We start from the raw sequence: 113,081 nt of genomic DNA on the forward strand, positions 1-113,081 counted from the left end.
CCGCTGGGGACCGTGTGTTTCGGCGAGGGCAAGCGGTTCTACGCGGAGGCCACCGCGAAGGAGGCGGGGGTGCCGCTGTCCGCGTGCGCCTTCTACACGGACTCGTACTCGGACCTGCCGGTGCTGGAGGTGGTGGGGCGCCCGGTGGTGGTGAACCCGGACCACCGGCTGCGCCGTGAGGCGCGGAGGCGGGGCTGGCCGGTGGTGGACTGGGGCGTGCCTTCTGGAGGCGCCACCCCGTCCGTCCCTCCGTCGCCGCCGCTCGTTCCCTCCACCGGCCCTTGAAGGACGCGGTGGAGGCGCGTTGCTTCTTTCAGCGGCGCGGGGACACGAGCCGCATGGTGAACGTGTAGTCCACGTTCGCCGGGCGGCCCTGGTACTGGATGGGCTTGTAGACGCGCGACTGGAGCGAGTCGAGCACCGCCTTGTCCATGTGCTGCACCATCTTCAGGATGCGGCAGTTCTCCACGCGCCCCTTGTTGGTGATGGTGCAGCGCACCGCCACGAGCCCCTCCGCCTTGATGGCGAGCGCCTCGCGCGTGTAGGCGATGTCCCGGCCCTCCTCCAGGAGCGTCGGCCGCTCCATGGCGTCGTTGAAGGGGATGACGGCGTTCGGGTTGACGGGCGCGAGCGCGCCAGTCGTGAGCGACGGCACCGCGAGGCTGCCCGCCGCGCTGACCGGTGCCGCGGCGGACACGCCCACCGCGCCCGGCGCCTTGTCCGTCGTCGTGGCGGGGACGGCCGCGGGGGTGGCCGGGTTCGCCGTCATCATCACCGGCGCCGCGAGTCCACCCGGCGTCGCCGGGGCCACGTTCTCGAAGTCCTCGGGGGTGGAGGCGGTGGCCAGGTCCACGCGGCTCGGGCGCTCACCGCCGCCCCGGCGCTTGGTCAGCTTCTGGGACAGCACCACCTCACCGGAGCCGCCGGTGATGATGGTCTCCGTCTGGTAGCCCTCCAGCGCGAAGGTCAGCTCCGCGGTGATGCTGCCCTCGCTGCCCAGCGGCAGCTCCAGCATGAAGGGCGTCACGCCCTTTTCCTTGCCCTTGTAATAGACGCGCGCGCCGGACGGCTGGCTCATCAGCCGGAAGCGCACCTTGCCCGGCGCGGGCGCCGCCGTGGGGGCTTCCGCCGCCGGGGCCGGTGTGGCGGGGGCCGTGGCCTGGGTCACCGGCTGCGCGGGCTTCTCATCCGGGCTGCCGCCGCGCAGGAAGAACAGCGTGATGCCCACCAGGCCCGCGACCATCACGCCACCCAGCGCGCCCATCATGAGCGTGCGCTGGCGGGCGCGCTGCACATCCGCCGGCACCTCCACGCTGATGTCCACAGCGAGCCCACCGTCCGCGGGCTCCGCGTTGCCCACGTTGGCGAACAGCGGGGACGCGTAGGGGCCCGTCGTCGGCGGCGAGGGGTAGGGGCCCGTCGTCGAGGCGCCGCCCAGCCGGCGGAACACGCCGCTGTTGCCGCCCGCGGCCATGTGCGCCTCGCGCAGGCCCTCCAGCACTTCGTCCATCGTCTGGAAGCGCCGCGCCGGATCCTTCTCCATGCAGCGGCGCACCACCATCTCGATCTCCGGCGGCACCGCGAGATCCGGGCGCACGGCCTGGAAGGTGGGGGGCGGTTCCTTGTAGTGGGCGAAGATGAGCTCGATGTGGTCGCGCGCGATGAAGGGCGGCCGGCCCATCAGCATCTGGAACAGCATGATGCCCAGCGAGTACACGTCGCTGCGCGCGTCCGCCACGTTGCGCGCCTGCTCCGGCGCCATGTACTGCGGCGAGCCCAGGAACGTACCGTTCTGGGTGATTTCGGGGCTGACCGGCCCCTCCTGCGGCCCCACGGACTTCACGAGGCCGAAGTCCAGGACCTTCACCAGGTCCTGATCCGCCTCATTAAGGATCATGATGTTCGCGGGCTTGAGGTCGCGGTGGATGATGCCCAGGGCGTGCGCCTCGCGCAGCGAGCGGCACACCTGCTGCGCCACCGATACCGCGCGCGCCCAGGGCAGGGGACCGGCTTGACCCAGCACCTGCTGGAGCGTGCGGCCCTCCAGGTACTCCATCGCGATGTAGTAGATGCCGTCGTCCGTCTGCCCGTAGTCGATGACGGTGACGGTGTTCGGGTGCCGCAGCTTCGACGTCAGCGACGCCTCGCGCAGGAAGCGCTTCTGGAAGCCGGGGTCGCGGCTACTAGGGAAGGTGGGGTTGAGCACCTTGAGCGCGACCACGCGCTCCAAGGGGGCCTGGAGGGCGCGGTATACCTTGCCCATTCCACCGACGCCCAGGGGCTCCAGAATGCTGAAACGGCCGTTCAACGTCCGGCCGATGAGCGGATCCGTTCCCGGGGCCTCAGGGCTCGGGGAATCGCTCTTGATCATTCGTGTCCCCTAGAAGCTGCGTGCAACATGGTTTCTCCGGCAAAAGCAGCAGCTCCGTATCCAAGCACAACTCGCCGGTGCGGCGCACGCCAAGGGGGTCCGGAATCCACCACGTCGGGGCAAGCGCGACCCCGGTCGTAGGGGGGGATGTGAGTCGCGACCTTCGGGTAAGCCCGCATTGCTTTGGGTGGGGCTCCCGGATTACGGTTTTTCTTCCTGCCTGCCATCCGGCGGGCCGAGTTCTTCGATGGCCGAAACCCCCAGAGTCCCCGTCCCTCCACAGGCGCGCCGGCTCTCCGTGCAACAGCGCCTGAGCGCGCTGGAGGCGGAGCAGAACCAGCTGCGTCAGGAGCTCGTCACCTTGCAGGGCGAGGTCCGCCTGCCAGGCCTCTACCTGACCGTGGAGGCAGGCAACACGACCGCGCTCGTGCCCGCCAGGCAGGTGCAGGAGGTGGTGCGGCTGGTGGCGCTGGATCCGCTGCCCGGCGCGCCGGTGCACGTGTCCGGTTCATTCGTCTACCGCGGCAGCCCGGCGGTGGTGGTGGACGTGGCGCGCCTGATGGGCGTCAAGCGCACGCCGGATCTGGACTCGCTGCTGGTGGTGGTGGACGCGGGCCGCATGGTGGCGCTGCTGGTGGACCGGGTGAAGGACCTGGTGGAGACGCCGGTGCTGGTGGACGGCTCGCAGAGCGGCGAGGAGAAGCTGCCGTGGGACGGCACCGGGCTGATGGCGGGCTTGTGCCGCACGCCGGAGGGCCTGCGCCCGCTCCTGCGCACGAGCGCGCTGCTGAACGGGACGGAGGGCCTGTGAGCGACGGGCTTCTCGACGACGCCACGCTCGCGAAGGTCGAGGAGGTGCTCCAGGGCGCCTGCGGCCTGACGCTCGCGAGCAGCCTGCGTCGCTCGTTGGAGCCCGCGCTGTCCCGCGCGGCGCTGTCGCGCAACCTGTCCGAGACGGCCTTCCTGCGCCAGTTGCTCATTCGCGAGCCGACGGCGGTGGAGGCGTTCATCGAGCACGCCGTCATCGGCGAGACCTACTTCTTCCGCCACCCGGAGCACCTGCGCGCGCTGGCGTCCCGGGCGCGCCTGCACCAGGGCGGCCCGTTCAACGTCTGGAGCGCTGGCTGCGCGAGCGGCGAGGAGCCCTACAGCATCGCCATGGCGCTGATGGACGCGGGGCTGGGCAACGGCGGGCGCTTCCGCGTGCTGGCGACGGACGTGTCCGGCCGGGCCCTGCAGCGCGCGAAGGCCGGCGTGTACAGCCCGTGGTCGCTGCGGCGCATCGAGCCGGACCTGGAGAAGCGCTTCCTCGTTCCGCACCCGGGCTCGTCGGGAAATGACACGCAGCACTCCGTCACTCCGGAGGTCGTGCGCACGGTGGACTTCCGCCGCCACAACCTGGCCACGGACGCGGTGCCGTCCCTGGGCTTCCACGCCATCTTCTGCCGCAACGTCCTCATCTACTTCACGCCGGAGCTGGTGCGCGCGGTGCTGAGCCGGCTGGTGAGCGCGCTCGCGCCGGGCGGGCTGCTCTTCGTGTCGCCCGCGGAGGTGCCGCTCACCAACGGGATGGGGCTGGAGACGCTGGACGTGGACGGCACCCCCGTCCTGCGCATGCCCTTGGAGCAGCTGTGGACCGCGGGCGAGTCCGCCACCGTGTCCCCTCCGCGTCGCGACGCGGCCTCGGCCTTCACCGCCGCCTCGCTCCGCCGGGAGACGCCGGTGCCGGGCAGCTTGCGGATTTCGTCCCGCCGCCCCACGCCGTCCGCTCCCATGGCGGTCTACTCGGCGCGGCCGTCCAGCCCGGCTCCGGTGGCGGACGCCCCGCGTGCCCAGGCGTCCACGCCGGCGGCTCGCGCGGCCCAGGACGCGGGACTGCTGACGCGGGCGCTGGAGGCGGCGCACGCGGGCCACTTCGAGGAGGCGGAGGCGCTGGCGCGCGAGGCGGCGCGGGCGCTGTCTCCGGAGGCGTACCTGCTCCTGGCGATGGTGGCCGAATCGCGCAACGATCTGGACGCGGCGGTGGAAGCGGTGCGCAAGGCGCTGTATCTGGAGCCGCAGCTGGCGCTGGGACATGCGACGCTGGTGGCGCTCTACAGCCGCCTGGATCGGCGCGAGGACGCGGAGCGCGCGAGGCAGAACGCGCTGCGCGCGCTGGATGGATTGGATGACGAGCACCCGCTGCGAGGCGTGGAGACGACGATGACGGCGGGGGGCTTGCGGCAGGCGCTGGCTCCCCGGCCTTCGCAGATGGGCTGGCAGGGCGCGCGCTGAAGTCGTGGGGCGCGCCGGTACACGTGAGGTGGGGACAACGTGGAAGCGAAAGGTTTGAAGATGGCGTCGCCTCAAGGGGCGGATTCGACCAGGCTCAGCCTGCGGACGAAGATCCTCGGGGGCACGGGCATCTTCGGCGTCGTGCTGGTCGGCATCCTGACCTTCGCGTTCTGGATGCAGATGAGCGATGGCCTGCTGGATGAGCTGACCAAGCGCTCGCGCGCGGTGGGCATCGGCATGGCGTTCGCCGTGGGTGCGTCCGCCGCGGCGAACGACGCGATGATGCTCCAACTGGGCACCGACGCGGCTCTCAAGAGCGTGCCGGACATCGCGTACATCGTCATCCGCGACGCGAGCGGCAAGGTGCTGGCGCGCTCCGCGGACGAGCACTTCGCGACCGCCGCCGCCGTGGAGCCCGCGGACGGCGACGCGGTGGTGGACCGCCTGCTGACGGCGGGCACGCTGCCCGTGGTGGAGACGACGGCGCCCATCCTCTTCGGCCCGCCGGGCGGCGCGCTCAAGCGCGTGGGCACCGTGCAGCTGGCGCTGGACCGCGAGGCGCTGGCGGACTCGCTGTCCTCCAGCACCTGGCGCACCGCGGGCCTGGGCCTGCTGGTGCTGGTGCTGGGCCTGCTGGCGGCGGCCGGCATGGCCAGCCTGTTCATCCAGCCGCTGGAGCGGCTGGCCCGCGCGGCGGTGGGCATCGCGGCGGGGGACCTGCGCCAGCAGATCGACACGACCGGCACGGACGAGATTGGCGAACTGGCGGGCAGCTTCGCCACCATGGCGGACGCGCTGGTGCACCTGCTGCACGACCTGCGCGGCGCGGCCACGGACCTGGAGCACGAGGCCGCGGGCGTGCTGGCCACCTCCACGCAGCAGTCCGCGATGGCGCACCAGCAGGCGTCCGCCATCAACGAGACGAGCACCACGGTGGCGGAGATCGCCCAGACCTCCAAGCAGGCCACGTCCTACGCGGACGCGGTCATCGCCCAGACGCAGAAGTCGGAGTCGCTCAGCGCTCAGGGACAGAAGGTCGTCACGGAGAGCGTGGAGGGCATGGAGAAGCTGGGCGAACAGGTGAAGGCCATTGCCCTGGCCATCACCGACCTGAACGAGCGCACGCTGCAGATCAGCGACATCATCGGACAGGTGAAGGACGTGGCGGAGCAGTCCAACCTTCTGGCCCTCAACGCCTCCATCGAGGCGGCGAAGGCGGGCGAGCACGGACGCGGCTTCGCGGTGGTGGCCACGGAGATGCGCACGCTGGCGGAGCAGTCCCGCATGGCGGCCGAGCAGGTGCGCGTGCTCCTGGGTGAAGTGCAGAAAGGCACCCGTCTGGCGGTGACCACGACGGACGAGGGCAGCCGGCGCGCCCAGGCGGCGATGGAGCTTGCGCGCGGCGCGGGCTCCACCATCCTGGGCCTGTCGGAGGTCATCCGCGAGTCGTCCGGGGCGGCGCGGCAGATCGCGGGCAACACGCGGCAGCAGACCATTGGTGTGGAGCAGATCGCCACGGCGATGGGCGAGCTGACGTCCGCCATGAGTGATTCGGTGGAGGGCACCCGGCGCATCGAGCAGGTGGCCGGCAATCTCTCCATCTTGTCGAAGCGCTTCTCTGAACTTGTAGGCAGGTACCAGCTATGAACAGCAACGTGACGGGTGGGGCACGCAAGGCAGCGAAGGTGCTGATCGTGGAGGACACGAAGACCATCACCAACCTCCTGCAGGTCTACCTGATGGGGTGGGGGCTGGACTTCGTGGACGCGCCCAATGGCGCGGTGGGACTGAAGCGGGCGCGCGAGCAGAAGCCGGACCTCATCATCTCCGACGTGCAGATGCCGGAGATGGACGGCTTCGCGCTGTGCGCGGCCATCCGGGGCGACCCGAAGCTGCACGACACGCCCTTCATGCTGCTCACGTCGCTGAAGGACGACGCGAGCCGCCAGAAGGGGAAGCTCGTCGGCGCGAGCGCGTTCCTCAACAAGCCGGTGTCCGTGGACGACCTGCGCTCCAAGGTGCGGGACATCCTCAAGCTGCCGGCCACGAAGTACTGACCGCCCGCCCATGTCTACTGACGACCGCAAGCTGCTGCCCATCGACTTCGACGAGCTGAAGGCCTCGCTCGACGCGGCCCAGATGCTGCTGGAAGGCGCCACCGTCGTGAGCGCCCACAGGCGGCGCGAGGTGCTGCACCAGCGCGCGGTGGCGCTGGCGAACTCGCGCCACGAGACGCGCCAGGAGGTCGTCACGGTGCTCGCCTTCCAGGTGGGCGGCGAGCGCTACGCGGTGAAGATCGACTACGTGGACCACGTGCTGGAGTCGCGCGGGATGTGCTCGCTTCCCGGGGCGCCGCGCCACGTGCTGGGGGCGCTCCTGTCGCGCTCGCGCATCGTGCCGGTGCTGGACCTGCGGCAGTTGCTGGGGCTGGAGGGCGGGGGCATGTCCGACCTGAGCAAGGTCGTGGTGGTGGAAGTGGACGACGAGGCGTTCGGGCTGGCGACGGAGGTCGTGGACGGACGGCTGGAGTTGCCGCGCGCGGAGCTGTCCCAGCCGCCGCCGGGGCCGTTCCTGTTCCTGACGCCGGACCGGCTCACGGTGCTGGACCTCACACAGCTGGGCAACCCGGCGGCCGCAAGGCGCGGCTAGAGGGGACTGGGGTTTCATGGATCCGCAGTTGCTGCGCAGCATCTGGCCGGTGTTCGCCGCGGAGACGCGCGAACAGATTCAGGCCATCGGGTCGAAGGTGCTGGGGCTGGAGCAGCCGGCCAGCGCCCGCGACGCGGACCTGATGCCGTCGCTGAAGCGCGTGGTGCACAGCCTCAAGGGCTCCGCGGCGAGCCTGGGGCTGGACGACATCGAACGCATCGTTCACGCCATCGAGGACGGGCTGTCCCACGTCGACGTGGATCAGCCCATCTCCCGGGGCGCCGTGGAGGCGATGCTCCGGGGCCTCTCCGCCATCGAGAACGCCCTCAACCGGGGCGACGCGGGTGAACAGCCCGTGGTGGACGGCGTGGGCTCGCTGCTCAAGGCCCTGGGCCACGAGGAGCCGGCCCCCCCCGGGTCCGACGACGCCGCCATCAACGGCCCGTTGGGCGAGGACGGGCTGAAGGCGCTGGTGGCGCTGGAGACGGCGCTGAGCACGCTGGTGTCCCCCAAGGTGGAGGACCGGGCGGGCGCGGTGCGTTCAGCGGTGGACCAGGCGCACGCCCTGCGTCAGATCGCGGAGGCCGTCCAGGCGGATGCGGTGGCCACGCTGGCGGAGGCCGCGGCGCTGGGCTTCACGCGCATGGAGGAGGGCGGGGACGCGGCGGGACAGGCGGCGGCGGAAGTGGCGGGTGCGCTGGTGGACCTGCGCATGGCGCTGAGCGTGGCGGAGGAGGCTGTCGCGGTCCTCAAGCCCGAGCCTGTGAATCTGACTCCGGCCCCTGCGGCGAAGCCCGCGGCGCGTGCGAGCACTCCGGCTCCTGAAGGCCGCGCCGGGACGGTGGACCGCGCGGTGCGCGTGTCCGTGAAGACGCTGGACTCGCTGGCGCTCCAGGTGGAGCACCTGGTGTCCGGGCGGTCGCAGCAGGGCCGGCGCACGGAGGGCTTCCGGTCGCTGACGGATCAAGCGCACGAGGTGCTGCTGCACCTGGAGCGCGCCGCGTCGCAGCTGGCCATGTCCGGAGGCGGATCCGCGCTGGAGCCGCTGCGCACGGGCGTGGGCCTGATGCGCACGATGCAGAAGCGCCTGCTGGAGCATGCGAAGGAGGCGCACCGCGACGGTGAGCAGCAGTCGCTCATCGGTCAGGTCATCCGCGACGACCTGCGCGACCTGCGCATGGTGCCGGCCTCGCAGGTGCTGGAGCCCCTGCGGCGCACGGTGCGCGAGACGGCTGCGCGGCTGGGCAAGGAGGTGGCGCTGGAGCTGGGCGGCACCGACGTGCGGCTCGACCGGCGCATCGTGGACGCGCTGAAGGATCCGCTGGTGCACCTGGTGCGCAACGCCATCGACCACGGGCTGGAGATGCCCGCGGAGCGCAAGGCGGCGGGCAAGCAGGAGACGGGCCGGTTGGTGGTGCGGGTGGAGGCGCGGGGCACGCGCATTGGCGTCATCGTGGAGGATGACGGCGCGGGCCTGGACCCGGTGCGCGTGCGCGCGACGGCGGTGCGCCGGGGCCTGATGAACCAGGAGGCGGCGGACAAGCTGTCGGACGCGCAGGCCGCGCGGCTCATCTTCCAGCCGGGCTTCTCCACGCGCGACGAGGTGACCTCCACGTCGGGTCGTGGGGTGGGCCTGGACGTGGTGCTGGCCACCGCGCAGCGGCTGCAGGGCAGCGCGGACGTGGAGTACACGCCCGGCAAGGGCACGCGCTTCATCGTGGACCTGCCGTTGACGCTGGCGGCGGCGCTGGGCCTGCTGGTGCGCACCGGCACCACCATCACCGCGATTCCCTCCGACACCGTGAAGCGCGTGCTGCGGCTGGACGCGGACGACGTGGGCACGGTGGCCGGACGCGTGGTGGCGCGGCTGGATGGCGAGCAGCTCACGTTCCTGTCGCTCTCGGAGGCCATCGGCCTGCCGCGCATGCCGCTCGCGCTGGAGTCGGGCCGGCGGCAGACTGCGGTGCTGCTGTCGCTCGGTGAAGAGCGCGTGCTGTACGCCATCGACGAGGTGGTGGGGCAGCAGGAGCTGGTGGTCCGCGCGCTGGGCAAACACCTGCGGGACGTCACGCACCTGGCGGGCGCGGCGGTGCTGGACGACGGCCGCGTGGTGCCGGTGCTCAACGCGCCGGAGCTGCTGCGCGCGGCCAAGCCGGACACGCGCACCTCCGGTGGTGAATCCAAGCTGCCGCGCATCCTGGTGTGCGACGACTCGCTCACCACGCGCTTCGCGATGAAGTCGCTGCTGGAGATCGCCGGCTACCCGGTGGTGACGGCGTCGGACGGCGAGGAGGCGTGGCAGGTGCTGGAGCGCGTTCACTGCCACCTGGTGGTCAGCGACTGGCAGATGCCCCGGCTGGACGGCGTGGGACTGGCCCGTCGCATCAAGGGCCACCCCATGTTCCGGCGCACGCCCATCATCCTGGTCACGTCGCTGGACAGCAACGAGGACCGCGCGGCCGGTCTGGAGGCGGGCGCGGACGGCTACCTCGTCAAACGCGAGGTGGAGCGCGGCAAGCTCCTGGAGCTCGTGCGCCAGCTGCTGCCGGGCTGAAGCAGGGCAGGGCAGCCTGGAAACGACGACGCCCCGTCCTTCGCCTGGAGCGAGGGACAGGGCGTCTGTTCTTTTCAGCCGCGAGCCGCTTCTTCAGCGCGGGCGGACCCACGCCTTGGGCCAGTCGTCGAACTCGGTGACCTCCTGGTCGTCGACGAGCAGCGTGTACATGGACTCCTCGGGGAAGTCGCCGATGCGCAGGCGCAGTTCCTTGCCCTCCGCCTTGGTGCGCAGCGGGTGGAGCGGGTCCGACGTCTTCACCCACTCCAGCTTCTGCTTCATCAGTTGATCAGCGTTCATAGCTTTGCCTGTGGCTTGGCGTAGATGTTGTCCACGGCCTGGTTGGTACGCTGCGAGCTGTTGATGATCTTGTCGTACGCCTGCGCCTCGCTCAAGCCACTCTTCTTGGCCTCACCGACGAGCTGGTCGAAAGAGGGGCCGTCCAGACGGCCGTACTTGAAGAAGTCGCGCGCCTTGAGCATCGCGGATTCAAACGTGCCCATGAACTCACGCGCGCCCACGCGGGCCTCGTGGCGGATGGCGTGCGCGGCCTTCGCGCGGTCCGCCAGCGACGCACCCTGCGCCTGGAGCTTCGCGTCGTTCGCGGGGATGCCGGCGATCTGCTGCTTGTACCAGGCGCGGATCTCGGTGTTCGTCGTGGGCTTCTTGGCGCCGCTCGCCTGCGCGTTGTTCACGCTCGCCGCCCCTTCGGGGTTGCGCGGGCGGGTGCGCGACGGGCTGCCGGTGGACACGTCACTCGGCGGCCGGTTGGCCGTCGGGGGCGCCGAGTTCGACCGGGCGGGCTTCGTCGGCGTTGAGGACGGCGACGTCGTCGTGGTGGGCTTCGCATCCACGGAGTTGCTGCGACGCGGCTGCGGCGTCGACAGCGCCGAGTCGGACTTCGTGGAGAGCACGCTCGAGCTTCGGTTGAGCTTCATGGGGGAGGCCTTCGGGGTCAGGAAGGAAAACCGCTTTCCCTTTTATCGCAGTTGCGAGTAGGCGAGTTGCGACCTCCGCCTACCTTTCGCGCACTGGCCTGACGTCTCCCGCCTTCTCATATCCTCAGCAGTAGGCAGGTACTGGGAAGGCGTCATCCCCCGGCAGCACCAGGGTGATTTCCAGCCTGGGCTCCACGGCCACGGCCATCGTGCCTCCCAGCCGCTCCGTGAGCTGCTGGAGCATGGCCTGCGTCCGCGCCGTCAGGGCCGCGCCAGGGCAGGCCTGGACGCGCAGCAGCCACTGGGAGGCCTCCTGGGCCGGGCCCAGGTGGACGTCCACCGCTACGGCGCCAACGGTGCCCCTGGCGAGGGTGCGGGCGAGCAGCTCCCAGTCCGCCCGGGCGCCTTTCACCGGCACGGTCCGTTCCGCGGGCAGCGTCAGCGTGGCGGCGGCGCGGCCTCGCGTGGGCGCGAAGGCGCGCGTCAGCACGGGGCGCAGGTCATCCAGGCCCGGCACGGGTGGTGCCAGGCGCCGGTCGATGAGCTCCTTCTGATCCGCGGCGACCTTGGCGATGCGCTCCAGGTAGCGCTGCGCCTGCGGGCCCAGCGGTCCGCCGGTGCCCTTGAGCATCATGTCCACGTAGCCCTTGATGACCATGAGCGGTGTACGCAGGTCATGCGCCGCGCGCGAGCGCCGCTTGTCCTGCACCGCCACGGTGCGCTCCAGGCGCCGCTTCGCTTCCAGCAGCCGGGCCTGTCGTGCGCCCTGGGCCGCCTCGCGCGAATGCGCCGCGAGCAGCGCCGGGGCGAACGTGCTGAAGCGCGCCACCACGCTCCGCTGCGACGTCGTCAGTGGCGCGGGCCATATCTCCATGACAGAGGACCGTTTCGATGCATCCGCGCGACGGGCGGGGACGTTCCCCACCTTCATCACGCAAACGCGTCCTTCATAGAGGGCCGCGCCGGTCGCACCGGTCAGCCGCAAGGACGCCTTGAGGAGAGCCTCCAGGCCCGCGCGCGTTCCTTTGCGCAGCGCCTGCTCGGCCACCGCCGTCAGCGTCGTTTCCATCCTGGCATCGAGGTCGTCCTCGATGCGCCGCCCCATCCAAGCCCCAGCCCGCACGCGCCAAGGAATGGTCATGCCCGTCAAGAGGCGCAATGGCTCCACCGGGGAGCACTTCCGTTCCGCACCAGGCAGCAATCCTTTACCCACGCTGATCACGCCGGGCGGACATTTTTACCGCCGTTCGGGCAGCCCCCTCGCGCCAAACCCTTGCTCTTGCTGGGAAAAGGTTTTGGCCAGCCGCTTGCTATCACCAGCCCACGTCAGGCTGGGCGGGAAGGGGCGGATGGGTACTCTCGATTACTACGCGACGATGGCTCGGATGGCGCCTGGGGCGCTCGCGAAGAGCGCGGTCCGCCGGGTCCAGAAGGTCGCACGGCAGGCGCTGTACCGCCGCCGGGAGCAGGTGGACGAGGCGCAGCTGCTGGAGTCCTTCGGCGCCACCCGCGCCGAGGACCTGGTGACGCTCGCGCTGGATCACCGCACGTCGCGCGCATGGTGCGAACTGTCGCAGCGCGAGTCCGCTCGCGCCGCCATCCAGAAGCTTCCGGGCGCGAAGGTGCGCACGCTCGAGCGCGCCGAACAGGCGCTCCGTCAGGAGTGGGACGTCTTCGGCATGAAGGTGGCCTTCGGCGAAGGCAAGCCGGTGGACTGGTCCCTGGAGCCGGTGAGCGGCCGGCAGTATCCGGTGGATCCCGTGGAGCGCATGCCGCTGCACGTGACGGGCATGGATCCGAAGTACCCGTGGGTGATGGCCCGGCTGGACAGCGCGCTGGCCCTGGCCCAGGGCGCGTGGGTTGCTGACACCGAAGCGGAGCGCTCGCGCTTCGCCACGGCCTTCGTCGCGCAGACGCTGGACTTCCTGCAGGCGAACCCCGTGGGCATGGGCGTCCATTGGACGTGCCCCATGGAGATTGCCCTGCGCGCGGCCAACATCGCGCAGGCGTTGGTGATGTTCGCGGACGCGCCGGAAGTGCGCCGTCCGGAGTTCCTGGTGCCCGTGCTGGGCGCGCTCGCGGAGCACTGCGCTTGGGTGGAAGCCCATCTGGAGGACACCAGCGCGGTGCCCAACAACCACCTCGTCTCCAACTACGTGGGGTTGGCGGTGGTGGGGCTGCTCTTCCCGGAGCTGCCCGGCGCGCCCCGTCAGGTGGCGCTCGCGGCGAACGGCCTGCGCACCCAGATGGAGGCTCAGGTCCACCCCGAAGGCACGTCCTTCGAGGGCTCCATTCCCTACCACCGCCTGTCGGTGGAGCTGTTCACGCTGGCCTTCCTCGTCGCTCGCGGCGCGGGCGTGTCGATGGGCCCCGCGTACGAAGCGCGTCTGCGCCTGATGTTCGTCGCGGCCCGCGCCTGGTCGTCGGAAGCCGGCCTGGCTCCACAGATTGGCGACAACGACAGCGGCCGCGTGTTCCCGTTCCAGGAGCGCGAGGACGGGGATCACAGCTACCTCGCGGGGCTGGGCGCGGCGCTCTTCAACGACGCGGGGCTGGGCGGCGGCGTGTTCCCGGACGAGGCGGCGTGGCTCCTGGGCGACGCGGGCCTGGTGCGTTTCAACGCGCTGCCCGTGGCTCCGGCGCCCGCGTCGGTAAGCTTTTCGGAAGGTGGCTTCCACATCTTGCGCGGCGAAGGGGTCGTGCTCACCGTCTCGGCCGGAAAGCAGGGGCAGCGGGGCGTCGGAGGACACAGCCACAACGACAAGCTTTCCTTCGAGCTTCACCTCGCCGGCCGCCCCGTCATCGTCGATTCAGGCACGGGTTCGTATACGCGGGATCCGGCCCTGCGCAACGCGATGCGGAGCACCGCGGCGCACAACACGCTTCAGGTGGATGGGGCGGAGCAGGCCCCGTTGGATCCGGCGCGGCTGTTCGCGCTGCCGGAGGATGCCCGGGCTCGCGTCGTGGCCTTCCAGCCCGGCGCGAAGCATGACCGGTTGGTGGTGCGCCATGACGGCTACCGCCACCTGCCGGCCCCGGTAGGGATTGAGAGGACTTTCTTCCTCGACCGGCACGTGCGCGCGCTGGCCGTGGGGGACCGGCTCGTCGGAACGGGCCGTCATGAGGTGGTCGGACGTTTGCACCTGCCAGATGCGCAGGCGCGGTGGTGCCAGCCCGCAGCGGAAGTGGTGGCGCGGGCAGGGCGCGTGCAGGAGGGCCCGGAGGCCTTCGATGCACGGGCCCTTGAGATTGGACCGGCGGATGCACCCGCGGGTTGGGTGCTCTTCGGGCGGGGGTTGGAGACCCTGCTCGTGCCGTCTCGCTACTCGCCCGCGTATGGGCGCGTGGTGCCGGCGGTGTCGGTGGAGTTCCGGAGGCAGCTGACGCCTCCGGCATGGTTGGGGTGGGTGTTCGTCTTCAGGTGATTGGTGTGGGTCGGGACGTGTGAGCCGGCGAGGCCGCACGTCAACTGCTGGGAGTAACGACAATGCGCGTGATGGTTGGCAACCCGTTGCTGGGTCGGATTCAGAATCGGGAAGCGAAGGTGGGCGTGGTGGGTCTCGGGTACGTCGGTCTTCCGCTGGGCATGGCCTTCGCGGAAGCAGGCTTCCCGGTCACGGGGCTGGACGTCGACCAGCGCAAGATCGACAAGATCGCCAAGGGTGAGAGCTACATCAAGCACATCCCCAGCGCGCCGCTGGCGGAGCTCACCACCGCTGGCAAGCTCAAGGCGACCAACGACTTCGCGAAGTCCCGCGAGCTCGACTGCGTCATCATCTGCGTGCCCACGCCGCTGACCGCGTCGCGTGAGCCGGACATGACCTTCATCATCCAGACGGGCGAGGCCCTGGCGCCGTACGTGCGCCCCGGCCAGCTCTTCATCCTGGAGTCCACCACCTACCCGGGCACCACCGAGGAGATCCTCAAGCCCCTGCTGGAGAAGAACGGCCTCAAGGCGGGCGTGGACTTCTTCCTGGCCTTCAGCCCCGAGCGCGAGGACCCGGGCAACAAGGGCTTCAACACCAAGACGATTCCGAAGGTCGTGGGCGGCTACTCGCCCGCGTGCCTGGAGGTGGCGGTCGCCCTCTACGGCAGCGCCCTGAAGGAAGTGGTGCCGGTGACCTCCACGCGCGTCGCGGAGCTCTCCAAGCTGCTGGAGAACATCTACCGCTGCGTGAACATCGCCATGGTCAACGAGATGAAGATGCTCTGCGACCGCATGAACGTGGACGTGTGGGAGGTCATCCAGGCCGCCAGCACCAAGCCCTTCGGCTTCCAGCCGTTCTACCCGGGCCCCGGCCTGGGCGGGCACTGCATCCCCATCGACCCGTTCTACCTGACGTGGAAGGCGCGCGAGTTCGAGTTCCACACCAAGTTCATCGAGCTGGCCGGTGAGGTGAACTGGCAGATGCCCTACTACGTGGTGCAGCGCACGATGGAGGCGCTCAACCAGAACAAGAAGGTCCTCAACGGCGCGAAGGTCCTCTGCATCGGCGCGGCGTACAAGAAGGACATCGACGACCACCGCGAGTCCCCGTCGCTGCGCGTGATGACGCTCCTCAAGGAGAAGGGCGCGGACATCGCCTACCACGACCCGTTCGTGAAGGAGCTGCACAAGGGCCACGGCTTCAACATGGAGATGAAGTCCGTCCCGCTCGACCCGGAGACGCTCAGCCAGTACGACGCGGTGATGATCCTCACCGACCACTCGCACATCGACTACAACGAGCTGGTCCAGCGCTCGAACATCGTCGTCGACACGCGCAACGCGACCAAGGCCGTCACCCAGGGCCGCGAGAAGATCGTCAAGGCGTAGGCCTGTAACGAACAGGGCATGCGGGCAGGAGGGTCCTCGCTTCACGCCAGGGTGCGTGAGGGGAGGGCCCTCGCCGCGTTTCTGGCTACAGTGCGTGGCCGTGCCCGGCTCCTCCCGTCCCCTGTTCCCGATGCTCATGGCCGCGTCGCTGCTGATGGGCGCGGCGCCCGCTCCCGACCCTCGCGCTCCGTTGCTGGACGCGATGAGCGCGGAGCTTCAGCGCAACCAGCAGCAGCTCAAGGTGAACGGCCATGAAGCGCCGTACTTCCTGAGCTACGGCGTGAAGGACTACGAGTCGCGGTTGATCATCGCGCGCTACGGAGCGCTGTTCCAGGACGATGACTACCGCGAGCGCAAGCTGGGCGTGGACGTGCGCGTGGGCAGCTACGACTACGACAGCTCCGTGGCGGACTCGCTCGACTTCGGCTTCAGCACCAGCAAGGGCTCCAGCTTCACCGCGCGCAAGGACGGGCCGCAGGACGACTCGCCGCTCGCGCTGCGCACGGCGCTGTGGCTCGTCACGGACGAGAAGTACAAGGCCGCCCTCTTCCAGTACCTGAAGAAGAAGGGCGAGGACGTCTACTCGGTGGAGGACCCCAAGCGCCCCGCGTCCTTCTCCAAGGAGACGCCGGCCACCTACGTGCAGCCGCCGGTGGCGTTCCCTTTTGATCGCCCGAAGTGGCGCAAGCTGGCGCGCGAAGTGTCCGCGCGCTTCAACGCGCACCCGGAGCTGTTCGATTCAGAAGTGCGCATCACCGCGGACAAGGTCACGCGGTTGTTTACGTCGTCCGAAGGCACGCGCCTCATCACGGAGGAGACGCTGTACGCGTTCCACGTCTCCGCGGTGACGCGCGCGCCGGACGGGCAGCTGCTCGACAACTCGCGCAGCTTCTACCTGCCCACGGAAGCGGGGATGCCCGACGAGGCGCGCGTGCACGCGGCGGCGCAGAAGGTCATCGACGAGCTGCTCGCGCTGCGGCAGGCACCGGCCATCACCCCGTACGCGGGCCCGGCCATCCTGGCGCCGGAGGCCGCGGGCGTGCTCTTCCACGAGACGCTCGGCCACCGGCTGGAAGCGGACCGGCAGGACGGCGACACCGACGGCAAGACGTTCAAGGGACAGGAGGGGAAGCAGATCCTCCCGGCCTTCCTGTCGCTGCGGGATGATCCGTCCCGGCGCGAGGTGAACGGCGAGCCGCTCAACGGCTACTACCTCTACGACGAAGAGGGCGTGAAGGGTCAGCCGGTGAGCCTGGTGGAGAAGGGCGTGCTCAAGGGCTACCTGATGAGCCGTCACCCAGTGGAGGGCTTCCCCAAGTCCAACGGCCACGGACGCGGCCAGGGCACGCTCCAGCCGGTGGCGCGCATGGCGAACCTGCTGGTGGACAGCACGAAACAGGTGAGCGACGCGGAGCTGAAGAAGCTGCTCGTCGCGGAGGCGAAGCGGCAGGGCAAGCCGTTCGGGCTCATCATCCGCGACATCACGGGCGGCAACACCAACACGTCCAGCTACGGCTACCAGGCCTTCAAGGGCGTGCCGCGCATGGTGTACCGCGTGGACGTGAAGACCGGCGAGGAGACGCTGGTGCGCGGGGTCGAAATCGTGGGCACGCCGCTGTCGTCCGTGAACCGCATCCTCGCTACGGGCCAGAAGCTGGGCGTGTTCAACGGCTTCTGCGGCGCGGAGAGCGGCAACGTGCCCGTGTCCACCGTGGCGCCCGCGGTGCTGCTCCAGGAGTTGGAGCTGCAGCGCACCATGGAGGGCAAGGACCGGCCGCCGCTGTTGCCCAGCCCGGCCGCCCCTCAGAAGGGGACGGCCGGACCGGAGGCGAAGAAGGACTAACCGACCTTCTTCAGCACCACGTAGCCGGCGGCGGGGATGTTCACCGGGGTGTTCCCGCCGTTCAGCGTGGCGCCGTAGTTGCCGAAGTTGCCGCCGCCGTACACGGAGGCGTCGCTGTTCAGCACTTCCTTCCACTGGCCCGGGGGCAAGGGCAGCGAGTAGCCCTCCAGGTTCTTCTGGTTGAGGCTGCCCACCACGAGGAACTCCTCGTTGCCCGACTTGCGCGTGAAGGCCATCACGCTGTCGTCGTTGTGGGTGTAGACGCGCTTCACCTCCGCCGCCGCGCTGAAGGCGTCGCTGCTGTTCCGCAGGCCGATGGAGTCCTTGTAGAAGCTGAAGGACTGCCGGCGGGTGACGTCCAGCATCGCGTCCTTGCGCTCGGAGGCGGGCAGGGCGGCCACTTCCGAGAACAGCTTCTTGTCGTCCGCGGAGAAGGCCTTGTACGCGCTGTCCTTCGCGCGCGCGTCCGGGGACAGCTCGAAGAGGCGCTCGTAGGTGGCCTTGGTGGTGTCGTTGAACGTCACCTTGCCGAAATCCACGCCCTGGCCCACGTCCTGCCAGCTCCAGTCGCTGTCCCAGGTGGACGGGTTGCCCCACTTGAAGTCGTTCTGGGCGCCGAACTCGTCACCCTGGAAGAACATGGGGATGCCCGGGCCGGCCATGCCGATGCCGGCGGCGAAGCGGGCGGCGCCGCGCGACCAGTTGTCCGGGAAGTCGGTGGCCTCCGCGCCCTCCGCGGTGTTCATGGTGCGCTCCGCGTTCCCCACCTCGTCGTGGTTGCTGATGATGGACAGCGCGTGCTTCCAGCCGTCCAGGCCGCGCGGGTTCGTCATCAGGTTCACGAACGCGTCCACGTCCGTCTTCATCCCGCGCGAGGCGGCCTGGATCAGGCCCGGCTTGCTGTTGTCGCGCACCAGCCGGTGCTGGAACTCCGTGTACCACTGGGCGTCGAAGCCGCCGCCCGTGCCGTCCGACTTCGCCGGACGCGAGATGTCCGGCTCGTAGTCGAACTGCTCCGCCACGGTCCACGCGTCCGGGTTGATGAAGTGCACCTGGCGGTTGATCTCCCGGAGCATCTCCCAGCCGTCCTTGCCGCCCGTGCCCTTGATGGGCTCCGTGAAGTCGAAGCGCAGGCCGTCGAACTTCAGCTCGGCGATCTGCTGCACGGCGTGGTCCACGAACAGCTGCTTCACCTGCGGCGTGTTGTACGCGGGCACGGCGCCCCACGGGGTGTCGCGCTGCTCGAACTGGCCGGGCTCCTTGGACCAGTTGAAGTAGGGGTTGCTGGGGCCGCCCACGTTCCACAGGCCGTTGTGGTCGCCGAAGACGTGGTTGTAGACGACGTCCGACACCACGTTCAGGCCCTTGCCATGGGCCGCGTCGATGAAGCGCTTGAGGGCCTCATCGCCCTCCACCCACTGGCCCGTCTCGTCCTCGAAGCCGAAGGAGCTCTCCGTGGCCAGGCTGTTCACGCCCAGGTAGCCCCAGTTGCGCGCGCCTTCCACTTCGTTGGTGGGCAGCAGCTCCAGCGTGGTGACGCCCAGCTCCTTGAAGTAATCCAGCTTCTTGATCAGGTCCTCCATGGTGGAGCGGTTGGCGTTGCCCGCCTCGCCCAGGAAGCTGCCCGGGTGGAGCTGGTACACCACCCACTTCGACGGATCCTTCTCACGCGGGACGTCGTCGTTCTTGAACTGGAACGTCGTGGGGTCGGTGAGGATGGAGCCGCGGAAGGACACGCCGCTGCCCGTGGTGATGAGGTCGCTCCACGGGTCGTTCTCCGCTGACGCCAGTCGCTCCGTGTCGGAGAGCTTGCCGTCGTTGTTCACGTCGTCGCGCAGGTGGAGCTTGCCCTGCGCGTCCTTGTCGAACACCTGGAACTCGTAGCGCAGGCCGGCCAGCTTCTCCGGGTCATTGACGAGCGCCGTCCACGCGCCTGCCTGGTTGGTCATCTTGATGCGGCCGTCGTCGGTGACGTTGCGCGACCAGAAGTCGTTGAGCTTCCCGCCGTGCAGCTTGTCGATGAGCGTGTCGTCGAACTTGCCCAGGCGCTCCTGGAGCTGCTGCTTGTTGAGCGGGTTGCCGTCGCCGTCCTTGAGGATCAGGAACGCGCTGTCCGCGTCCTCCGCGCTGTCGATGTCGAAGCGCATCAGGCCGGTGGCGCCGGTGAAGTAGCGGTCCACCTCCTTGCCGCGCGTGGGGTCCAGGTAGAGCCGGTCCAGGCCGCGCTGCTCGCCCATCATCCGGCGCGCGTAGGGGTCCGGCCGGTCGCTGACAGCGCCCGTGGAGTCCACCACTTCGTAGACGTAGGCCTTGCCCTCCATCTGGGCCCACGCGCCCTTGGCCTGCGTGGTCCAGTTGCCGCCCTCGTCGCGCGTCATGGGGATGCGCTGCTCGCGGCCCTGCTTGTCCGTCACCTTCACCTGCACGGCCCGCGCGTCCGGCGCCCAGAACTTGAAGTTCACGTCCTGGCCGGACTTCTGCGCGCCCATCGTGTGGTACGTCGTGGGCGAGTACGACGCGGTGGACTTGGACAGGTCCAACTTGAGATTGCCCTCGCCCATCACCGCCCACTGGTCCTTGCCGGACGGGCCGTCCACGCTGACGCCCCACTCCCAGTTGCGAGCCAGGCCGTCGTCCGCCACCTTCACCGTGGCCTCGTACTTGCCGTTGCCCAGCGGCTTCATGGGGATGCCGCCAGAGGACCACTGCGCGTTGTAGCGGCCGTCCGTGTCCCAGCTGCCCTTGAGCTTCGGGTTGGTGAGCTCCGCGTGAGGGCCCGCGTCGTACGTGAACGTGATGGTGCGCGTGGTGGGGTTCGCCACCGTCGCGCCGTTCTTCACCGCGGACGTGGGCGCGGCGCCCAACAGCGCGCTCGCGTTGGCGGAGCGGGCCAGGTTGCCGGTGCCGGCCACCGGAGCGCGAGCGCCCGTCGCGGGAGCGGACTCGAATCCGGACTGGTTGCGCTTCGCGGCGGCGGCCTTCGCGGCGGCGGCCCTCTGCCGCTCGGCCAGCGTGGCGGCATCCGTGGTGGTGTTACCCGTGGTGGGGGACGAGGTGGGTTTCGGGCGGTTGATTTTCGAATCGGTCACGGGGGAGACCTCCGGCGGCCCACGCATAGCGGGCTTGCTCAACTTGTCGGGCTTGGGGCCACCGGAGTTGTGTCCGGGGGCGTGGAAGTGGGCGAATGTGGGGTAGACGGCGCTGGGAGCTTGGGATTCCCAGGAATTCCGCGCCCTTCCGGGCGTGGAAGGACCAGGGGTGGGGTCAGCCGGCCCCCCTTGAAGCCCCGCAGGTACACGTAGCGGCGGAAGTCGCGGAGGAAGGCATCCACGGGCAGCCCGATGGCCTCCAGGAAGCCTCCGGTGAAGTCCTGGCCCCGGCGCATGGAGGCGAGGACGCCCCGGACGCGCGCCTCTCCGTAGCGCTCCATGAGGAAGGTGAAGGCGTGGTGGGCGGCGCCGTAGACGGTGGCGTTCTCGGTCTCGTAGAGCGACTCGGCGCGGGCGAGCGGATCCGCCTGGGGGTACTGGTGGAGGAAGCGGGACAGGTCCTCCAGGCTGGGGACGCGGTAGCCCTGGCCGGCGGTGTACGAGGCCATGCCCTCGCTGAACCAGATGGGGATGCCCTTCTTCGTCCAGTCCGACACGGAGGCGGACGCCTGCCACATGAGGCTGTGGGTGAGCTCGTGCAGGAGCAGCTCGTCCACCTGCTTCTGGGTGGCGCCGGCGCGCGTCCAGGTGCGGGGGCTCTGGACCTCCACCTGCTCGTAGCGGGCCCAGGCTCGCAGGAAGTCGTAGCCGGAGCGGCGTGCGGCGCGCTCCAGGGCGGCGTGGTTCGGGTGGATGACCAGGGTGACGGGCTCCTGGAAGATGCCCCAGCGGGCCAGGCTCGGCGCGGCGTTCTCCACGGCGCGGCGGACCATGTCCGCGGCCTGGGTGTCCTTCGCGGAGTGCTCGAAGAGGAACTCACCGCCGGGCAGCGCCAGCGTGGCGGTGGGGCTGTCGGCCTTCTTCGGCGCGGCAGCGCACGCGGAAAGGAGGACCGTTACCGCGAGCAGGGCGGGCAACAGGCTCCATCGTCCGGTACCGCCCACCCGCATCCTGCGTCCCTCTAGTTGGCCCCGAGCCAGCGGATCACCGAGCGGCCCACGTCCGCGACGGTGGAGAACGACGCTACCTCCGGGGCGGAGGGGCCGAAGTAGAGCATGGGCACGGCGTGCACGGTGTGTCCTCGAACCGACAGGTCCTCCACGTTGCCGTGGTCACTGCACACCAACACGCGCGCGTCGTGCGGGCGGGTGGCCGCCACGGCGCGCAGGAAGGCGTCGAAGGTGTCGAGTGCCAGGCGGGCGGCCGTGAAGTCCTGGGCGTGGCCGGCCTCGTCGGCGAGGTAGTGCTCGAAGAAGGTGAAGTCCGCCTGTCCGGCGATGCGCCAGAAGAGGGCCGCGGCTTCTCCGGGCGTGCGGTGGGGCACGTCCAATCCGTATGCGCGCGCGGCGACGCCAGTGATGTCGTGGGTGAGGCCGTCGCCGGCCCGCGCGTCGTCCAGCGTGCGCAGCGGTTCGTCTCCCGCGGCGAAGGCGAGCTTGGCGGCGGAGGGGCGCACCTTGCGCGCGGCACGCTCCGACAGGGTGAACTCCGGCGGGGACGTGGACGGGCGCCGGGGAAGGCCGAGCGCGTCCAGGTACGGCGCGGGGTACGCGTTGGCGAAGGTGGCGGTGCGGCCCGCGGCCTTGAGGCGCCGCACGATGGAGCGCTCCGCGAGCAAATCCCGCAGGGCGGTGTTGGGGTAGCCCAGCACGTGGCCGCCCACGAGGACGGGGGCGGGGTCTCCGGTGAGGATGGCCGTCTGGTTGGAGGCGGACTGGGGCCGGCCGGGCACGCCGAAGGTGGGGTCCACCGGAAGGCCCACGCCCCCATGGGGCAGGAGGGGGGCGGGGGCGTCCTGGAACCAGGCCAGGAGGTGGTCGCGGTCCGCGAGCGGGTTCACGGCCGGGTCTTTCCGTCCGATGCCCACCCCGTCGATGAACAGGACCGCGACGCGCACGGCCTGGGACTGTATCCTCGAATCCGACACGCATGGCCATCCACGGCGACCTCTTCAGCTACCCGCTCCCCGAGTTCCTTCAATGGCTGGACAGCTCCCGCAAGACGGGGACGCTCCAGCTGTCGTGGGAGGCAGGCGAGCGCAAGTTGTTCCTCTTGTCCGGCCAGGTGGGCGCCACCGCGAGCGAAGGCCTGCGCGGCCGGGTGGCCCGCCTGCTGTCGCTGCCGAAGCTGGCGGCGGGCACGCGCGTGCTGGCGGCGTTCGACGAACTGGCGCGCACGCCGGACGTGGACGCGGCCTTCGACGCGCACGGTGTGCAGGCGCGGTGGGTGCGCGACCTGGGCCGCGAGGAGCTGTTCGCGGCGATGACGGACCTGACCATCGCGGGGCAGGGCACGTTCCACTGGACGGAGGACGCGGACCGCACCGGTGAGGACTGGGTGCCGTCCGACATGAGCATCCGCGAGCTGCTCTTCGAGTCCCTGCGCTGGGTGGACGAGCAGGGGGACGTGGACAAGGCGCTGCCCATCGACGCGCTGAGCGTGAAGGCGCTGTCTCCGCCCAGCCCCAGCCAGCCGCTGATGCACCGGATCATCCTGGCGCTGACGACGACGCCGCAGAACCTGGGGCGGCTGCGGCTGTCCATGGGCGTGTCGCGCTCGTCGGTGACGCGCCGGGTGCACGAGCTGCTGCGCGCGAAGCTGGTGGAGGTGGATGGCGCGCCACAGGTGGAAGCGGATCCGGTGGCGGAGATGCTGGAGAAGGGTGCGGTGCTGATGCGCGAGGGCCAGTACGACGCGGCCGGCATCGTGTGCGCGTCCCTGCTGGCCAGCGACCCCGCGGACCGGCGCGTGCGCGAGTTCGCGCGCCTGGTGCAGCGCGAGCACGTGGCCGCGCTCTACGCGGACCTGCCGCCGCTGGTGGTGCCGCAGCTCATCCAGGCCCCCCATGCGATGGTGATGCTCAAGCCGGAGGAGCGGCAGATCGCCGGGCTCGTCAGCGGGACGTGGGACGTGTCCACGCTGGTGCTGGCCAGCCCCGCGCGAGAGCTGGAGACGCTCAAGACGCTGGCGAAGCTGCACCGCATGGGGCTGTTGCAGCTCACGCTCCCGCGCTGAGCCTTTGGGGCACGGCCCGGGAGCCGTGCCCCATGCGAATCACCCGGCGGTCGGAAGCCCCACGGCGTTGAGTCGCACGAAGACCTGCATGAGGACGTAGAGCGCGAACGCCGCGTCATCCACGCGCAGCTGCGGCAGCGTTGACAGCCCCTGCAGGCGCAGCAGGTCCGAACCATCCACGTGCAGCAGGAAGGCCTGCTGGGCCAGGGAGCCTTCACCGGCGAACGCCATGGCGCGGCGGACGGCGTCGGTGCAGGCGGTGACGCAGGTAGTGTAGTCCCCGGCGGTGAAGGCCGCCTCCGCGGCCCGGGCGTGGTCGAAGAGGTCCCCCGGCGCCAGCGCGCTCGTGGGCCCCAGGAGCTTGCTGCCCGTGTTCGGCGCCACGGCCACGGCGGGCATGGCGGCGGGCTCCACGCGAGGCGGAGCGGGCGTCATCAGCGTGCGGGGCACGGGCGTGGCGGGGATGGTGGCGGCGGTGGGGCTGGCAGGGGCGGGCGGCGTCCCGGTCGGAGGCTGGCGGTTGTGCAGGTGCTGCGAGAGCTGCGCCTCCAGGCCCGCGGGGGGCGTGCCGGGCTGGGCGGGACGGGGCGGCGGGACGATGCGCTTGGCGCGCAGGTCCTTGATGACCAGCCGGGTGATGGTCTTGAGCGCGTCCATCACGCCGCGGCCGTTGGCGGCGGCCGTCTCGAAGTCGGGGACGCCGCGGGGGTTGAGCTCCCGGCGCAGGTCCTCCACGGAGAGGATGTTGTCCAGGTCCCGCTTGTTCCACTGCATCACCAGTGGGAAGCGGTCCAGGCGGATGCCGTTCTCCAGGAGGTTCTCCTCCAGGTTCGCCAGGGACTCGCGGTTGGCGTCCATCGCCTCCGCCTGCGAGTCCGCCACGAACACGACGCCGTCCGCGCCCTGGAGCACCAGCTTGCGGGTGGCGTTGTAGAAGACCTGTCCGGGCACGGTGTAGAGGGCCAGGCGCACGGAGCAGTCGCCCACGCGCTCCACCTTCACCGGTAGGAAGTCGAAGAACAGCGTCCGGTCGCCTTCGGTGGCGATGGACATCATCTCTCCGCGGTGGGCCGGGCGAACGGTCTCGTAGACCTTTCGCAGGGTCGTCGTCTTCCCCGACAGGCCGGGGCCGTAGAAGACGATCTTCGCGGCCACTTCGCGGGCCATCAGGTTCACGCTGCTCACGGTGTCAGCTTACCTAGAACGACTCGGCGCCCGGCGCCAGTTGCCGGGCGAACATTCGCGGGCGTCCCGGCCCGGTGCTCGGCCGCGAGCAGGGCGAAGAGGGCCGCTTCCTTCGCCTCTTCGGGGAAGCCCAGCACGTCCAGCCGCTCCAGCGGCACCGGGGCCAGCCGCGCCCGAAGATCCGCCATGAGCACAGGATTCCGCGTCCCGCCGCCGGAGACATACACGGCCTCCAGCCGGGGAAAGCGGGGCCGCACCCAGGTGTCGAAGGCGCGCGCGGTGGCCTCCACGGTGAAGGCCCGCGCGGTGGCCATCAAGTCGTGGGGCCGCTCCGGGGCCGCCGCCCAGAGCCGATCCACCAGCGGTTCGCCGAAGCCCTCGCGGCCCGCGCTGCGCGGAGGGGGCCGCGCGAGGAACGGATGCGCGAGCAGCTCTTCCAGGAGCGCGGGGATCACCTGTCCCTGGGAGGACAGGCTCCCGTCCCGGTCGCACGCGAGCCGTCCCTTCGTCACCCGGCGCGCCAGACCGTCCAGCACCATGTTCGCGGGCCCGGTGTCGAACGCGAGCGTGTCGTCCACGTGCTCGCCAACGACGCTGATGTTGGCGATGCCGCCCAGGTTGAGGAACGCGCGCGTGACCTCCGGCCGTTCGCGGTTCCGGAAGACGGCCCAGTCCAGGTAGGGCACGAGCGGAGCGCCCTGGCCGCCCACCGCCATGTCGCGGGTGCGGAAGTCGCTGACGACGGGCAGGCCGGTGCGCTCGGCGATGACGGCCGCTTCGCCAATCTGGAGCGTGGAGGCGATGGCGGACAGGTCCGAAGGAAGGTGGGCCATCGTCTGGCCGTGCGAGCCGACGACGTGGACGTCCTCGCGCTTCACGCCCGCGCGCGCGATGACGGCCAGCACGGCCTCGGCGAAGCGCTCCCCCAGTTCGAAGTTGAGGGAGCAGAGGCTCCGGGCGTCTTGAGGGCCCAGCACTCGCGCGACCAGGTCGGGCGTGAAGGGATGGGAGACATGCGCGAGCAGTTGGAGCTTCACGTCCGCGCCGGTGCCGTCCACCCTGCACAGCGCCGCGTCCGCCGCGTCCACGCTGGTGCCGGACAGCACGCCCACGCACAGCCGGGGTGGCAGGGAGGGGGAGGGTGGCGTGGCGGGGTGCATGCCCCAAGTCTAAAGGCCAGCTCCCACGGCCGCCGGACCCCGGCCCGCAGGGCACCTCGTGTGTCTGGGAATGACGCCCACCCTGTCGGATTCTGGAGGGACCGCGGGCCCTCGCCGCCTCAGCGCGTGGGGCGTCGCCGTGGCGCTCGTGCCGCCGCCGGGCGTTCGAGCCCTCGCAGGCCCGCGTCCTTCAAGCGGCGCCGGGCCTGGGCCGCCGGAAGCCCCGTGAAGTGCATGGCCAGCGCCAGCTTCACGTGGTCGCCCGCGGCCTGGAGCAACGCCTCCGCCCGCGCGGGGGGCAGGTCCGTCAGCTCCGCGACCATCCGCACCGCGCGGGCCCGCAGCTTCGTGTTCGTGGGGCGCACGTCCACCATGCGCCCCCGGTACACGTGGCCCAGCGACACGAAGGCCGCGGTGGTGATGGCATTGAGCACGAGCTTCGTCGCCGTGCCCGCCTTCAGCCGCGTGGAGCCCGCCACCACCTCCGGCCCCGTGCGCGCCAGCACCACCGTGTCCGCACGCATGGCCGGCCCCGGCGGGTTGCAGCACACCAGCACCGTGCGCGCCCCTCCCTCGCGGGCCTCGTCCAGCGCACCCCGGACATAGGGCGTGGAGGCCGACGCGGAGATGCCGCACACCACGTCCCGCGCCGTCGCCCGGAACGTCCGCACCGCCCGGGCCCCGGCGGCGACGTCATCCTCGGCGCCCTCCACGGCGCGCGTCAGGGCCCGCCGGCCGCCCGCGATGGCCGCCTGGACCCGCGTCGCCGGGACACCGAAGGTGGGGGGACATTCGCTCGCGTCGAGCACGCCGAGCCGGCCGCTGGTTCCCGCGCCCACGTAGAGCAGCCGGCCGCCAGCGTGTAACGCTTCCGCCACGGCCCGGGCCGCCGCCGCGATGGACGGCAATGCCTCACGGACCGCGTGGAGCGCGATCAGGTCTTCTTGATGCAACCGTCGGACGACCGCCTCGACAGGGAGGAGGTCCAGGTCATCCGTACGGGGATGGAGCCGTTCGGTGGGCGGAAGCGCGGACTTTCGAGCGCGCGTCATGCCCACCGGAAGGCTCCCGGACTTCAGGCGGCCTTGGTCACCTTGCCCGCCTTGATGCAGCGGGTGCAGGCCAGGACGCGCTCAATGGAGCCGCTCACGTTCGCCCGCACCTTCTGCAGGTTCGGCAGGGTCCGCTTCTTGGTCTTGTTGTTCGCGTGGCTGACGTTGTTACCCACCAGCGGACGCTTCCCACAGAGGTCGCACTTCCACGCCATGACTGCTAACTCCTTGAAAACTGGGGCGTTCGACAGCAGCCCATAAAAGAGCGGCGGACCCTACCAGAAACAGGCCGGAAATCCAGCCGGATCCGACCCGGGACCTATCCCTTGAGCGGATCCTTCTTCTTCAACATGTCCTGCACCAGCTTCGCGGCGCGGATGCCCGCGAGCAACTCGCCCTCCAGGCCCAGGCCGGGCAGCACCTCGCGGCCGGCCAGGATCACGTTCTTCGCGGGCGTGCGCTGCTTCAACCCCGTGACGCCCAGGAAGGCTTCCGTTTCGAAGCTGTAGAGCGGGTGGGGCATGAGCCGGCTGCCGCGCACTCCGCCGGCGTCCAGGTAGGGGACCGAGCGCAGCGCGCGGTGCTGCTTCGTGAACGGCATCAGCCGGTCCAGGTGCTCGTCGATGCGCTTCGCCAGCGCCTGGAGGTGCTCCTCTCCCTCTTCGCGCGCGGAGGCCGGGACGAAGGCGCCCGCGCACACCACGCGCACGCCCTCCACGTCCTTGTGCCCGGAGGCCGCGGCCATGCGCGCCGGGTGCTGCTGCACGAGCAGCGGGCCCAGCTCCGGGTCCTGCGTGTCCACGAGCACCAGCTCGCCCATGCCGCGCGGGAGCGCCGCCTCCGGCACCACCCAGTTCACGCTGAAGAGCAGCGACTTGATGTTGGACTGATCCAGATGCTCCAGCAGGCCGCGGTTATGCTTCTTGTCCGTCACCAGCCGGCGCAGCGCCCCGGAGTCCGTGGCCGTCACCAGGCACGACGCGCGGTAGAGCGTGTCCGAGCGCACCAGCTTCACGCCAGAGAACTTGCTGCCGTCGAACGCGAGCTCCTCGACGATGAAGCCCGCCGGGTTGTCGCGGCCCAGCACGTCGCCGCCCAGCTCCGTCAGCCGCCGGGTGAGCACGTCGCGCAGGGCGTCCATGCCGCCCGGGTACGTGGACGGCGCGGTGAGCACCTGGGACAGGGCCCGCGTCTGCGCCAGGGGCGCGCCGGGCTTCTCCAGGTGGACGAGGAAGGGCAGCAGGCCGCGCACCAGCGACAGCGCCGGATCCTCGCCCGCGAGCCGGGGCGTGGCGTCCAGGGCCGGGTGATCCTTGATCTGCCCCTTGAGCTTCCAGCCCTCGAAGAAGCCGTCGGGCGGCAGCTGGGGCCCGGCCTTGAAGAAGGCGTCGGTGGATTCGTGCTGCGCGGCGCTGCCCGCGAGCGCGCCCTGGATGCCCTCGCCGGCCTCGCCGAACTCGCGCGTCAGCTCCGTGCGGCGGCGGGCGGCGTCCCCGACCAGGTCCACCCGGTTCCGGGGCAGCACCAGCTGGAGCTCCGGCGCGTGGGGGCGCAGCGCGCGGCCGATGGCGGTGGAGAGGCCCAGCTCGTTGAGGGCCTCGTCCACGGCGGGCATGGCCTTGAGGGGCGGCGCGACGAAGGGGGCGTAGGGCAGCACGAAGCCGTCGTGCTCGTAGCCGGGCCCCATGCCGTCGTGCTCCACCAGCAACACGCGGTGGTTGCGCTTCGCCAGGAGCGCGGCGGCGAGCGCGCCTCCGACCTGGCTGCCCAGCACGATGACGTCGTACACGTGCCGGGACGGGCCCGAGGGGAGCTTGAGTTTGGCGGAGGACGTCGACATGGCCGCCGAACACTACACAACGTCACCGCGTCTGGCGCCCTTTTGGCGCCTTCCTGACACGTCCGGGGTGGGGCGTATGTGCCCCCTCAGGCCCTGGACCTGAAGAGGCGCGCGAGCAGCTCCGGGGGCAGCGTGTCGAAGTCCGGGGCGGTGTAGTGGGCCCCCGCGTTCTTCAGCGCCGCTGCGGTCGTGGTGGTGGTGATGCCCACGGTGACCATGCCGGCGGCGCGCGCGGACAGCACGCCGTTGATGGCGTCCTCGAAGGCGAGGCACGACTCGGGGGGCACCTGGAGGGCCTTCGCCGCCGCGAGGAAGATGTCCGGCGCGGGCTTGCCGCGCGTCACCTGTTCGGCGCCGACGACACAGGCGAAGAGCGGGCGCACGGAGAGCCCGTCCAGCACCAGCTCGCGGTTGCCGTGCGGCGCGGCGGTGGCCACGGCCAGGAGCAGGTTCGCGTCGCGCAGGCGGTGCAGGAAGCCTTCCGCGCCCCGGTGCAGCGCGAGGTAGGGCCGGTAGATGGCGCGGTAGTGGGACTCCTTCTCTTCCGCGAGCGCGTCCAGCTCCGCGACGGAGAGGGTGCGGCCCAACAGCTGCGGGAGGATCTCCTCGTTCTTCTTTCCCGCGAACTCGTTCTGGAAGCGTTCCGCGGTCAGGCCATCCAGACCGAGTTTCCGGGCGAGCGTCAGCCAGGCGCGGTTGTGGAAGTCCATGTTGTCGACGAGCGTGCCATCCATGTCGAAGACGGCGGCGAGCAGGGGGGCGGCTGCGGGAGTCATGTTCTCCCCAATACCGATTTCCTCCGCCATGTCACCCCTGAATCTCCCATGCGAGCCCCTTCCGGGCTGATATCCCCCACGCCATGAGCGAGGACGTGCTGCTGGAGACTCGGGGGGCCGTGGGTCTGGTCACCCTCAACCGACCGAAGGCGCTCAACGCGCTCTCCTTGGAGATGTGCCGCGCGCTGCATCCCCAACTGGACGCCTGGGCGGCGGATCCGTCCGTGAAGGCGGTGGTGATCAGCGGAGCAGGGGGCCGGGCCTTCTGTGCGGGAGGGGACGTGCGCGCGGTGGCCAGTTCGGTCGCACGGTCGGACATGTCGCTGTCGCGCGAGTTCTTCCGTGCGGAGTACGCGCTCAACCATCGGATCCACCACTTCCCGAAGCCGTTCATCGCGTGGGTGGACGGCATCTGCATGGGCGGTGGGTTGGGGCTGTCCGCGCACGGGGCCTTCCGCGTGGTGACGGAGAAGCTGGTGCTCGCGATGCCGGAGACGGCCATCGGCATCTTCCCGGACGTGGGCGGTGGCTGGTTCCTCCCGCGCTTCCCGGGCGAGGCGGGGACGTACCTGGGGCTCACCGGCGCGCGGTGTGACGCGGCGGATGCGCTGTGGCTGGGGTACGCGACGCATCAGGTGGAGTCCTCGCGGCTGGAGGACGTGGTGGGCGCGCTGGCGGCCGCGGACTGGAGCGGACCGGGGCGCGAGGTGGCGGCGCGAGTGCTGAAGGGCTTCCATCAGGACGCCGGTGTTGCGGGGCTCGCGTCGCGGGCAGAGGTCATCGACCGGTGCTTCCAGGGGAGCCGCGTGGAGGACATCCTCGCGGCGCTGGAGCGCGAGGGGACGGCGTGGGCGGAGGAGACGCGTGCGACGCTGCTGCGCATGTCGCCCACGAGCCTGCGGGTGACGCTGCGGCAGCTGCGCATCGGGCGTGGCCAGGACTACGACGCGACGGCGCGCATGGAGTACCGGTTGAGCCAGGCGCTGACGCAGCGGCCGGACTTCCAGGAGGGGATCCGCGCGGTGCTGGTGGACAAGGACCAGAAGCCGCGCTGGAGCCCGGCCACGCTCGCGGAGGTGACGGACTCAGAGGTGGAGGCGTGCTTCGCGCCTCGGCCGGGTGACGAGCTGGAGTTGCCCGCGCTGGGCTGAGGTTACAGGTCCTCGTCGCTTACGACGGTGCGCCCATCCGCGCGAAGCAGCGCGGTGGTGATGCCTTCACCCGGGCGCAGCACGCCTGTCTCGTAGACGCGCTGGCTGCCGCACGAGGGGCTCTTCTCCTTCAGGAGCGCCACCGTGACGTCGAACCGCCGGGCAGCCTCCAGGGCCTGCTGGGCGCCGTCCTGGAACGCGGCGGTGCGGTCCTCGCGCGTCTCCCGCGTGAGGGCCCGTGCACGGCCGGCCCAGACGTCCACGCCCGTGCCACCCGCGAGATCCACAGGCGGACGTGGAATGCCCATGCCCGCGGCGGCCTCAGGGCAGATGGGGATGACGGCCTTTCCTTCCAGCGCCGCGAGCACGCGCTCCGAACGCTGCGAGCGTCCGTCGTAGCGGCACGCCTCGCCCAGCAAGCACGCGCTGACCATCACCGTGGGGGCCGCACGCAGGGCCTCTCGTCGTGCATCGCGGGCCGACGCTTCGCCTTGATCCGAGGGGGCGTTCTCAGCCGGGTTCTGCACTTCGGGCGCGGCATGCGACGGCTCCACGGCCTTCGTCACGTCGGCGAACCCGGGCTGCGGAGCGCGGTGCTGTCTCCCGTCACCCGCGCGGCCACCTTCGTGCGCGTCCCATCCAGCGTCACCGCGCCCGTCACCGCCAGCCGCACGGCCAGCGGATACAGGCGGTGCTCCTCCGCGAGGATGCGCGCGCTCAGGCTCGCCTCGTCGTCCTCCGGCAGCACGGGCACTGCCGCCTGCGCGATGATGGGGCCCGTGTCCGTGCCCGCGTCCACGTAGTGCACCGTGCACCCGGCCACCTTCACGCCGCGCTCCAGCGCCTGCTTCTGCGCATGCAGCCCCGGGAACGCCGGCAGCAGGGAAGGGTGGATGTTGAGCACGCGCCCCGGGAAGTGCTTCAGGAAGTCCGCGCTCACCAGCCGCATGAAGCCCGCCAGGCACACCCATTCGACGCCCGCGTCGGCCATCACGCCGAGCAGCGCCGCCTCGAAGTCCACCTTCGACCCGAAGCCCTTGTGGTCCACCACCTCCGCGCGCACGCCCGCCTTCCGGGCGCGCTCCAGCGCGAACGCCGTGGGCACGTTGGACAGCACGCACGCCACCTCGGCCGGGTAGTCCGCCTGTCCGGCCGCGTCGAGCAGCGCCTGCAGGTTGCTCCCGCCGCCGCTGACGAGCACCCCCAGCCGCGCCCGCCGCGCGCTCATGGGTCGATGACCGCCGTGGCCTCGCCCTGGCCTGCTTCCACCCGGCCCACCTCGGTGGCCTCCACGCCCCGGGCGTGCAGCACCTCCAGCGCCTTCGCCACGTCCTCCTTCGCCACCACGACGATGAGGCCCAGGCCCATGTTGAACGTGCTGAACATCTCGTCGCGCGCCACGCCGCCCGTCTTCGCGATGAGGTCGAAGATGGCCGGCTTCTTCCACGTGGACTCGCTCAGCACCGCGCGCGTCCCGTCCGGCAGGCACCGGGGCAGGTTGCCCGGGATGCCGCTGCCGGTGATGTGCGCCATGCCCTTCACCTTCACGGCCTGGCACAGCGCGAGCGCGTCCTTCACATAGATGCGCGTGGGCTCCAGCAGCGCGTCACCCAGCGGCCGGTCCAGCCCCTGCGGCGTCATGTCCAGGGGCAGCTTCGCGTCGTCCAGCAGCACCTTGCGCGCCAGCGAGTAGCCGTTGCTGTGCAGCCCCGACGACGTGAGCCCGATGAGCGCGTCCCCCGGCTTCACCGTCTTGCCGTCGATGATGGCGGACCGCTCCACCACGCCCACGCAGAAGCCCGCGACGTCGTACTCGCCCCGCGCGTAGAAGCCCGGCATCTCCGCCGTCTCCCCGCCCAGGAGCGCGCACCCCGCCTGCTCGCACCCCAGCGCGATGCCCTTGACCACCTCCGCCGCGGCGTCCACCTCCAGCTTCCCCGTGGCGAAGTAATCCAGGAAGAAGAGCGGCTCCGCGCCACAGGTGAGGATGTCGTTCACCGACATGGCGACCAGGTCGATACCCACCGTGTCGTGGCGCCCCGCCAGGAAGGCCACCTTCAGCTTGGTGCCCACCCCGTCGGTGCCCGCCACCAGCACCGGCGCCTGGTACTTGCCGGGCGGCAGTGCGAACAGGCCGCCGAACCCACCCACCCCGCCCAGGACTTCAGGGCGCGTGGTGCGCGCGGCATGGGGCTTGATCTTCTCGACGAACGCGTCGCCGGCCTCGATGTCTACTCCGGACTGCTTGTAGGTCGTTCCCACGGGCCGGCCTTGTACCCCTCCCGGGGGCCCCTGTCTCGGGCCTCGGATGGGACGTGTCGGGTTTGCGGCGGCTCGCTGCCCTGGGGCGCCCGCACGATATCGGTCTGGGATATTTGACCGGTGGGGTGGGGGCTGATTGACTCGCGGGCCAGATGGGCGCCGAGGAAACCCTCTTTCAACGTTTTGGCAAGGAGTTCCCCAAGGGCACCGAGCTCTTCCGCGAGGGAGAGATCGGCAAGGAGATGTTCGTCATCCAGTCCGGGAAGATCGCCATCTCCAAGCGCGTACGCGACGTGGAGAAGGTGCTCGCGGTCCTGGGGCCGGGCGAATTCTTCGGGGAGATGGCCATCATCTCCAACAAGCCCCGGAACGCCTCCGCCGTGGTGCATGACGACGCGAAGCTGCTCGTCATCGATCCCAAGACCTTCGAGGCGATGATCCGCGGCAACGCGGAGATCGCCGTGCGGATGATCAAGAAGCTGGCCGAGCGCCTCTCCGAGGCGGACGCCCAGATTGAAAACCTGCTCCACGGCGACCCCGCCAGCCGCGTCGTCCATCAAATCCTCCAGGCCTGCCAGACGCGCGGCCGGCCGCTGGAGGAGGGCGTGGAGGTGGACTTCGCCGTCCGGGAGATGCCCCGGCAGATTGGCGTGGGCGAGCCCGCCGTGCGCAGCATGCTGGAGCGCCTGGAGCGCGCGGGCCTCATCGAGCGGAGCGGCGACAGGATCACCGTGTACGACACGGCCCGGCTGCATGACTTCCTCAACTACCTCGAGATGAAGTGGAAGTTCGGAGACCTCTAGCGTGAAGCTGCAAGTCCTCGGGTGCCACGGCGGCGAGCTTCCCACGTGCAGGAGCACCTGCTTCCTCGTGGACGACGTGCTCGCGCTCGACGCGGGCGCACTCACCGGCACGCTCTCGCTGGATCAGCTCTGCAAGGTGGACGACGTGCTCGTCGGCCACAGCCACTTCGACCACGTGAAGGACCTGCCGCTGCTCGCCGACCTGGTCATCGGCCGCAGGGACAAGCCCGTCACCATCCATGCCTCCCGCGAGTGCGCGAAAGCGCTGCGCGAGAACATGTTCAACAACTCGCTGTGGCCGGACTTCACGCGCATCCCCACGCGCAACAAGCCCGTCCTGGCCATCAAGACCTTCCGCGCCGGCAGCACCTTCCAGGTGGGCCCCTACACCGTGAAGAGCGTGCCGGTGAGCCACCCCGTGGAGTCGTGCGCCTTCATCATCAGCGACGGCAAGACGTCGCTGGCCATGAGCGGCGACACCGGCCCCACGGACAAGCTGTGGAAGGCGCTCAACGCCACGAAGAACCTGAAGGCGCTGCTGCTGGAAGCCAGCTTCCCCAACAGCCTCCAGGCCCTGGCGGACATCTCCGGCCACCTGACGCCCGCCACCGTGGGCTCGGAGCTGCGCAAGTTCGACCGCAACGGCGCCCAGGTGATGCTCTACCACCTGAAGCCCGCCTTCGTGACCCAGCTCAAGAAGGAGCTGGCCCCGCTGCCCGTGAACGTCCTGGAGCTGGGCGAGACCTTCCAGTTCTAGGGGCCGTCGTGCCGCGCCGCGCCGTACGGAGGTATTGACGGCCCGCGGCGGTCGGATTAACCCCCGGGCCTCATGGCCTGGTTCTCCAAGAAGCCCCGCATCGCCGTCGACGCAGAGAAAGCCGCCGAGCCCCAGCCCTCCCGCATGCAGGGACTCTGGGCCAAGTGCGAGCAGTGCGACGAGATCATCTACCGCCAGGAGCTCGAGAAGAACTGGATGGTGTGCATGCACTGCGAGCACCACCACGCCTGGACGGCTCGCGCGCGGCTGGCGGCCACGTTGGATCCGGACTCCTTCGAGGAGTTCGACAAGGAGCTGGAGCCCCAGGACCCGCTCGGCTTCACCGACTCCAAGAAGTACAAGGACCGGCTCAAGTCCACGCGCAAGAACCTGGAGGAGAACGACGCGTTCATCTCCGGCGTGGGCCGCATCGAGGGCCACCCCGTCTCCATTGGCAGCTTCGTCTTCGAGTTCATGGGCGGCTCCATGGGCTCCGTGGTGGGTGAGAAGGTCACGCGCGTGTTCGAGCGCGCCTTCGAGCTCAAGTGCCCCGCGGTGGTGTTCTCCGCGTCCGGCGGCGCGCGCATGCAGGAGGGCATCTTCTCCCTGATGCAGATGGCGAAGACGTCCGCGGCCATTGCCCGCTTCCGCACCAGCGGCAAGCCGTACGTCTCCGTGATGCTCAACCCCACCACGGGCGGCGTGGCCGCGTCCTTCTCCTGGCTGGGCGACATCATCCTCGCGGAGCCCAAGGCCCTCATCGGCTTCGCCGGCCCGCGCGTCATCGAGCAGACCATCCGCCAGAAGCTGCCGGAGGGCTTCCAGCGCTCGGAGTTCCTGTTGGATCACGGGATGATCGACGCCATCGTCCACCGCAAGGACCTGCGCGGGAAGCTGGGGCAGATCCTCGGCATGCTGGGGTAGGGCAGCGGGCTTCCACCCATGGACGCGCCCCGCACCCCCGAAGAGGCCCTGCGCTTCTTCCAGGCGCTCAACCCCTCCGGCATCAAGCTGGGGCTGGAGCGGGTGAGGGACGCGCTCGCCGCGCTGGATCACCCGGAGCGGGACTACCCGGCGCTGCACGTCGCCGGCACCAACGGCAAGGGCAGCACCTGCGCCTTCGTGGCGCGCGCGCTGGAGGCCGCCGGCCATCGCGTGGGGCTCTACACGTCCCCGCACCTGGTGCGCGTCAACGAGCGGATCCGCGTCTCCGGTGAGGACATCCCGGACGAGGTCTTCGGGCAGCGCATCCTGGAGGTCCTGGAGCGCTACCCCTCCGCGCTGTCGGATCCGATGACGTACTTCGAGTTCGGCACCGTGGTCGCGCTCTGGCACTTCTCCCGCGAGCGCGTGGACGTGGCCGTGCTGGAGACGGGCCTGGGCGGCCGGCTGGACGCCACCACCGCCGCGAACCCCGTCGTCACGTGCGTCACCCCCGTGTCCTTCGACCACATGGAGTACCTGGGGAACACGCTCCGAGAGATTGCAGGGGAGAAGGCCGGCATCTTCAAGGCGGGTGTCCCGGTGGTCCTGTCCCGGCAGGAGCCGGAGGCCCTGGACGCGCTCCTGCGCCGCGCGGAGCAGCTCGCCGTGCCCGTCCAGGTGGAGGGCCGCGACTTCGGCATCGTCCCAGGGGTCGATGGAACACTGTCGTATCGGGGACATGGTTGGTCGCTCGACGGCCTCATGCTCGCGCTGCGCGGTCCGTATCAGCACCAGAACGCGGCGGTGGCCCTGTCCTGCCTGGAGTCCCTCCATGCCCGGGGCGTGGCGGTGACGCCGGAGGCCGCGCGCGAGGGTCTGGCCACGGCGCGATGGCCGGGGCGGCTGGAGGAGGTGTCCCAGGACCCGACGGTGGTGGTGGACGGGGCCCACAACCCGGCGGGCGTGGCGGTGCTGCTGGAGGCCCTGCGCGCCCTCTACTCCGGGCGGCCGTTGCACCTCGTCTTCGGGGTGGTGGCGGACAAGGACCGGGGGCCGATGATGCGAGCCCTGTTTCCGCTGGCGGCCTCCGTGCACCTCACGCCGCTGGAGACGCCGCGCTCGCTTGCCCCGGAGCGATACATCGCTGAAGCACGGATTTTGTGTTCACGGGTCGCCGCGCACTCCTCCCTGGAGGAGGCCCTTGCCGGAGCGAGGGCTGATGCAGTGGGTCGCCCGGACGGCGTGGTCCTCGCTACAGGCTCACTGTTCCTGGTAGGCGCCGTGAAGCGATGGGTTGACCGAAGCCTTGGCGCGATGCGGTATCAGCAGTAACTTTGCGACATGCGCCTGCCGGACTGGAGATCAGCGCTTCCGGGACCCCCGATGCCCACCGTCGATGAGGTCGACTTCCGGGCGCTGTACTCCAAGACCAACTACGTGGTGGAGACGGCGGACGGCTGGTCGCTCGTCATCACGCGCTACCGGCCGGTGAAACAGGCCTTCGCGCAGCCGCTGTTCGGTGAGCCGCTGCTGCTGGTGCACGGCTTCTCCCAGAACCGGCACACGTGGACGAGCGGCCAGTTCGTCAAGAACCTGCTCTTCTTCGGCGTGGACATCCACATCCTGGAGCTGCGCGGGCACGGCAAGAGCTCCATCGCCTTCCAGAAGGAGCGCGCCGAGCGCTTCAAGCGCCCGCTGCCGCAGGACCTGGACTACGGCTGGGACCTGGACAGCTACTTCCTCTACGACCTGCCGGCGGCCGTGTCCGGCGTCAAACGCATCACCCGCCGCGAGCGCGTCTTCTACTGCGGCCACTCCATGGGCGGCATGCTGGGCTACGGCTACGCCGGCATCCACGACGACTTCGAGGGGCTCATCACCATCGGGTCGCCCGCGGACCTGGGGCGCGGCTTCATGCTGCTGCGCGCGCTGGCGCACGGCTCACCGCTCGTCGCGAGCGCCGTGGACCTGACGCTGGGCGGACTGAACCTGAACCGCCGCGCGGCCTCGCTGGGCCGCTCGCTGCTGGCGAAGGGGGCGGGCGCCTTCAGCCCCGTGCTCCAGAAGCGCCTGGAGCCGGATGCGCCCAAGTCACTCGTGTTCAACGCGGTGCCGGTGGACGTGGTGCTCAAGTGGGTGGAGCGCCAGTTGTCGCACGCGGACGAGTCCGCGCTGTATCAGCGCTTCACGCGCAAGCTGAACCGGCTCATCAACACCGAACGCGTCAGCCGGGACGACATCCGGTGGCTGCTGCGCGAGGGCGGTGAGCGCGAGCCCCGCAAGGTGATTGAACAGTTCGCCCGGTGGATCCGCCGGGGCGAGATGGTCTGCTACCGCACGGACTACGACTTCAAGCGCGGCTTCGGGAAGATTGAAATCCCCATGGCCATCATCTTCGGGGACCTGGATCCGCTGGCGTCCGTGGAATCCACGCGCAGCGTCTACCGCGCCGCGAAGAGCGAGTACCTGCTGTGGCGGCCGGTGAAGGGCAACAGCCACGTCGAGCTCACCATGGGGCACGACATCCGGCAGATCTGCTACGACATCAAGAACCTCATCGAGTACACCCGCACGCACCGCACCCGCTCGCCGGCCCTGCCGCGCTTGCGTTGAAGCGCGGACGTTCCGGCCAGACTGAAAAGTTGGTGCCTCCCGGGTGCGTGATAATTTCGCGCGCGTCTGTCTTCTGACGCATGTCACGGGAGTCGTCGATGAGGGGCTTGGCGGTGTCTCTGCTGGGATTGTGGCTCGTGCCGCTGGTGGCGCTGGCGCAGCAGCCGGCGGATTACAACACCATCACCTCCGTCAACGTCAGCGGCGGGACGGTGGAGATCTCCGGCAGCAAGAAGCCGGACTTCAACAGCTTCACCATGACGGACCCTCCGCGGCTCGTCATCGACGTGTCCGGCGCCGTCTTCAAGGACGTGCCCGAGGAGCTGCCGGTCGGCAATGGCACCGTGACGGGCATCCGCACGCAGGCCTATGGCACGGAGTCCTCGTCCATCGCGCGCATCCTCATCGGCTATGAGCGCGAGGTGGAGACGGACATCCAGACCTCCGGCAACAAGCTGGTGGTGAAGGTCCTGGGCAGCGGGGGCGGCGCGGTCGTCGCGCAGGTAACCCCCTCGGAAGGGCAGGGCACCTCCGCGCAGGGAGCCACCGCGGCCAACACCCAGGCCGGCTCCAACGCGCAGGACGCGGCCCGCGCCGCCGCGTCGGACCGGGAGGCGCAGGAGAAGGCCGTGAAGGCCGCCGCCGACGCCGCCCGGGCGGAGCGCGAGGCCCAGGAGAAGGCCGCCGCCGAGGCCACCGCCCGCGCCAAGGCGGATGCGGACGCGGAGAAGAAGCGCCAGGAGGAGGCCCAGGCCGCCGCGAAGCGCCAGGACGAGGAGCGCCGCGCGTCGGAGCAGGCCGCCGCCGCGGAGAAGAAGCGCCAGGACGAGGAGGCCCAGGCCGCCACGAAGCGCGCCGAGGATGAACGCCGCGCCACCGCGCAGGCCGCCGCCGACCAGAAGCGCCAGCAGGAAGCGGACGCGAAGACCGCCGCCGAAGAGAAGCGCGCCGCCGCGCAGGCCGCCGCCGAGGAGCGCCAGGCCGCCGCGAAGACGGCCGCGGAGCAGAAGCGCGCCGCCGCGCAGACCGCCGCCGAGGCGAAGCGCCTGAAGGATGAGGAGCGCCAGGCCGCCGCGCAGGCCCGCCGCGAGGAGCAGCAGTCGGCCCGCGAGGCCGCAGCCGACCAGAGGCGCCAGCGTGCGGCGGAGGCCCGTGAGCGCCGCGAGCAGGCCGTGGCGGCCCGTGAGTCGCGCGCCCGCCCCAGCCAGGGCAGCGCCGCGGCCGAGTCGCGCGAGAGCGGCGGGGGCGCGGTGTCGTCGCGCCGCAAGACGATGACGCAGATTGGCTTCCAGCAGCAGCCGGACAGCTCGCGCGTCTTCGTGCGCACCAACGAGCCGGTGCGCTACACGGTGGGCACCTCCGGCAACCAGGTGGTCCTGGAGCTGGAAAACACGCGCGTGGTGGAGTCCAACAACACGCTCCCCCTGGACACGCACTTCTTCCCGTCGGCCGTGTCGCGGGTGGAGGCGTTCTCCGGCGCGGGCCAGACGGTGCGCGTCGTCATCCAGCTGAAGCAGGGGGTTCGCTATGAGACACGCCAGGAAGGCGGCCTCATCACCCTCGACTTCCCGCGCCCGGGCCGGTAGGACGGGGCGGGCGCCGTTGCCGGCACGGCGCCCACCGCCCACGCCTCCCGCATGACCTTCCTTGCCCCGGTCGTCCTGACGCTCTGGGTGTCGGCCCAGATTCCGCTGGCCACGCAGGTGGAGCTTCCCACCGGCGAGGTCGTGGAGCTCGCGGCCGACTACGTCGTCTTCGAGAACGACGTCCTCACCGCCCGGGGCCACTGCGAGCTGCGCAGCGGCCCCAACGTGCTTCGCGCGGATGAGGTGACGTACAGCGAGGCCACGCAGGTGGCCACCGCCACCGGCAACGTGATGTTCGTCAGCGGCTTGATGGCCGCCATCGCGGACGACGTGCGCGTGGACCTGCGCTCCAACGAGGCCAACGTGAAGGGCGGCCTCTTCATGCAGAAGAAGGGCGTCACCCCCGAAGCGCTCCAGGCCGCCAAGACGCCGGACGAATTGCGCAAGCTGGGGGAGACGCCCGTCCTGATGAGCGGCACGCGCATCCGCCGCACCGGGGAGACGGCCTTCTCCGTGGACGGCCTGGCCTTCACCCCGTGTCAGTGCGGCCCGGGCGAGCCGGGCTGGCGGGTGGAGGCGAAGGAGGCCAACGTGAAGATGGGCGAGCGCGCCATCCTCACCTGGCCCGTGGTGTACGTGCGCTCGGTGCCGGTGTTCGCGCTGCCGTGGCTGTACCTGCCCCTGGCGGAACGCCGCTCCGGCCTGCTCATCCCCCGTCCGTCCAACTCAGGCCTCAACGGCTTCGGGCTGGACGTCCCCGTCTTCGTCACGCTGGGGGAGAGCTACGACCTGACGTTCACGCCGGGCATCTACACGGGCGGCGGGGACATCTCGAACCCCCGGTTCGTCGAGGTGGACGAGGACGGCAACTCGACGCCCATCCGCGAGCTCCGCCCCACTGGCGTGAAGGGCCCCCGGCTGCTGACCGAGTTCCGCTACGTCCCCAGCGACCGCACGCGAGGCCGGGCCACGCTGGGCTTCCTCTACGACCTGCGGCCCCGGCTGGATCCCACCACCTCCGACTTCCTGCGCGTCGTGGACCGGACCAACCCGAAGGAGCCCTTCTACACGTCGCAGATCATCGACGAGAAGCGCGGCCTGCGGGGCGAGGCGTCCTGGCAGCACACGCAGGACCTGGGCGACGGCTGGCACGACCGCGTGGACGCGTACTTCGTGTCGGATGGCTTCTACACGCGCGACCTCACCGCCGACCTGCTGGTGCAGAACACCAACTACCTGCGCAGCACCGCCGTCGTGTACCAGCGCCGCGACGAACGCTACCTGGGGCTGGACGTGTCGCTGCGCCAGGACCTGCGCTACGCCTACCGCTTCTTCCAGCCGAACCCCGTCCCCGCGGTGGCTTCGCTGAGTGGCGACGCCTTCAACCCCCACGGCCCCACGACGTTCCAGCGCCTGCCGGGCATCACCCTGGCCCTGCCCCAGCGGCCCCTCTTCGGCGGACGGGTGATGGGCGGAATGCAGGTGGAGTACAGCCGGCTGGCGCCCCTGCGCAGCGGCGGTTTCGCGGACGACGGCTCCGACGGGCTCTTCTCGCTCGCCGGCACCTGGCGCCCCGAGGGCACGCCGCTGGACATCAACACCTTCACCCTGCCCAAGGACGAACTGGAGGGCAACGGCCGCCTGGACCCCACCGAGCGCGAGGGCCGCGACCGCGTGTCGTTGGCCCCGCGCCTGTCCACGTCCTACGGGCTGGGCAACTGGGGCCGGCTGACGCCTTCCGTGGCGCTGCGCCAGGACGTGTCCGTGGGCGAGGTCTCCGGCCGCACCGCCGCGCGCGGCTACGCGCTGGCGGACCTGATGCTGGACTCGCAGCTGGCGCGCACCTTCGCGGACCGGGACACGCTCTACCGCCACACGATGTCCCCGTCGGTGAACCTGCGCTACGTGCCCGGCGGCTGGGGCCACGGGCTCACCGCCCTCAACGGCAGCGGCACCGGCACCGTGCCGCTCATCTACGACGAGTGGGACTCCGCGGTGCCACTCCAGTCCAACGGCAGCGTGCGCAGCTTCCTCCACGCCGTGGTCGCCGTGGATCAGTCGTTGCGCGTTCGCAAGGGACCCACCACGCGGGAGCCGCTTCGCCTGCGCATCGGCCAGGGGTTCGACCTGTCGCGCATCGCGCCCGTCGCGGGCCGGGACATCGTGCAGGGCAGCGTGGTGCGCGACACCTTCGCGCGGCTGTCCGCCAGCGCTGGCGTGCTCACCGCGGGCGGGCTCGTGCGCATGGACCCGACGACGCTCGACATCACCCAGCTGTCCGCTGACTTCACCATCGACAACGGCAAGGGCAACGCCCTTTACGCGCGGTACGACGACCTGCTGGCCGTGAAACAATTGTCAATTGATCGTGGGTTGGATCCTTTGGCACAAGGACCCGATTTCGTGCGCCGGGGCGTGGACATGCTGGTGGGAGACGCACCTCGTCCCCTGCCGTCCCACAACGATCAAGTCGACCCCTCTCCGACCGAACGGGCACAGGCCCTCACTGTTGGTACGCGAATCAAGCTCGGATTCGGGCTCGGGTTGCGATACGAAGCACTTGTGCAGCCGCTTTATAAGGATCTGATTACCCAGGAAAGTCAGCCCCTTGCGCAGCAGACCTTTGGCGTGTCGTATGGACCCGCCTGTGACTGCTGGCGTATCGAAGGGGTTGTGATCCTGCGGCGCAACCAGACGCCGGAATTCGCCGGCGTGAATCTGAGTGTGGCCGGATTCGGATCCTTCGGGTCGGGAGGTTAGGAATCACCCGCCGTACGCGAGCGTTGCACACACCTCGGAAACATCCCCCCTAGAGGAGAAGTACTTCGTGTCGGATCTCGGAAAAAGAATTGGCCAGCGCATTCGCGAGCTTCGCACGCAGCGCCCGGAGCGATGGACGCAGGAAGAGCTCGCGGAGCGAGCGCAGATCAGTGTGTCCTTCCTGTCGATGATCGAACGCGGCGAGCGCGTGCCCCACGTGGAAACCCTGGCGGCCCTTTCCAATGCCCTCAGCGTCAGTCTCGGTGAGCTCTTCACGGGCACCGAGCAGACGCCTGCCCAGACGGAGGACCTGCTGCGTCCCCTTTCGGATTTCGCCCGTGCACGCGGCCTCAACGCGCGCGACGTGGACCGCCTGCTCGGCGTGGCCCGCGTGATGTTCAACGGCTCGGCGGCCTGAATCCCCTCCCGGGGAGGGCTCTTCCCCATGCGTCTCCCTTCCGCCCGCCTCCCCCCCGGCGAGGCGGAGGGCCCCACGTAAGGATTGACCCCGGGGCCCCGCGTCCATAGCGTGGCTGGCTGATTCTTGAATCAACCAGTCATGGGAGGACGCGTGGGCCAGCAGAAGACGGCGCCGGAGAACGGGACGCGGGAGAGCGAGCGTCGCCGCACCATCCTGCGGGCCGCCATCGACGTGTTCGCTCGCAAGGGCTACCACGGCTGCCGTATCGCGGATGTCGCCAAGGAGGCGGGCGTCGCGTACGGGCTCGTCTACCACTACTTCAAGAACAAGGATGAGCTGCTGGAGACCGTCTTCGAGACGGGCTGGAGCGGCTTCATTGCGCGTGCGCGCGCCGTCGCGGAGAGCGAGGGGCCGCTGGTGGAGAAGGTCCGCCGCATCGCGGACGTGGCCTTCGATGCCTACCGCGTGGACCCCCGCGCGGTGAAGGTGCTCATCCTGGAGATTGCCCGTTCACCGGCCGGAGCCCGCATCAACCGGCAGACGGCCTTCGTGGACGTCATCCGCCTGAGCGCGCAGATGTTCACCCGCGCGAAGGAATCAGGGGAGCTGCGCCCGGACGTGGATCCGCTGCTCGCGTCCGCGCTGCTCTTCGGCTCCATTGAAATGGGGCTCACGGCCTTCGTCGTGGGGCTGGCGGACGCGCGCGACACGGCGATGCTCGAGCGCGCGAAGGCGCAGATCGCCGACTCGTTCCTCCACGGCGTGCTGCTGAGCAGCGCGTCCTCCAAGTCGGAGCCCGCGAAGCACGAGCCCGCGAAGCACGAGCTTCCGCAGGGTGAGGAGCCCCAGGACGCGGCCCCGCCGAAGCGGGAGAAGGCCGCGACCAAATCCCGGACGCCCAAGCGCGGCTGAGAAGAGGCCGCGCGGCGCGCTACGGGTTGCTCAATCCGGGTGCGTTGGTGGCCACGCCCGGCGCTTCCGGGGCGCCGGTGAAGTCCAGCTTGAGCAGCGTCTGGCCATCCACCCAGCGGTCATCGGCCTTCACGCCCCAGTGGAGGTGTGGACCGGTGACGCGGCCGGTGCTGCCCACCAGGCCCAGCGGGTCGCCCTGCTTCACCTGCGCGCCGTCCTTCACGTCGATGCGCGACAGGTGGAAGTACGCCGTGTAGAGCCCCGCGCCGTGGTGCACGAGCACGGTGTTGCCGGACGCGTAGTTCTCACGCGTCATCACCACCGTGCCGTCGTTGGCGGCGACCACCGGCGAGCCCGTGGCGCCGTCCAGGTCCACGCCGAAGTGCTGCGTCTGCAGCTTGCCGTTGAACGAGCGGCGGTCGCCGAAGGGCGCCGTCACCGTGGCCTCGCGCGGCCAAGCGAAGTTCTGGCCGAACAGCGGCGTGTGGAAGGGCTGCGCGAACGCCGCGGCGAACGCCTTGCGGTCCGCCTCCATGCGCGCCTTCACCGCCTTGGGCGGCTTCACGTACTTGTTGGCCACGCGCAGCTCGCGCTCGCGGAAGCCCGGCGCGCCAACTTTGAGCACGCCGGACAGCAGCACCGGCAGGCCGCGCCCGGGGGCCGTGACGTCCACCGCCACGGTGCCTTCCGTCTGCTCCACCGGCAGGCTGGAGAGGGCCGCGTAGCCGTTGTTCCACGCGAAGAAGCGCAGGGGCCGGCCCGCGATGGAGCCCGTGGGCAGCGAGGACGCGCCGCTCACCATCACCAGCACCGGGTCGCCCGGCTTGGGGTTGGAGGGCTGGAGCGACAGGCGCGGCCCGTCCAGGGGCGCCACCTTCATCGGTGCCAGCTCGCCCTGGAGCACGGCGCCCGTCGTGGGCGCGCCCGGGGCGCGGAGGCCCGACGCGGTGGGCGTGGCCGAGGAGCCCGGCACGCTGCCCGTCACCACTGCGTTGGAGGCGGTGGGCGTGGCCGCGGCGAGCACCGGAGACCCGGAGGCGAGCAGGGAGAGGACGAAGAAGCGGGCGGCGGAAGGGGTCCGGGCGGGCATGGGCCGTTCTTTACACCACGCACGCGCGGAACCTTCCCGGACCGGCGCCGGGCGTGTTGGCTGGCTGCTTCTCTGCCCGGAAGGGCTCGGTTGGCTGACTCCCGGTGGACGCCTGGCCGCACGTTCTGGAGACAGGCTCCAGAGATGTGCCATTGCCGGTACTTGGGGGCTCTCGGAGGCGAAAGGGTGTTCCTGGCCGGACGTGCAGCAGGCAGCCGTGCCAGTTCTCCCCGTGTCAAGGCGTTACGGACGGCGAGGGGCTCCCTAGCTTTCCGACATCAACGCAGCACATCAATTTCGAAAGGGAGAGCGCGCATGCCTCGCTCCTACAGCTTCGACCACTTCCAGGTTCCCAAGACGCTCCCGCCGCAGAAGCGCGGCCTTCGTCAGCGCGACAAGGAGCACCTGGCCCAGTCGTCGCGGGTGTCGGTGGACGAACACGAGGGCATCCACTACGGCAAGAGCCACGCGCAGACGGAGGAGATCCTCAACGCGCGCAAGATGGAACTCCAGTTGGAGGAGCTGGCCCGTCCGGATGCGGACGCCAAGTTCTCCCACGGGCCGGTGTCGCGCGTGAGCGGGGCGTCGAAGAAGAAGCAGCGCAAGGCGGCGGCCGCGTCGCCCATCATCGGGACGACGGCGCCCATCGGCGCCCTGCCGCCCACGCAGGAACGGCCGCTGCAGCAGGGCCGGCTGCCGGACCTCATCGACGAGGCGCGCCGGCAGCTCAAGGCCATCCGGTCTGGCGTGGGTGACGTGGCGTCGGCGATGCGGCGGCTGGCGTTGCTGCCCCTGGATGCGGTGCGCCTGGCGGCCCGCCGCATCATTCCGGCCTGAGCAAGAAGGGGAGGGTGAACGACGCGTGGAGCTGACCCTGGTCTCCTACAACATCCACTCCGGCATCGGCGTGGACGGAGCTTTCGACCTGGAGCGCGTGGGTCTGGTGCTCCGCGAGGTGAACGCGGACATCATCGCCCTGCAGGAGGTGGGGGACTTCCGGGGCAAGACGTCCCGGGAGGACCAGCCCGAGCACCTGGCCGCGATGCTCGGGATGCACATGGCCTTCGGACCCAACGTGGTCCGCAACGGCCGAAGGTACGGCAACGCCATCCTCAGCCGGCTGCCGGTGCTCAAGTCGAAGAACTATGACTTGAGCGTGCCGCGCCGCGAGCCCCGGGGCGCGTTGAGGTGCGATCTGGACCTGGGAGGAGGGCAGCAGCTGCACGTCTTCTGCCTCCACCTGGGCCTGTCCGTGAGCGAGCGGCGGCGGCAGGAAGCGCTCCTGCTGTCCGCCGACCTGCTCCGCGACGCGGCCCGCAAGGACCCCATGGTGGTGTGCGGGGACTTCAACTCCTGGGGCAACGGGCCGGTGTCGTCGCTCGTGCGCGAGGCCATCCACGACGCCGCGTTCGAGCTGGGCGCCGCCGCGCGCACGTACCCCACGCGGCTGCCCCTGTTCCGGTTGGACCGCATCTACGTGGACTCGGGGGTGCGGCCCGTGTCGGTGACGCCGCACCGCTCACCGCTGAGCCGCGTGGCGTCGGACCACCTGCCGTTGGTGATGCGCTTCGAGGCGCCCATCGCCGTGCAGCCGCCTGTCGCACCGCCGGTGCAGCTGATCGGCTAGGGGTGTGGGCTTGGGGTAGGCTCGCACCGGAGTCCGGTGGTTTCTCGCGTTGAGTGGCCGACGCTGGCGAACGCCGGACAAATTCCTCGCGCCGTGGTTGTCGCGGGGAGGTGGGGTGCCTAGGTTGGCGCCCACGCGCACAGGGACGTGAGCGTCGGCCGGAGAGCGCATGCACGTGGGCAGTGAACAGACGGATCGCGGCGTCGCCGCGCTCGTCGGGCGCATGGCGGACGGCTTCAGTCGTTTGGTGACGCAGCACCTCCAGTTGGCGCGCGTGGAGCTGGCGGAGGACGCGAAGGCCATGGGCCTGGACGTGGCGAGCATCGCCGTGTTCGTGCCCTTCCTGCTCGTGGGGTACGCCTTCGTCTGCGGGGCGCTGGCGGCCGTGCTCGCTCCGTGGACGGGGTGGGCGGGGGCGCTGGCCCTGGTGGGCGCGGTGAACCTGGTGGGCGGCGGCCTGGGCATCTTGCGCGCGGTGAAGCGGATGAAGTCACGCCAGATGATGGATGACAGCGTGAGCGAGCTGTCGCGCAGCATGGCGGCGCTCACCAATGCGCAGCCGCGAGTGGCCGCGGCGCCCGGGGTGAACACGCTGAAGGACGCAACGGGAATGGCTTTCAAGGAGCCGCGGGATGGGCGCTAGCAACGGACACCTGCCGCGCACGAGCGCGGCGCTTCGCGAGGAAATCGAGCGCACCCGGGCCGACCTGGCCACGTCGGTGAGCGCGCTCCGGGTGGAGGTGGCGGAAGTCACCGACTGGCGCCAGTGGGTGCGCAAGCATCCCTACACCTGCGTGGGGACCGCCTTCCTCGTTGGTTACCTGGTGGGCTCGCGGCGCTGAGGCTGCGCCCGCGGCCCTGAATGCAGACACTTCAAGACGCAATCGGAAAACGAACGCACAGCAGAGGGCTTCCATGGAAATCAATCCGCAGCAGATGGCAGACCGGGCGCGGCAGATTCAGGATCAGCTGCCGGACATGGACGAGGCGCGGCAGAACCTGGTGGACCTGAACAACCAGGTCGTCGGGTTTATCAAGGCCAACCCGGGCACGTGCCTCCTGGGCGCCATCGCGGTGGGCTTCATCGTGGGCCGCATCGCGTCCCGCTAACCGGTTGCCTGAAAGCGAGCACGGACATGACGAACTACTCGGGCACGACGGGCAACGGCACGGCGGGACACGGCGACGACGCGGGCTTCGGCCAGCGCGTGGATCAGCTGGGCTCGGACGCGCAGCAGTTCATCGACAACGCGCGCAGCGCGGTGGCGGACCTGGGGCAGACCCTGGACCTGAAGGGGCGCGTGGAGCGCAACCCCTATGGCACGTTGGCCATCGCCGTGGGCGTGGGCTACGTGCTGGGCGGTGGCCTCTTCACGCCACTGACCGGGCGCATCCTCAAGCTGGGCGTGCGGCTGGCCGCGCTGCCCTTCGTGAAGGATGAGCTGATGGGCATGGCGGAGTCCGCCTTCCAGGGCTACCAGACGGGCCGTGGAACGCCGCCCTCGGGCAGCGTCTAGGATTTCCGAAGCAACCCGCGTCTTTCCCCGAAGTCATTTCCCCGGAGTCGGACATGCTGAGCCTGAAGGACTTGAAGAAGCTGGACAGGGACGACGTGCTGGACCTCATCGGCCTGGAGACGCGCCGCACGACGGCGGAGACGGCGCTGCCGGCGCTGGGCATCTTCGCGGCGGGCGTGCTCGTGGGCGTGGGCGTGGGCCTGCTGCTCGCGGACAAGCCGGGCCAGCAGCTGCGCGGCGACCTGCGCCAGCGCATCCAGGGCGGCCAGGACAAGCTCGCCACGGCCATCAACACCGCGCGCGGCACGGAGACCCAGCAGGGCGCCGGCTCCACGGTGCCGCCGGGTCAGCGGACGACCTGATTCCAGGGCGTGCCTTGGAGTCGCACACGGGCCTCTTCCCGCTCATGGCGGGGAGGGGCCTTCGTGTTTCCGGCGGAGGGGGAGGGCGAATGGCCTAGGATGCGAGGCGATGGGCGAGCCTTCGCATCAGGAGCAGACCCGGTGAGCGCGGCGAAGAATCGACGGACATCCGGTACGAAACCGCCCGGGGCGACACCGCCACCGAGACATGACACGCCCGTGGACATGCCCGCCGTGGACGAGTCCTCGGCGCTTCCCGCGCGAAACACAGACACGCCGTGGGCCTCCGGACCCGATGGTGCGCTGGGGCAGTTGCGTGCGCTGGAGACGCTGGAGTCCACCTACGACGCCTGGGCGGAGCTGAAGCGCGAGCACGCGGCCTCCGTCATCCAGTTCCGCGAGGAGCAGGCCCGGCTCACGCAGCAGGGCTCATTCCTGCTGGGCGCGGTGCGTGCCGCGGGCATGGACGCCGGTTCGACGACTCCGGGCCTCCAGCCCCAGGGCTCCGCCAGCGACTTCCTCCGCGACGCGGAAGCCAAACTCACCAAGGCCCGGGACGCCGTCTCCCAGCGCGAAGCGGAGAGCGAAGCCCGCTACCAGGCCGCGTTCACGGAGGTCCGCACCACGCTGCTGGACCGCGTCCAGCGCTACCTCCAGCGCAGCCAGCCGCACCTCACGCTGCTCCTGCGCCGCGTGGGCGCGGAGCGCTCCATCCTCCACGTCGCGCGCGTGCAGCCGGATGAGGCCGTCCTGCTCTGCTATCTGCTCACGCAGCGGGTGCCATCCCGCTACGGCTTCCTCTTCGACGACTCCACCGAGGACCTGTCGCTTCCGCCCGCGCCGCTCTACGCGGAGGAGTCCGTCGTCTCCGACGCCGTGCGCCCGGACGCGCCGGGCCTGCTGCGCGTCATCGACGCGAGCACGGACGTCGTGCCGCTCAAGGGTTTCATCCCCCTGCGCGTGCCCAGGCCCGGGGGAGGGGAGGACTTCTTCCGGCTCCTCCAGCGCGGCGCCGTGATGGAGGTGGAGATCGCGGACGGCCCCGACTTCCGCAGCATCCTCACCCGCGAAGAGTCGGAGCGCTTCGCGGGCCACCTGCTGCGCCTCAAGCTGGAGGAGCGCATCGGCCTGGACATCGAGGCCGGCTAGACGCGCTCAGTTCGTCCGCACGATGCCCACTTCCGCGGTGCCTGCCAGGACGACGCTGCCCAGGAAGAGGTTGTCGGACTCCGGGCCGCCCATGCGCACGGCCTGGAAGATGACCAGGTAGGTCTGCTTCGGGTTCGGGAACGCGGTGGCGGGAATCGTCACGCGCGCCTCGCGGAACAGCGCCGGGGTCGCCGCCAGCTGGAGGAACTCCACCGGCGACGTGGGCACGTTCGAATAGGTGGACTGGCCCTTCTCTCCGTTCGAACCCAGCGGCACCACCGTCACGAAGCCCAGCGTCCGGTCCTGGTTCGGCGGAGGCGCCGGCCGGTCGAACGCGAACGCCGTGTTGGCGTTGATGCGCACGAAGCCCTCCGCCGGGTGGAACGCCGGGATGGCCTCCTTCGTGGGCGCGTCCTCCACCCGCGCCTCGTACTTCGTCCCGCCCTGCTCCGCGAAGAACGAGTACGTGGCCCCGGACGCGTACTTCAGGTCGTCCGTGGAGTCGCTCGTCACGCCGTAGCTGCCGCCGCCCTGGCCGTTGAGCGGGACGCCCGCCGCGCTCCCGGCGTTCAGCGTCACGGTGGCCCCGCTCAGGCCCTGCGGCTGCGAGTTCTCCCCCGACTTCGTCCCGAAGAACACGAACGCCGCCGTCTGCCCGGGGAAGCTCACCACGTCCCCTCCGTCCGGCCCGAAGGTCCCCGCGTCGTAGCCCGCCATGGCGGACGCGGACACGTCCACCTGCGGCGTCGAGAGCAGGGTGCCCACGATGACGTGGTCCGCCTTGAGCTGGTTGGTCGTCTTCTCCAGGTCACAGGCGAGCGGCGACAGCAGGGACACGGTGGCCAGGGCGGACAGCAACAGGCGTTTCATGGGCACTCTCTTGAACGGGGCACGGGTGACGGCGGCCAACCATACCGCGCGTGTTGCCCATGGGCGCGGGGCTCCGACGGAGTATCCTGTGCGCCGCTCGTGCAACGCCTCCGCATCCACTCCTCTGGCCGCCGCTTCCTCCACCGGCTCGGCTTCTCGCTCGCCATGGCGGCCCTGTTCGGCTGCCTGCTGGGCCTGCTCGTCTCCCAGCGCGACACGGGCCCCGTCCGGCCGGAGGACACGCCCGCGCCCTGGCTGTCGCCCTCCGGCTTCATCGACGGGCTCTCGCGCTGGATAGACGGCGGCGAGCGCGTCTTCTACGACTGGCGCATCCGCCAGCTGGGAGAGGTGTCCGAGCGCTCCGACCGCGTCGTGCTCGTCTCCATCGACGACGACACGCTCGCCGAAGCCCAGCAGGGTCCCCGCGCGGACATCGCCGCGTACCCGTGGCCTCGCCAGGTCATGGGCGGCATGGTGCACCGGCTGGTGGAGGAGGGCGCCTCCGTGGTGATGCTGGACTTCGCCTACCCGGAGCTCAGCCCCCGCGCCTGCGTCACCCCCACACGCTCGGGCCGGGGCGCCCTGTCCCAGGACGACGACGCGCTCCGTGCCCTCCTGGACCAGGACCCCGGCCACTCCGTGCTCGCCTTCCGCTGGGGCGCCGAGGGCACCCGCACGCTGCCTCCCACCGGCCGCTTGTGGCCTTACAGAGTTCGCCTGGGCAGCTACCCCAGCGTCACCGAGGCCCGCACCCGCGCCCAGTCCGTCCTCGCCCTCCAGCGCCCAGCGTTCCTCATCCCCGCCGGCAAGGCCCTGGAGGTCTGGGCCGGCGTCGCGGACGAGGGCGAGGGCCGCAGCCTGGGCGAGCAGCTGGGCACCGCCGCCGCGTCCATCCAGGAGCGCCGCGCCGCGGACGACGCCTTCCGCGTGGCCCCGTCGGACCTGTTCCTCGCCCTGGCCTCCGTGCAGGTGCAGGGGCTGGATCCGGAGAAGCTCCTGGAGGTGCGCCAGCTCCAGCACCCGGTGACGCCGCTGCTCAGTCCGGCCAGCGGCTACGGCGCCACCACGCTGCCCTCGGACTCCGACGGCGTGGTGCGCGGCGTGCCCCACCTCGTCGCGTACAGCCCGCGCGGGGGGGAGCGCTACGTCCTGCCCTCGCTGCCCCTGGCCGCCGCCATGCGGCTCGCGGGCACGCAGAAGCTGCGGTACGCGGAGGGGCGCCTCTACATCGGGGACAAGTACTCCGTGCCCATGGACGCGGCCGGATACAGCCTGTTGCGCTGGGAGGCCCCGGCCGCCACCCGTGGTGCTCGCGGCCCGCTCGCCCGCTCCATCCGCGCGTGGAACGTGCTGCTCAACCTCTTCGACTCGCAAGAGGCGCGGCCCGTCCGCTTCGACCACGACCTGGATGGCCGCGCCGTCATCCTCACCAACACCAGCAGCTACGCGCCCGAGCGCCGGGTGACGCCCATCGGGCCGGGCATCGCCAACGGCGCCGTGCTGGGCCAGGCGCTCGCCAACATCCTCGCGTCGGACGGCATCACCCGCGCGCCGCCGAAGGTGGACATGCTCGCCACCATGGGGCTCGCGTTCATTGGCGCGTTCCTGGCGCTGTCGTGCAGCTGGCTCCTGCGCTCCGTGGGCGGCGCCTTCCTCTTCGTCTGCGTGGCGGTGGCGGCCGGGGCGGGCTACGTGGGCGCGGCGGGCTACGTCTTCGTCCATGACCAGGTGTGGATCGCCGTCGCGGGGCCGCTGTGGTCCGGCGGGCTCGCGTTCCTGGTGACGACCCTCTACGCCTTCCGCACCGAACAGGACGTGCGCGAGTTCGTGCACAGCGCGCTGGGCCGCTACGTCAGCCCGGACGTGGCGCGGCTGGTGGCGCGCGACGTGAGCCTGATGAAGCCGGAGCGCCGGCAGATGACCGTGTACCTCTGCGACATCGAGGGCTTCACGCGCCTGTCGGAAGCGATGCCGCCGGAGCAGCTGGTGCCGCTGCTCAACACCTTCCTCACGGAGATGACCGCCGTGGTGCGCGCCACGGCGGGGCAGGTGGACAAGTACATCGGCGACTCGGTGATGGCCTTCTGGGGAGCGCCCGTGCGCACGGACCGCCACGCGCACCTGGCCTGTGAGGCGGCGCTGAAGCTCCATGCGGCGCTCGCGCAGAAGCAGCCCCTCTGGGAGAAGCAGTTCGGCCACCGGCTGTCGGTGCGCGCTGGCATCGACACGGGCGACCTGCTGGTGGGCGACATGGGCAGCGAGCTCAAGTCCCACTACACCGTGATGGGCGAAGCGGTGAGCATGGCCGGCCGGCTGGAGGCGGCCAACAAGGAGTACGGCACCCAGGTGCTGGTGGGGCATGCCACCGCGCAGCTCGCCAGCGACGCCTACGTCTTCCGAGAGGTGGACCGCGTGCTCCTGAGAGACCGTCCCCAGCCCGTGCGCGTGCACGAACTCCTGGGCCGCCGGGGCGAATTCTCTCCGGAGAAGCAGGCCGGCATCGCCCTCTACGAGAAGGCCCTCACCGCCTACTACGGGCGCGACTTCATCGTGGCCCAGGAGCTGTTCCGCCGCTGCACCGTGGAGCACGGCGACCCGGTGGCCCGCGTCTACGTCCAGCGCTGCCAGCGCCTCATCCAGGCCCCGCCGCCCGAGGACTGGGACGGCGTCATCCGCTGGGGCCGGCGCAGCACGGACGTGCGCTAGGCAGCCCGTCAGGGCTGCGTGTCGACCTTCAGGGGCACACCGAAGCGCGTGGTGAAGAACTGGAGGAGGTGGGCGTGCTCGAAGGCGATCTCCTCCGGGCGTTCCGTGAGGTGCGCGTGCTCGGGGATGATCATCAGGGTCGCGTCCTGGCCCCTCGCCCGGAGCTTGCGCACGAAGACGTCCGCGTCCGACAGCGACACCTTGGGGTCTCTCGCGCCCAGCATCAGGGTGATGGGGGCCTCCACGCGGTCCACCCAGGTCACGGGGGAGATGACGCGAAGCCGCTCCGCGTCCCGCTCCGGATCGCCGTATTCGGAGGCCCTGGCACCGCGCAGCTCTGGCGTCGTCTGGGAGAGGAATGAGGCCAGGTCCGTCTTGGCCGCGAAGGCGAAGCCCGCATCGTAGCTGCCCGCGAAGCGCGTCATGCCCACCAGCGTCTGGTTGCCTCCGTAGCTCCACCCGAGGATGCCCAACCTGGGGGCCACGCCATCACGGGTGAAGCGCTGGCGCAGGCAGCGGCTGGCGGCCTCCAGGTCCGTGGCGGCCGCCACGCGCAGCGGCCCGTTGTCCGCGCGGGCCCAGTCCTCGGAGCATTTGGTGCCCCGCACCGCGGGCTCCGCGAAGATGAAGCCCGCGCGGAGGAAGAACTCCGGGCGCCAGTGGTAGTCCGGCCGGGGACAGCCCGTTGTGTAGAAGGCGAGCACGGGACACGCGCGCTCCCGGCACGCGGGCGGTACCCGCACCTGGATCCGGAAGCGGACGTCGCCGTTGTCACACTCCAGGTCCTCCGCGAGGGCCGCGCTCCATCGCAGACGCTGCCCGGAGTCCGCGAGGATGGCCTTCAGAGTGGACGTCAGCGCCGCGTCGGGCTCGACACGGGGATGGCGCCGCAGCAGCTCCTCGCGAGAATCCCCGTCCCGGACGAGCGCCGCGCCCACGACGCGGGGGCTGTCCGCATCCGCATGCGCGCCGAGCACCTTCAGGGGCGCCGGGGCCGCGGGCCGCGAACACGCACCCAGCACCAGCAGGCCCACGAGACCCGGCAGGAGGAGGGGAGAACGGGATGCGCGAAGCACGGCCCACCTCCTGAGCATCAGTCGTCGTCGCCGGAGTCCGGCTGGCCGAACAGCTCGCGCACCGGTGCGTCGTCCTGGATGTGCTCGGCCACCACGCGGCGCATCTTCTCCGCCGTCATCCCGGAGTAGTACACCTCTCCGGGCCACCCCATGAGCTGGTAGTCCTCCGGGGACAGCGGGTCTCGCTTGCGGCCCGTGTCCTCGCGCACCACCACGTTGGGCCCCATGTGGCAGAAGCCGTAGCAGCCGCCCCGGTACAGCTCGCAGCGCGACTGCAGGCCCTTCTCCGCCAGCGCCTCGCGCGCCGCCACGTGCACCGCGTCCGAGCCGCCCGCGCGGCAGCTGGAGCCCTTGCACACCGACATCCGGTAGCGCTTCACGGCGGGGCTCCCCGTGCCAGGCAGGCACCATGCGCATTGAAGAGGTGCAGCATCACCACATGCCCCCAGAAAAGGCTTCGGCCCGCCCTTCCCAATCCAGCGGGAAGGAGGCGGGCCGGGATGCGTGCGAAGGGGCGGCGGACGGCCCGCCCCACGCGGTGCGAAACAAAGGACTACTTGATGAACTTCGTCACCTGGATGGGACCCTGCTGCGTCACCACCGCGTGCCCGGTGCTCGCCTTGGCGTGGCCGTGGCCCGCGCCCAACTGCTTGGCGTGGCCGTGGTCCGCGTGTCCCTCACCGACGCGCGTGTGCGCTTCCTTGTGGACGTGGTGCGGCTCCGAGGAGCTGTCGCGCTTGTTCCACGGGTCGGACGGGTGCGACACCGGCGGGCCCTTGAGCAGCTTCGGGATGTCGTAGACGAAGTTCTGCCGGTTGTACTCGGACGGCGTGTGCATGTACGTGTCCATGCGGATGGCGTCCTTGGGGCACGCCTCCACGCACAGGCCGCACACGATGCAGCGCAGTTCGTCGATGACGAACTGGGTGGGGTACTTCTCGATGACCGCCGACTCGGAGTCCGCGGACGCGTGCTCGTACTCACCCGCCTCGATGTAGATGCACTGCGCGGGGCAGATGGTCGCGCACATGTAGCAAGCCACGCAGCGCGGCTTGCCGTCGTCGCGCGGCACCAGCCGGTGCAGACCGCGGTAGCCCTCCGGATAGATGGGCTTCTCTTCCGGGTACTCCACCGTGGTCATCAGGTTCATGCCCGTGCGGTCCACAACCTGGGGGTTGGGGTCGCGCGTGCCGAACATGTTGCGGAAGAAGTGCTTGGTCGTGATGGCCAGACCGCGCAGCAGCTCCGGGATGTACATCCGCTCGCGGAGGTCCGTGCGCGGGTCCTGGGAAGCATTGAACGCCATGGTGTCTTGTCTCGCTTCCGGACCGCGCTAGTGCGCGCCCGCCGGGGAGTGGGAGTGGGGGTCCGCGTGCGCCGGCAGGCCGTGCGCATCGCTTCCGTGGCCGTGCGCGTCGTGCCCGTGGCCGTGCGCCGCGTCGTGCGCGTCCGCCGCCTTGGAACCCGAGGTCATCGTCAGCGCGATCACGAAGCCGATCTCCAGCAGGCCCACCACGCCCAGCGCCTGGAGGGACGGATCCCACAGCACCAGCGCGCCGCTGATGAACACGTTGGCCAGGCCCACGGGCAGCAAAATCTTCCAGCCCAGGTTCTGGATCTGATCGTAACGGAAGCGCGGGAAGGTCCAGCGGATCACCAGCTGCACCCAGATGAGCAGGATGACCTTGATCCAGAACACCGTGCCCAGCAGCGTGCCGTACACCCAGCCGTGCTCCTGGAAGAAGGGCTGCGCCGCCAGCCACTCGCCGCCGAAGGGCAGGTGGTGCCCGCCGAAGAAGAGCGACGCCGTCACGCCGGCCAGCACCACGACCTCCACGAACTCGGAGATCATGAACATGCCGAACTTCATGCCGGAGTACTCCACGAAGTAGCCGATGATTTCCGACTCGCCTTCCGGAGCGTCGAACGGGGCGCGCTTGGTCTCCGCGAAGGACGCCACGAAGAAGGCGATGAAGCCCAGGGGCTGGATGAAGATGCCCCACGCCGGCAGGCCCAGGTCGAAGCCGCCGTCCGTGCGCCACAGGTACTTCGCCTGGCCGGTGCCGGACACGAGCGCGTTGCCCACGTCACCCACCAGCGTGGGCAGCTGCACGGAGGAGAAGGCCAGGAACAGGCCCACCAGCGACAGGCCCAGCGCCACCTCGTAGCTGATCATCTGCGCGGAGGCGCGCACGCCGCCCAGCAGCGCGAACTTGTTGTTGGAGGACCAGCCGGCCAGCGACGTGCCGTACACGGCGAGCGACGCGATGGCGAGCAGGTACAGCATGCCGAAGTCCGGCGTGGCGACGACCATGTCCACCGTCTTGCCGAACACGTTCACCGTGGGCCCGGCCGGCACCACCGCGAACAGCGCGAACACCGGCGCGAAGGCGAGGATGGGGCCCAGGTTGAACAGGAAGCGGTTGGCGGTGCCGGGGACGAAGTCCTCCTTGGTCAGCATCTTCAGCACGTCGGTGATGATGTGCGGGATGCCGCCCAGGGAGCGGTTGCCCAGGCCCGGGATGGCGGACAGGCGCGCGCGGTTGGGGCCCACGCGGTCCTGCATGAACGCGGACCACTTGCGCTCCGCCAGCGTGAGCAGCGTCGCGGTGATCATCACGAAGACGAGCATCAGGAAGATGATGTTCGTCAGGCGGCTGGCACCCTCGAAGAGGTACTCCTCCGCCAGGTAGCCCACCAGATACGCCGAGGCCACTCCGCCAGCGATGGCGAAGACGATGAAGGCCATGGCGAACAGCATGGTCAGGATACGGCTCATGGTCAGATGCCCCTCACGCGCGGCGCGCCGAACTCACGGTAGCCCGGCGGACGGCCGTCGGCTCCCGACGGCAGCGGATTGATGCCCGGCTTCTCCCGGTCCGGCGGAGAGGCCTTGTCCCAGTTGAACTCGGCGAACTCGGACACCTGCCCGGAGAGCGCCCGCCACACGTCGCGCGCGGAAGCCGCGGCGGCCTCGCCGCCCAGCTCGCGCGTCAGCTCCGTGGCCCACTTCCAGTGCGGCACCGCGTCCCCCTTGGAGGGGTACGCCTTGCGGAAGCGCTGGGTGATGCCGTCCGCTTGCGTGAACGTGCCCTCGTCCTCGATGTGCGCCGAAGCGGGCAGCAGCACCGTGGCCTGCGCCGTCACCGGGGAATCGTTCTGCGCCTGGGCGACGAACACCTCCAGCTTCGCGGCGACTTCCGCGAAGGCGGCCGCGTCCGTGGGGACTTCCGTGCCCACCGCGTAGAGCGCCTTCACCTGGCCCGCGTTGATGGCGGGGGTGAGCTCCTCGAAGCCCTTGAGCGACAGCCCCAGGCCCTTGGCGATGAGCGCCAGGCCCTGGCGGTTGGGGTTCTTGTCCGCCGTCATCAGGTAGTGGTCCGCCTTGCCCTGAGGCCGGCCGCCCACGAACACGCTGGTGACACCCAGCACCGTCTTGGCGAACGTCAGGCCCGCGAGCAGGTCCTCGTTGGACGCAAGCGGCGAGGCCAGCACCGCGAGCTGCTTGGAGCCCGCGAGCGGCTTGAGCGCCTTGACCGCGCCGAGCGCGGCGTCCTTGCGCGTGAGCACCGGCTGCACCGTGCCGGGGGCCTGCAGGCCGCGGCCCACTCGGGCGGACAGCACGCGGCCCACGTTCAGGTCCTTGTACGACAGGCGGCCCTGGTCGCACATCCAGCTCTTGTTGATGGCCTCGTTCTCACGCGGGCGGTAGCGGTAGGTGTCCTGGGACATCCAGTCCGCGGAGATGCTGCAGCCGCGCGAGCAGCCCGTGCAGACGGACGGCGTGGCGGACAGGAACCAGGAGCGCGCCTTGAAGCGGAAGTCGCGGGAGAGCAGCGCGCCCACCGGGCACACGTCCACGGTGTTCAGCGAGTAGTTGCTGTTCAGCTCGTTGCCCGGGAAGACGTCGATGCGCTCGTGGCTGCCACGGCCGAAGACGCCCAGCTGCGGCTCCTTCGGGATCTCGTTCATGAAGCGGACGCAGCGCGTGCAGATGATGCAGCGCTCCTGATCCAGCACCACGTGAGGCCCCAGCACCTTGCGCTTGTGCTTGAGGGCCTTGGTGCCCTCCAGGCGCGAGGGCTTGTAATTGTACTTCATGTAGTAGTCCTGCAGCTTGCACTCACCGGCCTGGTCGCAGATGGAGCAGTCGACCGGGTGGTTCAGCAGCAGGAACTCCATCACCGCGCGCTGCTGCTCCTTGACCTTGGGGGTCGTGGTCTTGATGACCTGACCCTCGGCCATGGGCGTCTGGCAGGCGGGGACGAGCTTGGGCGCGTTGGACGCCTCGATGAGGCAGATGCGGCAGTTGGCCGCGATGGAGAGGCGCGGGTGGTAGCAGTAGTAGGGGATCTCCGAGCCGACCGACTTGGCCGCCTCGATCATGTTCGTCCCCGGCTTCACCACGACTTCGCGTCCGTCGATGACCGCCGTCACGAAGCCCGGGTTCTTGGGCTGCGGCTTGGGCGGAGGGCCACCGGCCGGAGGCGCCGCCGGCTTGGGCGGAGGCGTGCCGGTGGGGCCGCTGGCGGCCGCTGGCGGATTGTCCAGCTTCGCGCCGGCGGGCGGGTTGGACGGCTCCGAGCCAATCTTGGCCGCGGGCGTGTCGGTGGGCGCGCCCTTGGGGGGCGTCTGCGCGTCACCGGTGGGCTTCTTCGTGTCGTTGTCGCTCACTGCTCGACCTCGCCGCCGATCATGTTGATGGTGTCAAAGGTGGGAACGAGGTCCGCGAGCATCTTGCCCTGGATGATGTGCGGCAGCGCCGCCAGCACCGGGAAGCCCGGGGCGCGCACGTGGACCTTGTACGGACGGCCGCGACCGTCGCTCACCAGGTACCAGCCCAGCTCGCCGTTGGACGCTTCCGTCGCGTCATAGACTTCACCGGGGGGCACCTGGATGCCCTCCATCACCAGCTTGAAGTGCGCCATCACGCCTTCGATGGTGCCGTACACCTCGGGCTTGGGCGGCAGCGCGATGCGCCAGTCGTCCACGATGATGGGGCCCGCGGGGATGGTGTCGAGGGCCTGGCGGATGATCTTGATGGACTGCCGCATCTCCTCCAGGCGCACGAGGTAGCGGTCGTAGTTGTCGCCGTGCTCGCCGACCACCACGTCGAAGTTGAAGCGGTCGTAGACCCAGTACGGCTGCACCTTGCGCAGGTCGTGATCCACGCCGCACGCGCGCAGCGCGGGGCCCGTCCACCCGTAGTCGATGGCGTCCTCGGCGGAGATGACGCCGGTGCCCTTGGTGCGGTCCACGAAGATGCGGTTGCGCGTGAGCAGCCCGTCCATCTCCACGAGCAGCTCTTCGGTGCGGTCCAGCGTCTTCTTGACCTTCTCCGACCAGCCTTCCGGCAGGTCGCGGTTCATGCCGCCCACGCGGCCGAAGCTGGTGGTGAGGCGCGCGCCGGTGAGCTCCGTGACGCGGTCCTGGATGAGCTCGCGGGCCTCCATGCCGTAGAGGAACGGCGCGAAGCCGCCCATCTCCAGGCCGGTGGCGCCCACGCACGTCAGGTGGTCGGTGAGCCGGTGCAGCTCGCTGCCGATGACGCGGATGTACTGGGCGCGCTCGGGGATCTCCAGGCCGATGAGCTTCTCCACGGCGTTGAGGAACCCGAAGTTGTTCATCATCGCGGACAGGTAGTTGAGCCGGTCCGTGTACGGCAGGCATTGCGTCCAGGTGACGTTCTCGCAGCTCTTCTGGAAGCCGCGGTGGAGGAAGCCGATCTCCGGGTCGATCTTGACGATGGTCTCACCCTCGAGCTCCACCTTCAGCCGCACGGTGCCGTGCGTGGCCGGGTGGGAGGGGCCCATGTTGATGACCATGTTCTTCGTCTGGAAGTGCGACTCCAGCTCCGACTCCTCGTGGGCGAGCCCATCGGTGTCGGGGTTGTGCGGCTTCTGCGCGTCGGTGTTGTGGCTGTCGGACATGGTGAGGTCTCGATCAGGCGACGCCGCTGGTGCCGGGGCCGCGGAAGATGTCCTTGATGGGGCGCTCGGGGATCAGCGGCTGGCGGTCGCGCAGCGCGTAGTCCTTGCGCAGGGGGTGACCCTGGAACTCGTCGTACAGGAGGATGCGGCGCAGGTCCGGGTGGTCCGTGAAGCGGATGCCGTAGAAGTCGAACACCAGCCGCTCCCACCAGTTGGCGCCGCGGTACAGCGGCGTGAGGGAGGGCAGCTCCGGGCGGGTCTCGGTCACGCGCACCTTCAGGCGCACGTGCTCCTTCCGCTTGAGCGAATAGAGGAAGTAGACGACCTCGAAGCGCGGATCACTCTCCGCCAGGTGCAGGCGATCCACGGCGTCCGCGGAGCCGAACAGCTTGAAGTCCAGCTCGGGGTCCATCTTCAGGAAGGTGGCGACCTTCGGAAGCCACTCCGCATGAATGACGGCCCAGGCTCCGCCGGCGCGGTCGACATAGCGCTCCGCGACCGCTTCGGGGAACTGGGCGGCGACCCGGTCCAACGCGAAAATGCTCAAGGGGGGCCTCGATCTACGACAGAGGAAACCGCGGCTTTATAAGGACCGTTCGCGTGAGGCGTCAACGTAAACCCTCAACCGTGTAGGCCACTTAGGTGGTCCAGCAGCCCGCGTCGCGATCCACCCCCTGCCTGCCTGGGCACGGCGGACGGAAGGGCTCAGGCGGCCACGTCCGGACCCAGCACCGGGGCGTCCTCGGCGGGCTCGGGGATGAAGGTCACCACGGGCTGGCTCTTGCCAGGGACGAGCGCGGTGGGGGCGGGGGCCCAGCGAAAGGCGTCACCCGCCCGCTCGCGGGTCGCCAGGGAGACGAGCACCGGCACCCCGAAGCCCTTGGTCAGCCGCTCGATGCGGTTGGCCAGGTTCACCGTGTCGCCGATGGCCGTGTACTCCAGGCGCCGGAACGGCGAGCCGATGTTGCCCAGCACCACCGGCCCCGTGTGCACGCCCACGCCCATGCGCAGGCCGGGTTCTCCCCGGGCGGCGCGCTCGGCGTTGACGGCTTCCAACTCGCGCACCATGTCCAGCGCGCACCGGGTGGCGCTCCGGGCGTGGTGTGCGTCCGGCAGGGGGGCGCCGAAGTACACCATCAGTGCGTCCCCGATGAACTTGTCGAGCGTGCCGCCGTGGCGGAACACCACCTCCACCATGCGGCCGTAGTACTCGTTGAGGATGGTGACCACCTGCTCGGGTGGCAGCCGTTCGCTCAAGGAGGTGAAGTCGCGGACGTCCGCAAAGAGGACGGACACCTCGCGCAGCTCCGGGACGGGGGAGTCACGGTCCTGGAGCCGCTCGGCGACGGCGGGGGAGAAGTAGCGGCCCAGCCGGGCGCGCTGGAGCTCCTCCTGGGTGACCGCGGCGGACAGGAAGCGGATGCGTTGGAGGAGTCGGGAGGCACCCGCGGCCGTCATGGCCAGCATCACCGCGCCGGCCACCTGCGCGCCTCCGCCGATGGAGGCCTGACGCTGGAGCTCCACCTCCGCGAGGATGGCGATGAGCGTGACGAGCAGGGTGACGGGCCGCCTCAGGCTCAGCGCGGACAGCAGCACCAGCGCCGCGAAGATGCCCAGCGTGAAGCCGGCCACGCCACCCGGCGACGGGGACACCGGCAGCGCCAGGTGCTGCAGCCAGTACACGGCGGGTACGTCCACGAACGCGACGGACAGTGACGCCCAGCGGGCGATGCGCGCGGAGGCCGTCACCGCCACGGCCACGATGGTGGTGCACACGAGGTACAGCGCGAAGGGCGCCAGATAGACGTCCCAGTCGTGCAGCTCGCGCACCCGGCCCAGGTACACGGCCATGGAGAACAGCACGCCCACCGCGCCCAGCCGGACCCACGCCAGGTGCCGTCCATTGGACTGCCGTTCCATGTCGAGCGCGCGCCGGACGGACTCCTGCAGGCTGTCGCTGGGCGTGGCGCTGGATGACATGGGAGTGGGCCCCCCCGGGCCGAGGGAAGCGGCGGTCAGGAACAGTGAAGACGCCATCTTGCACCGACAGTGTGTGACATGCACATCAGGTGTTCCCTGAAAGCCCGGAAGAACACAGAGTTGGCATGGGAATGCCCGGACGGGGTAGAGGCTGGAGGCATGTCCGTGCGGACCGTCGCCTCCTTCCTCCGTGCCGCCTCGGGGCGCCTGGCCCTTGGTTCCCTGTTGGGGCTGCTGCTCTTCGCCGCCGAGACCGTCTGGCTGCTCAAGGCGGGTGTGGTGGGCGTGGACATCCCGCTGGACGGCCCCTACGCGGCGCTGGCGGCGGCGGTCCGGCCGTTGCTGCCCGGCGTCATCCTGCGCGTGGTCGCCGTGTACATGGTGGCGGGCGGCCTGCTGGGGCTTGGCGCGGCGGTGCTGACTTCCGCCTGGACGCGGCGGGGTGGGTGGGTGGCGCTGGCGTTGATGGTGCCGCACTGGGTGGGGCTGCTGCTGTTCTGGTCCTGGGACCGGGCGCTCGCGCGGCCCGCCCTCTTTGACGACCTGCCGGCGGTGCGGCCGGTGCTGGCGTGGCTGGTGGATCACGGAGAGCCGTGGCAGGCGCGCGCGGCGGCCGGAGCGTGGGTGGCGGTCCATCTGGCCGTGCTGGCGTGGCGCGGCGCACGGGGGCTGCGGCGGTTCGCGACCACTGGCGGTCCGGCGGCCCTCCGGGCGGAGCGCGCCGCGTGGGCGGTGGTGGCGGGCGTCGTCGTGGTGCTGGCGGTGGCGGTGACGGTGCGCCGGGTCGAGCCCTCCGTCCGGCAGCCGCTGGTGGTGCTCATCGGCATCGACGCGTTCCGGCCGGACCGGCTGGGCGCGACAGGGCATGGCGTCGCGCCCCAGGTCGAGCGCTTCCTCCAGGACGCCACGCTCTTCACCCAGGCCTACACGCCGGTGGCGCAGACGGAGCCCGCGTGGCGTTCGCTGCTCACCGCGCGCTGGCCGTACCGCACGGGCGTGCGCTACCCGCTGACGCCCGACGCGCGGCTCGTGCTGGCGCCCACCTTCGCGCAGCGTTTCACGGACGCCGGTTGGCGCACGGTGTTCGCCACGGACTGCTCGCGCTTCCACTTCGAGGGGCCGGCCTCCGGCTTCGCCACGCGCTGGCAGCCTCCGCGCGGCGCGATCAACTTCGCGCTGGAGAAGCTGCGCTACCGGGCGCTGGGCCTGTTCGCGGACAACCCGGCCGGCGCCGAGTGGGTGCCCGAGTTCATCGACAACCGCGCGCTGGCCGGCATCCACGACCCCATGGGCTATGCCCGGCGGCTGTCGGACGGGCTCGTGGCGGAAGCAGGGGAGGGGCCGCTGCTCTTCGCCTTCCACGCCACGGCGGCGCACTTCCCGGGCGACCCGGTGTACCCGTTCTACCGCCGCTACGTGTCCTCCTCCGAGCCGCTGGAGCGCCGGCTGCGCATGCACTTCGCGCCGGTGAGCCCGGGAGCGAAGGGGGCGTGGAACCGCGCGGGCGCGGAGGGGCTCTACGACGAATTGATCGCGCAGGCGGACGCGCAGGTGGGGACGCTGCTGGACGCGCTGCGGGCCTCCGGGCGCTACGACGACGCGCTCATCGTGCTGATGTCCGACCACGGCGAGAGCTTCCACGCGGACCGGCCGGACCTGGCGGGCGCGACGTCCGTGCACGGCGCCCGGCTGGGCGACGAGGAGAACCGCATCCTGCTCGCGGTGAAGATGCCTGGCGGCCGTGGCGCGGGCCCGGCGCAGGTGGACGCGCTGGCGCGGCTGGTGGACGTGGGCCCCACGCTGCTGGAGCTGTCCGGTCTGTCCGCGCTGCCGGAGTCTGACGGGGCGTCGCTCGGGCCGCTGTTGCGTGGCGAGGCGCGTCCGCTCACGCCGCTGTACGCGGAGACGGGCTACACGCACGTGAGCCCGGAGGTGTTCGACCCGGGCCACTGGCCGGGCGCGCCGCGCACCTTCGACGCGTACCGCTTGCGCCCGGACGGCGTGGTGGAGATGGGGGACGACGCGGGCACGGCGGTGCTGCGCGAGAAGGACACCGGCGCCTTCGACGGCCAGCGCTGGGTGGTGGACCGGCCGCAGGCGGATGGCAGCGTGCGCCGCACCTGCATGGGTGACTGTGAAGGGGCGGACGCGCGAGCGCTGGCGGACTGGCTGGACGACGCGACGGAGCGCGCACCGGAGTCCGCCTCACGTAGAGTCGCCGGCCATGTCGACGACCGAAACGACTCGCGGCCTCCAGGAAACGTACGCCCCCCACAACGCCTGCTTCGGGTGTGGCCCGGCCAACCCCAAGGGGCTGCGCATCCGCAGCCGCGTGGAGGGTGACCTCGTCGTCGCGGACTGGACGCCGGAGGAGCACCACCAGGCGTTCCCGGGCGTGCTCAACGGCGGCATCATCGGCGCGCTGCTGGACTGCCACTGCAACTGGACGGCGGCGTACCACCTGATGAAGGCGCAGGGCGCGGCCACCCCGCCGTGCACCGTCACCGCCGACTACGCCATCGTGCTCAAGCGCCCCACGCCCATGGGCCCCGTGCACCTGTCCGCGAAGCCCGTGTCCATCGAGGGCGACCGCGTCGTCGTGGAGGGCACCCTCACCGGCGAGAATGGCAAGGTGACGGCCACCTGCCGGGGCACCTTCGTCGCCGTGAAGGAAGGCCACCCCGCGTACCACCGCTGGTAGGCCCCAAAAAACGCCTCGGGCCCCGTCACCAGCCTCTTCGTGAGAGGCGGCACGGGGCCCGTGGGGTGAAGCGAAAGCGGTGTGACTACTTGCCGGCGGCGAGCATGCGGGCGTGGTGCGCCGCGGTCTCGTTGGGCTCGCCGGGGTCGCGCAGCCGGTGCACCTGGTTGCCGATCTTGTCCTGCAGCAGCATCAGACCGTCCAGCACCTGCTCCGGGCGCGGCGGGCAGCCGGGGATGTAGACGTCCACCGGGATGATGCGGTCGATGCCCTGGAGCACCGCGTAGTTGTCGTAGAAGCCGCCGGAGGACGCGCACACGCCGAAGGACACGACCCACTTGGGCTCGGTCATCTGCTCGTAGACGCGCTTGAGGATGGGGGCCTGCTTCAGGTTGATGGTGCCCACCACCATCAGCAGGTCCGCCTGGCGCGGCGAGAAGCGCGGGAACTCCGCGCCGAAGCGCGAGATGTCGTGGCGGCTGGCGGCCACGGACATGTACTCCATGCCGCAGCACGCGGTGGCGTACGGGTAGGTGAACAGCGAGTACTTGCGGGCCCAGCCCAGGCCCTTGGACACCAGCTTCTGGAAGAAGCCCATGGCTTCGTCCCGGCGGGTGGTCATGATCGGCGCGATGTCGGTGTCAGCCATGGTGATGTCTCAGCTCTCCCAGTCGAGAGCGCCCTTCTTCCAGACGTAGATAAGGCCCACGAGCAGGGTCGACGCGAAAACCAGCATCTCCACGTAGCCGAACCAGCCGAGCGCCTGGAAGTTCACTGCCCAGGGGTACAGGAACACCGCTTCCACGTCGAACACGATGAAGAGCAGTGCGATGACGTAGAACTTCACGGCGAAGCGCTGGCGAGCGGGACCGCTCGACTCGGAGCCTGCTTCGAAGGGGGCCGACTTGGTGCTGCTCGGGCGCTTGGGGCCCAGCCGGGTGGTGACCTGGGGGATGAGCATCCCCAGGACACCGGCCAGCAGGAGCACCACCGCCATCGGCAGGTACGGGGCGAGGGGTGTTGTCATCGGGCGCGGACCCTAACGACACCGCTGGCGTCGTGTCAAAGGGAAACACCCCCGCGCCGGGCCCGCCAACCCCTTGAGAAGACGGCCGAAACCGCGCTGCCCGGACGCCTGCTCCCGGACGGGCGGTGGATCAGCGGGCGCCCGTGTCCGCCCCGCGGCTCCTGGGCCTGGACCGGGGCCCGTTTGACGCTGTGGGGAAACCACGCCTAGCGTCTGCGGGCTGTCCTTTCTGCCTTCATCGCCTGGGGAGTCGTCGACATGTGGGGCCGGCTGACCTTGCGGATGCAGGTGGCGATCGCGGTGCTGCTTCCGTGCCTCGCGGTGGTGTTCTTCACCGGGGTGTACTTCCCCGCGCGGCAGAAGGCGGCGGGCCTGGAAGTGCTCGCCGGCAGGGCGGTGACGCTGGGGACGCTGGTGGTGCGGCACCCCTCGCTCGCGCTGCCTGAAACGGCGCCGGACGCCCGCGCGCGCCGCGACGAGGTCTTCAACCAGGTCGAATCCGGCGGCTTCACGCTGACGTTCCAGGAGCTGTCCCGCGCGGACGGCACCGTGATCGCCGTGCGCGGCCAGGTGCCGGAAGGGTCCCTTCAGCCGAAGGAGCTCAAGCCGGGGGCGTGCACGGTGGCTCGGCTGACGGATTCGGATCAGGTCGTGGTGCGCTGTGAGAGCAATGGCCTCGTGTACCGCGCGGGCTTCGGCACCCACGAGGTGAAGGCGGCTCTGGAGGCGACGGAGGGCTATTCGCTCATGGGCTATCTGGGCGCCGCGGTGCTGGGCCTGGGGCTGGCGGTCATCATCAGCCGCGCCATCGCCGACCCCGTGTCGCGCGTCACGCAGGTGGCGCGTGAGGTGGCCCGGGGCGACGTCTTCCGGGGCGAGCTGGACGTGTCCGCCGCTGGCGAGGTGCGGCAGATGGCCACCTCCTTCAACGAGATGCTGAGCACGCTGCGCTCCACGGTGATGGAGCTCGTCACCCGCACCGAGCAGCTGTCCAGCGCGTCGCGCGGGTTGATGGGGGCCTCCGCGGATCAGGAGCACGTCATCAGCCAGCAGGCTGCGTACGCGCAGCAGATCGCCGCCACGTTCGAGGAGCTCTCCCGCACCGCCGAGCAGATCTCCTCGTCCACGGAGGTGGTGGAGTCCAGCGCGCGGCGCACCCATGACGCGGTGGCGGAGGCCATGGCGGTGGTGGCGCAGGTGGTGGGCGGCATCAACGACATCCGCACGGAGTCCAAGGGCGTGGCGGACGCCATCGTGGGGCTGAACAAGGACCTGCAGCAGGTCTCCAAGATCGCCCAGGTCATCAACCAGGTGGCGGAGCGCAGCGACCTGCTGGCGCTCAACGCGGCGCTGGAGGGCACCAAGGCGGGCGACGTGGGCCGGGGCTTCTCCCTGGTGGCCGCGGAGATGCGCAAGCTGGCGGAGAACGTGTCCGTGTCCGCGCGCGACATCGCCCGCATCGTGGAGAAGGTGCAGGACTCCGGCGAGGAGGCCGCGTCCAAGGCCCGCGTGGGCATGGCGACCAGCGACCGGGGCGTGGAGGTGGCCGAGCAGGCCTCCGCCGTCTTCCTGCGCATCGTGGAGCTGGCGCGCGGCACCAGCGAGGCGGCGCGTCAAATCACCATCGCCACCCGCCAGCAGCGTCAGTCCAGCGAGCAGGCGGTGCAGGGCGCGCGCAACGTGGCGGACCTGGTGAAGCAGGGCGTGGACGCCACCGGCCGCACCACGCGCATCGCCCAGGACCTCCAGGCCGTGGCCGAAGGCCTCACCGCGGTGACGAGCCGCTTCAAGGCCCAGCCCCGGCCGTAGTCAGACGGGCCGGGACGAAGGCGCGCGGGCGCGCAGCTTCTGGAACAGCTCCGGGGACATGGCCGCGACGCCCAGGCGGTGGTCGGGCGCCACCGCCTCGCCGTGGAAGTCACTGCCGAAGGTGGGCACCAGGTCGAGCTCCGCCGCGAGCGCCAGGTACTTCTGCCGCACCGAGGGGTTGTGGTCCACGCTGAGGATCTCCAGGCCGGAGAGGCCCGCCTTCGCCAGCGCTTGAATCTCCGAGCGCTCCATCTTGGAGGAGCTGGGGTGGGCCAGCGTCGCGGTGCCGCCCGCGTTGCGGATGAGCCGGATGGCCTCCGCGCCGTCCAGCTTGAAGCGCTCCACCCACGCCGCGCGGCCCGTGCCCAGGAAGCGGTCGAACGCGGCCTTCACGTCGATGCACCAGCCCTGATCCACCAGCACCCGCGCCAGGTGGGGCCGCCCCAGCTGCGCGTCCCCGGCCACCTTGCGCACCTGCTCCATGCGCACCGGGAAGCCCAGCTCCCGCAGACGGGCCACCATGGCCTCCATGCGGTGGGTGCGCTCGTCGCGCAGCCGGTCCGCGAAGCGCGCGAGGTCCGGGTCCTCCGGGCGCAGGAAGTGGCCCAGGATGTGGGCCTCCTTGCCGTAGACGAAGGCGGACAGCTCGATGCCGGGCACCAGCTCGACACCATGCGTTGCGGCGGCCTGCCGGGCTTCATGGAGCCCTGCCACCGTGTCGTGGTCCGTCACGGCCAGGACGGTGACTCCCGCGGCGGCGGCTCTCGCCACCAGCTCCGAGGGCGGGTACTGGCCGTCACTGGCGGTGGTGTGCGAATGCAGGTCGATCACGGCGGTGGAACCCTCCGGAGGGCGGCGAGGCGGGCACTCTTACGCCATGTCCCCATGGGAAGGGGCCGGAAGAGCGGGCCCTGTGTGAATCCGCACGGCGAGGGGTTTGTTCCTGTCCGGTGGCGGCCCCAAGGGAGGGCGGGGCTGGAGCCGGGCCTCCCCTTGGCAGGCCGGCGGTGCTAGATCGCCGCGCCATGGCCAAGACGACCCCGACCCCGAAGAAGTCCACCCTTCGCGCCGCCTACGCGAACGCGCGCAAGGCGGATCCGCGCCCCATCACCGGCAAGGAGAAGCCGGCGGAGCTGCTCGCGCACGCGTTCAGCGCCTACGTGGGCCGCCAGGAGCGCACCGCGTTCGAGCTGATGCAGCAGTCCGTGCAGCAGGACGCGTCCATCTTCCTCACGCTGTCGGGTGCCATGACGCCCGCGGGCCTGCACCAGTCCTGCCTCATCCCGCTGGTGGAGAAGGGCATCATCTCCGCCATCACCACCACGGGCGCCAACCTCTACCACGACGCCCACCGCATCATCGGCCACGGCATCCGCGAGGTGAACCCCAACGCGGGCGACCTCCAGTACCGCCTGGCGCGCATCATCCGCATCTACGACCTGGGCTTCTGGGAAGAGGCGCTGCTCGACACCGACCGCCTCTTCTCCGCCATCCTCCGGCAGCCGCAGTTCCAGCGGAAGATGACCACCCCGGAGTTCCACTACCTCCTGGGCAAGGCCATTTACGGCATCGAGAAGCAGCTGGGCGTGAAGCAGCCGTCGCTGTTGTCCACCTGCTACAAGCACGGTGTGCCCATCTGGGTGGGCGCGGTGCAGGACGGCTCCATCTTCCTCAACGTCGTGAAGCTGAAGCGCCTGCTGGGTGACGAGTTCAAGTTCGAGCTCGACATCAACGACGACGTCTATTCCATGGCCGCCATGCAGCACTACTGCCGCCACAACGGCAGCGGGAAGCTGGCCATCTGGATCCTGGGCGGCGGCGTGCCCAAGAACTACACGCTCCAGGGCGAGCCGCTGCTGGACCAGATCCTGAACGTCCCCACGTCGGGCTTCGACATCGACGTGCAGTTCTGCGTGGACCCGGTGGACAACGGCGCGCTGTCCAGCTGCCCGGCCGGTGAGGGCCACACCTGGGGCAAGGTGTCCGTGGAGGCGGTGGAGACGGGCTCCATGTACGTGCACTGCGACGTGACGGCGGTGTTCCCCTGGCTCACGCACGCGCTGTTCAGCGAGCCCAAGAACAAGCGCAAGCCCATGCGCCTGATGGACAAGATGGACGACGCGGTGAAGTTCCTGGACGCGGACGTCAAGAAGCGCAGCAAGTCGCTGATGAAGACGCTGGACTGGAGCGTCGAGGAAGCCGCGCCCTCCTCCAAGAAGGATGCGAAGGCCCACGACAGCTTCGTGCGTTAGAGCGCAGTTCTTCCAACCCAGGCCTCAAGTCCCAAGGAGAAGGTGATGAGTCAGCAGCCCGCGACGGGTGTGGTGATGTCCCTGGTGAGTGCTCCCCAGCTGAAGACGCAGGTGACGCACGGTCCGTCCGGCGCGACGTTGCCCACGGAGGCGCCGAAGGACAACGGCGGCACCGGCGGCAGCTTCTCCCCCACGGACCTGGTGGCCACGGCGCTGGCGTCCTGTGTCGTGACGACCATGCACCTGGTGGCCGGCAAGGAGGGCATCACCCTGGGCGAGGTGCGCGCGACGGTGGAGAAGCGGATGACCCCGCCGCCGCGCAAGATTGGCGAGCTGGTGATTTCCATCCTGATGCCGGCCGGCCTCGTGCCGGAGCACCGCGCCATGCTGGAGAAGATCGCCCACGAGTGTCCCGTGGCGCGCAGCCTCCACCCGGACGTGAAGGTCACGGCGTCGTTCGGCTATCCGGACTGAAGCAGTCGTAAGGGGGCTCGGTCGGCTGCCCGCCCTCCGAGCCCCGCGTGCGGCAAGTGGCCGCCGTGCCCACCCTCGAGAAGTTCTCTGATGCCTCGGGGGAGGGGCACTCGGCATGAATCTGAAGCGACTGGGCATCTATCTCAACGACCACCTGCTGGGCTCCACCGTGGGGTTGGATCTCGCGAAGCGGACCGAGCGCGAGAACCGCAGCAATGCGGTGGGCCAGTACCTGGCCACGCTGATTCCGCTGCTGGAGCAGGACCGCGCCACGCTGCTGTCGGTGATGTCCTCGGTGGAGGCGCGCGTGGATCCGCTGAAGGTGGGCGGCGCGTGGCTGACGGAGAAGCTGTCGCGGCTGAAGCTCAATGGCTCCTGGCTGCGCTACTCACCGTTGAGCCGGCTGGTGGAGCTGGAAGGCCTGTGCGTGGGCTCCCACGGACGCGTGTCCATGTGGAGGAGCCTGGCGAAGGTGGCCGCGAAGGAGCCGCGTCTGGCGCGGTTCGACTTCGCCTTCCTCGCCGAGCGCGCTGAAGGACAGCTGGAGACGCTCCAGATGCTGCGCCTTCGCGCGACGGAGACCGCGTTCAGCGACACATCCGTCGAGACCGGCGAACAGGCACCGGTCCCGACGGAGGCTTGAGCCGTCAGGGACTTCAGGTCCCCGAGGGCGTCACGGGCGTGCGCGCCCCGTTCTCGGGGCCGGGCAGCAGGCGCAGCTGGCTGGCGGAGGTGAACGTCGCGTCCACCTCGCGCTCCAGGTACGTGTAGCCGGACAGGCCGTCCTCGTAGACGCGCAGCAGGTTGCGGGACTCGTCCAGGGTGATGCGTCCCTGGCGCAGCGCCAGCTCCGTGAACTTGCGCAGCTTCGCGACGAGGTCGTCCTTGTTGTAGCTCACGTAGTTGAGCACTTCCGTCACGGTGTCCCCGGCGACGACGTGGTCGATGAGGTAGCCGCCGCCCGGAGCCAGCGACACCTGCACCGTGTGCGTGTCTCCGAAGAGGTTGTGCAGGTCGCCCAGGATCTCCTGGTACGCGCCCACCAGGAAGATGCCCAGGTAGTAGTCGTCGCTGTTGAGCGCGTGCAGCTCCAGCGCGTCCTTCACCTCGCGCTTGTCGATGAAGTGCTCGATCTTCCCGTCCGAGTCGCAGGTGATGTCCGCCAGCGTCGCGCGCCGGGTCGGCTTCTCCGCCAGACGGTGGATGGGCATCATCGGGAAGAGCTGATCAATGGCCCACGAGTCCGGCAGCGACTGGAACACGGAGAAGTTGCAGAAGTACGTGTCCGACAGCTGCTTCTCCAGGGCCTCCAGCTCCTCCGGAATCTCCCCGGCCTCGCGCGCCACGCGCAAAATCTTGTGGCAGATGGCCCAGTAGAGGTTCTCCGCCGCCACGCGCTGCTCCAGCGACAGGTGGCCCAGGGAGAACAGCTGGAGGCTCTCCTCCTTGGCGTCCTGCGCGTCGTGGAAGGCCTCGATGACGTTCTTGTTCGTGACCTCGCGGAACGTCGAATAGAGGTTGCGCACCACGGAGGGCGCCTTGTCGTCCACCTTGTCGGGCGTCTGGGACGGGTCGAACTCGCTGGTGCCCAGCACGTCCACCACCAGCACCGCGTGGTGCGCCACGACGGCGCGGCCGGACTCGGAGACGAGCGTGGGGTGCGGCACGCCCGCGCGGTCGCAGGCCTCCATCACGCCGAAGACGACGTCGTTGGCGTACTCCTCCGTCGTGTAGTTCATGGAGGAGGCGAAGTTCGTCTGGGAGCCGTCGTAGTCCACGCCCAGGCCGCCGCCCACGTCCAGGTACTTCAGCGGCGCGCCCTGGCGAGCCACCTCCACGTAGAAGCAGCCCACCTCGCGCAGCGCGTTCTTCACGTTGCGGATGTTGGAGATCTGGCTTCCCAGGTGGAAGTGAAGCAGCTCGAAGGAGGACAGCAGGCCCGCGTCCTTCATGAAGCTGATGCAGTTCATCAGCTCCGACGAGGACAGGCCGAACTTGGACCGGTCACCGCCGGACGCCTCCCACTTGCCGGCGCCGCGCGTGGACAGCTTCACGCGCATGCCCAGCCGCGGCGTGATGCCGGTGCGGCGCGCCACCTCCGCGATGAGGGGCAGCTCGCTGGGCTTCTCCACCACCAGGATGACGTTGCGGCCCAGGCGCGAGTAGAAGAGCGCCGTCTCGATGTACTCCTCGTCCTTGTAGCCGTTGCAGATGACGAGCGCGTCTTCGCTGTCCAGCAGCGCCATCACGGCGAGCAGCTCCGGCTTGCTGCCGGCCTCCAGGCCGTAGGTGTACTCCTTGCCCGCCTCGATGATGGTCTCCACCACGTAGCGGTGCTGGTTCACCTTGATGGGGTACACGCCCCGGTACAGGCCCTTGTAGCCCTGATCCGCGATGGCCTTCTTGAACGCGTTGTTCAGGTGCACCACGCGGTGGCGCAGCACGTCCGTGAAGCGCAGGAGCAGCGGCAGACCGATGCCCCGGCGACGGACCTCGTCCACCAGCTCCTTGAGGTCCATGCTCGGAGCGGCGGGCCCGTCCGGGTGGACGCACACGTGGCCCTTGTCGTTGATGCCGAAGTAGGGCGAGCCCCAGTTGCGGATGCCGTACAGCTCATGAGCATCGGCCAGGGTCCAGCGGTGCTGAGGGGAGGGAGCGGCCATCGTTGTTTCGTGCCTCCGGTGGAGCGCGCGGCGGGGTGTGGAAACTCCCATGAACACGGGAGGGGGGCCGGACTATCGGAAACGCCCCATCCATTCAATAGCCGCCTGTTCCCAGGGCAAGCAGGCGGGCAGGGGCCCCATTCCGGGCTCTAGCCCCGGTGGGCCGGTCAGCATCCAATTCCTACCCTTCCACCTGGGCAGCGCAGGGAGGTCGAGTGGAGAGAAGGGGAGGGTACATGGAGTCGTCCGCACGCAGGGAAGAGGCAGCGCCACTGACCCCGCGGGAGATCTTCGAGCGGCTGGATAGGTACGTCATCGGCCAGGACGTCGTGAAGCGAGCGGTGGCCATCGCCGCGCACAACCACCTCAAGCGCATCCAGGCGCGGCGGATGCGCCGGCAGTCCCTCATCAAGAAGTCCAACATCCTGCTCATTGGCCCCACGGGCAGCGGCAAGACGCACATCGCGCGCAACCTGGCGGAGATCCTCCAGGTCCCGTTCACCACCGTGGACGCCACCGAGTACACGGAGGCGGGCTACTACGGGAAGGACGTGGAGGTGATGGTGTCCGACCTGCTCTTCAAGGCGAACCACTCCGTGGAGGACACCCAGCGGGGCATCATCTTCATCGACGAGGTGGACAAGATTGCCCGCCGCACGCAAGGCGCCCGCAACGGCGCGGGCAGCCGCGACATCGGCGGTGAGGGCGTGCAGCAGTCGCTCCTGAAGCTGCTGGAAGGGCGCGAGGTGCACGTGCCCATGAATGTCACGCAGGCGTGGAACAAGAGTGACTTCGTGCAGGTGGACACGCGCGACATCCTCTTCATCTGCGCGGGCACGTTCAGCGACCTGCACGACTTCGGCGACGAGGGGGGCCGCGCCATGGGCTTTGGCGCGGATGCGCTCGGGGCGAAGCGCAAGGAGAAGCGCATCTCCACCAAGCAGCTGGTGGACTTCGGGATGATGGCGGAGTTCCTGGGCCGCATGCCGGTGATGGTGCAGCTGGAGCGGCTGGGCGAGTCCGACCTGCTGCGCGTGCTCACCGAGCCTCCGGATGCCATCACCCGCGAGTTCAAGGAGCTGCTGGCGCTGGATGAGATTGAGCTGGAGTTCCCGGAGAGTGGCCTGCGGGAGGTGGTGCGCTATTCCATGTCGCGCGGGCTGGGAGCTCGCGGCCTGCGCTCCATCCTGGAGCACGTGATGTCGGACATCATGTTCGAGGCGCCGGAGCGCAAGCACCGCCACGTGACGGTGGACGCGGAGTTCGTGAAGGCGCGGCTCGCGGCGCTGGACGACGTGGAGCTCAACGCTTAGCGGGCGTTGGCTTCTCGGAGGCCCGGGCGGCGGCGCCCAGCCGGGCCGCCGCCTGCGGATCCTGGATGAGCTGGAGCACCACGTCGTTGCGCAACAGGGCCCGCGTGTCGCCGCGCTCCAGCGCGTCCTGCAGGTCCCGGTGCGACAGCGCGAGCTGGAAGCGCGGGTCCTTGCGCAGCGCCTTGTAGGCCGGATCCTCCTGGAGCTTCTTCGCCTTGGCGGGGTCGTGCGCGGCCTGGGCCACCTGGACCAGGTCCTCCAGCGGGGCGAACTGGGTCAGCTCGAAGAGGTTGAAGCGGCGGGACATGTCGAAGGCGACGGAGTCCTTGGGGGCCACGCCCCAGCGCTTGCCGGCGATGACGACGTGCTGCTCCATGAACGTCAGCGCGCTCAGGCAGACCCAGAACAGGGCCGCCATCTTCCCTCCGCCGAGCACGAAGCCCAGGGTGCGGTCCAGGCCGCGCTCGTCGGAGTCCCTGCCGGAGAGGAAGCGCAGCAGCAGCGCGCCCAGGGCGTAGCGCACGGTGAGCCACGTGACGACGAAGAGGAGCACCGTGCCGAAGAGCGTCCCGATGAGCAGCGGTGAGCCCAGCGCTACGGCGAGCTTGGGGCCGGCGAGGGGCGCGAGCTTGCGCGAGACGAAGTAGCCCGCCGCGAGCCCCACGGAGTTGGCCACCTGCCGGGCGGCGCCAGAGAGGGCGCCGAGGATGCCGAAGAACAGCACCATGCCCAGGAGGATGAGGTCGATGACCATGGGGTGGGCTCCTGGGGGCCGCTAGCGGATCTTGAACGAGGAATCGCCCTTGGACTTGTCCGCGGTCTGCTTCTGGGCTTCCGCGAGGGCTTCCTTGTAGCGGGCGTTGGCGGGCTCGTAGGTGAGCGCCATCTTGAGGTTGCGCTCCGCGGCGGAAGGGTTGCCGGACTCCAGGTCCTTCTGGGCCTGGGTGTAGAACTGACGGCCCTTGGGGTGGGTGCCGATCTGCTCTTCCTGCTCCTTCTTCGCGGCGGCCTTCGTTTCAGACTCGGAGGCGTCGGTGAAGCGCAGTTTCTGAGCGCGGTCCGGGCCGGCGATGTCGGAGAGGTACTTCTTGCGCTTGGTGTCGTCGCGCAGGACGTAATAGGCCTCGGTGACGCGCTTGTAGAGCTCGTTCACCTGGTCCTTGAGGGCCTTGGACTCCAGATGGAAGAAGCGGTCCGGGTGGTAGACGCGGCTCTCTTTGTAGAAGGCCTTCTTGATGTCGCCGGGGACGGCGGTGCGCTCCAGGCCGAGCAGCTCGAAGTAGTCCAGCTGGTCGAGCTTCGCGCAGCGTGACTCCAGGTCCGCGAGCTGCTCCGGGCTGAGAGCCGGGCCCCCCGCGGCGGCGGGCGGCGGCGGAGGCGTGCTGGCGGCGGGAGGACGCGGCGGGGCCACGGGCGCTGGCGTCGGCGGACGGGGAGAACCGGCGGGCGCGAGCGCGGGCAGGGACGTGGTGGGGCGGTTGCCGGGGCGCGGCGGCGCGGGAGTCGCCGGGGCGATGGGCGGGACCACCTGCCCGACGGCGAGCACCGGCGGCGGTGTGGCGGCGACGGCGGGAGGAGCCGGAGGCCTGGCCGCGACGGGCGGCGGCGTCACCGGACCCACGGTGGGGATGGGGCGCGCGGCGGGAGGAGCCGGAGGCCGGGCACCCGCAGGGGCGATGGTGGGAACCGAAGGCGGACGGGCCGCGGGAGCCACGGGCGGAATCACCGGGCTCAGGGGCTGCATGGTCGGCACGGCCGAGGGCCCGCGAGCCACGGGCGGCGGCGTCGGCATGGACGCGATGCTCGGCACCGACGGCGGCATGGCGGGGGGCATCGCGGGCGAAGCGCTCGCGGTGGGCGGACCGATCGGTGCGATGCGAGGCGTCGACGCGGGAGCCACGGGAGGCGTCACCGCGCCCACGGCCGGCGTCGTGGTGGTGGGCCGGGCTGTGGCGGGCGCCACGGGAGGCGTCACCGCGCCCACGGCCGGCGTCGTGGTGGTGGGCCGGGCCGTGGCGGGCGCCTGGGGCGGAATCACCGCGCCCACGGCCGGAATCGCGCTGACAGTGGGGCGAGCACCGACGGGAGTTGCCGGAGCCTGCGGAGCAGTCACCGCGCCCACGGCCGGAATCGCGGTCACGGTCGCGCGAGGCGTGGCGGGAGTCGCCGGAGCCTGAGGCGGGGTCACCGCGCCCACGGCCGGAATCGCGGTCGCGGTGGGCCGGGTCTGCGCGGTCGTCACCGGCGGCACGGACGCGGCGCCAACAGACGGAACCCCCGACACCGTGGGCCGTGCCGAGGCCGGGGCACCCACAGGGGCAATGCCCGGCGGTGTCCCAGGAGGAGCGGCCCCCATGGGCGCGAGGCCCGCGGGAGTGGGACGCGGAGGGGCCCCCGTCGTGGGTGCTCCTCCCGAGGGAGAAACGGACGGAACTCCACTGGACGATGCGGGCCGAGCCGTCGCCGGAGCCACGGGCGGAACGCTGCCCACGGCAGGCGCCACGGAAGGAACCTGACCCGACGCGGGCCGAGCTGTCGCCGGAACCACGGGCGGAACGCCGCCCACGGCAGGCGCCACTGAAGGAACCTGACCCGACGCGGGCCGAGCCGTCGCCGGAACCACGGGCGGAACGCTGCCCACGGCAGGCGCCACCGAAGGAACCTGACCCGACGCAGGCCGAGCCGTCGCCGGAGCCACGGATGGAACCTGACCCGACGCGGGCCGAGCCGTCGCCGGAGCCACGGGCGGAACGCCGCCCACGGCAGGCGCCACCGAAGGAACCTGGCCCGACGAGGGCTTCGCCGGAGGCACCGCGGGCACCTGACCCGACGCGGGCCGGGCCGCCGCTGGAGCCTGGGGGGGCGCGACGGGGGGCGGCGTGGCGCGGGCGACCGGGGCCGCCGTGGGAGGCCGGGGCGCCGCCGGCGGGACGGCCGGGGGCATGGAGGCCGTCACCCGGGGCAGGGCGGGCGTCGCTGGACGCGCGGGTGCCGGGGGGGCGGCGGGCCCTGGCGGCGCGCCTGAGTTCGGATCGGAAGGCTCGGACATCGGCGGTGCCTAGTTGGCCACGGCGGGCAGGTCGCTGCTGTTGTGGCCGGCGAGCCGCGTGTTGCGGTTCGACTGGATCGACTGCTGGATGTCCGCCTCCGTCATGCCGGACGACAGCGTGATCGTCGTGGACGTCTTCTGGCCCGTCTCCACGTCACACGCGGACACGTTCACCAGACCGTCCGTGTTGATCTCGAACGTCACTTCGATCTTCACCTCGCCGCGATACCCGATGCGGAAGCCCGAGAACTCGAACTCGCCCAGCATCTCGCACTCCTCGGCGCGGTTGGACTCACCCTGGTACACGCGGATCTTCACCTTCTCCTGCCCGTCGCGGCTGGTGGTGAAGGTCTTCGACCGGTCGATGGGCACCGGCGTGTTCTTGTCGATGATCTTCTCCGTGTACCCACCCACGGTTCCAATCCGCAGCGTCAGCGGCGTGACGTCCACCAGGAACGTCTCCGTCTTGCTGTCCAGCAGCGCATGCGACTGGAGCGCGGCGCCCATGGCCACGACCTGATCCGGGTTGATGCCCTCCATCGGCTCCCGCTGGAAGTAGTGCTTCACCGAGTTGCGGATGATGGGCAGCCGCGTGGGCCCGCCCACCAGGATGACCGCGTCGATGTCCGCCGCCGTCAACCGCGCGCTCTGCAGCGCTTCATCGCAGACCTTGAACGTGCGCTGCACCAGGTCCATCACCATCCGGTTGAACTGGTCCTGGTTGAGCGTGTTGCGCAGGTCCATCACGTTGCCGTTGGCGTCCTGGCAGATGCCCGAGCAGAGGATGTCCGCGGTGCCGAACTGGCCCACGTCGATCTTCGCCTTCTCCGCCGCGTCCTTCAGCATCTGCAGGCAGTACTTGTTCTGCCGCAGGTCCAGGCGCGTGCGGTTGAGGAAGTCGTCCGCCATCCACGTCATGATGCGGTCGTCGAAGTCGTCGCCGCCCAGGTACGTGTCACCGGCCGTGGCCAGCACCTCGAAGACGTCCTTGCCAATCTCCAGGATGGACACGTCGAACGTGCCGCCGCCCAGGTCGTAGACGACGACGCGCTGGTTGACGTCCCGGCCAAAGCCATACGCCAGCGCCGCCGCCGTGGGCTCGTTGAGGATGCGAAGCACTTCCAGGCCCGCGATGCGGCCCGCGTCCTTCGTCGCCTGGCGCTGGTTGTCGTTGAAGTAGGCGGGGACGGTGATGACCGCCTTGTGAACCTCGCGGCCCAGATACGTCTCCGCGACGGCCTTCATCTCCTTGAGCACCAGCGCGGAGATCTCCGGCAGCGAATAGCTGCGCTCCCGCACGCCGATGCGCACCGAGTTGTTGTCGCCCTCGACGATGCGGTAGGGCATCACCGCCTGCGCCTTCTTCACCTCGTCGGAGAAGTAGTAGCGGCCGATGAGGCGCTTGGCCGAGTACACCGTGTTCTCGGGGCTGGTGATGATGTTCTTCTTCGCCGCGTTGCCTACCAGCACGGACCCTTCCTCCAGGAAGGACACGCACGAGGCATGCGTCGTCTCGCCCCACTCGTTGGGGATGACCGTGGGCTGGCCTTCATGGACGACCGACACGCATGAGTACGACGTGCCCAGGTCGATGCCGATTGCGATGTCGTCCGCCATTCCGTCTCCGGTGAAGACCTGCACCCCAATTCCTCTGGGAGAGGGCTGTCGGGAAGCGCACGGAGGTTAGGCTCCACGCACTGGGGTGTCAATTCAATGCCTGATCAAATGCCAGCCATTTCAAGGGCTTAGCGCCAGAGCAGGGGAGCGGGTTCGCGGCGCTGAACCGGGGTCCCATGGACCTTATTTCTAGGGGTGAAGGGGGGAAGTCACCATGTCCGCCATCCTCGCCGCCCTGTCGTCGGACCCCAACCTCCTCCGGTGTGAGCTGCACCGGCTGAGCGGGCAGGTCGTCCTCCACCCGGAAGCCCGCGCCAATGCCCTGGGGGTGGGCTCCTATGCCCAGGAGGAGGTCCTGCTGCGCCGCCTGGCGCCGGACCGGGACCTCACGCTGGACGACCTGGGGCCGCCACACGAATCGGAGGCGGTGCTCTTCCACTCGAACCGGCTGCCGCTGGGCCTGTCGCCCGAGGACAACACCCAGCCCTTCCGGGCCCGCCACTGGTTGTTCGCCCACCAGGGCCCAGTGCCAGACTTCGAGCCCCTGCGTGCCTTGCTGCTGTCTCGCGTGCCGGAGCACCTCCAGCGGCTGGTGCGCGGCCCCACCGACAGCGAGGTCCTCTTCGTCCTCTTCCTCACGCACCTGCGTGGGCTGGGGCGCACGGATGATCCGCGCCTGGAGCCTGCCGTGGCCGGCCGCGTGCTGCGCGACACGGTACGCGAGGTGGAGGCCGCGTTCGTTCAGGCCGGGCAGCGGCGCATGCCCCCGCTCAACATGGTTGCCACCAATGGCGCAGTGCTGGCCGCCACCCGCCGGGGCGAGGCCCCGCTGTACTACACGCGCCTGGAGGGCAGCGCGGAGTGCGCTCACTGCGGCGTGACTCCCACGACTCCGGAGACGCATCCGGAGGTGGGCGCGCACCGCCGCCGCCGCACGGTGGTGGTGGCCAGCCACGTGACGCGCACGCAGGGCTGGGTGGAGCTGCCTCAGGGCACGACGCTGACGGTGGGCGCGGACCTCCAGGTCCAGCACCTGCCGCCGGGCTGAGGAAGGCCGCTACGGACCGCCGAAGAAGGAGACCTCCAGGAAGCGCACGTAGAGGTTGCAGGCGGCGTGGAAGAGCGAGCAGCCGACGAGGGTGCCGGTTCGCTCGCGCATCCAGCCGAAGAGGAGGGCGGGGAAGAACACCGCCAGCCGCCACGTCTGGAAGATGGCCAGGTGGCCCAGCGCGAAGAGGAGCGCCGTCACCCAGAAGGCGCGCCCCAGCCGAGCGCCCAGCACCACGCGCCCCTGGGGCCAGGCGTCGCGCAGGCGGGCCTGGATGTAGCCCCGGTAGAAGAACTCCTCCGGCAGGGCCACGACGAAGAGTTGATCAATCACCCACTCGCCGAAGCGCGGGGGCAGGCGCGGCTGGAAGTGGCCTTCGCCGATGATGGGCGTCAGGTGGCGCGCGAGCTCGGGCGGCAGGTGCGGCACCACCTGCACGAAGGCGGCGAAGCCCGCGAAGAACAGCGGCCCCACGATGGCGCACATCACCAGGAACAGCCGCACGTCCTGCTTCCACGCGCGCAGGGTGAGGCCGTAGTCGCGGTAGTCCTCGTCGCGCCAGCGCATGGGGATGAGCGGCAGGTAGAGGAAGCCCACCGTGGCCACCAGCTTGGGCACGCTGGTGCCCCCGGCGATGAGGAACGCCGCGATGATGCCCAGGAAGCCCAGCGCCCAGAGGCCCATCGCCTCCTGCACCGCGCTCACCTTGAACGGTGGCCCCGAAGGCCGGCTCATGGCACGTCCGCCGAGGCGAGCTCCGCCTTCACCGCGGACAGGGGCAGGGCGCGGACACCACGGCCCCGGCGCTCGACGACGAGGCCCACCAGCCGCCCGTCCCCGTCGTACAGCGGGCTGCCGGGCGCGAGCGTCAGGTCCACGTCGAAGAACGGCGCGGGGGCGACCTTCGCCACCGCGGCCTTGGGCGTGTCCCGCTGGCCCTTCTTGCGCGCGGGCATGACCCCCACCACCCAGCGGCCCGCGAGCCCCTCCGGCACCAGCCGCACCGGCGCCGCGGGCCACGTGCCCTGGGGGCCCGCGACCACCGCGACCTGGAGCGCCGCGCTGGAGAGCACCACGCGCGCCATCAGCGCGTTGCCCGCGTGCACCACCTGGGCGGAGTCGGGACCCACGAGTGACACGGCGGTGAGCACCTGGCCGTCCGCGCCCACGATGATTCCGGGGCCCGCGTTCTGGGGACCGCGCACGCGCACGGACGAGCGGGCGTGCAGCTCCAGCACGCGCTGGAGGTCGGCGCGCGACGGACGGGCCTCCGCGCTGGCCCGCGAGGGCAGGGCCAGGAGGAGACAGAGGAGGACGGGGAGGACCGGGCGGAACATCTTCGCGCCCGGAAGCCTATCAGCGCTCCCGCAGGGCGGCGAGGAAGCTCTCCGCGGACCGGGTGTTGAGGATGTCCTTCTTCCTCGCCCAGCCCCGGCGCGCCGTGGCCACCGCGAAGGCCAGGTTCTTCAGGTCGTCCTGACGGTGCGCGTCGCAGCTCACCACCAGCTTCACCCCGCGACCCACGGCCTGCCGCACGTATTCGGACTTGATGTCCAGACGCGCCGGCTTGCCGTTGATCTCCACCGCGACGCCGCGCTCGCGGGCGCGCTCCAGCACCTCCTCCATGCGCAGCGCGTACGGCTCGCGGCTCTGGATGAGGCGCCCGGTGGGGTGTCCCAGGATGTGCAGGTGCGGGTTGTCCAGCGCGGCCAGCACCCGGCGCGTCATCTGGTCCTCGTCCATGGAGTGGCGCACGTGGATGGACGCGATGACGACCTCCAGCTGCTCCAGCACGCTGTCCGCGTAGTCCAGGGCCCCCGACTCCAGGATGTCCACCTCGATGCCCTTGAGCAGCCGCATGCCGGGCACCGCCGCGTTCACGCGGTCGATCTCCTCCCACTGCCGCTTGAGGTCGTCCACCTTGAGGCCGCCCGCGTGGATGGCGGCCTCGCTGTGCTCGGTGATGGTGAGGTACTTGAGCCCCAGGGCCTGGGCCGCGCGCGCCATCTCCTCCAGCGTGTTGCGGCCGTCGGACCAGGTGCTGTGCGCGTGCACCGCGCCCTGCACGTCCTCCAGGGTCACCAGGTCCTCCGGCAGCTTCCCGGCCCTGGCGGCCTCCACCTCGCCGTTGTCCTCGCGCAGCTCCGGCGGCACCTCCTGCATGTCCAGCAGCCGGTACAGCGTCGCCTCGTCGGGGACGGGGACCTTGGTGCCGTCCTCGCGGTGCACGCCCCACTCGGAAATCTTGAGGCCCTTCTCGTGGCCCAGGTTACGCAGCCGGATGTGGTGCGCCTTGGAGCCGGTGAAGTGGTGCAGCGCGGTGGCGAAGTCCTCGTCCGGCAGCACGCGCAGGTCCACCTGGAGGTCGCCCTGCACCATGCGCACGGAGCACTTGCTTTCGCCCTTGCCAATCACCGTGGCCACGCCCGGCGCGTTCGCGAGCGCGTCCAGCACCGGCCCTGCTTCCTTCGCGGAGGCGATAAGGTCCACGTCGGACACCGTCTCCGCGCGACGGCGCACGCTGCCGCCCAGGCTTGCTCGCACCACGCCTGGGGCCTGGCGGATCCGCTCCAGCAGGCCCTCCGCGATGGGGAGCGCGTCACCCAGCAGCTTTCTTTCGCCGCGAGCGCGCCGGTACACGGCGATGCCGTCCAGGAGCTTCGCCTCGCTCTTGGCGCCAAAGCCCTTGAGCGCGCGCACGCGGCCGTCGCGGCAGGCGAGCTCCAGGTCCTCGATGCTGCCCACCTGGAGCGTGCTCCACAGGGCCGCCACCTTCTTCGGACCCACGTCCGGCAGCTTCATCAGCTCCAGCAGGCCGGCGGGGAACTGGGCCTTCAGCTCCTCGAACGCCGTCATGCGGCCGGTCGTCACCAGCTCGGTGAGCTTTTCGGCGAGCCCCGGGCCGATGCCCTGGAGCTCCTGCAGGCGGCCCTCGGTGACGATGGCGCCCAGGTCCTGCGGCAGGTTCGCGATGCGGTCCGCGCCGATGTCGTAGGCGCGGACGCGGAAGCCGCTCTGCCCCTGGAGCTGGAGCAGGAGGGACATGTCCCGGAGGAGCTGGGCAACGGCCGCCTTGTCGGTGAGCACGGCGATGGAGGGTGTCACGTCAGGAGTCACGGTCGGGAAATTAATGCCGGGGGAACGGGGGTGCAGGCCCGGACGGGTTGTGGGAAAAGGAACGCAATGACGAAGATCAAGCTGGGCCCCGCGGACTTCGCCGAGAGGGAGATGCGGGGCTACGAAATCGGCAAGCGCAACGTCTGCATCGCGAAGATCCAGGGCCGTTACAAGGGCCTTGATGACTGGTGCAACCACGCCGGATGTCTGCTGTCGGGCGGACGCATCGAGGACAACATGGTCGTGTGCCCCTGCCATGAGGTCGGCTTCGACATGGACTCGGGAAAGAACGCGACTTCGCCCGGCGTCTGTGATGACCAGCCGACGGTGCAGCTCACGGTCGAGGACGGAACGCTCGTCGTCGACCTGCCCGACGTTTGAGCCTTCCCTCTTCAGGAGCGTCCACCATGGGACACGACGGACACGATCACGACCATGACCACGGTCATGGCCATCACCACCCCCACGGTCATTCGCATGACCACGGCCACGGTCATTCGCACGACCACGACCACGACCATGGGCACGGTCATTCGCACGACCACGGCCACTCGCACGACCACGGGCACTCGCACGAGGGCTCCCCGGTGGCGGCGGAGCACAAGTCGCGCGCGCCGGTGCATGTCAGCGCGTACGTGGTGACGTGCTCGGACAGCCGGGACGAAGCGCACGACGGCAGCGGGAAGGACCTGCGCGAGGGCCTGGCCGCCGCGGGGCACACCGTCGCCGGGCACACGGTGGTGAAGGATGATCCGGAGGCCATCCGGGGCGCTCTCGCGCAGGCGCAGGCGGCGGGGGCCCGCGCGGTGCTCTTCACGGGAGGCACGGGCATTGGCCGGCGCGACTGCACGGTGGAGACGCTGCGCGCGCTCTTCGAAAAAGAGCTGCCCGGCTTCGGTGAGCTGTTCCGGATGCTGTCGTTCCAGCGCATCGGCAGCCCCGCGATGATGTCGCGCGCCACGGCGGGCACGTACCAGGGGATGATCCTCTTCGCGCTGCCGGGCTCGCCGCAGGCGGTGCGGCTGGCACTGGATGCGCTCATCCTCCCGGAGCTGGGCCACGCTGTGCGCGAGCTCACGCGTTAGGACTGGACGCGTGATGAAGAAGCGCCGTGTCGCGCACACCGGCTTGAGCACCCAGGCGGCCGACCTCCTGCGTCCCCGCCTGGATGCCTTCCTGGCATCGACGGACCAGAAGGCGCGCATCGGGTTCGACCCGGTGGAGTTTCCCCACCGCTACATGGATCCACGCGACGTGGAGGTCAGCGCGCTGCTCGCGGCGGCGCTGGCCTACGGGCGCGCGGACCTCTTCCGCCCGAAGGTGGACGCGCTCCTGAAGCAGATGGGGCCGTCACCCGCGGCCTTCGTGCGCGCGCTGGACGTGAAGGGCGCGAAGGCGCTGCTCACGGGCTTCGTGTACCGCTTCAACGTGGGCACCGACCTCGCGGTGCTGCTGCTGGGCATGGGCCACGCGCTGCGCGAGCACGGCAGCCTGGAGGCCCTGTTCGTACGGGGCTTCCAATCGAGCGGCACGCTGCACGGGGCGATTTCAGCCTTCACCGCCGCGCTGCGGGACGTGCCCATGGGTGCGCTCCGCAAGGCCATGGGACCAGAGAAGGGGCTGCATCACCTGCTTCCCTCTCCGCTGGGGCCGGGCGCGGCGAAGCGCCTCAACCTGTACCTCCGGTGGATGGTGCGCGGACCTGACGCGGTGGACTTCGGCATCTGGAAGCAGGTGCCCGCGTCAGCACTGATGGTCCCACTGGACACGCACATCGGACGCATGGCGCTCCACCTGGGCCTCACGCAGCGCACCGACCTCACCTGGCGTACGGCGGAGGAGGTGACGGCATCGCTGCGGGCGCTCGATCCCGAGGACCCCGTCCGCTACGACTTTGCTTTGTGCCACTACGGAATGAGTGGCGCCTGCCCGGCGAAGACGCTGCCCCAGCACTGTGAGCGTTGTTCGCTCCTACCTTCCTGCAAGGTAGGCCCCCAAGTCATCGCGCGCGGTTCACTGCAATTCTGAGTCCCACCCGACCCGGAAATGGGCTACGGGCAGTCCGCGCGGCCCCGCGTTGACGGGTTGGCGCGGTCAAGGCTGCAATGCGGTCGGGCGACGCGGGAAAATTGATCCTGCGGGGCACGAGGAGCGACGCGGTGCACGCAATGCTGGTGGCGGTTCCAGCCCCGGTGGCCCAGGACGTGGAGCGCGACCTTTGCGCCACGGCCGAGGGGCGTGCATGTCGAGTGATCCGCGTGGAGTCCCCGCCGGAGCCGCTGCCCGAAGGACTCCTCGTTCTCTGGGACCACGGCGGTCCGCTGGAGGCCGTGAAGGCGCGCTGCCAGTGGGCACACGCGCGGCGGCTGCCGACGCGGACATGGCTGGTCGTACTGACGAAGCGCGAGGGCGAGGAGGCGGAGGCGCTGGTGGCCGCGGGCGCGGACGAGTGCGTGGCGCCGCCCGGCACGCGCTGGGGCGCGAGGCTCGTGGCGCTGCGGCGCAGATCCGCGGACGGGGACGCGCAGGCGCTCCGGCGAGCGCGCGACATGTTCCAGGGCGCGCTGGACGCGGTGCCGGAGCCGCTGTTCATCAAGGACCGTGAGCACCGGCTCGTGGCGGTGAACGGCGCCTACTGCCGCCTGCTGGATCAATCCGCTGAAGCGCTGCGGGGCACGGTCTCCTCGGCGCAGGTGCCACCGCACGAGGCGGAGGCGTCATGGCGCCAGGACGAGCGTGCCTTCACCACCGGGCAGACCGTGGAGGACGAGGGCTCCTTCACCGACGCCAAGGGCCGCTCGCACGAGGTGCTCACGCAGCGGGCCGCGTACATGCTGCCCAACGGCGAGCGCTTCCTCGTGGGGCTGGTGCGCGACGTCACCGAGCGCTCCCGCCAGGAGACGCAGCGGCGCCTGGCGGAGCGGATGACGTCCGTGGGCACGCTGGCCGCGGGCGTCGCGCATGAAATCAACAACCCGCTCTCCTACGTGACCTCCAACCTGGCCTACCTCTGGGAGCGCGTCGCGCAGCCGGTGCTTCCGGTGCCGACCGAGCAGCTGGAGGAGCTGCGGCAGGTGGTGGCGGAGGCGCTGGAGGGCGCGGGGAGGGTGCGCTCCATCGTGCGCGACCTGCGGACGTTCTCGCGCACGGAGGAGGAACAGCACGGGCCGGTGGATGTGCGGCGCGCGGTGGAGAACGCGGTCAAGCTGATGCGCGACGACCTCCAGCACCGCGCGTGCATGGCGTGCGATCTGGATCCGGTGGCCGCGGTACATGGCAACGAGGGCCGGCTGGCGCAGGTCGTCACGGGCCTGCTGACGAACGCGCTCCAGGCCTTCGGCGATAGAGCTCCGGAGGAGAACCTGATCAAGCTGCGCGTGCGTCCGGGCCGCGAGGGCCACGTGCTCATCGAGGTGGAGGACAACGGGCACGGGATGCCCGCGGAGGTGCGCCAGCGCATCTTCGACCCGTTCTTCACCACGCGCTCGCCCAAGGGCGGCACGGGCCTGGGCCTGTCCATCTGCCTCACGCTGGTGCACGCGATGGGCGGCCACATCGAGGTGGCCAGCGAAGAAGGGCAGGGCAGCCTCTTCCGCGTGGAGCTGCCGGCGCTCACGTTGCCGCCCGAGGCGATCAAACCCGCGCAGGCCACCCCGGCCGTGACGGAGGCGCCCCCGTCGCAGTCGGTGCGCACGACGCGAGACCTGCGCCGGTTGCTGCTCATCGACGACGAGCCCGCGGTGGGCAGCGCGGTGAGCCGCCTCTTGCGCAACCTCTACGAGGTGCACGTCATCCAGGACGCACGCGAGGCCCTGAAGCGTCTGTCGCACGGCGAGAAGTTCGACGCCATCATCTGCGACCTGATGATGCCGGGCATGAGCGGCATGGACTTCCTCGTGGAGCTGGAGCGGCTGGCGCCGGAGCTGGCGCCGCGCACCGGCCTGATGACGGGCGGGGTGAACCCGCTGGCCCGCGAGTTCGTGGGCCGCCGCGCGAGAGAGTTGCTGGAGAAGCCCTTCGAGCGCGACCAGCTGTGCACCTTCGTCGAAACGCTGATGCAATGAAGCACCGGACTCGCTGGACGCTGGGGGCCGTGCTCGCGGCCCTGTTGCTCGCGGTCGTCTTCCTGCTGCCGCCCGAGCTGCGAGGGCTGTCCTTCGTGCTGCGCGCGGCGGGCCTCCACGGCACCGCGGCCGATGCCCTGGCCAGCTATGACACCCGGGCCTTTTCCGTCGCGGACCTGAGCGTGCCCACGCACCACGGGCGGGTGCGCGCGCGGCTCTACCGTCCGGACCGGCGCAAGGGCAGGCTCATCGTGCTCACCTCGGGCGTGCACGCCGCGGGCATCGACGAGCCCCGGCTGGTGAGCCTGGCGGAGAACCTGGCGATGAGCGGACATCCGGTGCTCACGCCGGAGCCCCCGGACCTGCTGCGCTACGAAATCACGCCGTGCCTGCCGGACATCATCGAGGAGACGGCGCTGTGGGCGCTGGGGCAGGAATCGCTGGCGCCAGAGGGGAAGGTGGACCTCTTCGGCATCAGCTTCTCCGGAGGACTGTCCGTCGTTGCCGCGGGCCGGCCCGCGCTGCGCGACAAGGTGGCCGCGGTGCTGTCCTTCGGGGGACACGGCGACCTGTCACGCGTGCTGTCCTTCCTGTGCACGGGTGTGCAGGCGGACGGGACGCACCGCAAGCCGCACGACTACGGCGTGGTGGTCATCCTGCTGAACGTGGCGGACCGGCTGGTGCCGCCGGAGCAGGTGGCGGCCCTGCGCGAGGGAGTCCTGAAGTTCATGCATGCGTCGCACCTGACGCTCGTGGACTCGAAGCAGGCGGAGGCCGCGTTCGCGGAGGCGCGCGCGATGGAGGCCACGTTGCCGGAGCCCGCCGCCACGCTGCTGCACCAGGTGAACACTCGTGACGTGGCCGCGCTGGGAGCCCGGTTGCTGCCCTTCGTGAAGGACTTCGCCGGGGACCCGTCGCTGTCGCCGGAGCGTTCCCCCGCGCCCCTGGCGCCGGTGTACCTGCTGCACGGGATGGACGACTCCGTCATCCCCGCCATTGAATCCACGCTGCTGGCGCGCGCGCTGGAGCCGCACACGCGCGTGCACCTGCGGCCCACGCCTCTCATCACCCACGCGGAGATGGACCGGCAGGCCAGCGCGATGGACGCGCTGAAGATGGTGCGCTTCTGGTCGGGCCTCCTCGGCGAGTAGTGCGCCGCCGCGCGACTTGACGCCCGAGCCCCGGAGCGGGTGCCATGGCGGGCATGTCCGTGTCCCTCATGGTGTCGTTCGGGCTGGGTTGGCTGTTGGCGGCCGCGCCTTCGCAGGCGAAGCGAATCATCCCGTGTACGCCGGACTCCGCCGATTGGGAGTCGGCGCGGGAGGAGTTGACCGCGTTCGACGCGCGGATGGAGGCGCTCGCGGACGACGGCGAGGTGGTGGCGGCACAGACCGGGATCCTGTCCCTGCTGGGCCACCGTTGCTTCCAGATTGCCCGCGAAGAGGAGGGGCTGGAAGCGCTGACCCAGAACGAGGAGGGCCCCGCGCCCGCGCTCGCGTTGAAGACGTGGTGGCGCGACGGGGGCAAGGCGTACTTCACGTCCCATCTGGAGCTGGGCGGTCCAGGGGCGCAGACCATCGTGATTCCGCCGGACGTTCGCGACGTGCTGTCGCGCGAGGCGTCACCGAAGCATCGGCTGGCTTCCCTGCTGTGTCCCATGAAGGTGGGGGATTGCGGCGCGGAGACCGAGGCCTGGCGCGCGCGGGCGGAGAAGTCCTTCCGTCCGGAGAACCGCCGCCCCGGCACGTTCGACGAGGATGCGCACACTCCCCCGGACTGCATGAAGGAAGCCCGGAAGCAGCCATCCCTCCATCGCTACAAGACGTGGCGAGCATGCCTGGCGCTCAGCCCGGGGGCGCGGCACGTTCTGCCCGTGCTTCCACTGGGACGCATCCGAGCGCCGACGGACGGCTGGCTGGTGATACGGGGCAGACGGGGGCATTACGCGTTCTGTGATCAGCTCGACGCCTACCACCTGGCGACGGGGACCACGTACCGCTCGAGCAGCTGCTCCAACCTGGCGTTGAAGTCCGACGGCAAGGTGGACGTGGCGGGAACGGACGCCGCGCGGCAGTCCGGTGTGAGGGTGGGGCGCGTGTCGCCGGAGCGGATCCGCGAACTGCTGTGGATGCTGTTGCTGGATCCAGAGGTGAAGGACCGGGTGCAGGTGGAGGCCGTGCGCGTGCCGGTGCCGAAGGGCCTCCGCGTCGAGTGGCCCGCGACCGATGAAGGGAGCGAGGGCGGAATCGCCGGTGGGGTCTTCGGAGGATCCACGGCGCAGACGACCTTGAGCTGGAAGTGGTTTCCTCCCGGGGGCGCGGAGCCCATGTCTGGCGATTTCAGGTTTCCCTACTCATGGGCTCCCGGCGAGGACCACGCGAACGTGCTCATGACCGAGGCCGAAGCCACGTTGCAGGATGGCTGCCCTGCATTGCCCGTTCCGGTCCGGGAGCTCGACTTCACGCGAGGGCCCGGCGTCAATCGCGTCGACGCACCAGAGGGAGTGTCGAAGGTCCAGGACGCGCGGGTGGACGCGCTGCTCACCTGGAAGCCCGCGGCGGGATGCGTCCCGGGCAAGAACGGCGGGTGAGCTTCAGCGCGCTAACGATTGCAACACCAAGCATCGCGGAGGGCAGGCGTCCGGGCGTCACGCAGGCGACACGGCCCTCGGAGGATGGTGGCGCGGTGGGGGCGCCGGTTAAAGCTCTCGCCCCATGAGCGTCTGTCTCCCCGACGTCCTCCCCCACGAAGATGTCATCGACTACGTGCAGCGCCTGCGCGGCGGCTTCGATGCGCGCCTGTATCAGCAGGTGCTGGGCGCGGCGAATGCGTTCAAGGAAGGCGACGAGGCCATCGGCGTCGCGGCGGCGGACGAGGCTTCGCGGCGCAACGCACGGACCCTGTTGTCGCGCACGCAGCTGGACGACCTGCACGCGCATCCTCCGTTCGAGGACCGGCTGTATGTCTTCAACCTGGAGGCGTGGGACGCGGCGCGCTGGAAGCGCGTGGCGGATTGGACGCTGGGCCAGCTCAAGGACTTCCTGCTCACCGCGCCGGAGCCCCAGGTGCATGACGTCCTGGGCGGGCTGCCGAGTGATGTCATCGCGTGCGTCGTGAAGCTGATGGACGACGCGGAGCTGAAGACAGTCGGTGGGCGCATCTTCCATCCGTTGCCGGGCAGCCGCGTGGGCGCGAAGGGCTATCTGGGTGCGCGCTTGCAGCCCAACTCGCCCACGGATCATCCGGAGGACATCTGCTGGCAGGTCCTCAACGGGTGGTCCTTCGCGGTGGGTGACGTGGTGCTGGGGACCAACCCCGTGTCCTCGGACGTGGCGTCGGTGGCCGCGGTGGAGTCCGCGCTGCACGACGTGCTGGTGACGTTCGGGTTGGAGGAGGTGATGCCCCACTGCGTGCTCTCGCACATCGACGTGCAGGCGCAGGTGGAGGCGATGCGGCCGGGCACCACGGGCATCTGGTTCCAGAGCCTCGGTGGAAACGAAGCGGCCAACCGCACCTTCGACGTGACGCTGGAGAAGATGGTGGCGCACGCGGCGTCGCGCACCGGCAAGTGGGGCCTGTACTTCGAGACGGGGCAGGGGGCGGACGCGACGAACGGGCACCACCACGGCACGGACATGCTCATCCACGAATCGCGCAAGTACGGCTTCGCGCGAGCGCTCAAACGCCGCGTGGCCCTGGCGCAGGCGGGGACGGGGCGGGACGCGGCGCCGTGGGTGCACGTCAACGACGTGGCGGGCTTCATTGGCCCGGAGGTGTTCCGCACGCGCGAGCAGTTGGTGCGCTGCTGCCTGGAAGACATCGTGATGGGCAAGCTGCACGGCCTCACGCTGGGCCTGGACGTGTGCTCCACGCTGCACATGGACGTCACGCTGGATGACCTGGGTTGGTGCCAGGAGCAACTCGCGGAGGCAGGGCCCGCGTACATGATGTCGCTGCCCACGCGGAATGATCCGATGCTCAGCTACCTCACCACGTCCTTCCAGGACCACGTGCGGCTTCGCGAGCGGTACGGCCTGAAGGTGGACGACCGGATGTGGGCCTTCTTCCAGCGCCTGGGCGTCATCGACGCGGACGGCCGGCCCACGAAGCACTTCGGCGACCCGGCCCACGTCTACGTGCACTTCCGACGGGCCAAGGGAGACACGCGTCCGGAGGCGGAGCTGCGGGCGGAGGCGGAAGTGAAGATGGCGGAGGTGCGCGCCCGGGGCGTGCCACTGGCGGTGGGGCACGGCGAGGCGCCCTGGACGCTGGAGCCCACGCTGGAGCGGGAGGTGCGCGGCCTCTACGACGACGGCAAGGTGGGGTTGTGGTCGGAGCTGTCCGACGCGGCGGTGGAGTCCATCCCGCGCGCGGCGTGGCTCAAGACGCGCTCCCTGGACCGTCGCGACTACATCCTGCACCCGCCGTCCGGCGAGTCTCTGGACGAGGCCTCGGAGGCGAAGGTGCGCGCGCTGCGCGACCAGCACGCGGGCCGGTACGACGCGCAGGTGGTCATCTCGGACGGGCTGGATCCGCGCTCGCTGATGGACGAGGGGCACCTGGCGCCGTTCCTGGCGCGGCTGCGCTCGGAGTTGGAGGCGACGGGCTGGAGGGTGGCGCCGGAGGTGCTGGTGGTGAAGCACGGCCGGGTGCGCGCGGGCTACCAGGTGGGCCAGTTGCTGTTCGGCGCGGAAGGGGACCCGCGTCCGCGCGCCCTGGTGCATGTGATTGGCGAGCGCCCCGGCTCCGGGCACCACGCCTTCTCCGCGTACCTCACGGCGCCGGACGCGGACACCTGGGCGAAGCCGGGCGCGGTGGATCACGACCGCACCCGGCTCATCGCCGGCATCTCGGACACCAGCGTCAGGCCGGAGGACGCCGCCGTGGAGCTGGCGCGGATCCTCGCGGAGACGCGGACTTCAACCGCCCCCGTGGTGTCAGGGGTGGCCTAGGTACGTGCGTCTGTCTTTGTCACGCGACCGCTGACGTCAGCGGCTCAGCACTCCTGGATGTACTCCGAGTAGACCGACCGGCCGCCCCAGTAGTAGAGCCCGCCGCAGTAGCAACCAAACTCACCAATCAACTGGGTGTGCGCGGCGTCGTTGTAATACCGGTGCAGGTTCGCGTTCGGCTCGTTGGAGCAGTCCGGAAGGGGAGCTTCCTGCGAGGCAAGGTTCGGCTCGGCCTCCTGCTCCATGGGACCGCCACAGCCCACCGCCATCGCCAGCACACCACCGAGAATGAATGACCGCATGTGTCCTCCTTGAGGGGGACGCAAACCATATGCGGCCTGCCACTGCGCGTGAAACAAGGTGTCGCGGATTTCAGTGGAAACGGGGATGACGGGTTGCATTGTAAGACATTGCGTCAGCGCAGCGCGGCGATGCTCGCGGCGGTGCGCACGCCACCCACCGCGGTGGCCAGGGTGCTCTGGCCCGGGAACACGGAGTCCCCCACCAACCACACGCCGCGCTGCGCCTGGAAGGGTCCCAGCACGCGGTAGTTGTTCAACCCCGCGCGACGGGGAACTCCGCCCACCGCGCCGGCCTCGCGCGACGTGAAGCGCTGGAACGTGCGCGGCGACGCCGTCATGACGTGCACCACGTTGGCCATCCACTCCGGGAGCAGCGCCTCCAGGTTCTCGCGCATCCGCGCATGGAGTCCGGCGAAGTAGGGCGCCTGCTCCTCCGGCGTCATGCCCGCGAGCTTCTTCAACGGCACGTGCGTGGACACCGTCACCGTGCGCTGCCCCGGCCGTGCGCGCCCTTCGTCCGCCGCCCCGCTCACGGAGGCGAAGAGGTGGTTGCCTTCGATGAAGGGGGCTTGCTCGTCGCGCACCAATTCGAAGTGATGCGCGCCGCCGGAGTCACCTTCGGGAGGCCGCACGACGAGGTAGAGCATCGCCGCGCCCCAGCCGTCGTCCACGCGCTCCGCGAGCGCATCCACCCGGGGAAGCCTCCCCACCGGAACCTCCATCAGCGTGCGCAGCCCTTGAGGCAGCACGTTGGCCACCACATGCCGGGCGAGCAGCTCACCCCTGCGCGCCGTCACCCGACAGCCTCCATCCACCGGCGTCACCGAGAGCACCCGGTTCGCCATGAACACGTCGCCGCCCTGGGCCGAGATGGCCTTCGTCAGCGCCGTCGCCAACCGGCCGATGCCGCCCCGCACGTGCCCCGTGCCGCGCCAGTAGTAGTCCATCGCCGCGAACGCGAACGGCGCCTCCGCCTCCGCCGCGGGGCACTGCACGGTGATCTGACAGAGCGCGTCCAGGTACGTGCGCAGCGGCGTGAAGCCCTCCAGCCCGTGATGCGCGAGCACCGCGCCCAGCGGACGGCCCAGCCACCGCGCCAGCGGCGCGTAGGACCACGCGCGCCCCGCGTGCCGCATCAGCGTCTTCAGGTTCAACGGCGGCAACAGGTCCGGGTCATCGAACAGCGGCCACAGCGCACCGGCCACCTGGGCCTGTAGTTCGAAGAACCGCCGCACGCCCCGCACGGGGGCTCCGGGCAGCGCGCAGAACGCGGCGATGAGCCGCTCCCGGTCCCGCTGCACTGGCAGCCGCATCCCCGGGGTTCGCAGCTCCACCAGGGGATCCAACCAGTCCACCGTCACGTCCAGCGCGTGCTCGCGGATCCACCGGCCGAAGAGCTGATGCTCACCGAAGCCGGAGAACAGCGTGGCGCCGGACTCGAAGGCGTAGCCACCGCGCCGGAAGGTGCTCGCGCAGCCGCCCGGGTAGTTGAGCCCTTCGCACAGCGCCACCCGGGCGCCCCGGCGGCACAACTCCAGCGCCGTGCCCAGGCCACCGAAGCCCGCACCCACCACCACCGCGTCGTACCAGGTGTCCGCCATTGCTCGGGTAAAAGGACCGGCACCGGGAGCGGGCCGGGGGAGACCCGCTCCTTCCGGTGCCGGTATCGCGCACATGGCCAGGCGCGACGGGAGTTTCCTAACGGGCCCGCACTCCCGCCGCGATTCTTTTCCCCACTCGAGAGGGAGACAGGCGTCCGGGCGCTTCCACTGGCGAACACCCGGCCCCGCGGCTACGGCATCTTCAGCCTGATGTTGAACGTGTACGACACGTTCACCGGACGGCCCTGGAACGTCAGCGGCTGATACGTCCGCGAGGAGAGGGACTCCAGCACCGCGTCATCCATGAACGGCAGTCCCTTGATGATGCGGCAGTCGCGCACCCGGCCCTCCGTGGTGATGACGCACTTCGCGATGATCATCCCCTCCACGCCCGCGCGCCGCGCTTCGAGCGTGTAGCTGAACTGCGAACCGCTCAGCATCTTCGGAGGCGTCATCCCGCCCTGGAAGGGCAGCACCTCCGTACCCGTGGGCGCGGTCGGGATCCCCGGCACGCCCACAGCGCCGATGGGGCTGGTGCTGCTCGGATCGCCGTCCGGGTCCCCCACCGGGCCGGTCTCGCCCGTGCCCGTCGCGTCGGTGGTGGCCGCCGCGTCCGCGATGGTTGTCGGCTCCGGATCCGGCTTCGCCTCCGGCGGATCCGCAGGCAGCGGCTTCGGGTTCAGCGGGATGCGGTCCGTGCGCGGCTTGGGCTTCGGCTTCGGCTTCGGTGCGGTCGTGGCCGGTGCCGGCTGCGCGGCGTGCTTCACGCCCTGCCGGATGGCCGGCTGATGGAAGACGATCGTCCGCTCGGGCTGCTCGACGGTCTCGGGCACGCGGCCGGAGATGAAGAACACCAGGCCCAGGAGCCCCGCGTGCACGCCGATGGACACCCACGCGCCCGTGCCGAACCGTCCCGAGCGCACTCCCCGCCGTTCGATGACCGACTCAAACATCTGACCCGCCTCCTGTTCGGGGCGGACGCTCCAGGCGTCCCGTCCCCACAAGATGCAAGGTACGAAGTCCCGCCAGTCGAAAGGCCGACAGGGCTCCATGTGTTGGTCATGGTTGCGTCATGACGGGCCGCCGCTCAGGACCTCCATGCGGTAGCCCACGCCGCGCAGCGTGTGGATGGTGAAGCCGGACGTGCTCGTCCACCCGAGCTTCTTCTTCAGGTTCGACACGAAGTTGTCCACCGTGCGCGGATCCACCACGACGTCGCGGCCCCACACCGCGTCCAGGATTTCGCCCCGCGGCAGGGCGCGGTCGCGGTGGCGCAGGAGGAACGCCAGCAGGTCGAACTCCGTGCGCGTCAGGTCCACTTCACTGCCGTCCGCCCGCAGCACCGCGCGGCGGCCCAGGTCCAGCGTGAAGGCGCCAAAGGTCACCACCTGCGGCGGCGCCGTGCCCGCCCGGCGCACCAGCGCCTGCACGCGCGCGAGCAGCTCCCGCAGCCGGTAGGGCTTGGTGAGGTAGTCCTGCGCGCCGGCCTCGAAGCCGCGCACCAGGTCGTCCTCCAGCGAGCGCGCGGTGAGCATCAGCACCATGCTCTTCACGCCCTCCGCGCGCAGGCGGCGGCAGAAGCTGTAGCCGTCCTCGCCCGGCAGCATCACGTCCAGGATGAGCAGGTCGAACGCCCGCGACGCCAGGTGCGGCGCCGCGTCCTTCGCGGACGGGGCGTCCGTCACGTCGTAGCCCTCGTCGCGCAGGTTGTCACGCAGGCCCATGCGCAGGTTGGCGTCGTCCTCGACGATGAGGATGGTCGGGCGGGTGGTGGGGGTTGGCGTCTGCGTCGTCATCGGCGCGTCTCGGGAAAGGTCAGGGCGAAGGTCGTGCCTTCGGGGCCGGAGGAGGCCACCTGGATGCTGCCCTGGTGCAGGCCCATGATTCTGCGGCACAGCGCCAGCCCCAGGCCACTTCCATGCACCTCCGGCCCGGGCGTTGTCAGACGGTAGAAGTCCTGGAACACGCGCTCCCATTCCTCCGGGGGAATGCCCACCCCGTTGTCGCTGAAGAGCACCGTGGCGCCAAAGCCCGGCTGCGGATAGGCGCGCACCGTGAGGACCACCGGGCTTCGCAGGTTGTACAGACAGGCGTTGCGGCCCAGGTTGGCGAAGAGCATCCGCACGAGCGACGCGTCCGCGTCCAGCTCCACGTCCCCCACGTCCGAGCTCAGTTCCACCGGCACGGTGACGGCGTCCATCAGGTCATCGCGCAGGTTGCCCACCGCCTCCTCCAGCCGCACGCGCGCGGGCCTCAGCGCCCATCGCCCCTTGTCGATGCGGTTGAAGGACAGGATGTTCTCCACCAGGAAGTGCAGCCCCTCCGCCGCGCGCACGATGCGGGTGGGGTAGTCCCCCGCCTCCGGGCTCTTGCCCAGCCGGCGCTCCAGCGTCTCCCCCAGCAGGCGGATGGACGCGAGCGGCGTGCGCAGTTCGTGGGACACGGTGGAGACGAAGTCGCTCTTGAGCTCCACGAAGCGGTACTTGCGCTGCTGGGCCACCACCGCCAGCGCCGCGATGGCCGACGCGAGCGCGCCGCACGCCGCGACGAGCAGCGTCTTCAGGCCGTACCGCGCCTCGATGTCCGCCTCCGCCGCGGCCCAGCCGGGCGTGGCCACCTCCAGCCCCGGGTGCTTCAGGGGCCGCGCCACGCCGCCGGGCCCCAGCCGCACCTGGCCATCCCGGGGGATGAGGTTGCGCCCGCGCAGCTCCTGCGTCAGCTCGGAGAGCAGCGCGCCCATGTCCACCGCCAGCCCGTGCACCTGTTCGGCCGCGGGCTCCACGTACCACTGCTCGGCCAGGAGCGTGGGGCCGTCCAGCGGCTCCGGCAGCACCAGGGCTCCCGCGCCGGCCTCCTGCACTCGCGCCACGAAGGCGTCGGACGGCTCCGACAAGGTGCTGCTCAACGCCACGATGCGCGCCTGGAGGAAGTTGAAGTCCGGCTGCGTGAGCTGGGCCCGGGAGCGCAGCACGTTGCGCTGCAGGCCCGCATCCCGCGCCATGCCGCCCAGCTCCTCCGGAAGGCCTTCGCGCACCAGCGCCCGGATGAGGGGCTGCGTTTCCTCGCCGCGTTGCAGGTACTCCACCATCAATAGGGTGAAGGGCAGCTCCTGATCCGGCGGCAGCGGGTGCGCCGCGTGGTAGCGCAGCAGGGCCTCCACCGCCGCGTCCTTGCGCGCCTCGCTGCTGGAGGCCAGGGCGGCCTCCGCAGCGCGCAGCCGGGACAGCCGCTCCTGGTAGGGGGAGGGGGCCTGACCGTCCTCCAGCGCGTGCGCCAGCATCGTGTAGTTGGCCTGGGCCGGGACGTCCGCGCCCTCCCGGGTCCAGTCCACGCGCGGCAGGAACTGGTGGCCGCGGAAGAGCAGGTAGTAGCCCTCGGCGGGCAGCAGCGGGTCGCCCACGGCCGCGTTGAGCTTCGGCAGGTGGGACTTCATCATCTGCGCGAGCGCGGTGCGCAGGGACTCGGCGGCCAGCTGCTCCAGGGCAATCCGCCGCGAGCGCACCTGGGCGCGCGCGTCCTCACGCTCCTGGGTGAAGATGCGCTGGAGGCTCACCAGCCCCCATCCGAGGGCCAGCAGTCCGAAGCCCAGGGCGAGCAATGTGGGGAGGAGTCGGCGCAGCATTCGCGTCCCCCGGGACTGTAGCAGTGTCGACAGGTTTGCGGGCCGGGAGCCTCCAGGGTGAATAAAGTGGGGGCAGCCGGCGTCCCCACGGGTGTCTGGAGATCGGAGACGGAGTCATGGGTTCTCGATGGTGGATGGGTTTGATTGTCGGCCTGGCGACCCAGGGGGCGTTCGCGCAGACCTCGCCGGTCGCAGCGGATGACTGGGGTGATGACGGGTACGCCCAGCAGTCCAACGCGGATGATTCCGGGCCCATCGCGCCCTCTCCGCCCCCTGACCTGCCCGCCGAGTCACCGACCCCCCGGCCCTATGCCGGCGCGGTCTGGACGTCCGGGCACTGGTACTGGGACGGCGACAGCTGGCAGTTCAAGTCCGGCGGCTGGGTGGAGCGCATGCCCGGCTACCAGTACGTCAACGGCTACTGGGCGCAGGACGACGACGTCTGGCGCTGGGTGTCCGGCGGCTGGGCCCAGGAGGGCTCCACCGAGGTGGAGATCCCCGTGGAGGTCGCCAGCGAGGACGTGACGGCCACCCAGGCGCCTCCGGCCCTGCGCGTGGAGTCGCCGCCCCCCGCGCCCTCCGTGGGCTACACGTGGGCTCCGGGCTACTGGTACTGGGGCGCCAACGGCTACGAGTGGGTCTCTGGCTCCTGGATGGAGCCGCCGCGTCCGGGCCTGGTGTTCGTGTCGCCGCACTGGGTGCGCCGCGGCCCGTCCTGGGCGTTCGTGGGCGGCGGGTGGGGCTACAACGGCTCGGTGCGCGTTGTCGTGCCGGTCTACCGCCACGCGCACATCTCGTTCTCCTTCGGCCGTCCGAACCTGTTCCTGCGCTCGTGGTACCGGTATCCGGGCGTGTCGTGGCGCTACTACGACTACGGGCACAGCCGTTACCGCCCGGGGGGCTACCACTACTCGCGCCCGGGGCCGTACCGGTACAACAGCCCGCGCTCGCATGACGCGTCGCCCGGGCGTTACTCGTCCAACGGTGGCCGGGGCAACAGCCGTCCCGGGCCCTACCGTCCGCAGGGCAGCGGCGTCCACTCGTCGAACAACGGCAACAGCGGCGGCTGGGGTGGCACGCGCAATCCGCCCCCCGGTGGGAACGGCACGAGCGGCGGCTCGCACCAGTCCAGCGGCGGTTGGGGTGGCGGCTCCAACCCCGGGCGTCCGTCGTCGGGTGGCGGCGCGCACCAGTCCAACGGTGGCTCCGGCGGTTGGAATGGCGGCTCCAGCCCCGGGCGTCCGTCGTCGGGTGGTGGCTCCAGCTCCAGCCCCGGGCGTCCGTCGTCGGGTGGCGGGGGACGCTCCTCGTCCGGCAACGGCGGCGGTTGGGGCGGCGGCAGCTCCGGCCGCGTCCAGCAGACCGGCGGCGGGTCCTCCAGCAGCAATAGCGGCGGTTGGGGTGGCGGCAGCTCCGGTCGCGGCGGGGGTTCCTCCTCCTCGCGCGGTTCCAGCGGCGGCTCGTCTCACGGCTCCAGCAGCCGCGGCGGTGGCAGCGGCGGCGGCTGGGGTGGCGGTTCCGGCGGTGGCCACGGCGGTGGTGGCCATCGCTGAGTGAAGTGACGGCGGATGGGCCGGGTCAGACCTCGACCTGGCCCATCAGCCACGTCTCCAGCTCCGCCAGCTCGCGCTCCTGCGAGGGGTGGCGGGCGCGGACCTCGGCGACGGCCTGCTGCATCCCGTTGCGGCTGTGCGGCTTGCCGGTGAGCGCCGCCTGCAGGTCCTGCACGAGGTCCGGGTAGAGCGCATCCGAGAAGACCTGCGCGCGGGTGACGTGTCCGTTCTCCGTGTCGACGTGGACCTCGAAGAAGCCCCACGACAGGTACTCCACCATCTGGTGGCTGAAGCGGGGCGCGTTGCCGAAGCGCCAGTCCCACGACGCGTAGTGATCGAAGGTGCGCTTGAGCGACGGCTGGCTCTCCAGGAACGAGGGCTCCAGCAGCTCCGGCTCCGCGGTGGCGCCGTGGAAGTCGCAGAAGGCGCCGATCATCGCCTTCACCAGCGACTCATGGGAGGCCTCCGACTGGAGATCGCGGATGTTCATCACGCGCGAGCGCACCGACGCGCTGCCCTTGGACTCCAGCTTCTTCGGGTGCGGCGTGAGGTAGTTGGCCAACCGCGACAGGTTGGCGTGGATGAGGAAGGTGCCGTGATGGAAGGCGCGGTCCTTCGTCTCGCGGTATGCGCTGCCGCTGATCTTCCGGGGGCCGTCCTCCAGCGGAATCACCAGGTCGTTGCGCCCGGACGCCTGCGCCGTCACGCCCAGCCGCGACAGCGCGTCCAGCAGGATGCGGACGTTCGCCGTCTTGTCGTAGCCCTCCTTCGCGGACAGGAACGTGAAGCAGGTGTTGCCCAGGTCGTGGAACACCGCGCCGCCGCCGCTGGTGCGCCGCGCGAGGAAGACCTTGTCCTCCTCCATGCGCGCGAGGTTGCACTCGGACCACGGGTTCTGGTTGCGGCCGATGACGACCGTGTTGTCATTGCGCCAGAGGAAGAGCGTCTGGGTGGAGGGATCCAACTCGCGGAAGATCCAGTCCTCGGTCGCCAGGTTGAACCAGGGGTTGTACGTCTCCGACAGCAGGATGCGGACGCGCGGGGCTTGAGACATGGGCGCGGAGCATAACCGCCCGCCACGTGCTTGCAGGGACTTGCGCCGTCCCACGCAGGACATCCCTTCCTCCCCGGGGGCAATGGCCGAGGGGGGGCTGCCTCCGGAAGACTCCGGCGCGTGTCGGGCGCGGAGTGTGGGTGCGCGCCATGGGGGCGGCCATGCGTGGAGTGTTTTCCCTGTCGCGTCCTCGTGCGGGCGGCCCGGTGGTGCTGTGGGGTGGGGCGCAGCCGTCCGGCAGCCTCAAGTACCTCACCTTCGCGCGCTACCTGGCCGCGATGCCGCCGGGCTCGCGCGGGCTGGTGGAGCTGTCCGGCGCGTCGAGCGCGCTGGCGCTGGACCTCCTGGGCCGCGAGCGGGGCCTGCCCACGGTGGCCCTGACGGACGCGGCGGGCGCGACGTACCTGCGCGCCAACGGCTTCCAGGGGCAGGTGCGCCAGGTGGACTCGATGGCGGACATGTTCCACCAGGCCCAGTCCCTGGAGCGCGAGGGCTGGAGCTGGCCCCGGCAGCTCACCAATCGAGCGATGGTCGCGTGCGTGGAGGCCTGGGCGTCGGGGCTGCGCGCGCAGGTGCGCGAGCGCTTCCCCACGGTGCGGCACGTGGTGTGTGGCTTCGGCACGGGCGCGACGCTGGTGGGCCTGACGCGCGTCTTCATGGCCGGTGGCTTCACCGTCACCGGCCTGCAGCCCGCGCCCGGCACGTCGGTGCCCGGCTGGCGCACGTGGGGAGCCCAGAACCTGGGCGCGGAGGACCTGTTCTTCGAACACCAGCCGCGCATGGTCCTGGCCACGGCCGCCCCCGCGCCGGATGCCTTCACCTCGCTCCTGGACTGGGCGCGCCGGCAGCCGAATCCTGAACGGGTGCTCGTCATCGCGCACAACGCCCGGGAACCGGACTCCGCCCGCGCCTGAGGCGACCGCACGCCTACCGGTGCGCCGCTTCGATTCTCGCCCGCACGGCGGCCACTCCGTCGCGCGGGTACGCGGGCACGTGGGACAGCTCGCGTTCAGCCAGCCGCAGGAGCGTGCGCGCGAGGCCCGGCGTATCGCCTTCCAAAGCTCGCGCCAGCTCACCGCCGGTCTCCGGATACACGCGCTCCACGCGCCGCACCGGATCCAACCCGTCCAGCAGCGAAGCAGCAGGGGCGGGGACATGGCGCGCGAGCAGCAGGCAGAACAGGCGCACCGCTTCGTAGAGCCGCGAGCGTCCGCTGAGCCCTTCGCCGCGCGCGTGGCGGCCCACGCCCACCAGCACCTGCGTGAGCCACTGTCCGAAGAGCCACGCGTCGTCCGGGGCCGTGCGCTGGAGTTCCTCCGCCGTGTCCCGCGCGCGCTCGTCCATGCGCTCCGTCACGCCGCCCTTGTCCAGCAGCACGCGGTAGCGGTTGACGCGCGCGAACGACAGCTCCTCCAGGTCGAACACCGCGAACTCCAGCAGGTGCCCGTCGCGGTACACGACCTTGAGGCCATGCGCCGTCTCGCGGAACACCAGCGCCACGTCCTCCGCATGGGGCAGCCAGCCGCGCTCCTGTCTCAATGTTTCAGCGTGTCCGGGCCATGCGACGACGAAGAAGTCATGGTCGCTGAAGTCATCCGGCGCGTAGTCGCGCGCCGCCATCGAGCCCAGCGCCACGAGCCCTCGGAAACGGCCGTCCGCGTCAGCCCTGCGCGTCAATTCCACGGTGAAGGCCTGATAGGCGGCGGTGTCCAAGCGCGTGCTCCTCGGGAAGGCCCGCATGCTGCCACTCCGACGCGGGGCGCTGAAGTCGTAATGCATTGCGTTGATTTGCGATTATGCGGTGCGTCTCGATTTCTGACGCAGCGGGTCGCAGAGGGAAAGGGGGAACAAACACATGCGTCTGTCCTGACCCGGAGCTGACACGCTTTTCAGTTAATTCTGAGGTTGGCTTGATTTTTATCAGAGCCTCGCTTTATGGGCTGATTCGCGGGTCAATCCCTTCGATGATCCGCCCTCCCCAATCAGGAGCCTGTATGCGAAACGCCGTCCGGACCCTCGTTCTGACTGTCGCGGTTCTTGCCCTCTGGGCGCAGCCCGCTCGCGCCGCGGATACGTACACGCAGACGAAGTACCCCATCGTGCTGGCGCACGGCATGGCGGGTTTTGATTCGCTGTTCGGGGTGCTCGACTACTTCTACGGCATCGAGTCGACGCTGAAGTCGGGCGGCTCGAAGGTCTACATCACGCACGTTCCGCAGTTCAACACGAGCGAGGCGCGCGGCGAGGCGCTGCTGGCGCAGGTGCAGGACGTGCTCGCGCGTTCGGGCGCGAAGAAGGTGAACCTGATTGGCCACAGCCACGGCGGCCTGGACGTGCGCTACGTGGCGGCGGTGCGGCCGGACCTGGTGGCGTCCGTGACGACGGTGGGCACGCCGCACAAGGGCGCGGACCTGGCCACCTACCTGCGCTCGAACATCAAGGGCGGTTCGTTCACGGAGGGCGTGCTGTCGTACTTCGCGAACAACCTGGGCCTGGTGCTGGGCCTGCTGTCCGGCCACACGCAGTCCCAGGACGCGATTGGCGCGCTGACGGCGCTGTCCGCTTCGGGCGCGGCCACGTACAACGCGAAGTACCCGGCGGGTCTGCCCACCTCCTCGTGCGGCACTGGCGCGGCGACGGGCACGCAGGGGCAGCGCTACTACTCCTGGTCCGGCACGGATCCCTTCACCAACGTCTTCGACGCGTCCGACTACGCGCTGAAGCTGTCGTCCTTCTTCTACAGCGAGTCCAACGACGGCCTCGTGGGCCGCTGCAGCTCGCGCTTCGGCACGGTCATCCGTGACAACTACGACATGAACCACCTGGACGAAGTGAACCAGGTGCTGGGCCTCACCGCGTTCTTCACCGACCCGAAGTCCGTGTTCCGCACCCAGGCGAACCGCCTGAAGACCGCGGGCCTGTAATCCCCCAAGGAGTGCCCCGCCATGAAGCGCCGCGCCGTCATTCTCGTGGTCGCGCTGTGCGCCCTCCTGGGTGCCGGCGTCTTCTCGTGGTGGAAGGTCCGGGCGTCTGACGCGCCCGGACCCGCTGTAACGCCGTCCGCCGTTCCCGTCGCGCAGGGGTCGCGGCCGCAGGGGGCGTCTCCCGCCGTTCCCGGTGCCGCCGTGACGGCGAGCCCGGACTCGCGGGCCGGCGCGCCGCTGCCGCCACTGCCCGGCTCGCTCAAGGACACGGAGGAGGATGGCGCGGTGCTGGTGGATGCGTCCGGGCACCTGGTGCCGAACGCGGACCTGCGCCGGCTCTTCAACTACTACCTGTCCGCCACGGGCGAGGAGTCCGCGTCGCTCATCCGCGAGCGCATCCTCGCGGCGCTGCGGGCGAAGAAGCTGCCTGCCGCCGCCATGGACGAAGCGGTGCAGGTGCTGGACGACTACCTGGCCTACCTGGAGGCAGCGCGGGGCCTGGGGTCGAACGGCTCCGCGGCCACGATGGACACCGCCGAACGCCTGGAGTCCCTGCGCAAGCTGCGCCGGGAGCACCTGGGCGGCGCGGCCGACGGCCTCTTCGGGCAGGAGGAGGCGGTGGACGCCGTCGCCGTGGAGCGGCTGAAGCTGATGAAGGACGCGTCGCTGACGAAGGAGGAGCGCGAGCAGCGCATGGCTGCGCTGGAGGAGCGGCTGCCCCCGGACGTGCGCGCCAGCCGCGAGGAGGCTGTGCGCCCGCTGCGGCAGCAGGCCGTGGAGCAGGAGCTGCTGGCGGGGGGAGCGACGGCGGAGGACCTGCACCAGCACCGGCTGTCCACCGTGGGGCCTGAGGCCACCGGGCGGCTGGAGGCGCTGGACGCGGAGCGCGCGCAGTGGAAGCAGCGGCTGGCGGACTTCCGCGCGAAGCGCGAGGCGCTGGGCCAGAGCGAGCCGGACCCTGCCCGGCGTCAGGCCGCGGTGCAGCGGCTGCTGTTCGACTCGTTCACCCCGGAGGAACGCCTCCGGGTGGAGGCCTCGGACACCATCGAAGCGGCCTCTGGTTCCGGAGGCGGGTGAGGCGGCTTCAGGTCCGCTTGAACCCTATTCGTGCGTGAGGCCGAAGAGCGACCGCAGCCTTCCGAGGATGCGGCCCGCCTCGGGTGAGTGGTCCGGTCCTCCGCCCGCGGCCTGGGCCACGGCGCGCAGCTGGGTGCGGCGCTGGGCGAGGAGCGCGGAAAGCTGCCGGGCGAGGCCCGGGTAGTCGGAGAACAGGCGCGCGAAGGTGGGCCGGTCCAGCTCCAGCAGCACGGAGTCCTGGAGCGCCACCACCGTGGCGGCGCGGGGCTCGCCGGTGAGCAGGGACATCTCCCCGATGTACTGGCCCGGCCCCAGCCTCGTGATTTCGGACTGGAGCGTGCCGGCGCGCACGCTGACCTCGCCGGAGGCCACGACGTAGAAGGTCCCGCCCTCGTCGCCCTCCTGGATGATGCGCTCGTTGCGGCCGAAGCGGCGCACCACCACCTCGCACTGCAGGCGCTCCACCTCCTCCGGGCCCAGCGGCGTGAAGAGGTCCACCTGGCGCAAGAGGTCGCGCACGGTGTCGTCCGCCAGCTCGCGGCGGCGGTGCTTCGTCTCGCGGCGCAGGGTCACCGTGCGCTGGGCGTGGGGCAGCTCCATGCCCTCGCGGCGCAGCCTGTACCACAGCCGCGTGTGCAGCTCCTCCTTCACGCTGTCCGACAGCGCGAAGTCATTGAGGAACACGCGCACCATGTACTGCGTGTTGGACTCCGTGAAGCCCACCGTGCGCGCCATCGGCGGAGGCTGCACCAGGACCTGGGGAATCTCCCGGGCCACCTCCAGCAGCGCCTGCTTCACCTGGTTGGGCGGCGCGTCCAGGGACACGCCCACCTGCACCTCGATGCCCACGGGCTCGCGGTGCTGGGTGAAGTTCTTCACGTGCTCCTTGCCCACCATGCTGTTGGGCAGGGTGATGACCTCACGCCGGAAGTTGGCGATGCGGATGGAGCGCCACCCGATGTGCACCACCCGCCCGGTGTGCTCGCCAATGCGGATGAAGTCGCCCACCTCGAACGGCCTGTCCAACTGCAGCGACAGGCCCGCGAAGAGGTTGCCCAGCGTCTCCTGGAGCGCCAGACCGATGACCACCGTCAGCACCGCGGTGGACGCGACCAGTCCCGCCAGGTCCAGGTTGAGCTGGCTCTGGAGGATGGGGACGGTGGCGAGCGCGTACAGCGTGAAGTCGATGACGTCGCGGAGAATCTTGGGCGTCGTCACCGGCGAGCGCATCCGCACCAGCTTCAGCGCGAACGCCACCGCGGCCCGGATGACGCCGTAGGCGAACGTGAGCATCCAGCCCACGCCCACGAACTTGCGCAGGCCCTCCGGCGTCGACGCCTCCGGCAGGAAGTGTGACGCCAGCCGCAGCACCAGGAAGGCGAGCAGCATCCGCACCGCGCCCCGCAGGTCGTCGCGCAGGTCCGGGTCGCGGGTGCTCCGTTGGATGCCCAGCAGGAGCACCGTCAGGATGGAGCCCGCAAGCAGGGGGAGATAGCCTTCGAGGAAGTTCAACACGTCCGGTGAATCAGACCGGGGGCGCGCGCACGGGTCAAGGTGGCGGTTGACGGGTGGGCGGCGAGCGGGGATACACGCCCCCCATGACGCTTGCCTCGGTGCAGGGACAGCCCCGCGCGATGGACGCGCTCCAATCCGCCTTGCGGTCTGGCTCGGTGCATCACGCCTACCTGTTCGCCGGGCCTGAAGGGGTGGGCAAGGAGCTGGCCGCGGTGGGCCTGGCCCAGGCCCTCACGTGCCCGGAGGCCCCGGAGGTCGGCTGCGGCAAGTGCACCAGCTGCGTGCGTCTGGCCAAGGGGCTGCACCCGGACGTCACCTGGGTGATGCCGGACGACGAGCGCGTGTCGCGAGGACTCGCGGGCCGCTCCGACTTCACCGGCACGCCCAGCCGTGAGCTGCGTGTGGAGCAGATAAGGCAGCTCCAGGAGCGCCTGGCGCTGCGCGGCCTGGAGTCCAAGCGCAAGGTGGCCATCCTGGTCAGCGCGGAGCAGATGAACGTCCAGGCGCAGAACGCGTTCCTCAAGACGCTGGAGGAACCGCCCGCGGAGACCACCCTCATCCTGGTGGCGAGCGCCATGGACCGGCTGCTGCCCACCATCCGCAGCCGGTGCAGCAAGGTGTACTTCGGTCCGCTGCCCGTGGGTCTGGTCGCCCGGCACGTGCAGCAGGAGCGCAAGCTGGACGCGGACACCGCCGCCCTGGCCGCGGTGATGTCCGGAGGCAGCCTGGGCCGCGCGCTCGCGCTGGACGTGAACGCGCTGAAGGAGCGCAAGGACGTCCTCACCGCCTTTGAAGCCCTGAGCGGCAACGACATCCCGGCCCTGCTGCGCTTCGCGGAGGCGCACGGCGGCTCGCGCGAGGACGCGGACACGGCGCTGGAGCTGCTCATCCTGTGGACGCGGGACGTGTCGCTCGCGAAGGCCGGGGCGCTGGAGGCGCTGGCGAACCGGGACATGACGGCGCTGGCGGAGGACGCGGCGAAGCGCACGTCGGAGGCCGCGCTGCACCGGCGGCATTCGCTGCTGGAGTCAGCGCGCACGGCCATCGGTTCGCGCAACGGCGCGCCCCGGTTGCAGCTGGAGCGGCTGCTCATCGAACTGTGCGTGGAGGGCCGATGAGCGCGGACATGGACGAGGTGCTGGCGGAGGTGAAGGGCGGCAAGGTGTGGCCGCTGTACCTCCTGTGGGGCGAGGAGTTCCTGGTCAGGAAGGGCGCCGACGAGCTGGTGAAGACGCTGGTGCCGGACGCCTCCATGGGGCTGAACCTCGCGGTGCTGGACGCGGCCTCCCCGCGCGAGGTGGCGCAGGAGCTGGCCACGCTGCCGCTGTTCCCCGGGCGCAAGGTGGTGCTGGTGCGCGACCCGGAGTTCCTCGCGCCCAAGAAGGGCAAGGGCGACGCGCTGGCCAAGGCGCGCGACGCGTGGAAGGCGGGCAAGCGCAAGGAGGGCGCCCGGCGGCTCCTGGCGCTCGCGGGCCGCGCGGGCTGGGGCGTGGACCAATTGGACCCCCGCGTGCCCGGCGCGCCCTCGGTGGAGCAGTGGAAGGACGAGCTCAACGTGGACCTGGCGGAGGCGGACCTGTCCTTCCTCCAGGAGGCGGCGGCCTTCTGCCGTGACGAGCGCATCAGCGCCCCGGAAGGTGACGCGTCCGCGCTCCTGGAGCTGCTCCAGAAGGGCGTGCCGCCGGGGCACGCGCTGGTGCTCGCGGCCACGGACGTGGACTCGCGCAGCCCGCTGCTCAAGTTCGCGCAGGACAAGGGCCGCCTCTTCGAGCGCAAGGTGGCCGCGCGCCACAAGGACCTGGACCTCAGTGAAATCTCCAGGGAGTTCCTCGCCCCCTTCAAGAAGAAGCTGGGGCCGGGCGCGCTGGAGGGCCTGAAGGAGCGCATCGGCGGCAACATCCGGCTGCTCCAGTCGGAGCTGGAGAAGCTGGCCGTCTACGCGGAGGGGCCCACCATCGAAGCGCAGCACGTGGCGCTGCTGGTGCACCACGCGCGCGAGGAGGAGTTCTTCGAGCTGACGGAGGCGCTCCAGAAGCGCGAGCTGCGCGACGCGCTCTCCTACGCCGAGGACGCGATGGGGCAGGGCACGCACGCGCTGCAGCTGTTGGGCGCGGTGGCGTCCATTGTCCGCTCGCTCTTGGAGAACCACGCCTGGTTGGAGAAGTACGCGGGCGGCCAACCGCCGCGCACCGGCCGCGACGTGGAGGCGCGCATCCTCCCCAAGCTGGAGGCCGAGCTGAAGGCCACCAAGCGCAAGACGCCCAACGCGTGGGCGCTCGCGTTCGGCATGCAGGCCGCCGCCCGCTACGAGCGCCGCGAGCTGCTCAACGCCCTGGTGGCGTGCGCGGACGCGGACCTGGCCCTGAAGTCCTCCGCCAGCGGGAAGCTCGTCATCGAGCGGCTGTTGTGGACGGTGTGCACCCGCGCCTGAAAGGGCCCGGGCTGAAGGAGCCGCCATGGCGGACAAGCGACGCTTCGACCTCTTCGCGGACCTGCTCGTCACGCGCTTTCCCCAGGCCCTGCGCGTCTATGACATCGCCGGCGGCATGGGGAAGCTGAACGAGTCCCTCACCCAGCGCGGCCGCACGGTCACAACCTTCGACCTGCGCCACAAGCACCTGCCCGTGAAGTACGCGCAGCGGCTCTTCACGCTCGAGGAGCCCTGCGAGGCGGAGCTCGTCGTGGGCATGCACCCGGATGGCGCCACGCGGATCATCATCGAGTACGCCGCGCGCCACGGGCTGGGCTTCGCCGTCGTCCCTTGCTGCTCCGACAATGGGATGCCCTACAAACCGTGGATGCGGCACCTGGCCGACGTGGCCCGCGACGCCGGCTACACCACGGTGGAAGAGGCCGCGCTCCCCATGGACGGGCGCGCGCGGGTGCTGCTTGGTGTGTGGCGCTGACGCACGCCGCGCGAATTCGGGGTTATGCTTTGCGTAGCAAGAAAAAGCCGCCATCCTGGGATTGTCCGAATAGAGGACGCTCCCCGTGTGCACTGTCATGGTTCAGGACAGGGGCCCATGAACGGCGAAAAGCCCAGCAAGAACGGGCCTTTGTGAAGGACTCGTAACGAATGCTTCCACATTACGGAAGATTTACTGGGCACTGATGTGCCAGCCGTTTTTCTGTGCCTTCCGGTACTGCGAGGCATTTCGCGGACTTAATGAGTTGGCCTGACAAATGCTGAAAGGAGCGCTGTCCCGGCGACCACCCCCTTTGCGCCGGGCAGGAGGCAGTACCTTGGTTCGCACCCGTTTCGTTTCAGCCCTGCTGGCCTTCCCCCTCGTCGCTTGCGGCGTCGGGGACGCGGACGTCAACACGCAGAAGGATCAGCAGAAGCCGGATGAAGTCGCCGAGGTCCAGAACGCCCTGAGCGTGATTCCGGGCGCGCAGATTGTCGGCACCAACGCGGATGGGACGCCGCACACCATCCAGGGCCGCCTGGGCCAGGCGGACCGCCCGCTGACGGGCTTCGCGGCCGCGGACGTGCACACGGCCATCGCCGGGTCGCTGCCTTCCATCGCGTCGCTGTTCCGCCTGAACGCGAACGACCTGCAGGTCCGCCGCATCAACGTGGACGAGCAGGGCACGTCGCACATCCGCTACGCGCAGACGCTGAACGGTCTTCCGGTGGTGGGCGAGGAGCTGGTGGTGCACGTGGACAGCTCGGGCGCCATCTTCGGCGCGAACGGCTCCGCGCGCTCCGGTGGCGCCGTGTCCGCGCGTCCGCTGGTCGCCGCGGAGGCGGCCCAGACGGCGGCGCTGCGCGACACGAAGGGCACGGGCCTGGCCACGGACGGCGCGCGCCTGGTGTACGTGAAGGCCGAGGACGGCCGCCTGCGCCTGGCGTACGAGGTGCGGGTCACTGGCGAGAGCGAGCTGATGCCGCTGCGCGACCGCGTCTATGTGGACGCGCTCAACGGCGCCACGCTGCTGCGCGTGCCGGAGATCCACACCGCGCTCAACCGCAAGCTGTACAGCGCGAACAACGGCACCAGCACCCCGGGCACGCTCAAGCGCAGCGAGGGCCAGGCGGCCATCGGTGACGCGCATGTCGACATGAACTACGACATGCTGGGCTACACCTACGACTGCTACAAGACGAACTTCAACCGCGACTCGCTCAACAACGCGGGCCAGACGCTGATCAGCACGGTGCACTACAGCCGCAACTACGTGAACGCCTACTGGGACGGCACCCAGATGGTGTACGGCGACGGCGACGGCGTGAACTCCATCGAGCTGGGCAAGGACGCGGACGTCACGGTCCACGAGCTGACCCACGCGGTGACGGAGAACGAGTCCAACCTCACGTACTCCGGCCAGTCCGGCGGCCTCAACGAGGCCATGTCCGACACCTTCGGCGCCATCTGCGAGAGCTGGAAGTCCGGCTCGTGGAGCACCGCGGCGGACATCTGGAAGGTGGGCGAGGATGTGTGGACCCCCGGCACCGCCGGTGACGCGCTCCGCTACATGGACGACCCGGCGAAGGACGGCGCGTCCATTGACTGGGCGCCGAACTACACGGGCCAGGACGTGCACTACACCTCCGGCGTCCCGAACCTGGCGTTCGCGCTGCTCGCCAAGGGTGGCGTGCACCCGCGCGGCCGCAGCACCATCAACGTGACGGGCATCGGCGTCCAGAAGGCCGGTCAGATCTGGTACTACGCCAACGCCAACCTCTACACGGCCGGCACCACGTACGAGCAGGCGAAGACCTGGACCATCCAGGCCGCCGCGGCCCTGGGCTACACCGCGGCCGAGCAGGCTTCCGTGAAGGCCGCCTGGGAAGCGGTGGGCGTGGGCGTGACGGTTCCGCCCCCGACCTGCACCACGCTGACCAACGGCGTCGCGAAGACGGGCCTGTCCGGCGCCGCCAGCTCTTCGAACTACTACTGCATCGACCTGCCGGTCTCCAAGGCGTCCACCTACGTGATGAGCGGCGGCACGGGCGACGCGGACATGTACATCAAGTTCGGTTCCGCCCCGACGACGACGTCCTACGACTGCCGTCCGTACCTCTCCGGCAACGCGGAGTCGTGCAGCGCGGCGGCGAAGACCTCGGCGGGCAAGATGTACATCATGGTGCGCGGCTACTCGGCGTACAGCGGCGTGTCCCTCAAGGCCACGTACTAAGTCCCCAACGCGGGTCCGGCGTGAGTCCACGCCGGGCCTCGTGAAGGTCACCTTCCGCCTCCGGGGCTCCTGTCCCGGGGGCGGTCGTGTTTTGGGGCCATGGCGTCTGTCTCGCGGGAACGGGGTAGGGTGGCCCGACTTCGCACGCGGGAGGATGCATGGGACGGCGGTTGGGGTGGGTGTTGCTGTCGGTGGTGGTGGCTTCCGGGGCCCTGTCGTGCCACCGGGACACGCGCGCTTCGCGCACCTGCGTCGTGCTGTCCGTAGGAGGCACCAAGGGGCTCGCGCACGTGGGCGCGCTGGATGCGCTGGTGGCCCGGGGCGTGCCCATCGACTGCGTGGTGGGAAACAGCATGGGCGCGGTGGTGGGCGGCCTCTACGCGTCCGCGCCCGGAGCCAACCTGCGCCAGCGCTACCATTCCTTCTTCACCGCCTACGAGGAACAGACGCGCAAGGTCGCCGCGACGCGAGGCGCGGTGGGCGCGGCTGTGGGCCTGCTCGCGGTGCTGGTGTCGGGCGGCGCGCTGGGACCGGCCGTGGCGGCGGGAGCGCTGGGCGCGGCGGGTGGCGCGGCGACGGTGCCCCCCTTGAGCCATGAGCGCTTCGCACAGGTGCTGGATTCCTTCTACGCGGGCGCGCGCGTGGAGGAGCTCCCCGTGCCCTTCGCCACCTTCCACCAGGAGCCCTTCGCGGGAGGCATCCGGCTCGTCTCCGTCACGCACGGTTCGCTGGCGGAGGCCGTCTCCGCGAGCGCGTCCAATCCGCTCCTGTTCAAGGACGCGACGCTGGAGCGAATCGATCCGGGCGCGGACCGCGTGTCCGCGACGCCCGTCGATGACGCGTGTCAGCTGTTCCCGGGTGCGCGGCTCATCGCCATCAACGTCACCGGCGAACCGGCCTTCTACCGCTCCGACCTGGGCTGCGACGTGCGGGAGGTCCGCGTGGACGTGCCCATGCCGCCGGTGGAGGCCTTCACCGGCCGGGGCCCTGCCTTCGAAGCCACCTACGACGCGGGCCGCGACGCGGTGATGCGGGCGCGGCTGGACTAACGACTCGGCGAGCCGCTCAGGGCGCCGTGAGCAGGCCCGTCACGTCCCGCCAGTTGCCCTGGCAGGGCGCGTTATCCGTGGCCAGGTAGTGCCCCACGTGGCCGGGCCCGAGCGCGACGATGGCGGACGAGCGCGTCCCGTAGCCTTCTTCCGTGTGGATGCACAGCGCCTGGAGCTGCTGGAGGAAGTCCGCGGGCAGGTCGTCCTCCGAGAGTGGCCCCGTCGCGGCCTCCCGGGGTGGCAGGGCATGGTCGCCCAGGGCAGCCTGAAGCCCCGTCACCAGCTCCGGCCATGGGCGCTTCGCCACGCCTTCCGCCAGGGCATGCGCCCGCCGCACCTTGGGGAGGGCCAGGTTGTCCAGGCTGTCGTTGGGGAGCACGTGCACGCCGTCCGGGACGTCCTCGTGCAGCAGGTGCGCATGGCCCGGTCTGGCGTAGGCCACCCGCAGGGTGCGCGCGTCCCCGTAGAGCAGGTTGAAGGGCAGGAACTCCGGGGCGGGCAGGGTGCCGAGGTAGCGCTCGATGGCCTCCACCGACCCGGCCTGCAGGGCGCGCAGCACCACCTCGCCCCGGGAGCGGGGGGCCAGGCCCAGGCTCCTGGCGCCGCGCTGGTTCGTCAGGGCGACGACGACCCCTTCGTGGGTGACCCCCATCCACGTGCCGCCCCGCTCCACGTCCTGGCCGCCCACCACGCGGGGGGACTCGGAGAGGACCTTCGGCCCGTGGGCCGGACGCGCGTAGAACTCATCCCGGTTGGCGGCGAGGACCAGCGGCCACTCGGGGTGGGCGTTACGGAGGATCAGGACGGTGCACATGGCGTCCGGTCGATAACATCCATCTTCGCGCCTTGCAGCCCCGGGCCTGCATGTTGGCGATGACCTCGTATCCCCGAGCGGCTATGGTCCGCCGCCCTCAGGAGAGTCCATGGCGGAGAGAACCCTCGTCACCAGCGCCCTTCCGTACGCGAACGGCGCCATCCACCTCGGCCACGCTGTCGAGTACATCCAGACGGACATCTACGTCCGCTTCCTGCGCTCGTGCG

Annotated in this window: 101 protein-coding genes (2 of these 101 only partly in view); 55 read left to right on the top strand and 46 right to left on the bottom strand. The window is 70.3% G+C overall.

The genetic code is table 11. The features are described 5' to 3' along the window. Positions 1-285 carry the final stretch of an HAD family hydrolase gene (locus GTZ93_RS30210; protein ID WP_139918655.1) on the top strand. It extends 435 nt beyond the left edge of the window, so only the last 285 of its 720 coding nucleotides appear in the window; its start codon lies off the left edge, out of view; the stop codon is at positions 283-285. A 28-nt stretch (positions 286-313) separates the two neighbouring features. Here GTZ93_RS30210 and GTZ93_RS30215 read toward each other — a convergent pair whose 3' ends face one another. Next, a complete protein-coding gene (locus GTZ93_RS30215) occupies positions 314-2,371 on the bottom strand; it encodes a TonB family protein (protein ID WP_139918657.1) in 2,058 nt (685 codons plus the stop codon). 247 nt (positions 2,372-2,618) lie between these two features. Here GTZ93_RS30215 and GTZ93_RS30220 point away from each other — a divergent pair, with 247 nt between their 5' ends. Genes GTZ93_RS30220 through GTZ93_RS30245 form a run of 6 tightly spaced genes read left to right on the top strand, consistent with a single transcriptional unit; the run spans position 2,619 to position 9,848 of the window. After that, on the top strand, positions 2,619-3,182 hold the full coding sequence (locus GTZ93_RS30220) for a chemotaxis protein CheW (RefSeq protein WP_121751810.1): 564 nt from the start codon (positions 2,619-2,621) through the stop codon (positions 3,180-3,182). Further along, positions 3,179-4,645, top strand: a complete 1,467-nt coding sequence (locus GTZ93_RS30225) for a CheR family methyltransferase (protein ID WP_139918658.1) — start codon at positions 3,179-3,181, stop codon at positions 4,643-4,645. Before GTZ93_RS30220 ends, GTZ93_RS30225 begins: the two co-directional genes overlap by 4 nt. 60 nt (positions 4,646-4,705) lie before the next feature. Then, a complete protein-coding gene (locus GTZ93_RS30230; protein ID WP_120574973.1) occupies positions 4,706-6,292 on the top strand; it encodes a methyl-accepting chemotaxis protein in 1,587 nt (528 codons plus the stop codon). Further along, a complete protein-coding gene (locus GTZ93_RS30235) occupies positions 6,289-6,702 on the top strand; it encodes a response regulator (protein ID WP_120566495.1) in 414 nt (137 codons plus the stop codon). The genes GTZ93_RS30230 and GTZ93_RS30235 overlap by 4 nt, the downstream gene beginning before the upstream one ends. 10 nt (positions 6,703-6,712) lie before the next feature. Then, positions 6,713-7,294 carry a chemotaxis protein CheW gene (locus GTZ93_RS30240; RefSeq protein WP_139918660.1) on the top strand — a complete coding sequence of 194 codons (582 nt, stop codon included), beginning with the start codon at positions 6,713-6,715 and terminating at the stop codon, positions 7,292-7,294. Positions 7,295-7,310: 16 nt separating this feature from the next. Next, the gene (locus tag GTZ93_RS30245; RefSeq protein WP_139918662.1) at positions 7,311-9,848 is read left to right on the top strand and encodes a hybrid sensor histidine kinase/response regulator; all 2,538 of its coding nucleotides are present in this window, start codon (positions 7,311-7,313) and stop codon (positions 9,846-9,848) included. A 93-nt stretch (positions 9,849-9,941) separates the two neighbouring features. Here GTZ93_RS30245 and GTZ93_RS30250 read toward each other — a convergent pair whose 3' ends face one another. The 3 genes from GTZ93_RS30250 to GTZ93_RS30260 form a co-directional block, all read right to left on the bottom strand. Beyond that, positions 9,942-10,148 carry a hypothetical protein gene (locus GTZ93_RS30250; RefSeq protein WP_120574963.1) on the bottom strand — a complete coding sequence of 69 codons (207 nt, stop codon included), beginning with the start codon at positions 10,146-10,148 and terminating at the stop codon, positions 9,942-9,944. Continuing rightward, the gene (locus GTZ93_RS30255) at positions 10,145-10,786 is read right to left on the bottom strand and encodes a hypothetical protein (RefSeq protein ID WP_139918663.1); all 642 of its coding nucleotides are present in this window, start codon (positions 10,784-10,786) and stop codon (positions 10,145-10,147) included. The genes GTZ93_RS30250 and GTZ93_RS30255 overlap by 4 nt, the downstream gene beginning before the upstream one ends. A 124-nt stretch (positions 10,787-10,910) precedes the next feature. After that, entirely contained in the window at positions 10,911-11,855 is a 945-nt protein-coding gene (locus GTZ93_RS30260; protein WP_139918665.1) for a histidine kinase dimerization/phospho-acceptor domain-containing protein, read from the bottom strand. Positions 11,856-12,135: 280 nt separating this feature from the next. Between GTZ93_RS30260 and GTZ93_RS30265 the strand changes: the two genes are divergently transcribed. The 3 genes from GTZ93_RS30265 (at position 12,136) to GTZ93_RS30275 (ending at position 17,445) form a co-directional block, all read left to right on the top strand. After that, complete coding sequence (locus GTZ93_RS30265) at positions 12,136-14,211, top strand: heparinase II/III family protein (protein ID WP_180946072.1); 2,076 nt, start codon at positions 12,136-12,138, stop codon at positions 14,209-14,211. Positions 14,212-14,282: 71 nt separating this feature from the next. Beyond that, on the top strand, positions 14,283-15,602 hold the full coding sequence (locus GTZ93_RS30270) for a nucleotide sugar dehydrogenase (protein WP_139918675.1): 1,320 nt from the start codon (positions 14,283-14,285) through the stop codon (positions 15,600-15,602). A 130-nt stretch (positions 15,603-15,732) separates the two neighbouring features. Further along, positions 15,733-17,445: a TldD/PmbA family protein gene (locus GTZ93_RS30275; RefSeq protein WP_139918676.1), complete on the top strand. Its 1,713-nt coding sequence runs from the start codon at positions 15,733-15,735 to the stop codon at positions 17,443-17,445. Here GTZ93_RS30275 and GTZ93_RS30280 read toward each other — a convergent pair. Genes GTZ93_RS30280 through GTZ93_RS30290 form a run of 3 tightly spaced genes read right to left on the bottom strand, consistent with a single transcriptional unit; the run spans position 17,442 to position 22,491 of the window. Then, the gene (locus GTZ93_RS30280) at positions 17,442-20,534 is read right to left on the bottom strand and encodes an alpha-amylase family glycosyl hydrolase (protein ID WP_139918667.1); all 3,093 of its coding nucleotides are present in this window, start codon (positions 20,532-20,534) and stop codon (positions 17,442-17,444) included. The genes GTZ93_RS30275 and GTZ93_RS30280 overlap by 4 nt on opposite strands. Positions 20,535-20,572: 38 nt before the next feature. Further along, on the bottom strand, positions 20,573-21,544 hold the full coding sequence (locus tag GTZ93_RS30285) for a gluzincin family metallopeptidase (protein ID WP_139918668.1): 972 nt from the start codon (positions 21,542-21,544) through the stop codon (positions 20,573-20,575). 11 nt (positions 21,545-21,555) lie between these two features. Beyond that, positions 21,556-22,491 (bottom strand): alkaline phosphatase family protein, encoded by a 936-nt coding sequence (locus GTZ93_RS30290; protein ID WP_139918670.1) that lies wholly within the window; start codon positions 22,489-22,491, stop codon positions 21,556-21,558. A gap of 32 nt (positions 22,492-22,523) precedes the next feature. Here GTZ93_RS30290 and GTZ93_RS30295 point away from each other — a divergent pair, with 32 nt between their 5' ends. Continuing rightward, positions 22,524-23,609, top strand: a complete 1,086-nt coding sequence (locus tag GTZ93_RS30295; RefSeq protein WP_120574968.1) for a DUF4388 domain-containing protein — start codon at positions 22,524-22,526, stop codon at positions 23,607-23,609. A gap of 39 nt (positions 23,610-23,648) precedes the next feature. Here GTZ93_RS30295 and GTZ93_RS30300 read toward each other — a convergent pair whose 3' ends face one another. The 6 genes from GTZ93_RS30300 to GTZ93_RS30325 form a co-directional block, all read right to left on the bottom strand. Next, positions 23,649-24,794 (bottom strand): GTP-binding protein, encoded by a 1,146-nt coding sequence (locus GTZ93_RS30300; RefSeq protein ID WP_161663155.1) that lies wholly within the window; start codon positions 24,792-24,794, stop codon positions 23,649-23,651. Then, positions 24,791-25,954: an anhydro-N-acetylmuramic acid kinase gene (locus GTZ93_RS30305; RefSeq protein WP_161663156.1), complete on the bottom strand. Its 1,164-nt coding sequence runs from the start codon at positions 25,952-25,954 to the stop codon at positions 24,791-24,793. Before GTZ93_RS30305 ends, GTZ93_RS30300 begins: the two co-directional genes overlap by 4 nt. 119 nt (positions 25,955-26,073) lie before the next feature. After that, complete coding sequence (murQ, locus tag GTZ93_RS30310) at positions 26,074-27,006, bottom strand: N-acetylmuramic acid 6-phosphate etherase (protein ID WP_139923240.1); 933 nt, start codon at positions 27,004-27,006, stop codon at positions 26,074-26,076. 23 nt (positions 27,007-27,029) lie between these two features. After that, entirely contained in the window at positions 27,030-27,221 is a 192-nt protein-coding gene (gene rpmB / locus GTZ93_RS30315; protein WP_014398134.1) for a 50S ribosomal protein L28, read from the bottom strand. A gap of 104 nt (positions 27,222-27,325) precedes the next feature. After that, entirely contained in the window at positions 27,326-28,846 is a 1,521-nt protein-coding gene (locus tag GTZ93_RS30320; protein WP_139923238.1) for an NAD(P)-binding protein, read from the bottom strand. Positions 28,847-28,932: 86 nt separating this feature from the next. After that, positions 28,933-29,622, bottom strand: coding sequence for an HAD family hydrolase (locus tag GTZ93_RS30325; RefSeq protein WP_120581113.1), 690 nt, complete (start codon positions 29,620-29,622; stop codon positions 28,933-28,935). An 83-nt stretch (positions 29,623-29,705) separates the two neighbouring features. Between GTZ93_RS30325 and GTZ93_RS30330 the strand changes: the two genes are divergently transcribed. Further along, positions 29,706-30,773, top strand: coding sequence for an enoyl-CoA hydratase/isomerase family protein (locus GTZ93_RS30330; RefSeq protein ID WP_139923236.1), 1,068 nt, complete (start codon positions 29,706-29,708; stop codon positions 30,771-30,773). 2 nt (positions 30,774-30,775) lie between these two features. Here the strand turns inward: GTZ93_RS30330 and GTZ93_RS30335 are convergent, their stop codons facing one another. From GTZ93_RS30335 to purM, 3 genes are read right to left on the bottom strand one after another with little or no spacing between them, the layout of a single operon-like run. After that, entirely contained in the window at positions 30,776-31,339 is a 564-nt protein-coding gene (locus GTZ93_RS30335; protein WP_257979511.1) for a DUF523 domain-containing protein, read from the bottom strand. Further along, entirely contained in the window at positions 31,336-32,001 is a 666-nt protein-coding gene (gene purN / locus GTZ93_RS30340) for a phosphoribosylglycinamide formyltransferase (RefSeq protein WP_139923235.1), read from the bottom strand. The genes GTZ93_RS30335 and purN overlap by 4 nt, the downstream gene beginning before the upstream one ends. Continuing rightward, positions 31,998-33,035 (bottom strand): phosphoribosylformylglycinamidine cyclo-ligase, encoded by a 1,038-nt coding sequence (gene purM / locus GTZ93_RS30345; protein WP_161663157.1) that lies wholly within the window; start codon positions 33,033-33,035, stop codon positions 31,998-32,000. Before purM ends, purN begins: the two co-directional genes overlap by 4 nt. A 152-nt stretch (positions 33,036-33,187) precedes the next feature. Here purM and GTZ93_RS30350 point away from each other — a divergent pair, with 152 nt between their 5' ends. From GTZ93_RS30350 to GTZ93_RS30390, 9 genes are all read left to right on the top strand, one after another. After that, the gene (locus tag GTZ93_RS30350) at positions 33,188-33,838 is read left to right on the top strand and encodes a Crp/Fnr family transcriptional regulator (RefSeq protein ID WP_120549954.1); all 651 of its coding nucleotides are present in this window, start codon (positions 33,188-33,190) and stop codon (positions 33,836-33,838) included. Between the two features lies 1 nt (position 33,839). Next, positions 33,840-34,595: an MBL fold metallo-hydrolase gene (locus GTZ93_RS30355; protein WP_120580707.1), complete on the top strand. Its 756-nt coding sequence runs from the start codon at positions 33,840-33,842 to the stop codon at positions 34,593-34,595. 72 nt (positions 34,596-34,667) lie between these two features. Continuing rightward, positions 34,668-35,519, top strand: coding sequence for an acetyl-CoA carboxylase, carboxyltransferase subunit beta (gene accD, locus GTZ93_RS30360; RefSeq protein ID WP_139921797.1), 852 nt, complete (start codon positions 34,668-34,670; stop codon positions 35,517-35,519). Between the two features lie 18 nt (positions 35,520-35,537). Continuing rightward, positions 35,538-36,851 carry a bifunctional folylpolyglutamate synthase/dihydrofolate synthase gene (locus GTZ93_RS30365; protein ID WP_180946150.1) on the top strand — a complete coding sequence of 438 codons (1,314 nt, stop codon included), beginning with the start codon at positions 35,538-35,540 and terminating at the stop codon, positions 36,849-36,851. A gap of 9 nt (positions 36,852-36,860) precedes the next feature. Further along, entirely contained in the window at positions 36,861-38,132 is a 1,272-nt protein-coding gene (locus tag GTZ93_RS30370) for an alpha/beta fold hydrolase (RefSeq protein WP_139921799.1), read from the top strand. Between the two features lie 98 nt (positions 38,133-38,230). Beyond that, positions 38,231-39,718: an AMIN domain-containing protein gene (locus GTZ93_RS30375; protein ID WP_180946151.1), complete on the top strand. Its 1,488-nt coding sequence runs from the start codon at positions 38,231-38,233 to the stop codon at positions 39,716-39,718. 51 nt (positions 39,719-39,769) lie between these two features. Continuing rightward, positions 39,770-42,478: an LPS-assembly protein LptD gene (locus tag GTZ93_RS30380; protein ID WP_139921802.1), complete on the top strand. Its 2,709-nt coding sequence runs from the start codon at positions 39,770-39,772 to the stop codon at positions 42,476-42,478. A gap of 67 nt (positions 42,479-42,545) precedes the next feature. Next, complete coding sequence (locus GTZ93_RS30385; protein ID WP_014398120.1) at positions 42,546-42,896, top strand: helix-turn-helix domain-containing protein; 351 nt, start codon at positions 42,546-42,548, stop codon at positions 42,894-42,896. A 153-nt stretch (positions 42,897-43,049) separates the two neighbouring features. Beyond that, complete coding sequence (locus tag GTZ93_RS30390; protein ID WP_139921808.1) at positions 43,050-43,811, top strand: TetR/AcrR family transcriptional regulator; 762 nt, start codon at positions 43,050-43,052, stop codon at positions 43,809-43,811. A 19-nt stretch (positions 43,812-43,830) separates the two neighbouring features. Here GTZ93_RS30390 and GTZ93_RS30395 read toward each other — a convergent pair whose 3' ends face one another. Next, positions 43,831-44,691, bottom strand: a complete 861-nt coding sequence (locus GTZ93_RS30395; protein ID WP_233597435.1) for a M23 family metallopeptidase — start codon at positions 44,689-44,691, stop codon at positions 43,831-43,833. Between the two features lie 525 nt (positions 44,692-45,216). On the opposite strand from GTZ93_RS30395, the gene GTZ93_RS30400 reads away from it, so the two are divergent. The 8 genes from GTZ93_RS30400 (at position 45,217) to GTZ93_RS30435 (ending at position 49,556) form a co-directional block, all read left to right on the top strand. Continuing rightward, positions 45,217-45,738 carry a hypothetical protein gene (locus GTZ93_RS30400; RefSeq protein ID WP_139924152.1) on the top strand — a complete coding sequence of 174 codons (522 nt, stop codon included), beginning with the start codon at positions 45,217-45,219 and terminating at the stop codon, positions 45,736-45,738. A gap of 25 nt (positions 45,739-45,763) precedes the next feature. Further along, on the top strand, positions 45,764-46,528 hold the full coding sequence (locus GTZ93_RS30405) for an endonuclease/exonuclease/phosphatase family protein (protein WP_120577362.1): 765 nt from the start codon (positions 45,764-45,766) through the stop codon (positions 46,526-46,528). Positions 46,529-46,697: 169 nt separating this feature from the next. Continuing rightward, positions 46,698-47,171: a phage holin family protein gene (locus GTZ93_RS30410; protein ID WP_120577361.1), complete on the top strand. Its 474-nt coding sequence runs from the start codon at positions 46,698-46,700 to the stop codon at positions 47,169-47,171. Then, positions 47,161-47,370, top strand: coding sequence for a DUF3618 domain-containing protein (locus GTZ93_RS30415; protein ID WP_120577360.1), 210 nt, complete (start codon positions 47,161-47,163; stop codon positions 47,368-47,370). Before GTZ93_RS30410 ends, GTZ93_RS30415 begins: the two co-directional genes overlap by 11 nt. Before the next feature lie 73 nt (positions 47,371-47,443). Next, positions 47,444-47,638 (top strand): hypothetical protein, encoded by a 195-nt coding sequence (locus GTZ93_RS30420; protein ID WP_120594639.1) that lies wholly within the window; start codon positions 47,444-47,446, stop codon positions 47,636-47,638. Positions 47,639-47,664: 26 nt separating this feature from the next. Further along, positions 47,665-48,045, top strand: a complete 381-nt coding sequence (locus GTZ93_RS30425; RefSeq protein ID WP_120577358.1) for a hypothetical protein — start codon at positions 47,665-47,667, stop codon at positions 48,043-48,045. Between the two features lie 53 nt (positions 48,046-48,098). Then, positions 48,099-48,407 (top strand): YtxH domain-containing protein, encoded by a 309-nt coding sequence (locus tag GTZ93_RS30430; protein WP_120577357.1) that lies wholly within the window; start codon positions 48,099-48,101, stop codon positions 48,405-48,407. A 225-nt stretch (positions 48,408-48,632) separates the two neighbouring features. After that, positions 48,633-49,556 carry a hypothetical protein gene (locus tag GTZ93_RS30435; protein ID WP_167548509.1) on the top strand — a complete coding sequence of 308 codons (924 nt, stop codon included), beginning with the start codon at positions 48,633-48,635 and terminating at the stop codon, positions 49,554-49,556. Between the two features lie 6 nt (positions 49,557-49,562). Here GTZ93_RS30435 and GTZ93_RS30440 read toward each other — a convergent pair whose 3' ends face one another. After that, positions 49,563-50,426 carry a hypothetical protein gene (locus GTZ93_RS30440; RefSeq protein ID WP_121753324.1) on the bottom strand — a complete coding sequence of 288 codons (864 nt, stop codon included), beginning with the start codon at positions 50,424-50,426 and terminating at the stop codon, positions 49,563-49,565. A 99-nt stretch (positions 50,427-50,525) separates the two neighbouring features. Between GTZ93_RS30440 and GTZ93_RS30445 the strand changes: the two genes are divergently transcribed. Beyond that, on the top strand, positions 50,526-53,132 hold the full coding sequence (locus GTZ93_RS30445; protein WP_306464216.1) for an adenylate/guanylate cyclase domain-containing protein: 2,607 nt from the start codon (positions 50,526-50,528) through the stop codon (positions 53,130-53,132). Positions 53,133-53,140: 8 nt separating this feature from the next. Here the strand turns inward: GTZ93_RS30445 and GTZ93_RS30450 are convergent, their stop codons facing one another. The 8 genes from GTZ93_RS30450 to GTZ93_RS30485 form a co-directional block, all read right to left on the bottom strand. Then, on the bottom strand, positions 53,141-54,208 hold the full coding sequence (locus GTZ93_RS30450; protein WP_161663159.1) for an alpha/beta hydrolase family protein: 1,068 nt from the start codon (positions 54,206-54,208) through the stop codon (positions 53,141-53,143). Positions 54,209-54,225: 17 nt separating this feature from the next. Beyond that, positions 54,226-54,588 (bottom strand): (2Fe-2S) ferredoxin domain-containing protein, encoded by a 363-nt coding sequence (locus GTZ93_RS30455; RefSeq protein WP_120577354.1) that lies wholly within the window; start codon positions 54,586-54,588, stop codon positions 54,226-54,228. A 173-nt stretch (positions 54,589-54,761) separates the two neighbouring features. Beyond that, a complete protein-coding gene (locus tag GTZ93_RS30460) occupies positions 54,762-55,514 on the bottom strand; it encodes a NuoI/complex I 23 kDa subunit family protein (RefSeq protein ID WP_120577353.1) in 753 nt (250 codons plus the stop codon). Between the two features lie 27 nt (positions 55,515-55,541). Then, the gene (locus tag GTZ93_RS30465) at positions 55,542-56,987 is read right to left on the bottom strand and encodes a complex I subunit 1/NuoH family protein (protein WP_121753321.1); all 1,446 of its coding nucleotides are present in this window, start codon (positions 56,985-56,987) and stop codon (positions 55,542-55,544) included. A 2-nt stretch (positions 56,988-56,989) separates the two neighbouring features. Then, positions 56,990-58,882 carry a 2Fe-2S iron-sulfur cluster-binding protein gene (locus GTZ93_RS30470; protein ID WP_139920968.1) on the bottom strand — a complete coding sequence of 631 codons (1,893 nt, stop codon included), beginning with the start codon at positions 58,880-58,882 and terminating at the stop codon, positions 56,990-56,992. Beyond that, positions 58,879-60,138 carry an NADH dehydrogenase (quinone) subunit D gene (gene nuoD / locus GTZ93_RS30475; RefSeq protein ID WP_139920969.1) on the bottom strand — a complete coding sequence of 420 codons (1,260 nt, stop codon included), beginning with the start codon at positions 60,136-60,138 and terminating at the stop codon, positions 58,879-58,881. Before nuoD ends, GTZ93_RS30470 begins: the two co-directional genes overlap by 4 nt. Before the next feature lie 13 nt (positions 60,139-60,151). After that, complete coding sequence (locus GTZ93_RS30480) at positions 60,152-60,670, bottom strand: NADH-quinone oxidoreductase subunit C (protein WP_120594655.1); 519 nt, start codon at positions 60,668-60,670, stop codon at positions 60,152-60,154. Positions 60,671-60,843: 173 nt separating this feature from the next. Beyond that, positions 60,844-62,118 (bottom strand): adenylate/guanylate cyclase domain-containing protein, encoded by a 1,275-nt coding sequence (locus GTZ93_RS30485; protein WP_139920971.1) that lies wholly within the window; start codon positions 62,116-62,118, stop codon positions 60,844-60,846. Positions 62,119-62,277: 159 nt separating this feature from the next. On the opposite strand from GTZ93_RS30485, the gene GTZ93_RS30490 reads away from it, so the two are divergent. Together GTZ93_RS30490 and GTZ93_RS30495 are read left to right on the top strand one after the other, a co-directional pair. Then, on the top strand, positions 62,278-64,461 hold the full coding sequence (locus GTZ93_RS30490) for a sulfatase-like hydrolase/transferase (protein WP_161663160.1): 2,184 nt from the start codon (positions 62,278-62,280) through the stop codon (positions 64,459-64,461). Then, entirely contained in the window at positions 64,343-64,819 is a 477-nt protein-coding gene (locus tag GTZ93_RS30495) for a PaaI family thioesterase (protein WP_120577347.1), read from the top strand. Before GTZ93_RS30490 ends, GTZ93_RS30495 begins: the two co-directional genes overlap by 119 nt. A gap of 85 nt (positions 64,820-64,904) precedes the next feature. On the opposite strand, the gene GTZ93_RS30500 is transcribed toward GTZ93_RS30495, so the two are convergent. Together GTZ93_RS30500 and GTZ93_RS30505 are read right to left on the bottom strand one after the other, a co-directional pair. Then, the gene (locus tag GTZ93_RS30500; protein ID WP_120566535.1) at positions 64,905-65,468 is read right to left on the bottom strand and encodes an NADH-quinone oxidoreductase subunit B; all 564 of its coding nucleotides are present in this window, start codon (positions 65,466-65,468) and stop codon (positions 64,905-64,907) included. Between the two features lie 9 nt (positions 65,469-65,477). After that, positions 65,478-65,846: an NADH-quinone oxidoreductase subunit A gene (locus GTZ93_RS30505; protein WP_139921156.1), complete on the bottom strand. Its 369-nt coding sequence runs from the start codon at positions 65,844-65,846 to the stop codon at positions 65,478-65,480. A gap of 258 nt (positions 65,847-66,104) precedes the next feature. Here GTZ93_RS30505 and GTZ93_RS30510 point away from each other — a divergent pair, with 258 nt between their 5' ends. Further along, positions 66,105-67,655, top strand: coding sequence for a methyl-accepting chemotaxis protein (locus tag GTZ93_RS30510; protein WP_139921154.1), 1,551 nt, complete (start codon positions 66,105-66,107; stop codon positions 67,653-67,655). Here GTZ93_RS30510 and GTZ93_RS30515 read toward each other — a convergent pair whose 3' ends face one another. Continuing rightward, the gene (locus GTZ93_RS30515) at positions 67,656-68,486 is read right to left on the bottom strand and encodes a PHP domain-containing protein (RefSeq protein WP_139921152.1); all 831 of its coding nucleotides are present in this window, start codon (positions 68,484-68,486) and stop codon (positions 67,656-67,658) included. It lies immediately after the preceding gene. A gap of 194 nt (positions 68,487-68,680) precedes the next feature. Here GTZ93_RS30515 and GTZ93_RS30520 point away from each other — a divergent pair, with 194 nt between their 5' ends. The 3 genes from GTZ93_RS30520 to GTZ93_RS30530 all read left to right on the top strand — a co-directional run bounded on the left by GTZ93_RS30520 (position 68,681) and on the right by GTZ93_RS30530 (position 71,024). Beyond that, positions 68,681-69,907 (top strand): deoxyhypusine synthase family protein, encoded by a 1,227-nt coding sequence (locus tag GTZ93_RS30520; RefSeq protein ID WP_120577343.1) that lies wholly within the window; start codon positions 68,681-68,683, stop codon positions 69,905-69,907. Between the two features lie 45 nt (positions 69,908-69,952). Beyond that, positions 69,953-70,381 (top strand): OsmC family protein, encoded by a 429-nt coding sequence (locus GTZ93_RS30525; protein WP_120594623.1) that lies wholly within the window; start codon positions 69,953-69,955, stop codon positions 70,379-70,381. Positions 70,382-70,496: 115 nt separating this feature from the next. Next, positions 70,497-71,024, top strand: a complete 528-nt coding sequence (locus GTZ93_RS30530) for a hypothetical protein (RefSeq protein ID WP_139921150.1) — start codon at positions 70,497-70,499, stop codon at positions 71,022-71,024. A 13-nt stretch (positions 71,025-71,037) separates the two neighbouring features. On the opposite strand, the gene speA is transcribed toward GTZ93_RS30530, so the two are convergent. Continuing rightward, a complete protein-coding gene (gene speA / locus GTZ93_RS30535; RefSeq protein WP_120577340.1) occupies positions 71,038-73,044 on the bottom strand; it encodes a biosynthetic arginine decarboxylase in 2,007 nt (668 codons plus the stop codon). Between the two features lie 236 nt (positions 73,045-73,280). Between speA and clpX the strand changes: the two genes are divergently transcribed. Next, a complete protein-coding gene (gene clpX / locus GTZ93_RS30540) occupies positions 73,281-74,357 on the top strand; it encodes an ATP-dependent Clp protease ATP-binding subunit ClpX (RefSeq protein WP_121780835.1) in 1,077 nt (358 codons plus the stop codon). On the opposite strand, the gene GTZ93_RS30545 is transcribed toward clpX, so the two are convergent. From GTZ93_RS30545 to dnaK, 3 genes are all read right to left on the bottom strand, one after another. Then, complete coding sequence (locus tag GTZ93_RS30545) at positions 74,347-75,111, bottom strand: CvpA family protein (protein WP_121753314.1); 765 nt, start codon at positions 75,109-75,111, stop codon at positions 74,347-74,349. The two genes, clpX and GTZ93_RS30545, sit on opposite strands and share 11 nt — an antisense overlap. A gap of 21 nt (positions 75,112-75,132) precedes the next feature. Next, positions 75,133-76,608 carry a DnaJ domain-containing protein gene (locus tag GTZ93_RS42995; RefSeq protein WP_315967370.1) on the bottom strand — a complete coding sequence of 492 codons (1,476 nt, stop codon included), beginning with the start codon at positions 76,606-76,608 and terminating at the stop codon, positions 75,133-75,135. A gap of 807 nt (positions 76,609-77,415) precedes the next feature. Then, the gene (dnaK, locus tag GTZ93_RS30555; protein ID WP_121776044.1) at positions 77,416-79,023 is read right to left on the bottom strand and encodes a molecular chaperone DnaK; all 1,608 of its coding nucleotides are present in this window, start codon (positions 79,021-79,023) and stop codon (positions 77,416-77,418) included. 214 nt (positions 79,024-79,237) lie between these two features. Between dnaK and GTZ93_RS30560 the strand changes: the two genes are divergently transcribed. Continuing rightward, positions 79,238-80,071, top strand: a complete 834-nt coding sequence (locus GTZ93_RS30560) for a class II glutamine amidotransferase (protein ID WP_139919590.1) — start codon at positions 79,238-79,240, stop codon at positions 80,069-80,071. Between the two features lie 9 nt (positions 80,072-80,080). Here the strand turns inward: GTZ93_RS30560 and mrtX are convergent, their stop codons facing one another. From mrtX to polX, 3 genes are read right to left on the bottom strand one after another with little or no spacing between them, the layout of a single operon-like run. Beyond that, complete coding sequence (gene mrtX, locus GTZ93_RS30565; protein WP_121751657.1) at positions 80,081-80,806, bottom strand: myxosortase MrtX; 726 nt, start codon at positions 80,804-80,806, stop codon at positions 80,081-80,083. Beyond that, positions 80,803-81,408: an MXAN_2756 family trypsin-like serine endoprotease gene (locus GTZ93_RS30570; RefSeq protein ID WP_120579319.1), complete on the bottom strand. Its 606-nt coding sequence runs from the start codon at positions 81,406-81,408 to the stop codon at positions 80,803-80,805. The genes mrtX and GTZ93_RS30570 overlap by 4 nt, the downstream gene beginning before the upstream one ends. A gap of 19 nt (positions 81,409-81,427) precedes the next feature. Continuing rightward, positions 81,428-83,188, bottom strand: coding sequence for a DNA polymerase/3'-5' exonuclease PolX (gene polX / locus GTZ93_RS30575; RefSeq protein WP_120579318.1), 1,761 nt, complete (start codon positions 83,186-83,188; stop codon positions 81,428-81,430). A gap of 66 nt (positions 83,189-83,254) precedes the next feature. Here polX and GTZ93_RS30580 point away from each other — a divergent pair, with 66 nt between their 5' ends. After that, a complete protein-coding gene (locus GTZ93_RS30580; protein WP_120579317.1) occupies positions 83,255-83,569 on the top strand; it encodes a Rieske (2Fe-2S) protein in 315 nt (104 codons plus the stop codon). A gap of 11 nt (positions 83,570-83,580) precedes the next feature. Here the strand turns inward: GTZ93_RS30580 and GTZ93_RS43000 are convergent, their stop codons facing one another. Next, positions 83,581-83,763, bottom strand: coding sequence for a hypothetical protein (locus GTZ93_RS43000; RefSeq protein ID WP_180946098.1), 183 nt, complete (start codon positions 83,761-83,763; stop codon positions 83,581-83,583). A gap of 42 nt (positions 83,764-83,805) precedes the next feature. Here GTZ93_RS43000 and GTZ93_RS30585 point away from each other — a divergent pair, with 42 nt between their 5' ends. The 6 genes from GTZ93_RS30585 (at position 83,806) to eutB (ending at position 92,204) form a co-directional block, all read left to right on the top strand. After that, a complete protein-coding gene (locus GTZ93_RS30585) occupies positions 83,806-84,273 on the top strand; it encodes a MogA/MoaB family molybdenum cofactor biosynthesis protein (protein ID WP_120594536.1) in 468 nt (155 codons plus the stop codon). 13 nt (positions 84,274-84,286) lie between these two features. Beyond that, positions 84,287-85,216 carry a TIGR02757 family protein gene (locus GTZ93_RS30590; RefSeq protein WP_180946097.1) on the top strand — a complete coding sequence of 310 codons (930 nt, stop codon included), beginning with the start codon at positions 84,287-84,289 and terminating at the stop codon, positions 85,214-85,216. Positions 85,217-85,293: 77 nt separating this feature from the next. After that, positions 85,294-87,252 (top strand): hybrid sensor histidine kinase/response regulator, encoded by a 1,959-nt coding sequence (locus GTZ93_RS30595; RefSeq protein WP_139919588.1) that lies wholly within the window; start codon positions 85,294-85,296, stop codon positions 87,250-87,252. Next, complete coding sequence (locus GTZ93_RS30600; RefSeq protein WP_139919587.1) at positions 87,249-88,403, top strand: dienelactone hydrolase family protein; 1,155 nt, start codon at positions 87,249-87,251, stop codon at positions 88,401-88,403. Before GTZ93_RS30595 ends, GTZ93_RS30600 begins: the two co-directional genes overlap by 4 nt. Before the next feature lie 44 nt (positions 88,404-88,447). Beyond that, positions 88,448-89,842 (top strand): hypothetical protein, encoded by a 1,395-nt coding sequence (locus tag GTZ93_RS30605; RefSeq protein WP_139919586.1) that lies wholly within the window; start codon positions 88,448-88,450, stop codon positions 89,840-89,842. Positions 89,843-89,966: 124 nt separating this feature from the next. Beyond that, entirely contained in the window at positions 89,967-92,204 is a 2,238-nt protein-coding gene (gene eutB / locus GTZ93_RS30610; RefSeq protein ID WP_139919585.1) for an ethanolamine ammonia-lyase subunit EutB, read from the top strand. 44 nt (positions 92,205-92,248) lie between these two features. On the opposite strand, the gene GTZ93_RS30615 is transcribed toward eutB, so the two are convergent. The 5 genes from GTZ93_RS30615 to GTZ93_RS30635 all read right to left on the bottom strand — a co-directional run bounded on the left by GTZ93_RS30615 (position 92,249) and on the right by GTZ93_RS30635 (position 97,729). Beyond that, the gene (locus tag GTZ93_RS30615) at positions 92,249-92,506 is read right to left on the bottom strand and encodes a hypothetical protein (protein WP_139919584.1); all 258 of its coding nucleotides are present in this window, start codon (positions 92,504-92,506) and stop codon (positions 92,249-92,251) included. A gap of 113 nt (positions 92,507-92,619) precedes the next feature. Next, positions 92,620-94,107: a phytoene desaturase family protein gene (locus tag GTZ93_RS30620; protein WP_139919583.1), complete on the bottom strand. Its 1,488-nt coding sequence runs from the start codon at positions 94,105-94,107 to the stop codon at positions 92,620-92,622. Positions 94,108-94,298: 191 nt separating this feature from the next. Continuing rightward, positions 94,299-95,060 (bottom strand): energy transducer TonB, encoded by a 762-nt coding sequence (locus GTZ93_RS30625; protein WP_139919582.1) that lies wholly within the window; start codon positions 95,058-95,060, stop codon positions 94,299-94,301. 117 nt (positions 95,061-95,177) lie between these two features. After that, complete coding sequence (locus GTZ93_RS30630; RefSeq protein ID WP_139919581.1) at positions 95,178-95,903, bottom strand: response regulator transcription factor; 726 nt, start codon at positions 95,901-95,903, stop codon at positions 95,178-95,180. Further along, positions 95,900-97,729, bottom strand: a complete 1,830-nt coding sequence (locus GTZ93_RS30635; protein WP_139919580.1) for a sensor histidine kinase — start codon at positions 97,727-97,729, stop codon at positions 95,900-95,902. Before GTZ93_RS30635 ends, GTZ93_RS30630 begins: the two co-directional genes overlap by 4 nt. Before the next feature lie 116 nt (positions 97,730-97,845). On the opposite strand from GTZ93_RS30635, the gene GTZ93_RS42480 reads away from it, so the two are divergent. Then, a complete protein-coding gene (locus GTZ93_RS42480) occupies positions 97,846-99,282 on the top strand; it encodes a hypothetical protein (RefSeq protein WP_222595347.1) in 1,437 nt (478 codons plus the stop codon). 25 nt (positions 99,283-99,307) lie between these two features. Here the strand turns inward: GTZ93_RS42480 and GTZ93_RS30645 are convergent, their stop codons facing one another. Continuing rightward, complete coding sequence (locus tag GTZ93_RS30645) at positions 99,308-100,336, bottom strand: lipoate--protein ligase (RefSeq protein WP_139918678.1); 1,029 nt, start codon at positions 100,334-100,336, stop codon at positions 99,308-99,310. 161 nt (positions 100,337-100,497) lie between these two features. Between GTZ93_RS30645 and GTZ93_RS30650 the strand changes: the two genes are divergently transcribed. After that, positions 100,498-101,250 carry a pyridoxal-phosphate dependent enzyme gene (locus tag GTZ93_RS30650; protein WP_120578102.1) on the top strand — a complete coding sequence of 251 codons (753 nt, stop codon included), beginning with the start codon at positions 100,498-100,500 and terminating at the stop codon, positions 101,248-101,250. 13 nt (positions 101,251-101,263) lie between these two features. Here the strand turns inward: GTZ93_RS30650 and GTZ93_RS30655 are convergent, their stop codons facing one another. Continuing rightward, positions 101,264-102,049, bottom strand: coding sequence for a hypothetical protein (locus tag GTZ93_RS30655; RefSeq protein WP_139918680.1), 786 nt, complete (start codon positions 102,047-102,049; stop codon positions 101,264-101,266). Between the two features lie 281 nt (positions 102,050-102,330). On the opposite strand from GTZ93_RS30655, the gene GTZ93_RS30660 reads away from it, so the two are divergent. Then, complete coding sequence (locus GTZ93_RS30660; RefSeq protein ID WP_120578082.1) at positions 102,331-103,260, top strand: esterase/lipase family protein; 930 nt, start codon at positions 102,331-102,333, stop codon at positions 103,258-103,260. A gap of 21 nt (positions 103,261-103,281) precedes the next feature. Further along, positions 103,282-104,337: a lipase secretion chaperone gene (locus GTZ93_RS30665; protein WP_139918682.1), complete on the top strand. Its 1,056-nt coding sequence runs from the start codon at positions 103,282-103,284 to the stop codon at positions 104,335-104,337. Positions 104,338-104,361: 24 nt separating this feature from the next. Here the strand turns inward: GTZ93_RS30665 and GTZ93_RS30670 are convergent, their stop codons facing one another. After that, complete coding sequence (locus GTZ93_RS30670) at positions 104,362-105,852, bottom strand: mechanosensitive ion channel family protein (protein WP_139918683.1); 1,491 nt, start codon at positions 105,850-105,852, stop codon at positions 104,362-104,364. An 83-nt stretch (positions 105,853-105,935) separates the two neighbouring features. Between GTZ93_RS30670 and holB the strand changes: the two genes are divergently transcribed. From holB to GTZ93_RS30695, 5 genes are all read left to right on the top strand, one after another. Beyond that, a complete protein-coding gene (holB, locus tag GTZ93_RS30675) occupies positions 105,936-106,970 on the top strand; it encodes a DNA polymerase III subunit delta' (RefSeq protein ID WP_139918685.1) in 1,035 nt (344 codons plus the stop codon). Then, positions 106,967-108,283 (top strand): DNA polymerase III subunit delta, encoded by a 1,317-nt coding sequence (gene holA / locus GTZ93_RS30680; RefSeq protein ID WP_121751643.1) that lies wholly within the window; start codon positions 106,967-106,969, stop codon positions 108,281-108,283. The genes holB and holA overlap by 4 nt, the downstream gene beginning before the upstream one ends. Before the next feature lie 25 nt (positions 108,284-108,308). Continuing rightward, positions 108,309-108,758: a hypothetical protein gene (locus tag GTZ93_RS30685; RefSeq protein WP_120568058.1), complete on the top strand. Its 450-nt coding sequence runs from the start codon at positions 108,309-108,311 to the stop codon at positions 108,756-108,758. A 337-nt stretch (positions 108,759-109,095) separates the two neighbouring features. Then, on the top strand, positions 109,096-110,991 hold the full coding sequence (locus GTZ93_RS30690) for a M4 family metallopeptidase (RefSeq protein ID WP_139918687.1): 1,896 nt from the start codon (positions 109,096-109,098) through the stop codon (positions 110,989-110,991). 158 nt (positions 110,992-111,149) lie between these two features. Next, positions 111,150-112,040 carry a patatin-like phospholipase family protein gene (locus GTZ93_RS30695; protein WP_139918689.1) on the top strand — a complete coding sequence of 297 codons (891 nt, stop codon included), beginning with the start codon at positions 111,150-111,152 and terminating at the stop codon, positions 112,038-112,040. 16 nt (positions 112,041-112,056) lie between these two features. Here GTZ93_RS30695 and GTZ93_RS30700 read toward each other — a convergent pair whose 3' ends face one another. Beyond that, positions 112,057-112,854 carry an NRDE family protein gene (locus tag GTZ93_RS30700; protein ID WP_139918690.1) on the bottom strand — a complete coding sequence of 266 codons (798 nt, stop codon included), beginning with the start codon at positions 112,852-112,854 and terminating at the stop codon, positions 112,057-112,059. Between the two features lie 109 nt (positions 112,855-112,963). Between GTZ93_RS30700 and metG the strand changes: the two genes are divergently transcribed. Next, positions 112,964-113,081, top strand: the start of a protein-coding gene (gene metG, locus GTZ93_RS30705; RefSeq protein WP_139918692.1) for a methionine--tRNA ligase. The gene runs 2,009 nt beyond the window's last position; only the first 118 of its 2,127 coding nucleotides appear in the window; its start codon is at positions 112,964-112,966; its stop codon lies off the right edge, out of view.

The sequence above is a fragment of the Corallococcus exiguus genome, from assembly GCF_009909105.1.
In the GTDB taxonomy this organism is placed as follows: domain Bacteria; phylum Myxococcota; class Myxococcia; order Myxococcales; family Myxococcaceae; genus Corallococcus; species Corallococcus exiguus.

Excerpts from the sequence above, each read along its gene's own strand:
- GTZ93_RS30215 (WP_139918657.1), bottom strand. The coding sequence starts at position 2,371 with ATGATCAAGAGCGATTCCCCGAGCCCTGAGGCCCCGGGAACGGATCCG.
- GTZ93_RS30220 (WP_121751810.1), top strand. The coding sequence starts at position 2,619 with ATGGCCGAAACCCCCAGAGTCCCCGTCCCTCCACAGGCGCGCCGGCTC.
- GTZ93_RS30230 (WP_120574973.1), top strand. The coding sequence starts at position 4,706 with ATGGCGTCGCCTCAAGGGGCGGATTCGACCAGGCTCAGCCTGCGGACG.
- GTZ93_RS30235 (WP_120566495.1), top strand. The coding sequence starts at position 6,289 with ATGAACAGCAACGTGACGGGTGGGGCACGCAAGGCAGCGAAGGTGCTG.
- GTZ93_RS30240 (WP_139918660.1), top strand. The coding sequence starts at position 6,713 with ATGTCTACTGACGACCGCAAGCTGCTGCCCATCGACTTCGACGAGCTG.
- GTZ93_RS30245 (WP_139918662.1), top strand. The coding sequence starts at position 7,311 with ATGGATCCGCAGTTGCTGCGCAGCATCTGGCCGGTGTTCGCCGCGGAG.
- GTZ93_RS30250 (WP_120574963.1), bottom strand. The coding sequence starts at position 10,148 with ATGAACGCTGATCAACTGATGAAGCAGAAGCTGGAGTGGGTGAAGACG.
- GTZ93_RS30255 (WP_139918663.1), bottom strand. The coding sequence starts at position 10,786 with ATGAAGCTCAACCGAAGCTCGAGCGTGCTCTCCACGAAGTCCGACTCG.
- GTZ93_RS30260 (WP_139918665.1), bottom strand. The coding sequence starts at position 11,855 with ATGGAAACGACGCTGACGGCGGTGGCCGAGCAGGCGCTGCGCAAAGGA.
- GTZ93_RS30265 (WP_180946072.1), top strand. The coding sequence starts at position 12,136 with ATGGGTACTCTCGATTACTACGCGACGATGGCTCGGATGGCGCCTGGG.
- GTZ93_RS30270 (WP_139918675.1), top strand. The coding sequence starts at position 14,283 with ATGGTTGGCAACCCGTTGCTGGGTCGGATTCAGAATCGGGAAGCGAAG.
- GTZ93_RS30275 (WP_139918676.1), top strand. The coding sequence starts at position 15,733 with ATGCTCATGGCCGCGTCGCTGCTGATGGGCGCGGCGCCCGCTCCCGAC.
- GTZ93_RS30285 (WP_139918668.1), bottom strand. The coding sequence starts at position 21,544 with ATGCGGGTGGGCGGTACCGGACGATGGAGCCTGTTGCCCGCCCTGCTC.
- GTZ93_RS30295 (WP_120574968.1), top strand. The coding sequence starts at position 22,524 with ATGGCCATCCACGGCGACCTCTTCAGCTACCCGCTCCCCGAGTTCCTT.
- GTZ93_RS30305 (WP_161663156.1), bottom strand. The coding sequence starts at position 25,954 with ATGCACCCCGCCACGCCACCCTCCCCCTCCCTGCCACCCCGGCTGTGC.
- murQ (WP_139923240.1), bottom strand. The coding sequence starts at position 27,006 with ATGACGCGCGCTCGAAAGTCCGCGCTTCCGCCCACCGAACGGCTCCAT.
- rpmB (WP_014398134.1), bottom strand. The coding sequence starts at position 27,221 with ATGGCGTGGAAGTGCGACCTCTGTGGGAAGCGTCCGCTGGTGGGTAAC.
- GTZ93_RS30320 (WP_139923238.1), bottom strand. The coding sequence starts at position 28,846 with ATGTCGACGTCCTCCGCCAAACTCAAGCTCCCCTCGGGCCCGTCCCGG.
- GTZ93_RS30325 (WP_120581113.1), bottom strand. The coding sequence starts at position 29,622 with ATGACTCCCGCAGCCGCCCCCCTGCTCGCCGCCGTCTTCGACATGGAT.
- GTZ93_RS30330 (WP_139923236.1), top strand. The coding sequence starts at position 29,706 with ATGAGCGAGGACGTGCTGCTGGAGACTCGGGGGGCCGTGGGTCTGGTC.
- purN (WP_139923235.1), bottom strand. The coding sequence starts at position 32,001 with ATGAGCGCGCGGCGGGCGCGGCTGGGGGTGCTCGTCAGCGGCGGCGGG.
- GTZ93_RS30350 (WP_120549954.1), top strand. The coding sequence starts at position 33,188 with ATGGGCGCCGAGGAAACCCTCTTTCAACGTTTTGGCAAGGAGTTCCCC.
- accD (WP_139921797.1), top strand. The coding sequence starts at position 34,668 with ATGGCCTGGTTCTCCAAGAAGCCCCGCATCGCCGTCGACGCAGAGAAA.
- GTZ93_RS30365 (WP_180946150.1), top strand. The coding sequence starts at position 35,538 with ATGGACGCGCCCCGCACCCCCGAAGAGGCCCTGCGCTTCTTCCAGGCG.
- GTZ93_RS30370 (WP_139921799.1), top strand. The coding sequence starts at position 36,861 with ATGCGCCTGCCGGACTGGAGATCAGCGCTTCCGGGACCCCCGATGCCC.
- GTZ93_RS30375 (WP_180946151.1), top strand. The coding sequence starts at position 38,231 with ATGAGGGGCTTGGCGGTGTCTCTGCTGGGATTGTGGCTCGTGCCGCTG.
- GTZ93_RS30380 (WP_139921802.1), top strand. The coding sequence starts at position 39,770 with ATGACCTTCCTTGCCCCGGTCGTCCTGACGCTCTGGGTGTCGGCCCAG.
- GTZ93_RS30395 (WP_233597435.1), bottom strand. The coding sequence starts at position 44,691 with ATGAAGGTGGCGCCCCTGGACGGGCCGCGCCTGTCGCTCCAGCCCTCC.
- GTZ93_RS30400 (WP_139924152.1), top strand. The coding sequence starts at position 45,217 with ATGCCTCGCTCCTACAGCTTCGACCACTTCCAGGTTCCCAAGACGCTC.
- GTZ93_RS30410 (WP_120577361.1), top strand. The coding sequence starts at position 46,698 with ATGCACGTGGGCAGTGAACAGACGGATCGCGGCGTCGCCGCGCTCGTC.
- GTZ93_RS30415 (WP_120577360.1), top strand. The coding sequence starts at position 47,161 with ATGGGCGCTAGCAACGGACACCTGCCGCGCACGAGCGCGGCGCTTCGC.
- GTZ93_RS30420 (WP_120594639.1), top strand. The coding sequence starts at position 47,444 with ATGGAAATCAATCCGCAGCAGATGGCAGACCGGGCGCGGCAGATTCAG.
- GTZ93_RS30425 (WP_120577358.1), top strand. The coding sequence starts at position 47,665 with ATGACGAACTACTCGGGCACGACGGGCAACGGCACGGCGGGACACGGC.
- GTZ93_RS30430 (WP_120577357.1), top strand. The coding sequence starts at position 48,099 with ATGCTGAGCCTGAAGGACTTGAAGAAGCTGGACAGGGACGACGTGCTG.
- GTZ93_RS30435 (WP_167548509.1), top strand. The coding sequence starts at position 48,633 with ATGCCCGCCGTGGACGAGTCCTCGGCGCTTCCCGCGCGAAACACAGAC.
- GTZ93_RS30440 (WP_121753324.1), bottom strand. The coding sequence starts at position 50,426 with ATGAAACGCCTGTTGCTGTCCGCCCTGGCCACCGTGTCCCTGCTGTCG.
- GTZ93_RS30460 (WP_120577353.1), bottom strand. The coding sequence starts at position 55,514 with ATGGCGTTCAATGCTTCCCAGGACCCGCGCACGGACCTCCGCGAGCGG.
- GTZ93_RS30465 (WP_121753321.1), bottom strand. The coding sequence starts at position 56,987 with ATGAGCCGTATCCTGACCATGCTGTTCGCCATGGCCTTCATCGTCTTC.
- nuoD (WP_139920969.1), bottom strand. The coding sequence starts at position 60,138 with ATGTCCGACAGCCACAACACCGACGCGCAGAAGCCGCACAACCCCGAC.
- GTZ93_RS30485 (WP_139920971.1), bottom strand. The coding sequence starts at position 62,118 with ATGTCATCCAGCGCCACGCCCAGCGACAGCCTGCAGGAGTCCGTCCGG.
- GTZ93_RS30490 (WP_161663160.1), top strand. The coding sequence starts at position 62,278 with ATGTCCGTGCGGACCGTCGCCTCCTTCCTCCGTGCCGCCTCGGGGCGC.
- GTZ93_RS30495 (WP_120577347.1), top strand. The coding sequence starts at position 64,343 with ATGTCGACGACCGAAACGACTCGCGGCCTCCAGGAAACGTACGCCCCC.
- GTZ93_RS30500 (WP_120566535.1), bottom strand. The coding sequence starts at position 65,468 with ATGGCTGACACCGACATCGCGCCGATCATGACCACCCGCCGGGACGAA.
- GTZ93_RS30505 (WP_139921156.1), bottom strand. The coding sequence starts at position 65,846 with ATGACAACACCCCTCGCCCCGTACCTGCCGATGGCGGTGGTGCTCCTG.
- GTZ93_RS30510 (WP_139921154.1), top strand. The coding sequence starts at position 66,105 with ATGTGGGGCCGGCTGACCTTGCGGATGCAGGTGGCGATCGCGGTGCTG.
- GTZ93_RS30520 (WP_120577343.1), top strand. The coding sequence starts at position 68,681 with ATGGCCAAGACGACCCCGACCCCGAAGAAGTCCACCCTTCGCGCCGCC.
- GTZ93_RS30525 (WP_120594623.1), top strand. The coding sequence starts at position 69,953 with ATGAGTCAGCAGCCCGCGACGGGTGTGGTGATGTCCCTGGTGAGTGCT.
- GTZ93_RS30530 (WP_139921150.1), top strand. The coding sequence starts at position 70,497 with ATGAATCTGAAGCGACTGGGCATCTATCTCAACGACCACCTGCTGGGC.
- speA (WP_120577340.1), bottom strand. The coding sequence starts at position 73,044 with ATGGCCGCTCCCTCCCCTCAGCACCGCTGGACCCTGGCCGATGCTCAT.
- clpX (WP_121780835.1), top strand. The coding sequence starts at position 73,281 with ATGGAGTCGTCCGCACGCAGGGAAGAGGCAGCGCCACTGACCCCGCGG.
- GTZ93_RS30545 (WP_121753314.1), bottom strand. The coding sequence starts at position 75,111 with ATGGTCATCGACCTCATCCTCCTGGGCATGGTGCTGTTCTTCGGCATC.
- dnaK (WP_121776044.1), bottom strand. The coding sequence starts at position 79,023 with ATGGCGGACGACATCGCAATCGGCATCGACCTGGGCACGTCGTACTCA.
- GTZ93_RS30560 (WP_139919590.1), top strand. The coding sequence starts at position 79,238 with ATGTCCGCCATCCTCGCCGCCCTGTCGTCGGACCCCAACCTCCTCCGG.
- mrtX (WP_121751657.1), bottom strand. The coding sequence starts at position 80,806 with ATGAGCCGGCCTTCGGGGCCACCGTTCAAGGTGAGCGCGGTGCAGGAG.
- GTZ93_RS30570 (WP_120579319.1), bottom strand. The coding sequence starts at position 81,408 with ATGTTCCGCCCGGTCCTCCCCGTCCTCCTCTGTCTCCTCCTGGCCCTG.
- GTZ93_RS30580 (WP_120579317.1), top strand. The coding sequence starts at position 83,255 with ATGACGAAGATCAAGCTGGGCCCCGCGGACTTCGCCGAGAGGGAGATG.
- GTZ93_RS30590 (WP_180946097.1), top strand. The coding sequence starts at position 84,287 with ATGAAGAAGCGCCGTGTCGCGCACACCGGCTTGAGCACCCAGGCGGCC.
- GTZ93_RS30595 (WP_139919588.1), top strand. The coding sequence starts at position 85,294 with ATGCGGTCGGGCGACGCGGGAAAATTGATCCTGCGGGGCACGAGGAGC.
- GTZ93_RS30600 (WP_139919587.1), top strand. The coding sequence starts at position 87,249 with ATGAAGCACCGGACTCGCTGGACGCTGGGGGCCGTGCTCGCGGCCCTG.
- GTZ93_RS30605 (WP_139919586.1), top strand. The coding sequence starts at position 88,448 with ATGGCGGGCATGTCCGTGTCCCTCATGGTGTCGTTCGGGCTGGGTTGG.
- eutB (WP_139919585.1), top strand. The coding sequence starts at position 89,967 with ATGAGCGTCTGTCTCCCCGACGTCCTCCCCCACGAAGATGTCATCGAC.
- GTZ93_RS30615 (WP_139919584.1), bottom strand. The coding sequence starts at position 92,506 with ATGCGGTCATTCATTCTCGGTGGTGTGCTGGCGATGGCGGTGGGCTGT.
- GTZ93_RS30620 (WP_139919583.1), bottom strand. The coding sequence starts at position 94,107 with ATGGCGGACACCTGGTACGACGCGGTGGTGGTGGGTGCGGGCTTCGGT.
- GTZ93_RS30625 (WP_139919582.1), bottom strand. The coding sequence starts at position 95,060 with ATGTTTGAGTCGGTCATCGAACGGCGGGGAGTGCGCTCGGGACGGTTC.
- GTZ93_RS30630 (WP_139919581.1), bottom strand. The coding sequence starts at position 95,903 with ATGACGACGCAGACGCCAACCCCCACCACCCGCCCGACCATCCTCATC.
- GTZ93_RS30635 (WP_139919580.1), bottom strand. The coding sequence starts at position 97,729 with ATGCTGCGCCGACTCCTCCCCACATTGCTCGCCCTGGGCTTCGGACTG.
- GTZ93_RS42480 (WP_222595347.1), top strand. The coding sequence starts at position 97,846 with ATGGGTTCTCGATGGTGGATGGGTTTGATTGTCGGCCTGGCGACCCAG.
- GTZ93_RS30645 (WP_139918678.1), bottom strand. The coding sequence starts at position 100,336 with ATGTCTCAAGCCCCGCGCGTCCGCATCCTGCTGTCGGAGACGTACAAC.
- GTZ93_RS30650 (WP_120578102.1), top strand. The coding sequence starts at position 100,498 with ATGCGTGGAGTGTTTTCCCTGTCGCGTCCTCGTGCGGGCGGCCCGGTG.
- GTZ93_RS30660 (WP_120578082.1), top strand. The coding sequence starts at position 102,331 with ATGCGAAACGCCGTCCGGACCCTCGTTCTGACTGTCGCGGTTCTTGCC.
- GTZ93_RS30665 (WP_139918682.1), top strand. The coding sequence starts at position 103,282 with ATGAAGCGCCGCGCCGTCATTCTCGTGGTCGCGCTGTGCGCCCTCCTG.
- holB (WP_139918685.1), top strand. The coding sequence starts at position 105,936 with ATGACGCTTGCCTCGGTGCAGGGACAGCCCCGCGCGATGGACGCGCTC.
- holA (WP_121751643.1), top strand. The coding sequence starts at position 106,967 with ATGAGCGCGGACATGGACGAGGTGCTGGCGGAGGTGAAGGGCGGCAAG.
- GTZ93_RS30685 (WP_120568058.1), top strand. The coding sequence starts at position 108,309 with ATGGCGGACAAGCGACGCTTCGACCTCTTCGCGGACCTGCTCGTCACG.
- GTZ93_RS30695 (WP_139918689.1), top strand. The coding sequence starts at position 111,150 with ATGGGACGGCGGTTGGGGTGGGTGTTGCTGTCGGTGGTGGTGGCTTCC.
- GTZ93_RS30700 (WP_139918690.1), bottom strand. The coding sequence starts at position 112,854 with ATGTGCACCGTCCTGATCCTCCGTAACGCCCACCCCGAGTGGCCGCTG.